The sequence below is a fragment of the Citrobacter sp. wls717 genome (genome assembly GCF_005280955.1).
Lineage (GTDB): Bacteria > Pseudomonadota > Gammaproteobacteria > Enterobacterales > Enterobacteriaceae > Citrobacter > Citrobacter werkmanii.
This window is the reverse complement of record NZ_SZWW01000007.1, coordinates 288,357-403,699: the sequence shown is the minus strand read 5'-3', so window position 1 is coordinate 403,699 and position 115,343 is coordinate 288,357. Positions and strand designations below refer to the sequence as shown.

General features: G+C 52.1%; 105 protein-coding genes, 1 tRNA gene, 1 other RNA gene, 4 pseudogenes and 1 other annotated feature (1 of these 112 only partly in view). Of the genes and pseudogenes, 49 read left to right on the top strand and 62 right to left on the bottom strand.

Annotation, left to right across the window (positions count from 1 at the left end; genetic code table 11):
- Nucleotides 1-246: the beginning of a TMAO reductase system periplasmic protein TorT gene (torT, locus tag FDX09_RS06640; RefSeq protein ID WP_137346950.1), read on the bottom strand. 786 nt of this gene lie to the left of the window's left edge; 246 of the gene's 1,032 nt are visible here — the first part of the coding sequence; the start codon lies at nt 244-246; the stop codon falls past the left edge of the window.
- An 82-nt stretch (nt 247-328) separates the two neighbouring features.
- Between torT and torS the strand changes: the two genes are divergently transcribed.
- From torS to FDX09_RS06620, 4 genes are all read left to right on the top strand, one after another.
- Nucleotides 329-3,085: a TMAO reductase system sensor histidine kinase/response regulator TorS gene (torS, locus tag FDX09_RS06635; RefSeq protein WP_212733569.1), complete on the top strand. Its 2,757-nt coding sequence runs from the start codon at nt 329-331 to the stop codon at nt 3,083-3,085.
- Between the two features lie 284 nt (nt 3,086-3,369).
- A complete protein-coding gene (locus FDX09_RS06630) occupies nt 3,370-3,732 on the top strand; it encodes a GtrA family protein (protein WP_121528716.1) in 363 nt (120 codons plus the stop codon).
- A complete protein-coding gene (locus FDX09_RS06625; protein WP_121528715.1) occupies nt 3,729-4,646 on the top strand; it encodes a glycosyltransferase family 2 protein in 918 nt (305 codons plus the stop codon). Before FDX09_RS06630 ends, FDX09_RS06625 begins: the two co-directional genes overlap by 4 nt.
- A complete protein-coding gene (locus FDX09_RS06620; protein ID WP_137346949.1) occupies nt 4,646-6,412 on the top strand; it encodes a glucosyltransferase domain-containing protein in 1,767 nt (588 codons plus the stop codon). The genes FDX09_RS06625 and FDX09_RS06620 overlap by 1 nt, the downstream gene beginning before the upstream one ends.
- A gap of 695 nt (nt 6,413-7,107) precedes the next feature.
- On the opposite strand, the gene FDX09_RS06615 is transcribed toward FDX09_RS06620, so the two are convergent.
- A complete protein-coding gene (locus FDX09_RS06615) occupies nt 7,108-7,566 on the bottom strand; it encodes a hypothetical protein (RefSeq protein ID WP_121528713.1) in 459 nt (152 codons plus the stop codon).
- Between the two features lie 653 nt (nt 7,567-8,219).
- Nucleotides 8,220-8,288 (bottom strand): annotated as a pseudogene (locus FDX09_RS06610) (phage tailspike protein); the annotation flags it as partial.
- On the opposite strand from FDX09_RS06610, the pseudogene FDX09_RS06605 reads away from it, so the two are divergent.
- Nucleotides 8,285-8,623: pseudogene (locus FDX09_RS06605) on the top strand (tyrosine-type recombinase/integrase); the annotation flags it as partial. The pseudogenes FDX09_RS06610 and FDX09_RS06605 overlap by 4 nt on opposite strands.
- Before the next feature lie 24 nt (nt 8,624-8,647).
- Here FDX09_RS06605 and FDX09_RS06600 read toward each other — a convergent pair.
- Both FDX09_RS06600 and FDX09_RS06595 read right to left on the bottom strand, forming a co-directional pair.
- Nucleotides 8,648-8,724: transfer RNA gene (locus FDX09_RS06600), tRNA-Arg, on the bottom strand.
- A 38-nt stretch (nt 8,725-8,762) separates the two neighbouring features.
- A complete protein-coding gene (locus FDX09_RS06595; RefSeq protein WP_069324008.1) occupies nt 8,763-8,942 on the bottom strand; it encodes a hypothetical protein in 180 nt (59 codons plus the stop codon).
- A gap of 37 nt (nt 8,943-8,979) precedes the next feature.
- Between FDX09_RS06595 and fimW the strand changes: the two genes are divergently transcribed.
- The 3 genes from fimW (at nt 8,980) to fimZ (ending at nt 11,901) form a co-directional block, all read left to right on the top strand.
- Nucleotides 8,980-9,573 carry a fimbria biosynthesis transcriptional regulator FimW gene (fimW, locus tag FDX09_RS06590; protein WP_085047585.1) on the top strand — a complete coding sequence of 198 codons (594 nt, stop codon included), beginning with the start codon at nt 8,980-8,982 and terminating at the stop codon, nt 9,571-9,573.
- Nucleotides 9,574-9,959: 386 nt separating this feature from the next.
- Nucleotides 9,960-10,682, top strand: a complete 723-nt coding sequence (locus FDX09_RS06585) for a fimbriae Y protein (protein ID WP_121529996.1) — start codon at nt 9,960-9,962, stop codon at nt 10,680-10,682.
- Nucleotides 10,683-11,268: 586 nt separating this feature from the next.
- Nucleotides 11,269-11,901: a fimbria biosynthesis transcriptional regulator FimZ gene (fimZ, locus tag FDX09_RS06580; protein WP_038638509.1), complete on the top strand. Its 633-nt coding sequence runs from the start codon at nt 11,269-11,271 to the stop codon at nt 11,899-11,901.
- Nucleotides 11,902-11,950: 49 nt separating this feature from the next.
- Here fimZ and sfmF read toward each other — a convergent pair whose 3' ends face one another.
- From sfmF to fimA, 6 genes are all read right to left on the bottom strand, one after another.
- Nucleotides 11,951-12,487 carry a fimbria assembly protein gene (gene sfmF / locus FDX09_RS06575; protein WP_121528712.1) on the bottom strand — a complete coding sequence of 179 codons (537 nt, stop codon included), beginning with the start codon at nt 12,485-12,487 and terminating at the stop codon, nt 11,951-11,953.
- Nucleotides 12,480-13,487 (bottom strand): type 1 fimbria D-mannose specific adhesin FimH, encoded by a 1,008-nt coding sequence (fimH, locus tag FDX09_RS06570; RefSeq protein WP_038638504.1) that lies wholly within the window; start codon nt 13,485-13,487, stop codon nt 12,480-12,482. The genes sfmF and fimH overlap by 8 nt, the downstream gene beginning before the upstream one ends.
- Before the next feature lie 4 nt (nt 13,488-13,491).
- Nucleotides 13,492-16,113, bottom strand: a complete 2,622-nt coding sequence (locus tag FDX09_RS06565; RefSeq protein WP_137346948.1) for a fimbrial biogenesis usher protein — start codon at nt 16,111-16,113, stop codon at nt 13,492-13,494.
- A 7-nt stretch (nt 16,114-16,120) separates the two neighbouring features.
- Nucleotides 16,121-16,813, bottom strand: a complete 693-nt coding sequence (gene fimC, locus FDX09_RS06560) for a type 1 fimbria chaperone FimC (protein WP_137346947.1) — start codon at nt 16,811-16,813, stop codon at nt 16,121-16,123.
- A 41-nt stretch (nt 16,814-16,854) separates the two neighbouring features.
- Nucleotides 16,855-17,388: a type 1 fimbrial protein subunit FimI gene (gene fimI / locus FDX09_RS06555; protein WP_087857085.1), complete on the bottom strand. Its 534-nt coding sequence runs from the start codon at nt 17,386-17,388 to the stop codon at nt 16,855-16,857.
- 77 nt (nt 17,389-17,465) lie between these two features.
- On the bottom strand, nt 17,466-18,035 hold the full coding sequence (gene fimA / locus FDX09_RS06550) for a type 1 fimbrial major subunit FimA (RefSeq protein ID WP_137346946.1): 570 nt from the start codon (nt 18,033-18,035) through the stop codon (nt 17,466-17,468).
- A 572-nt stretch (nt 18,036-18,607) separates the two neighbouring features.
- On the opposite strand from fimA, the gene folD reads away from it, so the two are divergent.
- The 3 genes from folD (at nt 18,608) to FDX09_RS06535 (ending at nt 20,338) form a co-directional block, all read left to right on the top strand.
- Nucleotides 18,608-19,474: a bifunctional methylenetetrahydrofolate dehydrogenase/methenyltetrahydrofolate cyclohydrolase FolD gene (folD, locus tag FDX09_RS06545; protein ID WP_003021887.1), complete on the top strand. Its 867-nt coding sequence runs from the start codon at nt 18,608-18,610 to the stop codon at nt 19,472-19,474.
- A 1-nt stretch (nt 19,475) separates the two neighbouring features.
- Nucleotides 19,476-19,688, top strand: coding sequence for a ribosome-associated protein YbcJ (ybcJ, locus tag FDX09_RS06540; RefSeq protein ID WP_085047592.1), 213 nt, complete (start codon nt 19,476-19,478; stop codon nt 19,686-19,688).
- A 125-nt stretch (nt 19,689-19,813) separates the two neighbouring features.
- The gene (locus FDX09_RS06535; protein ID WP_137346945.1) at nt 19,814-20,338 is read left to right on the top strand and encodes a metal-dependent hydrolase; all 525 of its coding nucleotides are present in this window, start codon (nt 19,814-19,816) and stop codon (nt 20,336-20,338) included.
- A gap of 90 nt (nt 20,339-20,428) precedes the next feature.
- On the opposite strand, the gene cysS is transcribed toward FDX09_RS06535, so the two are convergent.
- Entirely contained in the window at nt 20,429-21,814 is a 1,386-nt protein-coding gene (cysS, locus tag FDX09_RS06530; protein ID WP_137346944.1) for a cysteine--tRNA ligase, read from the bottom strand.
- Between the two features lie 173 nt (nt 21,815-21,987).
- Between cysS and ppiB the strand changes: the two genes are divergently transcribed.
- The 4 genes from ppiB to purK all read left to right on the top strand — a co-directional run bounded on the left by ppiB (nt 21,988) and on the right by purK (nt 25,019).
- The gene (gene ppiB / locus FDX09_RS06525; RefSeq protein ID WP_003021875.1) at nt 21,988-22,482 is read left to right on the top strand and encodes a peptidylprolyl isomerase B; all 495 of its coding nucleotides are present in this window, start codon (nt 21,988-21,990) and stop codon (nt 22,480-22,482) included.
- Between the two features lie 2 nt (nt 22,483-22,484).
- Nucleotides 22,485-23,207 (top strand): UDP-2,3-diacylglucosamine diphosphatase, encoded by a 723-nt coding sequence (gene lpxH, locus FDX09_RS06520; RefSeq protein ID WP_110498605.1) that lies wholly within the window; start codon nt 22,485-22,487, stop codon nt 23,205-23,207.
- Between the two features lie 238 nt (nt 23,208-23,445).
- Nucleotides 23,446-23,955: a 5-(carboxyamino)imidazole ribonucleotide mutase gene (gene purE, locus FDX09_RS06515; protein ID WP_038638478.1), complete on the top strand. Its 510-nt coding sequence runs from the start codon at nt 23,446-23,448 to the stop codon at nt 23,953-23,955.
- Nucleotides 23,952-25,019, top strand: coding sequence for a 5-(carboxyamino)imidazole ribonucleotide synthase (purK, locus tag FDX09_RS06510; protein ID WP_038638475.1), 1,068 nt, complete (start codon nt 23,952-23,954; stop codon nt 25,017-25,019). The genes purE and purK overlap by 4 nt, the downstream gene beginning before the upstream one ends.
- A gap of 41 nt (nt 25,020-25,060) precedes the next feature.
- Here purK and FDX09_RS06505 read toward each other — a convergent pair whose 3' ends face one another.
- The 4 genes from FDX09_RS06505 to FDX09_RS06490 are packed head-to-tail and all read right to left on the bottom strand — an operon-like array spanning nt 25,061 to nt 29,715.
- The gene (locus FDX09_RS06505) at nt 25,061-25,954 is read right to left on the bottom strand and encodes a carbamate kinase (protein WP_085047596.1); all 894 of its coding nucleotides are present in this window, start codon (nt 25,952-25,954) and stop codon (nt 25,061-25,063) included.
- A gap of 3 nt (nt 25,955-25,957) precedes the next feature.
- On the bottom strand, nt 25,958-26,767 hold the full coding sequence (locus FDX09_RS06500) for a DUF2877 domain-containing protein (protein WP_085047597.1): 810 nt from the start codon (nt 26,765-26,767) through the stop codon (nt 25,958-25,960).
- 11 nt (nt 26,768-26,778) lie between these two features.
- Complete coding sequence (locus tag FDX09_RS06495; protein WP_038638468.1) at nt 26,779-28,038, bottom strand: DUF1116 domain-containing protein; 1,260 nt, start codon at nt 28,036-28,038, stop codon at nt 26,779-26,781.
- Nucleotides 28,039-28,047: 9 nt separating this feature from the next.
- Nucleotides 28,048-29,715, bottom strand: a complete 1,668-nt coding sequence (locus FDX09_RS06490) for an acyl-CoA synthetase FdrA (RefSeq protein WP_137346943.1) — start codon at nt 29,713-29,715, stop codon at nt 28,048-28,050.
- Nucleotides 29,716-30,031: 316 nt separating this feature from the next.
- Between FDX09_RS06490 and allD the strand changes: the two genes are divergently transcribed.
- The 3 genes from allD to allE are packed head-to-tail and all read left to right on the top strand — an operon-like array spanning nt 30,032 to nt 33,134.
- Complete coding sequence (gene allD, locus FDX09_RS06485) at nt 30,032-31,081, top strand: ureidoglycolate dehydrogenase (protein ID WP_137346942.1); 1,050 nt, start codon at nt 30,032-30,034, stop codon at nt 31,079-31,081.
- A gap of 21 nt (nt 31,082-31,102) precedes the next feature.
- A complete protein-coding gene (allC, locus tag FDX09_RS06480) occupies nt 31,103-32,338 on the top strand; it encodes an allantoate deiminase (RefSeq protein WP_061381596.1) in 1,236 nt (411 codons plus the stop codon).
- Between the two features lie 10 nt (nt 32,339-32,348).
- A complete protein-coding gene (allE, locus tag FDX09_RS06475; RefSeq protein ID WP_087857081.1) occupies nt 32,349-33,134 on the top strand; it encodes a (S)-ureidoglycine aminohydrolase in 786 nt (261 codons plus the stop codon).
- 79 nt (nt 33,135-33,213) lie between these two features.
- Here the strand turns inward: allE and glxK are convergent, their stop codons facing one another.
- From glxK to allA, 10 genes are all read right to left on the bottom strand, one after another.
- Nucleotides 33,214-34,362 (bottom strand): glycerate 3-kinase, encoded by a 1,149-nt coding sequence (gene glxK / locus FDX09_RS06470; RefSeq protein WP_137347010.1) that lies wholly within the window; start codon nt 34,360-34,362, stop codon nt 33,214-33,216.
- A 20-nt stretch (nt 34,363-34,382) separates the two neighbouring features.
- On the bottom strand, nt 34,383-35,681 hold the full coding sequence (locus FDX09_RS06465; RefSeq protein WP_137346941.1) for a uracil/xanthine transporter: 1,299 nt from the start codon (nt 35,679-35,681) through the stop codon (nt 34,383-34,385).
- A 58-nt stretch (nt 35,682-35,739) separates the two neighbouring features.
- Nucleotides 35,740-37,101 (bottom strand): allantoinase AllB, encoded by a 1,362-nt coding sequence (gene allB, locus FDX09_RS06460; RefSeq protein ID WP_042309982.1) that lies wholly within the window; start codon nt 37,099-37,101, stop codon nt 35,740-35,742.
- 72 nt (nt 37,102-37,173) lie between these two features.
- On the bottom strand, nt 37,174-38,634 hold the full coding sequence (locus FDX09_RS06455; RefSeq protein ID WP_085047603.1) for a putative allantoin permease: 1,461 nt from the start codon (nt 38,632-38,634) through the stop codon (nt 37,174-37,176).
- A 98-nt stretch (nt 38,635-38,732) separates the two neighbouring features.
- A complete protein-coding gene (locus FDX09_RS06450) occupies nt 38,733-39,983 on the bottom strand; it encodes an MFS transporter (RefSeq protein WP_137346940.1) in 1,251 nt (416 codons plus the stop codon).
- A 67-nt stretch (nt 39,984-40,050) separates the two neighbouring features.
- The gene (gene glxR / locus FDX09_RS06445; RefSeq protein ID WP_137346939.1) at nt 40,051-40,929 is read right to left on the bottom strand and encodes a 2-hydroxy-3-oxopropionate reductase; all 879 of its coding nucleotides are present in this window, start codon (nt 40,927-40,929) and stop codon (nt 40,051-40,053) included.
- Between the two features lie 100 nt (nt 40,930-41,029).
- Nucleotides 41,030-41,806: a hydroxypyruvate isomerase gene (gene hyi / locus FDX09_RS06440; protein WP_137346938.1), complete on the bottom strand. Its 777-nt coding sequence runs from the start codon at nt 41,804-41,806 to the stop codon at nt 41,030-41,032.
- A 12-nt stretch (nt 41,807-41,818) separates the two neighbouring features.
- Complete coding sequence (gcl, locus tag FDX09_RS06435; protein WP_038638436.1) at nt 41,819-43,600, bottom strand: glyoxylate carboligase; 1,782 nt, start codon at nt 43,598-43,600, stop codon at nt 41,819-41,821.
- Between the two features lie 84 nt (nt 43,601-43,684).
- Nucleotides 43,685-44,536, bottom strand: coding sequence for an HTH-type transcriptional repressor AllR (allR, locus tag FDX09_RS06430; protein ID WP_042309993.1), 852 nt, complete (start codon nt 44,534-44,536; stop codon nt 43,685-43,687).
- Nucleotides 44,537-44,581: 45 nt separating this feature from the next.
- A complete protein-coding gene (allA, locus tag FDX09_RS06425) occupies nt 44,582-45,064 on the bottom strand; it encodes an ureidoglycolate lyase (RefSeq protein ID WP_038638430.1) in 483 nt (160 codons plus the stop codon).
- A gap of 227 nt (nt 45,065-45,291) precedes the next feature.
- Between allA and allS the strand changes: the two genes are divergently transcribed.
- Together allS and mnmH are read left to right on the top strand one after the other, a co-directional pair.
- Nucleotides 45,292-46,218 carry an HTH-type transcriptional activator AllS gene (allS, locus tag FDX09_RS06420; protein WP_038638428.1) on the top strand — a complete coding sequence of 309 codons (927 nt, stop codon included), beginning with the start codon at nt 45,292-45,294 and terminating at the stop codon, nt 46,216-46,218.
- Between the two features lie 69 nt (nt 46,219-46,287).
- Nucleotides 46,288-47,382, top strand: a complete 1,095-nt coding sequence (mnmH, locus tag FDX09_RS06415) for a tRNA 2-selenouridine(34) synthase MnmH (protein ID WP_137346937.1) — start codon at nt 46,288-46,290, stop codon at nt 47,380-47,382.
- Here mnmH and FDX09_RS06410 read toward each other — a convergent pair whose 3' ends face one another.
- From FDX09_RS06410 to ybbA, 6 genes are all read right to left on the bottom strand, one after another.
- Nucleotides 47,383-48,042, bottom strand: coding sequence for a methionine ABC transporter permease (locus tag FDX09_RS06410; RefSeq protein WP_137346936.1), 660 nt, complete (start codon nt 48,040-48,042; stop codon nt 47,383-47,385).
- Nucleotides 48,035-49,051, bottom strand: coding sequence for a virulence-associated ABC transporter ATP-binding protein SfbB (gene sfbB, locus FDX09_RS06405; protein ID WP_085047610.1), 1,017 nt, complete (start codon nt 49,049-49,051; stop codon nt 48,035-48,037). Before sfbB ends, FDX09_RS06410 begins: the two co-directional genes overlap by 8 nt.
- A gap of 63 nt (nt 49,052-49,114) precedes the next feature.
- Nucleotides 49,115-49,945, bottom strand: coding sequence for a MetQ/NlpA family ABC transporter substrate-binding protein (locus tag FDX09_RS06400; RefSeq protein WP_038638419.1), 831 nt, complete (start codon nt 49,943-49,945; stop codon nt 49,115-49,117).
- Between the two features lie 245 nt (nt 49,946-50,190).
- Nucleotides 50,191-51,324 carry a porin gene (locus FDX09_RS06395; RefSeq protein ID WP_085047611.1) on the bottom strand — a complete coding sequence of 378 codons (1,134 nt, stop codon included), beginning with the start codon at nt 51,322-51,324 and terminating at the stop codon, nt 50,191-50,193.
- 187 nt (nt 51,325-51,511) lie between these two features.
- Complete coding sequence (ybbP, locus tag FDX09_RS06390) at nt 51,512-53,926, bottom strand: putative ABC transporter permease subunit YbbP (protein ID WP_137346935.1); 2,415 nt, start codon at nt 53,924-53,926, stop codon at nt 51,512-51,514.
- Nucleotides 53,923-54,609 (bottom strand): putative ABC transporter ATP-binding protein YbbA, encoded by a 687-nt coding sequence (ybbA, locus tag FDX09_RS06385; protein WP_008783992.1) that lies wholly within the window; start codon nt 54,607-54,609, stop codon nt 53,923-53,925. The genes ybbP and ybbA overlap by 4 nt, the downstream gene beginning before the upstream one ends.
- Here ybbA and tesA point away from each other — a divergent pair.
- The 3 genes from tesA (at nt 54,577) to FDX09_RS06370 (ending at nt 57,041) form a co-directional block, all read left to right on the top strand.
- A complete protein-coding gene (gene tesA, locus FDX09_RS06380; protein ID WP_087051704.1) occupies nt 54,577-55,194 on the top strand; it encodes a multifunctional acyl-CoA thioesterase I/protease I/lysophospholipase L1 in 618 nt (205 codons plus the stop codon). The two genes, ybbA and tesA, sit on opposite strands and share 33 nt — an antisense overlap.
- A 163-nt stretch (nt 55,195-55,357) precedes the next feature.
- The gene (locus FDX09_RS06375; RefSeq protein WP_069323983.1) at nt 55,358-56,128 is read left to right on the top strand and encodes an SDR family oxidoreductase; all 771 of its coding nucleotides are present in this window, start codon (nt 55,358-55,360) and stop codon (nt 56,126-56,128) included.
- 58 nt (nt 56,129-56,186) lie between these two features.
- A complete protein-coding gene (locus tag FDX09_RS06370; protein WP_003847508.1) occupies nt 56,187-57,041 on the top strand; it encodes a co-chaperone YbbN in 855 nt (284 codons plus the stop codon).
- A 78-nt stretch (nt 57,042-57,119) separates the two neighbouring features.
- On the opposite strand, the gene fetB is transcribed toward FDX09_RS06370, so the two are convergent.
- Nucleotides 57,120-57,899, bottom strand: a complete 780-nt coding sequence (gene fetB / locus FDX09_RS06365; RefSeq protein ID WP_038638405.1) for an iron export ABC transporter permease subunit FetB — start codon at nt 57,897-57,899, stop codon at nt 57,120-57,122.
- Complete coding sequence (gene fetA / locus FDX09_RS06360) at nt 57,886-58,563, bottom strand: iron ABC transporter ATP-binding protein FetA (RefSeq protein ID WP_085047614.1); 678 nt, start codon at nt 58,561-58,563, stop codon at nt 57,886-57,888. Before fetA ends, fetB begins: the two co-directional genes overlap by 14 nt.
- 402 nt (nt 58,564-58,965) lie before the next feature.
- On the opposite strand from fetA, the gene FDX09_RS06355 reads away from it, so the two are divergent.
- Genes FDX09_RS06355 through FDX09_RS06340 form a run of 4 tightly spaced genes read left to right on the top strand, consistent with a single transcriptional unit; the run spans nt 58,966 to nt 63,189 of the window.
- Nucleotides 58,966-59,883 carry an SPFH domain-containing protein gene (locus FDX09_RS06355; protein ID WP_003831073.1) on the top strand — a complete coding sequence of 306 codons (918 nt, stop codon included), beginning with the start codon at nt 58,966-58,968 and terminating at the stop codon, nt 59,881-59,883.
- Complete coding sequence (locus tag FDX09_RS06350; RefSeq protein ID WP_069323981.1) at nt 59,880-60,338, top strand: NfeD family protein; 459 nt, start codon at nt 59,880-59,882, stop codon at nt 60,336-60,338. The genes FDX09_RS06355 and FDX09_RS06350 overlap by 4 nt, the downstream gene beginning before the upstream one ends.
- 20 nt (nt 60,339-60,358) lie before the next feature.
- Nucleotides 60,359-62,503, top strand: a complete 2,145-nt coding sequence (locus FDX09_RS06345) for a hypothetical protein (RefSeq protein WP_137346933.1) — start codon at nt 60,359-60,361, stop codon at nt 62,501-62,503.
- On the top strand, nt 62,473-63,189 hold the full coding sequence (locus FDX09_RS06340; protein ID WP_137346932.1) for a DUF3142 domain-containing protein: 717 nt from the start codon (nt 62,473-62,475) through the stop codon (nt 63,187-63,189). Before FDX09_RS06345 ends, FDX09_RS06340 begins: the two co-directional genes overlap by 31 nt.
- On the opposite strand, the gene cueR is transcribed toward FDX09_RS06340, so the two are convergent.
- Nucleotides 63,186-63,596, bottom strand: coding sequence for a Cu(I)-responsive transcriptional regulator (gene cueR / locus FDX09_RS06335; protein WP_069323978.1), 411 nt, complete (start codon nt 63,594-63,596; stop codon nt 63,186-63,188). The two genes, FDX09_RS06340 and cueR, sit on opposite strands and share 4 nt — an antisense overlap.
- A gap of 109 nt (nt 63,597-63,705) precedes the next feature.
- Between cueR and copA the strand changes: the two genes are divergently transcribed.
- The 3 genes from copA (at nt 63,706) to ybaK (ending at nt 67,784) form a co-directional block, all read left to right on the top strand.
- Entirely contained in the window at nt 63,706-66,207 is a 2,502-nt protein-coding gene (gene copA, locus FDX09_RS06330; RefSeq protein ID WP_137346931.1) for a copper-exporting P-type ATPase CopA, read from the top strand.
- A 100-nt stretch (nt 66,208-66,307) separates the two neighbouring features.
- The gene (locus FDX09_RS06325; protein WP_137346930.1) at nt 66,308-67,102 is read left to right on the top strand and encodes a TraB/GumN family protein; all 795 of its coding nucleotides are present in this window, start codon (nt 66,308-66,310) and stop codon (nt 67,100-67,102) included.
- A 202-nt stretch (nt 67,103-67,304) separates the two neighbouring features.
- Nucleotides 67,305-67,784, top strand: coding sequence for a Cys-tRNA(Pro)/Cys-tRNA(Cys) deacylase YbaK (gene ybaK, locus FDX09_RS06320; protein WP_003831056.1), 480 nt, complete (start codon nt 67,305-67,307; stop codon nt 67,782-67,784).
- 240 nt (nt 67,785-68,024) lie between these two features.
- On the opposite strand, the gene ushA is transcribed toward ybaK, so the two are convergent.
- Nucleotides 68,025-69,677 (bottom strand): bifunctional UDP-sugar hydrolase/5'-nucleotidase UshA, encoded by a 1,653-nt coding sequence (gene ushA, locus FDX09_RS06315; protein ID WP_038638383.1) that lies wholly within the window; start codon nt 69,675-69,677, stop codon nt 68,025-68,027.
- Nucleotides 69,678-69,851: 174 nt separating this feature from the next.
- On the opposite strand from ushA, the gene FDX09_RS06310 reads away from it, so the two are divergent.
- Nucleotides 69,852-71,072 carry an MFS transporter gene (locus FDX09_RS06310; RefSeq protein WP_038638381.1) on the top strand — a complete coding sequence of 407 codons (1,221 nt, stop codon included), beginning with the start codon at nt 69,852-69,854 and terminating at the stop codon, nt 71,070-71,072.
- 225 nt (nt 71,073-71,297) lie between these two features.
- Nucleotides 71,298-72,977 carry a YbaL family putative K(+) efflux transporter gene (gene ybaL / locus FDX09_RS06305; protein ID WP_042310032.1) on the top strand — a complete coding sequence of 560 codons (1,680 nt, stop codon included), beginning with the start codon at nt 71,298-71,300 and terminating at the stop codon, nt 72,975-72,977.
- An 89-nt stretch (nt 72,978-73,066) separates the two neighbouring features.
- Here ybaL and gsk read toward each other — a convergent pair whose 3' ends face one another.
- On the bottom strand, nt 73,067-74,371 hold the full coding sequence (gene gsk, locus FDX09_RS06300) for an inosine/guanosine kinase (RefSeq protein WP_038638375.1): 1,305 nt from the start codon (nt 74,369-74,371) through the stop codon (nt 73,067-73,069).
- Between the two features lie 151 nt (nt 74,372-74,522).
- On the opposite strand from gsk, the pseudogene aes reads away from it, so the two are divergent.
- Nucleotides 74,523-75,459 (top strand): annotated as a pseudogene (gene aes / locus FDX09_RS06295) (acetyl esterase).
- Here aes and hemH read toward each other — a convergent pair.
- The 8 genes from hemH to FDX09_RS06250 all read right to left on the bottom strand — a co-directional run bounded on the left by hemH (nt 75,456) and on the right by FDX09_RS06250 (nt 83,622).
- Nucleotides 75,456-76,418 (bottom strand): ferrochelatase, encoded by a 963-nt coding sequence (gene hemH / locus FDX09_RS06290; RefSeq protein WP_137346929.1) that lies wholly within the window; start codon nt 76,416-76,418, stop codon nt 75,456-75,458. The pseudogene aes and the gene hemH sit on opposite strands and share 4 nt — an antisense overlap.
- A gap of 181 nt (nt 76,419-76,599) precedes the next feature.
- Nucleotides 76,600-77,244, bottom strand: coding sequence for an adenylate kinase (adk, locus tag FDX09_RS06280; protein ID WP_003021773.1), 645 nt, complete (start codon nt 77,242-77,244; stop codon nt 76,600-76,602).
- Between the two features lie 231 nt (nt 77,245-77,475).
- Complete coding sequence (gene htpG / locus FDX09_RS06275) at nt 77,476-79,350, bottom strand: molecular chaperone HtpG (protein WP_085047620.1); 1,875 nt, start codon at nt 79,348-79,350, stop codon at nt 77,476-77,478.
- A 110-nt stretch (nt 79,351-79,460) separates the two neighbouring features.
- A complete protein-coding gene (recR, locus tag FDX09_RS06270) occupies nt 79,461-80,066 on the bottom strand; it encodes a recombination mediator RecR (protein ID WP_003021767.1) in 606 nt (201 codons plus the stop codon).
- Nucleotides 80,066-80,395: a YbaB/EbfC family nucleoid-associated protein gene (locus FDX09_RS06265; RefSeq protein ID WP_003021764.1), complete on the bottom strand. Its 330-nt coding sequence runs from the start codon at nt 80,393-80,395 to the stop codon at nt 80,066-80,068. The genes recR and FDX09_RS06265 overlap by 1 nt, the downstream gene beginning before the upstream one ends.
- A 57-nt stretch (nt 80,396-80,452) precedes the next feature.
- Entirely contained in the window at nt 80,453-82,381 is a 1,929-nt protein-coding gene (dnaX, locus tag FDX09_RS06260) for a DNA polymerase III subunit gamma/tau (protein ID WP_085047621.1), read from the bottom strand.
- Nucleotides 81,056-81,120, bottom strand: a sequence feature (DnaX frameshifting element). (Overlaps the previous gene by 65 nt.)
- 117 nt (nt 82,382-82,498) lie before the next feature.
- Nucleotides 82,499-83,050, bottom strand: coding sequence for an adenine phosphoribosyltransferase (gene apt / locus FDX09_RS06255; protein WP_006685676.1), 552 nt, complete (start codon nt 83,048-83,050; stop codon nt 82,499-82,501).
- 194 nt (nt 83,051-83,244) lie between these two features.
- Nucleotides 83,245-83,622, bottom strand: a complete 378-nt coding sequence (locus FDX09_RS06250) for a DUF454 family protein (protein ID WP_038638360.1) — start codon at nt 83,620-83,622, stop codon at nt 83,245-83,247.
- A 69-nt stretch (nt 83,623-83,691) separates the two neighbouring features.
- On the opposite strand from FDX09_RS06250, the gene priC reads away from it, so the two are divergent.
- The 3 genes from priC to FDX09_RS06235 all read left to right on the top strand — a co-directional run bounded on the left by priC (nt 83,692) and on the right by FDX09_RS06235 (nt 85,382).
- Nucleotides 83,692-84,219, top strand: coding sequence for a primosomal replication protein N'' (priC, locus tag FDX09_RS06245; protein WP_170973228.1), 528 nt, complete (start codon nt 83,692-83,694; stop codon nt 84,217-84,219).
- Nucleotides 84,220-84,233: 14 nt separating this feature from the next.
- A complete protein-coding gene (gene rsmS, locus FDX09_RS06240; protein ID WP_006685679.1) occupies nt 84,234-84,401 on the top strand; it encodes a pleiotropic regulatory protein RsmS in 168 nt (55 codons plus the stop codon).
- A gap of 69 nt (nt 84,402-84,470) precedes the next feature.
- Entirely contained in the window at nt 84,471-85,382 is a 912-nt protein-coding gene (locus tag FDX09_RS06235; RefSeq protein ID WP_137346928.1) for an Rpn family recombination-promoting nuclease/putative transposase, read from the top strand.
- 39 nt (nt 85,383-85,421) lie between these two features.
- Here FDX09_RS06235 and mscK read toward each other — a convergent pair whose 3' ends face one another.
- Nucleotides 85,422-88,787 (bottom strand): mechanosensitive channel MscK, encoded by a 3,366-nt coding sequence (mscK, locus tag FDX09_RS06230; RefSeq protein WP_069323970.1) that lies wholly within the window; start codon nt 88,785-88,787, stop codon nt 85,422-85,424.
- A gap of 127 nt (nt 88,788-88,914) precedes the next feature.
- Nucleotides 88,915-89,565 carry a multidrug efflux transporter transcriptional repressor AcrR gene (gene acrR / locus FDX09_RS06225; RefSeq protein WP_069323969.1) on the bottom strand — a complete coding sequence of 217 codons (651 nt, stop codon included), beginning with the start codon at nt 89,563-89,565 and terminating at the stop codon, nt 88,915-88,917.
- Nucleotides 89,566-89,706: 141 nt separating this feature from the next.
- Here acrR and acrA point away from each other — a divergent pair, with 141 nt between their 5' ends.
- From acrA to FDX09_RS06195, 6 genes are all read left to right on the top strand, one after another.
- Nucleotides 89,707-90,900 carry a multidrug efflux RND transporter periplasmic adaptor subunit AcrA gene (gene acrA, locus FDX09_RS06220; protein ID WP_038638348.1) on the top strand — a complete coding sequence of 398 codons (1,194 nt, stop codon included), beginning with the start codon at nt 89,707-89,709 and terminating at the stop codon, nt 90,898-90,900.
- Between the two features lie 22 nt (nt 90,901-90,922).
- A complete protein-coding gene (acrB, locus tag FDX09_RS06215) occupies nt 90,923-94,072 on the top strand; it encodes an efflux RND transporter permease AcrB (protein ID WP_038638345.1) in 3,150 nt (1,049 codons plus the stop codon).
- 487 nt (nt 94,073-94,559) lie between these two features.
- Nucleotides 94,560-94,934: an Hha toxicity modulator TomB gene (tomB, locus tag FDX09_RS06210; RefSeq protein WP_003021733.1), complete on the top strand. Its 375-nt coding sequence runs from the start codon at nt 94,560-94,562 to the stop codon at nt 94,932-94,934.
- Nucleotides 94,935-94,961: 27 nt separating this feature from the next.
- Complete coding sequence (locus tag FDX09_RS06205; RefSeq protein ID WP_002892050.1) at nt 94,962-95,180, top strand: HHA domain-containing protein; 219 nt, start codon at nt 94,962-94,964, stop codon at nt 95,178-95,180.
- A 185-nt stretch (nt 95,181-95,365) separates the two neighbouring features.
- Entirely contained in the window at nt 95,366-95,917 is a 552-nt protein-coding gene (gene maa / locus FDX09_RS06200; RefSeq protein WP_121528689.1) for a maltose O-acetyltransferase, read from the top strand.
- 116 nt (nt 95,918-96,033) lie between these two features.
- Nucleotides 96,034-96,504, top strand: coding sequence for a YlaC family protein (locus tag FDX09_RS06195; protein WP_069323967.1), 471 nt, complete (start codon nt 96,034-96,036; stop codon nt 96,502-96,504).
- Nucleotides 96,505-96,577: 73 nt separating this feature from the next.
- Here FDX09_RS06195 and ykgO read toward each other — a convergent pair whose 3' ends face one another.
- The gene (ykgO, locus tag FDX09_RS06190) at nt 96,578-96,718 is read right to left on the bottom strand and encodes a type B 50S ribosomal protein L36 (protein WP_005125190.1); all 141 of its coding nucleotides are present in this window, start codon (nt 96,716-96,718) and stop codon (nt 96,578-96,580) included.
- 1 nt (nt 96,719) lies between these two features.
- Nucleotides 96,720-96,980 (bottom strand): type B 50S ribosomal protein L31, encoded by a 261-nt coding sequence (locus tag FDX09_RS06185; protein WP_038638331.1) that lies wholly within the window; start codon nt 96,978-96,980, stop codon nt 96,720-96,722.
- 188 nt (nt 96,981-97,168) lie between these two features.
- On the opposite strand from FDX09_RS06185, the gene FDX09_RS06180 reads away from it, so the two are divergent.
- A complete protein-coding gene (locus FDX09_RS06180; protein ID WP_085047627.1) occupies nt 97,169-98,722 on the top strand; it encodes an EAL domain-containing protein in 1,554 nt (517 codons plus the stop codon).
- Between the two features lie 51 nt (nt 98,723-98,773).
- On the opposite strand, the gene FDX09_RS06175 is transcribed toward FDX09_RS06180, so the two are convergent.
- Together FDX09_RS06175 and FDX09_RS06170 are read right to left on the bottom strand one after the other, a co-directional pair.
- Nucleotides 98,774-99,127, bottom strand: coding sequence for a DUF1428 family protein (locus FDX09_RS06175; RefSeq protein WP_042310059.1), 354 nt, complete (start codon nt 99,125-99,127; stop codon nt 98,774-98,776).
- A 64-nt stretch (nt 99,128-99,191) separates the two neighbouring features.
- Nucleotides 99,192-99,821, bottom strand: coding sequence for a hypothetical protein (locus FDX09_RS06170; RefSeq protein ID WP_087857057.1), 630 nt, complete (start codon nt 99,819-99,821; stop codon nt 99,192-99,194).
- 88 nt (nt 99,822-99,909) lie between these two features.
- Here FDX09_RS06170 and FDX09_RS06165 point away from each other — a divergent pair, with 88 nt between their 5' ends.
- A complete protein-coding gene (locus tag FDX09_RS06165; RefSeq protein WP_121528688.1) occupies nt 99,910-101,337 on the top strand; it encodes a PLP-dependent aminotransferase family protein in 1,428 nt (475 codons plus the stop codon).
- A 59-nt stretch (nt 101,338-101,396) separates the two neighbouring features.
- Here the strand turns inward: FDX09_RS06165 and FDX09_RS06160 are convergent, their stop codons facing one another.
- From FDX09_RS06160 to ffs, 3 genes are all read right to left on the bottom strand, one after another.
- Nucleotides 101,397-101,615: a hypothetical protein gene (locus tag FDX09_RS06160; RefSeq protein WP_137346927.1), complete on the bottom strand. Its 219-nt coding sequence runs from the start codon at nt 101,613-101,615 to the stop codon at nt 101,397-101,399.
- Entirely contained in the window at nt 101,612-101,863 is a 252-nt protein-coding gene (locus FDX09_RS06155; RefSeq protein WP_038638313.1) for a hypothetical protein, read from the bottom strand. Before FDX09_RS06155 ends, FDX09_RS06160 begins: the two co-directional genes overlap by 4 nt.
- A gap of 154 nt (nt 101,864-102,017) precedes the next feature.
- Nucleotides 102,018-102,114, bottom strand: an RNA gene (ffs, locus tag FDX09_RS06150) — signal recognition particle sRNA small type.
- 84 nt (nt 102,115-102,198) lie between these two features.
- On the opposite strand from ffs, the pseudogene FDX09_RS06145 reads away from it, so the two are divergent.
- A pseudogene (locus FDX09_RS06145) lies at nt 102,199-102,588 on the top strand (MGMT family protein).
- Nucleotides 102,589-102,618: 30 nt separating this feature from the next.
- Here the strand turns inward: FDX09_RS06145 and FDX09_RS06140 are convergent.
- Nucleotides 102,619-103,185: a YbaY family lipoprotein gene (locus FDX09_RS06140; RefSeq protein ID WP_121528687.1), complete on the bottom strand. Its 567-nt coding sequence runs from the start codon at nt 103,183-103,185 to the stop codon at nt 102,619-102,621.
- A 211-nt stretch (nt 103,186-103,396) separates the two neighbouring features.
- On the opposite strand from FDX09_RS06140, the gene tesB reads away from it, so the two are divergent.
- The gene (gene tesB, locus FDX09_RS06135) at nt 103,397-104,257 is read left to right on the top strand and encodes an acyl-CoA thioesterase II (protein ID WP_038638304.1); all 861 of its coding nucleotides are present in this window, start codon (nt 103,397-103,399) and stop codon (nt 104,255-104,257) included.
- A gap of 72 nt (nt 104,258-104,329) precedes the next feature.
- Here tesB and amtB read toward each other — a convergent pair whose 3' ends face one another.
- The 5 genes from amtB to decR all read right to left on the bottom strand — a co-directional run bounded on the left by amtB (nt 104,330) and on the right by decR (nt 110,250).
- A complete protein-coding gene (amtB, locus tag FDX09_RS06130; protein ID WP_085047630.1) occupies nt 104,330-105,616 on the bottom strand; it encodes an ammonium transporter AmtB in 1,287 nt (428 codons plus the stop codon).
- 31 nt (nt 105,617-105,647) lie between these two features.
- Complete coding sequence (gene glnK, locus FDX09_RS06125) at nt 105,648-105,986, bottom strand: P-II family nitrogen regulator (protein WP_006685697.1); 339 nt, start codon at nt 105,984-105,986, stop codon at nt 105,648-105,650.
- A 217-nt stretch (nt 105,987-106,203) separates the two neighbouring features.
- Nucleotides 106,204-107,982, bottom strand: coding sequence for a SmdB family multidrug efflux ABC transporter permease/ATP-binding protein (locus tag FDX09_RS06120; protein WP_137346926.1), 1,779 nt, complete (start codon nt 107,980-107,982; stop codon nt 106,204-106,206).
- Nucleotides 107,975-109,747 (bottom strand): SmdA family multidrug ABC transporter permease/ATP-binding protein, encoded by a 1,773-nt coding sequence (locus FDX09_RS06115; protein ID WP_121528686.1) that lies wholly within the window; start codon nt 109,745-109,747, stop codon nt 107,975-107,977. The genes FDX09_RS06120 and FDX09_RS06115 overlap by 8 nt, the downstream gene beginning before the upstream one ends.
- A 44-nt stretch (nt 109,748-109,791) precedes the next feature.
- Nucleotides 109,792-110,250, bottom strand: coding sequence for a DNA-binding transcriptional regulator DecR (gene decR / locus FDX09_RS06110; RefSeq protein WP_003831023.1), 459 nt, complete (start codon nt 110,248-110,250; stop codon nt 109,792-109,794).
- 116 nt (nt 110,251-110,366) lie between these two features.
- On the opposite strand from decR, the gene FDX09_RS06105 reads away from it, so the two are divergent.
- Complete coding sequence (locus tag FDX09_RS06105) at nt 110,367-111,422, top strand: PLP-dependent cysteine synthase family protein (protein WP_110498633.1); 1,056 nt, start codon at nt 110,367-110,369, stop codon at nt 111,420-111,422.
- 50 nt (nt 111,423-111,472) lie between these two features.
- On the opposite strand, the gene cof is transcribed toward FDX09_RS06105, so the two are convergent.
- Entirely contained in the window at nt 111,473-112,291 is an 819-nt protein-coding gene (gene cof / locus FDX09_RS06100) for an HMP-PP phosphatase (protein WP_069323962.1), read from the bottom strand.
- Nucleotides 112,292-112,391: 100 nt separating this feature from the next.
- Between cof and FDX09_RS06095 the strand changes: the two genes are divergently transcribed.
- Entirely contained in the window at nt 112,392-114,092 is a 1,701-nt protein-coding gene (locus FDX09_RS06095; RefSeq protein ID WP_085047633.1) for an SgrR family transcriptional regulator, read from the top strand.
- A 64-nt stretch (nt 114,093-114,156) separates the two neighbouring features.
- Nucleotides 114,157-114,852: a 7-cyano-7-deazaguanine synthase QueC gene (gene queC, locus FDX09_RS06090; protein ID WP_038638285.1), complete on the top strand. Its 696-nt coding sequence runs from the start codon at nt 114,157-114,159 to the stop codon at nt 114,850-114,852.
- A gap of 58 nt (nt 114,853-114,910) precedes the next feature.
- Here queC and FDX09_RS06085 read toward each other — a convergent pair whose 3' ends face one another.
- Nucleotides 114,911-115,309 carry a YbgC/FadM family acyl-CoA thioesterase gene (locus tag FDX09_RS06085; RefSeq protein ID WP_137346925.1) on the bottom strand — a complete coding sequence of 133 codons (399 nt, stop codon included), beginning with the start codon at nt 115,307-115,309 and terminating at the stop codon, nt 114,911-114,913.
- Nucleotides 115,310-115,343: the final 34 nt, after the last annotated feature.

Sequence of the window (115,343 nt, the reverse complement as noted above, 5' to 3'; positions counted from 1 at the left end):
TTCAAACACCTTCAGGCTTACCCCATATTTTCTTGCGGCCTCAAGCATGCCGTAATTGACTGAAAGCCAATAGGAATCCTTCAGACTGGGATACAACGCGCACAGTTTCCATGCCTTGTTTGCCGTCACGGTCAGTTGCGATTGCGGGACAGCCTGCTGCGTACCCTGCCAGCGCAGCAATAGGGACTCGGTCGCGTGACCCAGACCGGGAAAAAGTGTGATCAGCAGGAAAAGCAATACGCGCATGATAGCCTCATCATTGATAAGGCTTTATCCTAGTTGCTTTCCTCTTTTGGACTCAACCTTTTTAATCTGTGGCGACCAGACAGTGAATTTATCTCTGACCAAACGACTGTGGATTGGCTTTGCGCTGATGGCGGCACTGACCCTCATCAGCACGCTGGTAGGCTGGTATAACCTGCGTTTTGTCAGCCAGGTTGAGCAGGCCAATACTCAGGCGCTTATCCCGACCATGGATATGGCGCGCCAGCTCAGCGAAGCCAGCGCCTGGGAACTGTTTGCCGCGCAGAATCTGACTACCGCAGATAATGAAAATATGTGGCTGGCTCAGGGACGGATGTTAACCGCCCAAAGCCTGAAAATAACTGCATTACTGAAAACCCTTCGCGAGCAGGGCTTTGACACCTCGGCCATTGAACAACAGGAAAAAGAGATCGCCCAGTCGTTAAGCCATCAGGGGGAGATGGTTGGCGAGCGTTTGAAGCTACGCGATCAACAACAGCAACTCAGCCAGCAAATTGTTGAGGCCACCACAGACGTAGCCGAAATGGCGCGCGGACAGGCCAATAATGCCGCCACGTCTGCGGGCGCTACTCAGGCAAGTATTTATGATCTGATCGAGGGCCGTCAGGGCCAGGCCGCTGAACAAGCGCTGGACAGGCTCATTGATATCGATCTGGAATATTATAATCAGATGAACGAACTGCGTCTGAGCGCGTTACGGGTGCAGCAAAGGGTGATGAATCTGGGGAATAACCAGGCGCAGAATAACCTGGCGGCGCTGGAAACCCAGCTCAATGCCGCCGTCAGAGTGCTTCACCGCCGACAAATTCGTATTGAGGATCCGGTGGTACGCGCTCAGGTTGCCAATACCGTCGATACGATTGGCCGTTATGTTGATCTGCTGGCCCTGTATCGTCAGGATAATGACATCACCACCCGGTTACAGATCTTATCGCAGAACAATATCGAGCAATTCACCCGTTTCAGTAGCGAAGTCAGTCAGTTGGTGGACATCATCGGCCAACGCAACCAGACCGGACTGGCGCATCTCAAACAAGCCAGCCAGCGCGGGCAAAACCTGTTGTTGCTGTTGAGCGGCGTCTCATTATGCCTGTTGATTCTCATTCTTTGGCGTGTGGTTTATCGCTCAGTCACCCGTCCGCTGGCACAGCAGACGCAGGCGTTACAGCGCCTTCTGGAAGGCGATATTGATTCCCCCTTCCCGGAAACCGCGGGTGTTCGCGAACTGGATACCATTGGTCGTTTGATGGATGCCTTTCGTACCAGCGTTCATACGCTCAATAGCCATCGTGAGCATCTGGCTGCTCAGGTTAAAGCTCGCACCGCAGAGCTTCGTTCTCTGGTATATGAACACCGACAAGCACGCGCTGAGGCCGAAAAAGCCAACCAGGCGAAATCGGCGTTTCTTGCCGCCATGAGCCATGAAATACGCACTCCGCTGTATGGGATCCTTGGCACCGCGCAATTGCTCTCAGACAATCCCGCACTGGCGCAGCATCGGGACAATTTACGCGCCATCACCGACTCGGGCGAGTCTCTACTGACCATCCTTAACGATATTCTGGACTATTCCGCCATCGAAGCTGGTGGTAAAAATGTAGCGATCGGCGATGAACCTTTTGAACACAAACCCTTGCTGGAAAGTTCGCTTCAGCTAATGCATGGCCGTGTCGCGGGTCGCCCCGTCGAGTTGGTAGCGGAATTTGCCGATGACGTACCCATGGCCCTACGCGGCGATCCGCGGCGCATCCGACAAATTATTACTAACTTATTAAACAACGCACTACGCTTTACCGATCATGGACACATCATCCTGCGTAGCCGGCGTGAAAACAAAGACTGGTATATCGAGGTTGAAGATACCGGATGTGGGATTGACCCCTCCCGTCAGCGCGATATTTTTCAGCCGTTTGTACAAGTCAGCGGCAAACGTGGAGGAACCGGGCTGGGACTCACCATCAGCGCAAGTCTGGCTCAGGCGATGCAGGGAGAATTGAGCGTTACCAGTACACCCGGTGTCGGGAGCTGTTTTCGACTGCGTTTACCATTACGCGCGGCCGCAATGCCCATGGTTGAATCCATCCAACACAGGGTATCGTTACAAGGTTTGCGTTTATTACTTATTGAGGATAATCCTCTCACGCAGCACATCAGCACGGAAATGCTCACTCTCAATGGTGCGCAGGTCACCGCTGCCGACAGCGCTGCTAATGCGCTAAAAATATTGCAGAAAGATGCTCGTTATGACGCTGCCCTGGTTGATTTCGATCTGCCGGATATCGACGGTATCACGCTGGCACAACAGTTAATCCGCGCGTATCCAGGGCTTAACCTGATTGGCTTTAGCGCGCACGTTATCGACGAAACGCTTAGCCAAAGAACCAGCGCCTTGTTTCTCGGCATTATTCAAAAACCGGTCCCCCGGGATGAACTCAGTCGGCTGATTACCCATTATCTGCGCGATAACGAAGCCATTTCGCAACCCCCTGGGGGGGAAAGCGCACGGTTGGACACTCAACAATTGGCCGACGATATCCAGGCCATGGGAGTACAAAAAGTACATGAATGGTTAGCACTCTTTAAGCAACATACCCTGCCTTTATTAGATGACATTGACGCTGCACGCGCAGAAGGCGAATACGAGCAGCTAAAACGCCTGGCGCATCAGCTCAAAAGCAGTTGTGCCAGCATGGGAATGCGCTCAACCAGCAAGATGTGTGCAGCGCTGGAACAACAGCCGTTTGCGGATTTTTCACTCAGAGAGGAAGTGCAACGCAGTCTTAATGAAGTAGAAATATGGCTGGAGAAGGAAAAGTCGTAGCGGTACGCAGAAGCTAAGAACTGGACTTACTGTGAAATGGTACGCCCTGTAGGATTCGAACCTACGACTTACGCCTTAGAAATTCCTGGAGCTACCTTCTAAGTCAATAACATACCCCGCCAACACTGCGATCACACGTCCCATCTTCGAAAAAACATGCAAAGCCTTGCAAACCGATGCAAAGCTTTGTGTGTCCCGCTTTTGTCTCATAACAACATCACTAGTCGATCGTTCTACTTTCAGATGCTAAACTCTCGGCCTCTAAGAATTCACTGATTTTTATAATGTTAAAGCTATTCGCCAGGTACACATCAATAGGTGTTATCAACACACTCATTCATTGGGTAGTGTTCGCCATATGCATATACGCACTTCATACGGGACAGGCTCTCGGTAACTTTGCAGGATTCGTTGTCGCTGTATCGTTCAGTTTCTTTGCTAATGCAAAATTCACTTTCAAGACATCAACCACAACTATGCGCTACATGCTCTACGTCGGATTCATGGGGGCACTGAGCGCAATTGTTGGCTGGGCTGCTGATAAATCAGGAATGGCACCAATCATAACGCTAATCGTATTCTCTGCCATCAGTCTGATATGCGGATTTATATATTCAAAATACATTGTCTTTAGGGATGCGAAATGAAAATTTCTTTAGTCGTTCCGGTCTTTAATGAAGAGGCCACGATACCTATATTTTATAAAACAGTGCGCGAGTTTGAAGGTCTAAAAGAGCACGAAGTTGAGATAGTCTTCATTAACGACGGAAGCAGCGATTCAACAGAATCAATCATAAATGCGCTTGCTGTGTCTGATAAATTGGTGGTACCTCTGTCGTTTACCCGCAACTTTGGTAAAGAGCCAGCCCTATTTGCAGGGCTTGATAATGCTACCGGGGAAGCGGTCATTCCAATCGATGTTGATCTGCAAGACCCTATCGATGTCATCCCCCGCCTCATTCAAAAGTGGAAGCATGGCGCTGATATGGTTCTTGCTAAAAGAACAGACCGCTCCACCGATGGGAGGCTAAAGCGCAAATCGGCTGAGTGGTTCTATAGGCTGCACAACAAGATTAGCAACCCAAAAATCGAAGAGAACGTGGGTGATTTTCGCCTGATGTCGCGCGAAGTTGTTGAAAACATCAAATTGCTTCCTGAGCGCAATCTCTTCATGAAAGGCGTATTGTCATGGGTTGGCGGGAAAATTGATGTTGTTGAGTATGCAAGAGCTGAGCGTATTGCCGGTGACTCCAAATTCAATGGATGGAAGTTATGGAATCTGGCGCTTGAGGGTATCACTAGCTTTTCAACATTCCCATTGAGAATGTGGACATATATAGGATTGCTTGTCGCAGGATTATCTTTTATATACGGCGCGTGGATGATTATTGACAAGATTGTATTTGGTAATAATGTTCCAGGATACCCTTCACTTTTAGTTTCTATTCTATTTCTTGGTGGGGTACAACTCATTGGCATTGGCGTGCTAGGCGAATATGTTGGTAGGATATATATAGAATCAAAAAATAGACCTAGATATATACTTAAAGGTAAGAAATAATGCGTAACTTCAACTTTTTTGCAATTTTTGGAATAGCGTTACTATATACACTACCAATAATTTTTGGTACTTCGTACTACTACGATGATCTTTTTAGAGCCTACGCAGGCTACACATGGTCTTCTGATGGTCGTGTATTTGCTGATTTGTTTTATCAGTTACTTACGTTCAATCAAACCATGCCAGACACATTCCCTTTGGCGTTAATTATTTCTTTGTTTGCATTTTCTTATGCAGGTAATCTTTTATCCATAACATATAAAACAGGTGACTCTGTAGCATTTTGCATTGCATATTCCATGCTAATTATGTCACCACTATTTGTCTCAAATCTTTTATTTAGATATGATTCATCATTCATGGTTTTAGCCGTCACGGCATCTGTTTTACCTTACTGCGTAAATAAAAATAAATATATTGATTTCATTTTATCTACAATTTTCCTAGTAATTTCATTTGGATTGTATCAAGCTGCAGTTAGTGTGTTCATAGCTTTCGCTGGTATTGAACTTCTCAGAAATACTACACATGGAAGTTTTTCCACATCAGCTACGAAATGCATTAAAAGATTAATACAACTAATTGCTTCATATGTAATCTACTCACAAATAATATTAAAGATTTTCACAATAAATGATTACTTCAATTCATTTAATAAAACCATACCAATAAACTCTGATGGAATGCAGCATTTGATGTCTAATTGCTTAGCATCATTACATCATATAAAACTAATGTTCAGTAATGGCCTGATAATTGCAATTACACCAATTACTATACTGGCAATTTTATGCGCTTTGAAATATATAATTAAAAGCAAGAATTTTATTTCCATAATTGGGTTGGTAGGTGCATTACTTGCATTGATTGTTGCAGTGCCAGGGATAGCAATTTTTGGTATGAATCCAATATTCTTCCCAAGGATCTACATTGGCGCGGGGGCCTTGTTCTTCTTTGTTTGCATAATACCAATCATTTTCAAAATTAATACCAAAACATTGATAATAACTCAATGTATATTAGCAGTTTATTTTTTGGGATTTATAAATGCCACTGTGAACGCAGTTAGGGCTGATGTTGAATATCAAAAAGAAACATCAGAAAGAATAATTAACACACTGGATTCATTTAACCTATCGACATCTCATAATTTTGTTATCATAGGACAACTCAGGCAATCCCCCTTGTCATATGTAAATTCAATGACGTACCCGTTAATTAAAATCATTACTCCGCAACATTATATAAATGGCTATGATGGTGGCAGATACATGTTGATGCACCATGGATTGGATAACATAGAATACGTATCAAAAGATAAAGTTGATATGTATCGTAACATGGTTAAATCAACTAAGCCAATTTTTTCAAACAACTTATACTCAATATATGATATTGATGGTGTCGTTGTGATATCATTTGAAACAACAGCTTACAATGAAATAAACAAGGAATCGATAAAGTACGAATTTAAAAACGCACTAGTTAGTGATTCTCACTATAACCAAAGATATTTCTATACCTGCGTATCAAATCAATTACAACCTAAACTACAACTGGGCGAATGGTATTATCTTATTTTCCATATGAATAATGGTGAGAATGTTAATAAAAACTTTTACACACCTATATATTCAACATATGAAAATAACACTTGCATATCTACTAAATGGACCGATCCAATAGATGCGAATAACGTCAAATCAATTGAGTTTGGAATATATAATATTCACACAATTGAAAGAAGACTAGACCTGGGTGCGTGATGTTTATGGCCTCCGATGGAGGCCATTTTTGTTAAGCGTTAGCCAGTGTCACTTTACCCCACGTAGTGCCTGATGCGGCCACGTAGCAGAAATCAAAGTTGACTGGTATAGGACTTGAATTATAAACCACATCGCCAATACTTTGAGACACTTTTCCAGGGTAGATATCTGTTGGTTTCCTTGTCAGCCCAGCAGTTGCATCAGCGTGTTTCCATCCGCACTGGATGATGTCTGCCCCCCCCCCCCCTGAATACGCCAACACCAGTTAATCCAATATATCTGTTATTCCTGTATGTCATTGCAGCGAAGTTATCCCAGTCCCTTACGCGGGATATTGGGTTACTAAGGTTGTTAGAGAAATTGTTATTCTCTACGTTTGCTCTATCAATCCGATAACCAAGATTAACAGCCAGCAAAGATGTGCTATCAAAGTCATTTCCGGAAATCGTGGGATATTGACCTGCAATTATACATCCTTGATTCCTGAACTGTATGTGCGTTTTGTTATTCCTGTAGACAGTTCCACCCCATGCCGAGCTTGTTATTGTGACGCGATCAGGCCTGTCAAGATTGTTATCTTTAATAACCAGCCCAGTTGTTTTCTTCCCAAGAAGGCCAACATTATAATCCTGTATAGCCCAGCCTCCTCCCCTGAGTGTATTATTAATTATCCTAATTAAATTAAATGATGTAGCTTAATCCCCTTCGTCACCAATAATTAGTATGTGCGTTGACTGTGTCCCATCAGCGTTTATTTCTCCATCGCTCACACAGTTAGTAATTGTGACATTTTGAGATGCAACTGAGCCTGATGTCCCTCCAATTTCTACAAAAATTCCACCGCCGCTTTTTGTGTCGCCGGTGATCGTCATGCTTTTGCGAACTCCCCAAGGACCAACTCTTGACTGAAGGCTAATTGTGTCAACAAAATGGTTATTGATAGATTTACCATGCCATGTGCCATCAGCGCATGCAAAATCTTCACCGTACATGTACCATGTACGACCAGTTCTTTTCATAAAGCTATTTGAAAGTGTGGCAATACCTTCAAGGAATCTGGTTATGAAAGTGTAGTTTGTTATCAAGTCAGTTCTGATTCTATTTAGAGTTATATCATTTTTATTAACAGCTCCAGCCCCAGCGGGGTCTGCCATGCAGAATGCCCTGCAAGCCAAGATATCCATATCATCTATGTATCAGCTTGAACCCTCGCATGCGAAACCGAACCAAACTTCCTGCGGCTTGAAAGTTGTGTCTGCTGACCCGGTCGAAAAGTTTGTGCATGTCTGATTGAGTTAAGTCCCGAAAATGAAAAATTACTGCACCCGATAACACCAAAGCAAACACGTTCACTTTCCCCTCCATCATCAGTGTTAATATTCACATCGTTTTCAGCAAAGATTGTCAGGTTGTTCTTCGCATTAATGACGAACGCAGTCTTACGCGCGACGTTAAATAAGTCGTGGTATTGATAGGTAGTTGGGAAGCTAATTTTAAGCGCCCCTGGGCTAATTCGTATCGGTCTGGCGATACCAAATTTATTGATGCACGCATTTACCGACGCTGTTGAATCATTTACCCCAGTTCCAGCGAGGAAAGCAGACAGACCAGCATACGAACCATCCCTAGGAACCGTAGGGCTGAATATGGTGATGCCGTTATGCTGAGATTTTGGCTTACTGGCGTCCCAGTAGAATTGACCACCGCCAAAGTTAGTGCCCGGAACATAGCCGATCACATTAAGTGTATGGTTTCCTGTTGGCTCACTCATCAACTCATGAATATCTGCAACATTCTCCATTCGCAGACTGAACTGATCTGGATCGTACTTCAGAATGTTTGGAAAGTAGAACTGCTGAGCACCATACGCGTCATACGAAAGAAGGCATCCGTCCTGATGGGTCAAAGACACCTACCGTCAGAAAGATGCGCGTCGATGATCAGCGGGCATGGAATGCAGCTTGCCGCAGGGCAGGGATTGAGGATTTCAGCTTCCACGACCTCCGTCATACCTGGGCGAGCAGGTTAATTCAGTCAGGAGTACCGCTTTCTGTTTTGTAGGAAATGGGAGAGTGGGAAAGCGTCGAGATGGTGCGCCAATACGCTCACCTTGCGCCGAACCATTTAACGGAACACGCGAAGCAAATTGACTCGATTTTCAGTGATGATGCCCCAAATATGTCCCACCGGGGAAATAACGAGCTTGCATGAATCGGATAAGTTACTGAAATATAATGGTACGCCCTGTAGGATTCGAACCTACGACCTACGGCTTAGAAGGCCGTTGCTCTATCCAACTGAGCTAAGGGCGCATTGTGAAGTGATAACTTCATGCAGAGAAACGCGTGAATTATACGGTCAGCGCTTGCTGAGTCAATGCCTTTTGTTTCAGTTGCTGGTGAAGTGTACGAATGTTGATTTTTTCTGGTCGTTCAAGGGTATCCAGGAAATCACCTGGTAACAACTCAGCCCGCATAGCGCCAGATTTAAGGATACATGTATTTAGAATATTTATGATTTTGCTTAACATTCCCTTACCCTCTTTCCAGCGGTTCAGGAACTCTTCAATGTTAAGTATCGCCATCAAGGAAGAAAATAGTCACTTCGAACACGGGCTGAAAATCATTATTTCCCATCTGGCAAGTCAGTGGCATCAGGAGATTAGTTTTTTGCCTGTCGAGGAGATCGATCGCGCCGACATCGCGTTTATCTCACTGGATGAAGATTGGCTCAGCGCCGAATGCTATCAGGTTCCGGTTCACACCAGGCGCCAACACCGGGTGGTGATCTGCAACAGAAACGATAAAGATAAGCTGATGTTCCGGCCCTGCCTGTACATGTTGCCTCTGATCTATCGGGAAGATGACGTTGACGAGATCACCAAAAAATTAGTCCTCATCTTGCAAAAACGCGCGTTACGCAACAGCGTACCGGCGACTATCTGCCATTACTGCACCACCCGCAACTTTTCTATTGCAGAGCGCCAGTTCTTAATGTTTCTTGCCAGCGGATATACGTTAGCCGAAACCGCTCACCTGCTCTCAATCAGCGATATCCATGCCAAAGCAACCCGTCGCAGCATTATGAAAAAGCTGCACGTGAAAAACGATCAGCAATTCTTAAGATACATCCGGGCGCATCTGAACTTTCTACAAAATTAGGTGGAACCTCTCCGCCTAATTTTTTATTGAGAAATATCTCACCATCAATTAAGTATCGGCTCCTACTGTACCTGGCAACTGACTGCCAGAATAATCCAGTCATACTATTCATGAGGTAACCGAAAGGCACACCCGGTAATATTTTAACTAATCCCAGAGAGAGGTTGCACTGGATAAAACGATCTTTTGGGCATTGAGTAAGACATCAGAAAACTTCCGGCAGATTATTCTGATGGGATACTCAATTGCCAGTCTGGTGATTGTTGAAGACATTGAAACCCAACGGCACAAGGGAACTCACCGTCGCGCTGGAAAAATTTGGGTCAGGGATGTTTGTTGTCAGCAATTTATCCAGACCTGCCGCAACAGAAATGGAATGGAAACGGATGCACAGCGCAAAACGCCGGGAACGACATCGCCGTATACGAAACGCTAACTGTACCCATCAATATCCCCACTGTACCTCACAAGTATTCGACCAAATCGAGTATCTGGCGCAAAAAATCGAATACACCATACCGGGCGATACTATATCTCAGGCGATTATTACAGGAGACTATTATCTTGCCTATACACTGAGCCGCCATTTATTCTCAGGCACGCGCACCGCGATCTTCCGGTCCATTGAATCGGCGCTGGTCTGCCTGCAAAAGTCGGTCATTAGTCAGTTAGTGGTTGATATAGAAGGCTTAACAAGCTCTTACTTCGATATTCTTCAGTGCCTGCGCCAACTACTTAAACAGCGGAATGATATCCAAATCTTCATATTGCTTTCCAGTCATGATGAAGATCTTAAAACCTTTATATCACTGTCTGGCCCCTTTTATATCTTATCACGCAGTCTACACCTCCCAGAGATGCGTCAGGCATTATTATCCCCGGTGCTAAATTATATTCATTCGAGGCGCATAAAGCAGGTCGATTGGGAGATGGTGACCTTACTTTTACAAGGTAACTCCTTAAAAAAGATTGCTCAGTTACAGACACAACCCTACCACCGCATCATCTATCGCCTGAACCAGTTGATTACCCGCCTGGGATTACCAAACCGGCAGCGCTTTTTGCATCTGATACATCGTCTAAACGTTACCTCTCATCATTTAATTTAACACCATAACCCTATGTCCAGTAAGATTTTTTAGGAAATTACTTATTTTAGCATGAGAAAATTGATCCAATTTTCACAAATATTTAATATTTACAACTATTCCTGGTATTATAGATACCACCTCTTCCACACTTAACCTTACTGTTTCTGCGTACATCGCTCGAAAATAGTGTTCCCGCTGACTTAACAAAACCTAAACAATTAGCTTATTGTATCGTTTTTACTATTTAAAATAAATTTTCAATCTGCCATAATTCGAACCGCAGATAAATAATGCCAATAGTCATTAACACATCTGGATCTTTCAGAACATCCTAACTGCCATTAACAATCGGGATGTTGTAAGTCTTTTCCGAAAGAGCGGAGCAGGTATAATCCTCACTGTTTCCTGATTAATTGTTAGTTTTTCCAGTGTGAAATGGATGTTCCACAAATTCATTGTTCTGCAGAAGAACAACCGAATAAACAAGGACGAAATAGTATTTATTCGGTTCTCCTCAGAACAACTCTTGGCTATTTGACAATATTATAACGCCTGATGTTTTATCAAATTCGCAAGATACGCAAACAGTTTGAGGCATACAACAATGAAACCAGCATCCGTTATCATTATGGACGAACACCCTATTGTCAGAATGTCGATAGAAGTACTCCTCGAAAAAAACAGTAATATTCAGGTTGTGCTGAAAACCGATGACAGCCGCGCGGCAATAGAACATCTACGCACGTACCCTGTCGATCTTGTCATCCTGGATATTGAACTGCCTGGCTCTGATGGCTTTACATTACTCAAGAGAATAAAATCATTGCAGGAGAATACTCGGGTGCTATTTCTGTCTTCAAAATCTGAGTCTTTTTATGCCGGGCGCGCTATTCGCGCCGGGGCAAATGGTTTTGTCAGTAAACGAAAGGATCTAAATGATATCTACAATGCGGTAAAAATGATTTTATCAGGATATTCTTTTTTCCCTTCGGATACACTGAACTTTATTAACAATGTAAATGTGCAAAAAGGTGTATTAAATGATATGCCGCTCTCTAACCGCGAGGTGACGGTTTTACGTTATCTGGCAAACGGGCTATCCAACAAGGAAATTGCTGAGCAATTGCTACTCAGCAATAAAACGATTAGCGCTCACAAAGCTAATATCTACTCCAAGCTCGGTTTGCATACCATCGTTGAACTGATCGACTACGCCAAAATGCATGAATTAATGTAACAACACTCCCGGCGAGATGTCGTTCGGGAGTGTTTTGTCAGCGCAATGATTAGTTATAGTTAATCATAAACGTGGCATCGGCCCTGGCGACCCCGGGCTGCACCCCATCAGCCAGCGCGATATAGTTGGCAAAAAAAGTCAGCGTGGCATTGCCATTCTCATCAATACCGACGGCCTGGCTGGCCTGCTCAAGCGGCAATCGCGTCCGGTCGCTATCGCGCAGCTCAATCGCCACCTTTTGCGCCATAAGCGCGTTATCGAGCGCCAGTAGCGTAGTACCTGGGGCCGGGGTCCCGGAGAACGTTATCGACGCGGATCCCGGCGGACAGCCTTCAAGCTTCAGCGTAAACGAGACCGGTTGGGTGGTGTCTCCGCTGGTCTGTAACTGCTTTGTCGGCCAGGTGCCTAAATCAACCGACTTATTGCTGTCGCTGGCAATCACCGCGCAGGTAAAATCCACCACGTTACCGCGCAGTTCAATATTGATTTCTCCCAGCGACGAGGCGGCCTGGCATAACGCGCTGAATGCCAGCATCGGCATAATCGCCAGAAATGCCCATGCGCCGGGCTTTTGCTTATTAGTCATAGTCCACTCGCAGATAGCCACGGGCAGTAAAAGGCCCTTCCGTGGGTTTATTACCCGTCACGCTGACCGGCCATGTCCGGATCCCAACACTCGCCGCGGCGTTGTCGTCCAGTTGAAATGGAATAGTGCTGGACAGATTGTTAGGCGTTAGCGGATTACCGCTGCTGTCGGCAACAATGAAACCTAAATCCGGGTTGTTTGAAACCATCATTTGCCCGGAGGCTTTCTCCGCTTCTACCCGCATGGTCAAGTAGGCCTGAGCGGCAACGTTGGTGCATTTTATGGCCACCGTTTTTGTCTGCGGATTGATGCCTTCAGGCTTGTTGCCCGCGCCCGCCTTGCTAAACAGCGATGCGCCAATATCGCCAAAATCAAACTCGACAATCTGTCCGGCGTTCACTTCGCAGTTTTGTGGAACCTCCACCTTACCGCTGTAGCTAATGGTGTAAACCGGCGTACTCAGCGCATCTCCGGTACTGGTGGTGACATAGACTCTGAACATCGTCTGCCGGGGAATAGGCACCATGTTAATAAATGAGCGGATCACTTTGAGTTTAAACACCAGCTTTGAATCCATTACGCCAAAAGGTTGCTGCTTCGGCACGTTAGGGTGAGTCCCCATGCGGATATAGTTACGCGGGGGATAAAACAACCCGGCGTAACTGTCGGTGATGCTCATAGCCCCCAGTAGGTAGTCATTGAGTTTCAGGTACTGAAAACCGCCCTCGGTACTTTGAACCGGAAGTTCAGTGACATAGCTTCGATAGGTATAATCCACCGTCGTCCCTGCCGGACAGGTGGCATTGACGCCAATCCAGCCTGATTTTTCCGGCAACGTCACCACCTGTCCCGGCTGGTTGTTGCTGCTGTTAAAGACATTCGACAGATCGTAAAAAACATCCGTTGGTGTGCCATTCGAATTTTGGCAGACCGTTGCCCAGGACGGTTGCGCCATCAGCAGTAACGCGCTTGCCAGTAACAAACCTGTTTGTCGTTTCATCGTATTATTCCCGTCGTGCCGCTGGCGATTCGCACGTCACATTCGTGAGCGTCACCGCCTGTTTCAGGCTCTCTTCAGGCAAGGCATAATGCGCCACGCAACGAGCTTTTGCGCCTTCCCCCCATTGGATCAGCAACTCGCCTTTAAGCGGCAGGCCGCTCAGGTAAATTTGCCCGTCTTCACCCACCATACTGGTCACGCCGCTGGTGTTTTCACGCACCACGGAGCCAAATGGCACAGGTTTACCGGCATATTTCGCCGTCATCAGCGCCCGCACACCGATACGTGTATCAAACGCCGCTCGCACCAATGCTCCTTGCGTTGGCACGACGCTGCTGACGTTGTTTTCCACATCGGTATTGTTGTTCATCGAATTGGTGTCTAACGCGACGCGGTTATAGCGATAGACGGTGGCATACGGCATCACCGCGTATCCACGCCAGTCGGTCTGCACGCCGGTCTGGTTTTCTATCCGCACGCCCTGAGCGCCTGGCGCTTTGATCAACACATTGGTATCGCCGAGCGGCTGACTAAGCGTAATGCCGTCCTCATGTCCTATCACACCGCCGGCGAGTTGCCAGTTGTAGTCATGCTGGTCGCGGTCGTAGTTGTATCCCACGCCCAGCGTGCCATAGGCCGCCTGCCAGTTAGCGCTGGCGTTTCCGCTGTAACCATTAGTACTGCTGTGACCCTGATTCACGCTATAGCTCAGGTTACGGCCATCCAGCAACGTACCGCCGATCCCGCTCTGCCAGCTATTTTGTCCGTTGCTATTGCGGTTGGCATTAAAGGTGGCGTAGGTGCGATCGAAGGCATTATCACGCGAGTAACGCCGCCCGCTCAGCAGGCTGAACGGGATTGACATATTGAACGCCATAATGCGGTCGGTGTCGGAGATGCCGACTGATTCATTCCACGACCAGGAGAGTGAATAGCTAATCCCCTGCCAACCACTGGCATAGCCCAGTTGATACCAGGTATTGGTGTCTGAGGTATTCCAGTACGTTTGCTGGCTACCTGAGATATACAGCGATCCGTAATCCCCCAGATTCTGCGAAATGTTGATCTGAAAACGGCCTTTCTTGCTGTAGCTCAGATTGTGGTAACTCTTCACATCCGGCACGTCGTGGCGATTGCCTTCGCTGTCGTATTCGTACTCATAGCCTTCCATACTGCGATACGCGACGTCGTCGAGTGTATAGAAGCCACGCGTAGAGTAGCGGTAGCCCAACAGTTGAAAGTTAGTGCCAAAATTGTTCAATGACTTCGCATACAGGAAACGCAAAGACTGCCCCTGGTGCGTACTGTCATCCGCCAGTTGGCTGCGCGCATGGGTTAAATCGACGGAAACTGCCCCCCAATCCCCCAGATTTCGGCCAGTACCTAAAACTACCGCAGTGTAACGTGAGGCTAACTGCGTACCACCATAAGCGGTATACCCCTCTGGTAACCCGGCGATTAATGTTCCCTGGAAAAAGAACGGTGAGGATTGCTGGCTATTGCCGCTGCGAAAATCCCCGGCAACCACGTCATACTTGAAACGCCCTTCTCGCTGTAACAACGGAACCGTGGAGTACGGCACCGTATAGCGCTGCTGGCTACCGTCTTTCTCATCCACCGTCACCTCAAGGTCACCGCTGGAGGAGGTCGGGTTAAGATCGGTTATCGCAAAAGCGCCCGGTGAAACATAACTTTGATAAATCACGTAGCCATTCTGACGAATAGTCAGTTTCGCTGCGGTACGCGCAATGCCACGTACGGTAGGCGCGTAGCCTTGTAAGCTGTCGGGATACATGCTGTCTGAGGAATAGAGTCGCGCGCCACGAAAACCGACGCTGTCAAAAACGTCATTTCCGGTATTGCTGTCGCCCATCACCAGTTCACCCTTCAGCGGGATAACCGCGCGCTGAAGCCATGTACCGATGTTTTTCCAGCTTTGTGAATGGTATCCGTCACCTTTGGAATAGCTCCACGCGCCGTTGTTCCTTAGCCGCCAGGGTCCATAGTTCAGGCCACTCAACATGCTCAGGAAATAGCTGTCAGTATCGCTCCCACGGCTACCGGTAAAGTTATAATTAATCAGCGCCGCCGGGATCCCTTCATCCCATTCGTCCGGTGGAATGTAGCCGCGCGCGCTGTTTAACATCGACGCCTGCGGCAGACTGATGTTTAAGCGCAAAGTAGAAAAATCAAAGGCAACTTCACTGCCGGGAATCGCCTCAGGCAAATTGATACAGGTCGCGTTCGGATCCTGACTGAGTGCCGGAAACGCGGCAATATTAACGCCCAGGCGTTTTACCCAGTCGAGTCCAAAGCATGGCATCAGTCCACCAGACTTCTCCCCTGCCTTTCCCGCACTGCTGGCAAAATGAATGTCCTGGGTAGCAACGAATTCATCATTGCGCCAGATATCCACACGATAAACGCCTTCAGGCTGATGATTACCTTTTTCAAAACGTGATAAATCCGCCACGGTTGCCGTATCCGCAGATAAAAATGCCGGATTGAAATAGCTTTCCCCATGGCTTAAAGAGGGAAAGAGCGCCGCCAGCGTGGACAACGCCACCCCCGCCAGCGGTGGCGTAACCCCCGGTAACAGGTCAGGAAAATACGTTGTCTTATTCATCGTTATCTCAACGCACGCTTACCGTTTGAGCGGTGGTCACCGCGCCATAATCATTGACCGTCTGGAAGGTAACGTTGCCCTGTACGCTCGTTGGCAGCAGCACCTGCGTATCGCTTTTCGGCGCAACCATGACGTTATCGATCTTCGTTTTCCCCACATTGAGGTTGACCAGAGTGACGTAATACGCAGACGGATTGTTGATTTTCAGGTGGTTGCCGGAACGGGAAAACTGCAGCATGCCGGGAGCATCTTCCGGGATGTGCGGCAGATTATTTGGGCGGACAAAAAGTTTAATGCGCGACAAAATCGCCAGTTGCAGAACGTTTTTACCCTCAAGGCTGTTCTTGTTGACTGACGGAATGGCTTTCACGTTCATCCAGAACAGCGATTCACGGTCTTTTGGCAGCGGCGCGCCTGCGTAGATGATACGCAACGTGTTTTCACTTTTAGCCTCACTGACAAACAACGGAGGCGTCACGACAAACGATTTTTCTTTAACCCCTGCGCTATTCTCGATCCATGAATTTACCAGGTAACGTTCTTTGGTATCGCTATTGCTAATAGACAGCGAAGTTTGCTTGGCATCAGCTGGATAAATAACACGGGTAGCGCCTAATGCAATGCCGCCGGCTGCCTGCACACTGGCAGCAGAAAATAAGGCCAGTAAAAGGATAAAACCTGATTTTAGATTATTAAACATAGCTACAAATACCTTTGATGCGATTATCGTTGGGAAATAAATCAGGGATAAACCAACGTAAACCACACGTCTGAACGAAGTATTCCCGGTGTGATATTTTCCGAGACGGCCCGATAGCGAGCAGTGAAATGAAACGTCATCTCTTGGGTGATAATCGGCGCGTAATGAAGCGGTAGCGCATTAGGAATTATTTGCCGTTGTCGCTCGTCAAATAACGCCAGACCAACCCCAGAAGATGCAGACGCATCGCCGCTGGCCAGAAAAACCTGCGGATCTTCCGCTGGCGTCACACCGGCAAACGCAATCCCGACGTGGTCATAAACATCAGAACTGCACGATGTTAATCGCAGTGAAAACGGTACGCTGGTAGAGGCAAAGCTTCCCGTTCCGGAGAAGGCATTGGTACGATATTGCCCCATTTGCACCCGCAAATTCTGGCTGTCGGTGGCGACCGTACAGGCGCCGTTAACGAGCTGTCCCCGTAAGTGGAGGCGTCCGCTTTCCAGTATTACCGTATGAGCAAGCGCAGGCATTACGCACAGCATTCCCGCCAGCGCCACGCCTTTCCCTATCATCTGCCGCATCCTTTTTCATCCCCGGATATTGCCTCATCCAATGAGGCGAACATCATCCTTGCGCGAATCTGAACGGCTTATTCGTACTTCATGATAAACGTCGCGTCGGCATTCGCCTGACCCGGCGTAGCGCTGGTCGCGGTCGCTTTATAACGGGCAGAGAAACGCAGGGTGTTGGTCCCTTCTACCAGCGCCTGAGCGGTAGAGAAGGTTGCTCCATCCGGCTTCAGCGCGGTGGACGTATTGTCCAGAATTTCAATCCCTACACCGCCCGCGGTAGTGCTGTTATCCGAGGAGGAAACGGCCAGCAGGTTATTGTTAGTGATGTCGGTCTGGCCAGAGAAAGCAACCGCGGCGGTCGCAGCCACTTTCGGGTCGCAGTCGTTCAGTACGATAGTGAACGGGATTTGTGCCGTGGTATCACCGACTGCAGTAAAACTGGCGGTACGATACTGGCCTAACGTAACAATCTGATCGGATGACTGAGTGCTGACGGCACAGGCTGCATTGACCAGTTCACCTTCAAAATGAACAGTACCGCCGCTAACGCTTACCGGATCGGTCGCCGCCGGATCGGCCGCAACCGCTGCGCCCGCGACTAACATCAGGCTGGCAATAACAGAAGAGGCTATTAATTTACGTTTCATGGATTTCCCTTGAATTACACACATCCGGCTCCGGCGTCCTGCGGGATCCGTTTGAATCATTATCGACATTAAATGTCAGGCGAATTATCTCTGCATCCTGTAAAGATATATATCGCAAGAGAATTAGCTAACCTTTACCCAACTCTCCGAGTATTTGATTCACTAATTAATCTTCGCGAATATGACTATTTCGTCACAGCGTTAAATTAAACATTTAAATTAATGAAAAATACCTGCAAATCCTTTTAATGGCCCTGGCTAATTCTTATTGGGATCCAGGAAAAATCCGAGTAAAAATGAGGTAAAGACATCATAATCAAACGTAACAGACTGGTTTATGGTGCATTAACCTTGAAAACACCAGGGTGATGAGTTGTTTCATTGACGTTAAATTTAATTAGCATGATCATGAATGATGCGCAGGGCTTCAGCGACTGAACCGCCCCTGCTCACTGACCGCTCTCCCCGCGATCGCACGTAAAAACGCAAACGAAAACTGACAGCACGTTCTGCTTCTGACAAAATAGTGACATCCCCTTCGATTTAACGTAACAGATGGAATCCTCTCTCTGATGGCAGCAAAGATTATTGACGGTAAAACGATTGCGCAGCAGGTGCGCTCTGAGGTTGCTCAAAAAGTTCAGGCGCGTTTAGCGGCTGGATTACGCGCCCCGGGCCTGGCTGTTGTGCTGGTAGGCAGCAATCCGGCTTCGCAGATTTATGTCGCGAGTAAACGCAAAGCCTGTGACGAAGTGGGGTTTGTCTCCCGCTCATATGACCTGCCTGAAACCACCAGCGAGGCGGAGCTTCTTGAGCTGATCGATACGCTCAACGCAGATACCACCATCGACGGTATCCTGGTACAACTGCCATTACCGGCAGGTATCGACAACGTTAAGGTGCTGGAACGCATCGCACCAGATAAAGACGTAGACGGTTTCCACCCGTATAACGTTGGTCGTCTGTGTCAACGCGCGCCGCGTCTGCGTCCATGTACTCCGCGCGGGATTGTCACTCTGCTTGAGCGTTACAACATCGATACCTATGGTCTGAACGCCGTAGTGATTGGCGCTTCAAATATTGTCGGTCGCCCGATGAGCATGGAGCTGCTGCTGGCTGGTTGCACCACTACGGTCACCCACCGATTCACCAAAGATCTGCGTCGCCACGTAGAGCATGCGGACCTGCTGATTGTTGCTGTCGGCAAACCGGGCTTTATACCCGGCGAGTGGATCAAAGAAGGTGCGATTGTGATTGATGTCGGCATCAACCGTCTGGAGAATGGTAAAGTAGTGGGCGATGTGGTCTTTGAAGATGCAGCCGCACGTGCGTCATATATCACGCCAGTACCGGGCGGCGTAGGCCCAATGACTGTCGCCACACTTATCGAAAACACGCTACAGGCGTGTGTTGAATACCATGATGTAAAGGACGTTTAAGATGGCCACATTTTCACTGGGTAAGCACCCACACGTTGAACTCTGCGATTTGCTGAAGCTGGAAGGCTGGAGCGAAAGCGGCGCCCAGGCAAAGATCGCTATTGGCGAAGGCTTGGTGAAGGTCGATGGCGCGGTTGAAACGCGCAAACGCTGTAAAATCGTTGCCGGACAGACCGTCAGCTTTGAAGGCCACAGCATTAACATCGTAGCGTGACCCCAAGTGCCGGATGAGGTTAACGCCCTGTCCGGCCGCTTCCCCGTCTCATTTTCAGATAATAACTTCATCCCCACTTCACAGTGAACAGTTAGCATGTCGTTTTCCCACATGAAGCGAACATCATGCCAACCATCGTTACTCACGCGGCCGTTCCACTCTGTTTAGGATTAGGTCTCGGACTTAAAGTCATCCCCCCACGATTACTGTTTACTGGCGTCATTCTGGCGATGCTGCCGGATGCCGACGTGCTGTCATTTAAGCTTGGCGTCGCCTACGGCAACGTGTTTGGCCACCGTGGATTTACCCACTCACTGCTGTTCGCCTTTGTCGTGCCGCTACTTTGCGTATTGATTGGCCGACGATGGTTTAAAGCCGGATTGATTCGCTGCTGGCTATTCCTGACAGTTTCACTGCTATCGCACAGTGTGCTGGATTCTGTCACCACCGGCGGCAAAGGCGTCGGCTGGCTGTGGCCGTGGTCGGATGAACGCTTTTTCGCGCCGTGGCAGGTGATTAAAGTCGCGCCGTTCGCGCTGTCACGCTATGCGACCCCTTACGGGCATCAGGTGATTATTTCGGAATTATTATGGGTGTGGCTACCGGGAATGATGATGATGGGTGTGCTGTGGTTGTATCGAAAATATTAATCTGCCGGATGCGACGCGCTGCGTCTTATCCGGCCTACACTCGCTCTTTTGTAGGCCCGGTAAGCATAGGCGCCACCGGGCATTACAGAGTTACTTACGACGCCAGGTGGTGCCCTGCGGACCATCTTCCAGCACGATGCCCATCTCGTTGAGACGGTCACGCGCGGCGTCGGCCGCCGCCCAGTTTTTCGCCTTACGGGCGTCCAGACGCTGCTGGATTAACGCTTCAATTTCGGCGACTTCACCGTCATCCGCCTGCGCGCCGCTTTGCAGGAATGCTTCTGGATCCTGTTCCAGCAAGCCCAGCACGCCGGAGAGCTTACGCAGATGCGCAGCCATACCGTTCGCCGCCGCCATATCTTCACCCTTCAGGCGGTTAACTTCACGCGCCATATCAAACAGCACGGAGTACGCTTCCGGGGTGTTGAAGTCGTCGTCCATCGCTTCAATGAAACGCGCTTCAAAGGCCTCGCCACCCGCAGGGGCAACGGATTTGTCAGTGCCGCGCAGCGCTGTGTACAGACGTTCCAGCGCAGAACGCGCCTGTTTCAGGTTCTCTTCGCTGTAGTTCAACTGGCTACGGTAATGCCCTGACATCAGGAAGTAGCGAATGGTTTCGGCGTCGTAGTATTTCAGCACGTCGCGCACGGTAAAGAAGTTGCCCAGCGATTTGGACATTTTCTCGCGGTCAACCATCACCATCCCGGAGTGCATCCAGTAGTTCACGTATTCGCCATCGTGCGCACAGGTGGACTGGGCAATTTCGTTTTCATGGTGCGGGAACATCAGGTCGGAGCCGCCACCGTGAATATCAAAATGGTTGCCCAACTGTTTGCAGTTCATCGCCGAACACTCGATATGCCAGCCCGGACGACCAGCGCCCCACGGAGATGGCCAGCTCGGTTCACCCTCTTTGGACATTTTCCATAACACGAAGTCCATCGGGTTGCGCTTCACGTCAACCACGTCAACGCGTGCGCCTGCCTGCAGTTGATCCAGATCCTGGCGTGACAACTGACCGTAGTTCGGATCAGTCGGGACATCGAACATCACGTCGCCGTTATCGGCAACATAGGCGTGACCTTTGGCGATCAGTTGTTCGGTGATCTCAATAATCTCGGCGATATGATGCGTAGCGCGAGGTTCCAGATCCGGGCGCAGAATATTCAGCGCATCGAAATCGCTATGCATTTCCGCAATCATGCGATCGACCAGCGCGACAAAGCTCTCGCCGTTTTCATTCGCGCGCTTGATGATTTTGTCGTCGATATCGGTAATGTTGCGCACATACTTCAGCTTATAGCCGAGGAAGCGCAGATAACGCGCAACGACGTCGAAAGAAACGAAAGTACGTCCGTGGCCAATATGACAGAGATCGTAAACGGTAATACCACACACGTACATGCCGACTTCCCCGGCATGAATAGGCTTGAATTCCTCTTTTTGGCGCGTCAGTGTATTAAAGATTTTTAACATCGAAGATTCCGTGTAGACGTGTGTGGGTAATAATATCCGTATAATACATATTATTCGTAATCGAAGCAGCACACTTTGCAAGGTGATCGCAGCTTGCGGTTATGCTATAACACACCCCTAACTCTGACCCTTAACAGGGTCGAAGCACCAATCTATCGGAACAGGATGCAAAAATGGTTACTTTCCACACTAATCACGGCGATATCGTAATCAAAACGTTTGATGATAAAGCGCCTGAAACAGTTAAAAACTTCCTGGACTACTGCCGCGAAGGTTTTTATAACAACACCATTTTCCACCGTGTTATTAACGGTTTCATGATCCAGGGCGGTGGTTTCGAGCCGGGCATGAAGCAAAAAGCCACGAAAGAAGCGATCAAAAACGAAGCGAACAACGGTCTGAAAAACACCCGTGGTACGCTGGCAATGGCGCGTACTCAGGCTCCGCACTCCGCAACCGCACAGTTCTTCATCAACGTTGCTGACAATGACTTCCTGAACTTCTCTGGCGAAAGCATGCAGGGTTGGGGTTACTGCGTGTTTGCTGAAGTTGTTGAAGGCATGGATGTGGTTGATAAAATCAAAGGCGTTTCCACTGGTCGCAGCGGTATGCATCAGGATGTGCCGAAAGAAGACGTCATCATCGAAAACGTGACCGTCAGCGAGTAATCGTGGCGACACTGTTTATTGCAGATCTTCACCTCTGCACAGAAGAACCGGCGATCACCGCCGGTTTTCTGCGTTTTTTAGCCGGTGATGCGCGACAAGCCGATGCGCTGTACATTCTCGGCGACCTGTTCGAAGCCTGGATTGGCGACGACGACCCTAATCCACTGCATCATCAAATAGCTGCAGCGATAAAAGCACTGGTTGATTCCGGCGTTCCCTGCTTTTTTATTCACGGCAACCGTGATTTTCTGCTTGGCAAACGTTTTGCCCGTGAGAGCGGCATGACCTTACTGCCCGAAGAGAAAGTGCTCGATCTGTATGGTCGCAAGGTGCTGATCATGCATGGCGATACGTTATGCACCGACGATGCTGGCTATCAGGCGTTTCGCGCCAAAGTGCATCAACACTGGCTACAAAAACTATTCCTCGCCCTGCCATTGTTCATTCGCCAACGTATTGCCGCGAAAATGCGCGCCAACAGCAAAGCAGCCAACAGCAGTAAGTCGCTGGAGATCATGGATGTGAATCAGCAGGCCGTTATTGCCGAGCTGGAAAAACATCAGGCCCAGTGGTTAATTCACGGTCATACCCACCGTCCGGCAGTCCACGAACTTACGGCCAATGGGCAACCCGCCTTCCGCGTAGTATTAGGCGCCTGGCACAGCGAAGGTTCGATGATCAAAGTCACACCGCACGACGTTGAACTGATCGCATTCCCGTTTTAATTCTGCAAATACCCCGTTCCTCTTTACACAAAACTATTCGAGTTGCATCGAGGCGGCAAATCCGTGAATCCCCTGGAGCTGACTAAAGTAAGTGACTGGGGTGAGCAGATGCAGCCAACAAAGAGGCAGCTTGAAGAGTGAAGTGTAAAGCGCGCAATCGTTTTCCTTGACGGTGAATTATGCTATTCTCTGTGCCCTCAAAAGTCGAGTGTAGTGCACCACAGGAGTTTTCAGACGCATGTCTTCCCGCAATAATCCGGCGCGTGTCGCCATCGTGATGGGGTCCAAAAGCGACTGGGCTACCATGCAGTTCGCCGCCGAAATCTTCGAAATGCTGGACGTTCCACACCATGTTGAGGTCGTCTCCGCCCACCGTACCCCAGACAAACTGTTCAGTTTCGCCGAAGGCGCTGAAGAAAACGGTTATCAGGTGATTATTGCCGGTGCCGGTGGTGCTGCACATTTGCCAGGAATGATTGCGGCGAAAACGCTGGTGCCTGTTTTAGGCGTTCCGGTACAAAGCGCAGCGTTGAGCGGCGTAGACAGTCTCTACTCCATCGTACAGATGCCTCGCGGTATTCCGGTGGGCACGCTGGCGATCGGCAAAGCGGGCGCAGCCAATGCAGCCCTGCTGGCCGCGCAAATTCTGGCCACACACGACAACGAATTGCATCAGCGTCTGGCTGAGTGGCGTAAAGCGCAAACCGATGAGGTACTGGAGAACCCGGACCCGCGAGGTGTCGCATGAAGCAGGTCTGTGTACTCGGCAATGGCCAGCTAGGACGCATGCTGCGTCAGGCCGGTGAGCCGCTGGGGATTGCGGTCTGGCCCGTCGGGCTGGACGCCGAACCCGCTGCCGTTCCTTTTCAACAAAGCGTGATTACCGCTGAGATTGAGCGCTGGCCGGAAACGGCGCTCACTCGCGAACTGGCGCGTCACCCGGCGTTTGTTAACCGCGACGTCTTCCCGATTATTGCTGACCGTCTGACGCAAAAACAGCTTTTTGACAAACTCAACCTGGCGACCGCACCATGGCAACTGCTGGCGGATAAAAGCGAATGGTCTGCGGTGTTTGACAAACTCGGCGAGTTGGCGATTGTGAAGCGTCGCGTCGGCGGCTACGACGGTCGTGGACAGTGGCGTTTACGCGCGAATGAAACCGAACAACTGCCAGACGACTGCTACGGCGAGTGCATCGTCGAGCGAGGAATCAACTTCTCCGGTGAAGTCTCGCTGGTTGGCGCACGTGCGCACGACGGCAGCACCGTCTTCTATCCGCTGACTCATAACCTGCATCAGGATGGCATTCTGCGCACCAGCGTGGTATTTCCGCAGGCTAACGCTAAACAACAGGCGCAGGCCGAAGCGATGCTCTCTGCCATCATGCAGGAGCTGGGCTATGTCGGTGTGATGGCGATGGAGTGTTTCATCACCCCGGAAGGTTTGCTGATCAATGAACTGGCTCCGCGCGTGCACAACAGCGGGCACTGGACGCAAAACGGCGCCAGCATCAGCCAGTTTGAACTGCACCTGCGCGCCATTACCGGCCTGCCGCTGCCGACGCCGGTGGTGAACAATCCTTCGGTGATGGTAAACCTGATCGGCAGCGACCTGAACTATGACTGGCTGAAGCTGCCGCTGGTGCATCTGCACTGGTATGACAAAGAGGTACGCGAAGGGCGTAAGGTGGGACACCTGAATCTGAGCGACAGCGATACCGCGCGCCTTAGCGCCACGCTGGAAGCGCTCATTCCCCTGCTGCCGCCGGAATATGCCAGCGGCATCATCTGGGCGCAGTCAAAGCTGAAATAAACCGATACGGGAGGTGCGCCTGCGCACGCCTCCCGTTACTTTTACAGACGAATGCAGGTTCCGGCTTTCCCCGCCAACGTGTCTTCAATGCGAGACAGCGCGCCAATCCACGCGGGTTTTCCACGTCGCTTCACGTATCCGCTTACGGCTGTCACCTTTGGCCCCATCGAACCATCGGCTTTAGCAAACGGCGCCAGTTCATCAGGAGAGGCTTGACGAATCGCACGTTGCTCTGGCGTGCCCCAGTTCTCATAGACCGCATCAGCATCGGTGAGGATAACCAGACCGTCGGCATCGATCTGTTCAGCCAGCAATGCCGCCGCCAGATCCTTATCAATGACCGCTTCAGACCCTACCCCTTCCCCGGTCACCGGCACGCCGCCACCGCCGCTACAAATCACCACATGGCCTTCTTTGAGCAAGAGCTTAATGGCATCGCTTTCGACGATCTGGCGAGGCTCAGGCGAGGCGACAACACGACGCAGGTATTTGCCGTCACGTTTCATATGCCAGCCGTAGGTGGCTTCCAGTTGCGTTTGTTCTTCAGGCGAATACACCGGGCCGATAAATTTTTCCGGCGCCATAAACGCGGGATCGTCTTCAGACACCACAATTCGCGTTAACACTGTGGTCACCGGCGGCATCTCCGGTTCAGCGGTCAGACTTTGCGCCAACATATAACCAATCATGCCCTGAGTCTCTGCCACCAGCACATCCAGCGGGTAAGGTTCAACCTCTTTCCAGGCAAGATTCTGTAACGACAACAGACCAACCTGCGGCCCATTGCCATGTACGATGGCCAGGCGGTACGAACGTGCCAGACGCGCCAGGGCAGGTACGGCGCTGGCAATATTACGATATTGATTTTCTGCCGTCAGCGCCTCGCCGCGCTGCAATAATGCGTTGCCGCCAAGAGCAACAACCAGCGTTTTCATTCCCTATCCTTCTATAATTTGTTGCCCAAGCCAGAACCCCAACAAGGTGTCTGCGCCGGAGGTATGCCCGAGCGCCAGCAGCGAATTTATCGCCGCGTCCATCCTTTGGTGTCGGCCCAAAGCATGAGTGAAGTGGAGCAAAGGTGAAGCGAAGTACCCTAATGCCGCGTAGCGTAAGTAGCTCACGCTAACCACAGTCGTCGCCAGTTGAAGATTGCCGGAATATTCAAAGAAACGATGGCCGGAATCCTTATTCAGCGCGCCGAAATACCAGGCGGCCAGCAGCATTCCGGTCAGCGTATCATCATGGCTGGGCGTTAAACCTGGCCCCTTGCCTAACCACTGCCGCCAGTCTGTCGACAAGCCAGCCAGCGCCGAGAAAAAGCAATGGCGGAACTGACGTAACTCGGGGCACAAAGGCAAATTTGCCGCCAGCATTAACGGCCCGAATAATCCCGTTTCCTCGCCGCGATCCATCCAGGCGGATGCAAGGCGCGGGGCATGTGGACGGGACGTTATTTTCAACGAACAACAACGCTGCGGTTGGCGTAACAGAAACGGTCCCAGCACAATCCCCTCGGGGACAGCCTGAGGGGTTTCGCTACCGCTTAACGCCGTACGCAGCGCATCAAAGTCAGGTGCACGGATCACCCATCCTCCCGGGCTAAAACCACTGCCCTGGCGGTGCAGCGTTAACAGTGCGCCCCCTTCGGCCACAAGGTTAATCGAGCGCCGCCAGATCCCGGATAGCTGCCATGACTGGCGAAAATCCGGAGACTGCTGACTGCCCATCAGAGGACGGATGATCATCATGCGCGGCTCTCTTAGCTAATGCCCATACTTTCAGCCAGCGCTTCCAGAGCCAGCTCAAAGCAGGCCAGCGGCGCACGAACGGTGCCCGCGCCGATCTGACCAATACCGGCTTCTTTATGGGCAATACCCGTGTTGATCAGCGGCGTAATACCTGTTTCCACGACGCGACGGATATCAAGACCAAGGCAAGCCCCCTGGAAATCCCAGCCAGGGATCTGCAACTGCATATTGCGTTCCAGATAGATTTCAGCCATCTCCTCGGAAACGGACTTCGCGGCCTCCATTCCTCCGGCGCCGACAAACCGCGTTACGCCAGGGGCCGCGATCATCGCGGCACCGCCAATCCCAAAGGTTTCGGTGATGGCGCTATCGCCCATATCCGGGTTAGCTTGTTCCTGCGAGAAGCCGGTAAAGAACAGCCCCTGCGGTGTGTTAACCGGCGCGGTAAACCAGCGATCGCCAAGTCCGCTCACCCGGATCCCGAACATGTCGCCATTACGGGTCATTGCGGTCACAATACTGCCGGAACGCACCAGTGCCCCGGCATCCATTGCCGCTTTGCAGTAAGCCATCGCCAGGTTAAGGAAGAACTGGTCGGTCACGCTGAGGAAATCCATCACCTCAGCAATCTGCTGCTTATCATGTTCCAGACGGGCAATTTGCGGCGCCAGGGTTCGCATCAGCAGAGCTGAAGAGGCAATGTTGCGCTGATGAAACTCATCGCCCATCGTAATGCCCTGCGCCATCATGGCGGTCAGATCAATACCCTGTTCCAGATTGGCCAGCGCCGCGCTTAAAACAGGCATCAGGACATCGCGCATCCAACGTAAACGCTGCTGGACATCCTCACCATACGCGCCGAAGCGCATCACTTTGCCAATCCCTTCGTTGAGATTGCAGTAAGCCCGGTTACCGTCGGTGATATTTTCCACTACCAGCATCGGCATGCTGGCAGAGGTGATTCCCCCCATTGGCCCCACAGCATTAACATGGTGGCAAGGTACGAACCGGACTTTGCCCTGCTCCAGTAAAGCCAGCGCGCTCATCTCATCATTGGCCCACCCTTCAAACAGACATGCACCAATACAGGCCCCTTTCATCGGACCGGTCATTTCTTGCCAACGCATTGGCGGTCCCGCATGCAGCAGCGTTTTCCCTTCATTGAGCTCGCGGATTAATGAGGAGGCAGGTTGCACATCCAGCCAGTGTGGACGCGCACGACGAATTTGTTCGATTACTGCAGCATTGGCTTGCGCCACTGATGTAAACATTGGAACCCCTTATTGCAAACGTTCTAATAAACGAGCCAGTTTCTTATTACCGCCAGCGACAGGCGCCCACTGGTAATGCACCACAGGCATTTCCGCAGCCTGTAAATCCAGTGCAAAACTGCGTAACCCGGCATTGATGACCGCCACTTTTTCCAGTAGCGAAGGTGCGGATTTGTCAGATAACGGTTGAGATGGACGAATCAGTTCGGCGGCAAGCAGCGTTGCCTCGGGCAGTGAATTCACTACGGCAATGCCGGCATCTTCCAGTGTGGCAATCTGCAGTGAGCGACACTGCGGATCGCGTTCTGTACCTGTCACCGTCGCAATCGCATACAGCGGTTGCTCGTGGTCTCGCGCAGCGCACGCCTTCTGCCAGGCCTGAACCAGCGATGCAGCCGGATCTGCCGTCGCGCCGTAACCAATCACGACATCAACTAGCAGCACGCGTACCTGCGGCTGCCCCCCCAGATCCGTAATCAGTTGATTACGTAAGGCAGGGTCAATCATCGGATGCGGCCGCCCGACGGTGTAAAAATCATCCCCCAGATCGATAATCTGGTGCCCGGCGGCATCCAGCATCATGCCATGATGATGTTGTGCATCCGCGGCGACATTCAGATGGGCGGCCAGCAGCCCAGCGGCTTCGGCGGCCAGCGTACCTCCGGTGTATAACCCTCGGATCACACCGTCTCCTGTGGTTGAAAGCGAGCTGCGTCGCGCTGCGACTCTCGCCAGTAAACAGGCCAGACGGGCCGCATCGTCCAGCGTCGCGGCAAACCAGACATTTTCATCGCGAGCGACCGCGGAGGTGTAACCTAAAAACAGAGCTACCACGGGTTTGCCGGTGGCCTTCATCGCGTTCACGATATGCTGGCGAACAGCCTCCGCCGGCGGTTTCGACACAAAAGCCAACACCTGGCTTTTGTCGTCTGCGCCAAGCATCTCCAGCGCGGTAAGCGCGCTAATCCCCCCCACCTCGGCGCTCAGGTCGCGTCCACCCAGACCGATGGCGTGGGTGATGCCTTCCCCGGCCAGCGCTATCTGTGAACAGAGCTCCTGAATCCCTGTCCCGGAGGCGCCCAGCACACCGATATTGCCTTCCGGCATCACGTTGGCAAAAGCCAGCGGCGTACCCGCAATCATGGCAGTTCCGCAGTCAGGTCCCATCACCAGTAGACCTTTATCCTGCGCACGGCGCTTCAGAGCGATTTCATCGTCCAGGGTAACGTTATCGGAGAACATCATGACGTTCAGGTTGCGATCCAAGGCCTGGTTCGCCAGTTCCGCCGCGTATTCACCGGCAACCGAAATGAGCGTCATATTCGCCTCAGGCAGTTTCTGGCACGCGCTTTCCCAGCGTCTGACCTGCAGGAGCGTTTGGCTACCGCCGGTGGCCTGCGCCAACTGCTGCAACGACTCATCCAGTTGTTGCAGAATAGCCTGTGTAATACTTTCATCTGCCGTTTCAGTACGAATCGCCACGCAAATATCGTTTGGCGTCGCATTATTAAAATCGTCATGCCAAAACCCGGTCGTTTCCAGCAATGATTTATTCGCTGGCGTTCCCATCATGACCGATACATCGTCTACATTTTCGGACTCACTCAGCTTGCGTGAAATAATCATTAAACTGACAGAGTCCTGAAAACACCCTTTTTTAATAAAGGCGTGGATCATAACAACCCCTTAATAATTGCACCCATGGCAATTGCACGAGTAGTGTTAATGTGTAGCTCAAGGTATATATCTGGGATCACAAATAGAGTGACTGGCATCACACTGGAATTATTAACAAAATAAATTTAATAACCACCAGAAGATTAAACATTATTTTCTAACGGCATTATTTATTTAAAAAGAAAGGGCAAATCCATACTGATTATCAAATAAATTCTAACTATATTTTTTTGTGTGTCTGGATCACATAATCAATTTTTATTCCCGGTATGTTAACGGCAGTCATGCTTCACACCGTCGTTAAAAAGGAAGACAGATGAAAATCAGTCGGGAAACACTCCACCAGCTTATCGAGAATAAGCTTTGCAAGGCCGGACTAAAACGTGAGCACGCCACAACGGTTGCTGAGGTATTGGTTTACGCCGATGCCAGAGGCATTCACTCTCATGGCGCCGTACGCGTTGAATACTATGCTGAGCGCATTTCAAAAGGCGGCACTAACCGCGAACCCACATTTCGTTTTGAAGAAACCGGTCCCTGTACAGCGATTTTGCATGCCGATAATGCCGCCGGGCAAGTCGCAGCAAAGATGGGTATGGAGCATGCCATTAAAATTGCTAAAAAAAATGGTGTCGCCATCGTTGGCATTAGCCGAATGGGGCACAGCGGTGCCATTTCTTACTTTGTGCAGCAAGCCGCTCGCGCTGGTCTGATCGGCCTCTCCGTGTGCCAGTCCGACCCGATGGTGGTACCGTTCGGCGGCGCAGATATTTACTACGGTACCAATCCGTTAGCCTTCGCTGCGCCAGGAGAAGGCGACGACATCATGACGTTTGATATGGCGACAACGGTGCAGGCATGGGGAAAAGTTCTGGATGCCCGCTCCCGCAACGAGCCGATTCCTAATACCTGGGCAGTCGATAAAAACGGCGCGCCAACTTCCGATCCCTTTGCTGTCAATGCGTTGCTACCTGCGGCCGGGCCTAAAGGCTATGGCCTGATGATGATGATCGATGTGTTATCCGGCATTTTATTGGGATTACCGTTTGGTCGTCAGGTCAGTTCAATGTATGAGGATTTACATGCCGGTCGGAATTTAGGCCAACTGCATTTGGTTATTAATCCCGACTTTTTCTCCTCCAGCCAATTATTCCGCCAGCACCTCAGCCAGACCATGCAAGAGTTAAATAACATTACTCCGGCCCCCGGCTTTAAACAAGTTTATTACCCCGGACAGGATCAAGATATTAATCAACGCAATGCCGCGGTCCATGGTATCGACATTGTTGACGATATTTATCAATACCTGATTTCCGATGCCCTCTATCTCAAGTCATACGAAACAAAGAATCCCTTTGCACAATAATTATTGAAACAGGAATTTCATATGATCAACCATTTTCGTCACGCAATTGAAGAAACCCTTCCCTGGCTCTCTTCCTTTGGCGCGGATCCTACCGGTGGGATGACGCGCTTGCTGTATTCGCCAGAATGGCTTGAAACACAACAGCAATTCAAAAAGCGTATGGACGCCAGTGGCCTGGAAACGCGCTTTGATGAAGTGGGCAACTTATACGGTCGTCTGCTCGGGAGCGAATCGCCGGAACAGGTCATTTTAAGCGGCTCGCATATTGATACCGTCGTCAACGGCGGCAATCTTGACGGCCAGTTTGGCGCGCTGGCGGCATGGCTCGCGGTTGACTGGCTCAAGAGCACCTATGGCGCACCGCTGAAAACGGTCGAAGTCGTTTCCATGGCGGAAGAGGAAGGCAGCCGTTTCCCGTATGTCTTCTGGGGCAGCAAAAACATTTTTGGACTGGCAAATCCTGATGACGTCCGCAACATCCAGGACGCGAAAGGCACCCGTTTTGTTGACGCAATGAACGCCTGCGGCTTTACCCTCCCCGCAGAGCCGCTTCATGCTCGTAATGACATCAAAGCCTTCGTTGAATTACACATCGAACAAGGTTGCGTGCTTGAAAGTAATGGTCAGTCGATAGGCGTCGTCAGCGCGATTGTCGGCCAACGTCGCTATACGGTAACGCTGAACGGCGAATCCAACCATGCGGGTACAACGCCGCTGAGCTACCGTCGCGATACCGTTTACGCTTTCAGTCGCATCTGCAGCCAGTCTATCGAGAAAGCCAAAAAGCATGGCGATCCTCTGGTACTGACCTTTGGTAAAGTAGAGCCACAGCCAAACACCGTCAACGTGGTGCCTGGAAAAACGACCTTCACGATCGATTGCCGTCATACCGATGCCGACGTACTGCGTGATTTTACTCAGCAACTGGAAAACGACATGCGCGCCATCTGTGATGAAATGGATATCGGTATTGATATCGATTTGTGGATGGATGAAACGCCAGTCCCGATGGACAGTAAACTGGTCTCCACCCTTACCGAACTGTGTGAAAAAGAACAACTGAACTACCGTGTCATGCACAGTGGCGCGGGCCATGATGCGCAGATTTTTGCCCCTCGTGTACCGACCTGCATGATTTTCATTCCCAGCATTAACGGTATCAGCCACAACCCCGCTGAACGCACAAACATTAACGACCTTGCCGAAGGGGTCAAAACTCTGGCATTAATGCTTCATCAACTTGCCTGGCAGAAATAAGGAGCCATTCATGGGATATCTGAATAACGTCACGGGTTATCGCGATGATTTACTGGCTAATCGCGCAATTGTAAAACACGGTAACTTTGCCCTGTTAACCCCGGACGGACTGGTTAAAAATATCATTCCGGGTTTTGAAAACTGTGACGTCACCATCCTCTCAACGCCAAAACTGGGCGCGTCATTTGTTGACTATCTGGTGACCCTACACCAGAACGGCGGCCACCACAGCGGTTTTGGCGGCGAAGGTATTGAAACGTTCGTGTATGTTATTTCCGGCAAAGTTGAGGCAAAAGCGGAAGGTAAAACATTTGCTTTGTCTCAGGGCGGATATCTGTATTGCCCGCCAGGTGAACTGCTCACCTTTAATAATGCCCAGACAGAAGACAGCCAACTGTTTTTATACAAACGGCGTTATACGCCGGTGGCCGGCCATTCGCCATGGCTGGTCTCCGGTAATGCCAACCAGTTAGAACGTATTCATTATGAAGGCATGGATGACGTAATCCTGCTGGATTTCCTGCCTAAAGAATTAGGCTTCGATATGAATATGCATATTCTGTCATTCGAACCCGGCGCCAGCCATGGTTATATCGAAACGCACGTACAGGAACATGGGGCTTATATTCTCTCAGGCCAGGGCGTTTATAACCTCGATAACCAATGGATCCCGGTGAAAAAAGGCGACTACATCTTTATGGGCGCATACTCCCTGCAGGCGGGTTACGGCGTGGGGCGTGGCGAAGCATTCAGCTATATCTATTCCAAAGATTGCAACCGGGATGTAGAGATTTAACGGCGAACAGCCCGCCTGATAATTTTTTATTTAGCTATGTTGGGTTTTGCCACGGTTAACACCGTGGCTTTTTTTATGCTTAACGCAGATTCATCGCCTGACCGAGCTTCATCGCGCAAGCAATATTACGCGCGCAGTAATAAAGGTTGGTTTCACCGCTCGCCAGCACTTCCGCCAATGGCGCGAGTCGCGGCAAAATACTGAATACCGCATCAATACCATGATCGTGAACCACCTCCACGCCTTCCCCCAGCACCCCGGCGATACCAATAACCGGAACATGATACTGCATAGCAACAGAAGCAACACCGATTGGCGCTTTTCCCCCGACCGTTTGCGAATCAATACGTCCCTCGCCGGTGATGACCAGCGATGCATCTTTGATGGACTGCTCTAGTTGCACAGCCTGCAGCACAATCTCAATCCCTGGTTTCATGATGGCCTGCAGAAAGATAGCCGCGGCGATGCCCATTCCGCCCGCCGCCCCACCGCCCGCAACCTGAGATACCTCTTCACCGGTCAACGCTTGCAGCACATGCGCGTAGTTGAGTAACCCTTCCTCCAGTTTCTCAACCATTTCCGGCGTCGCCCCCTTCTGCGGACCAAATACCCTTGCCGCGCCGCGCGGGCCAACCAATGGGTTGTCCACATCACAAGCGACTTCGATCCGACATGCTGTCAGCCGCGGATCGCACTGTTGCAGGTCAATGCTCGCGAGGCGAGACAAGCTACAGCCTCCCGCCCTCAATGATGCCCCTTGCGCGTCAAGAAACCGCACGCCCAGCGCCTGAGCCATCCCCATGCCGCCATCAACTGTCGCACTCCCGCCGATACCGAGGATAATATGACGAATACCGGCATCCAGCGCATGCCGAATCAGTTCGCCAGTACCGTAACTTGACGCCAGCAGCGGATTACGCGCCTGCGGTTCGACTAGCATCAGTCCACTCGCCGCAGCCATTTCAATAATGGCGGTCTTTCCATCACCGGTCAGGCCATAAAATCCCATGACCTTTTCCCCCATCGGCCCACAGACCTCCAGCGAGACCACTTTTCCACCAGTCGCCGCCACCATGGCATCCACGGTCCCCTCCCCGCCATCCGCAATAGGCAAACAAATATATTCTGCATCCGGGAATATGCTTGAAAATCCAGCTTTAATTGCCTGGCAGCATTGTTCGGCGCTTAAGCTCTCTTTAAACGAATCTGGCGCAATTACAATTTTCATCATTAATCCTTTTCATCCTGTTATTTAATGCGTTCCCATGGAATGAGGTTTTCCATAAGCACTGCCAGTAAAATCCCCACCAATAAGCCATTACTCAGTAATGGCCGAATAGTCAGTGGAAGATCTTGTAAATAAACCGGTGGCAGCCCCATCAAAAAAATGCCCACAAACAGCGGGAGTGCCAGCCGATAAATATTTCGTGCGGTAAAGGTGATTTGCTGGCTGAAAACCAGACCGGAATAGAGCAACGGCAGATAAGAGACCAGCATAACGGCACTGCTGATCGCCAGTGGAATAGCGCAGAATAAGCGGGTTAGCGGCGTTACTATCGCCACCAATAAACATAATACGCTGCCGTAAATAAATGATTTTCGCGAGCTGTCGCCAGTTTGTGTTAACAGCCCGATAGAGGAGACAAAAGGTGAAAATGGAATCACGGCAAAAGGCACTGTCACCAGCGTCATAAAACCGGAAATGATAAAGCTACGACGATAACGCGAGCTGCTGGAGCCTTGATGCGCATAAAAGACGTCCGTGCCGCGCACCGCCCCATAGGTATTACTGATATTCACCAGACCGGTGATAACCGCCGTCAGGATAATACCGGGTAACAGCCTGCCATGACTGCCTAACGGGAACCACTTCCAGCTTAATTCACCAGACGGCAAAGACGTTGATGGAAAGCACAATCGCCAGAGTCCCCATCCCACTACCGCCCCCACCAGCAGGGCATAACGGGAGATCCGCTGCGGTAAAAAAATGATCATCGCAAGGATGAAGCACATCACGCCAACCGCCAGGCTAAAAGGCGCCAGTTGAATTTTGACACTGGTGTCAGCAATGCCAAAAGGCAATCCCAACATGCCCTTAAAAAAGATAGTGGTGAGCTGAGCGCCCAACAGCAGCATAAAAAAGACCATCACCGTTGGGGTAAATAGCCGGGCCAACCGGTGTCCTAAGCCGCTAAAGCCGATAATCATCGTCAGCACAGCGGAAATGACAATCCCGACGCTCAGACTGGTGGCGATATCATTGAGCGGTGTCCCACGTGACGCCTCAGCCAGGGTAATTGTCAGAATGGTGCCCCACCATAAACCGGTCGGGCCTTCCATAATGGCGCGACGATGGCCACAAATAACCTGCGCAAGGCAGGCCAGCGATGTCGTGAAAAAAGCGTATTGCGTGAGCATTAACAGATTGCTCGCGGGGAGATGAAAAGCAGAAACCAGCGTTGGGGGGACCACGACCGTATTGCAAAAAATAAAGAAAAACCACTGAAAGCCAGATAGCAAACTTTCGCGGTTAATAACAGGAAGCATATTCATACCTTAAAATAGAGAATGCCCGCCAGCATGACGGGCATTAATTCGCATCACATTATTGTTGATGTTTAAGGATAAATTGACCTTTTGGCGCTACCGGGAATCCCTGCTCGATGTCATAGATAACATCCCCGCGAAGAATAGTTTTCGTAATGCGCGCGCCAATCGTCCGGCCAACATACGGGCTGACTTTGTGACGGTATTCCAGGTCTTCGTTTTTCAGAACGTATTTGCTGTCCGGTTGAATAAAGACGAAGTCAGCATCTTTACCCGGGGCAATACGTCCTTTCTGTTTCAGGCCAAAAATATCTGCGGCGTTGGTTGCCATCAATTTAGCGAATAGCGGCAGCGACATACCGCGTTTTTGCACGGCCTCATCAAACATGACGTCCATGCAGCTCTGCAGTCCGGCAATGCCGCCCCACGCCTGCATGATATTGCCAGCCTTCATTTCTGGTGGGCATGGCGAGTGGTCGGAAACCAGGCAGTCAATCTCACCATTGAACAGTTTTTCCCACATGCCTTGTTGATTCTGTCGATCGCGGATCGGCGGAGAACATTTTGCCAGCGTGCCAATCTCTTCAAACTGATCGGTATCCAGCACAAAATAATGCGGGCAGGATTCGCAGGTCACATCCTGGCCTTCCTGGCGGGCACGGGTCACTTCTTCCACGCCTTCCGGGCTGCTGATATGGCAAACGTGCAGGCGGCAACCGGCGACTTTCGCCAGATACAGCACGCGGCGAATAGCTTCCACCTCAGTGAAAACCGGACGTGAAGCCACATAATCATGTGCCGTCACACGGCCTTCGCGTTTAGCTTCCTCGCCAAGCTCGTCGCAAATGAGCGCATTTTCGCAATGCACCAGCACCGTCTGGTCCATTTCTGCTAACTTCTGCGCGCCTTTGTAGAACTGCCAGTCGTTAACGTCACGGAAGTCATTGTCGATTCCGCGATCGCCACAGGTGGCAACGAAGCATTTGAAACCGACGACACCGACCTCATCCAGCTCGTGCAGACGATCAAGGTTGTAAGAAACCAGACCGCCAAGCTGCGCGGCATCAATGGTCAATTTGCCTTTTGCCGCATCAAATTTAAGTTCGATGGTTTCGCGATCCACCGTCGCGGGCAGCTGGTTGAGAGGCATTTCGATCATTGTGGTGATACCGCCTTTTGCCGCGGCACGCGTTCCGGTCTCATAGCCTTCCCAATGTGTACGCCCCGGCTCAGAGATATGGGTATGCGCATCGACCATGCCCGGTGAAACCACCAGACCTGTCGCATCCATTACCTGCTTTGCCTCCCCAAGATTCTCGCCAATGGCGGCGATTTTTCCTGCCTGGACGGCAATATCAACAATACGAGCTTCATTTTCTAAAATAACAGTACCGTTCTTAATAATTAAATCAAAAGACATAACGAACTCCTTGTATGGATACAGATAGTTTTTATAAATAACGCACGCTTACACCTACGTTTACTGATTTCATTACAACTGACCTGTTGCTTTTTCTACTGCGGCAGGCTGTCCAACCGTTCTTTTTTTCAGTAAGGCATATGCCACAAATGCGACAATAACCCCAACAAACCACGACACTCGCGATAACGGCTCAAGCAATGGAATAAACTTTCCACCCAGTGAAAGAATTACCGCCACTAACGTTACGGAGAATGCCGTCAGGTTAAATCCATTATCATAATATTGGTAATTACCGCTGGCGGTATATAATTCATCAAGATTAATCTTGCCACGCATAACGACAAAATAATGCGCTAACATAACACCAATAACAGGACCGAGCATACCGCCGATGATGTCCAGAAACAGATAAATACTGCTCTGATTTTCCATAAGCTTCCATGGACAAATCAGTAAGCTAATAATACTGGCAATCAATACACCTTTTTTATATGTTAGTTTTGTTGGCGCAATTGCGGCAATCTGATAACCAGCCGGGATAATATTACCCGTAGCGTTTGTTGAGATTGTGGTCATCAGAATAACCAAAACTGCGAAGAATGAGGCAAACAGACTGTCCCAACGCTGTACGATATCCAGCACATTCCAGGTATCCATTCCATAATGAATACTGGCACCGGCAATAATACACACGCTGGCAATCGCAAATAACACGTACGCGACAATAAGACCCAGCGTCTGGCCTAACGCCTGTTCACGAAATGAGTGGGCATTTTGCGTAAAGTCCGATGCGCTTACCGCCGGAGCGGCCCATACCGCAACCACGGCGTTAATCACTACCAGGAACAGGAATCCGCTGTTTCCCGCTTTTTGCACACCGCCCGGAATGTAGTCCAGAATGGGGCCAATCCCTACCAGGGATATCGCCCAGATAGCCATTCCGCCAAAAACGATATAAATGCAAGGGTTCAGGATCGCAGTAAATTTATTTAATACTTTACCACCGCCAAAACCGATACCAACGTTAATCAGCCAAAAGATAAGAAATGTGATTAACCCCGGCAGAGACAACCCCAGTAGTGTAAAATCACCGCCCAGCGTTAAAAACCCAGGCCATATCTTGCCAATCAGAATAAGAAAAGCCAGCGATCCGGCATAACATTGCAGCCCGAACCACATAATTGCCGCAATCCCGCCTCTTAATAATCCGGGAAAAAGCGCGCCACGTACGCCATACGAGCCACGCAGAATCATTGCAAAAGGTACACCATATTTACTTCCGGCGGCGCCATTCATAACCATGACTAATGCAATAAACAATGCACTAATAATAATAGCCAACATAATACTGAATGTGGACAGCCCGAGAATGAAGAACCCGCCAACCATAACATAATTAGGTACGTTATGTACTGACCCCATCCATAAAGTAAAATAGTTAAATGTTTTCCAGTTTCGTTGTGCTGCCGTTTTCGGTAATAAGTCGTCACTATAACCACGTTGTTGGTATAGATCTCTTTGCTGTTCCATAAATCCCTCTTGTCACGTATCGGATAACGTTGTAATGGGTTTAGCTATGTGGAACAAAAACAATATATTAAGTAATGCAAATAGTTTTAATTATATTTTTATGCTGAAGCAGTAACTGGTGTTGCTTTCTTTTTATATAACGTCACGCCGGCAAAAATAAGCGTTCCGGTAACAACCAGACAAGCCGAGATGACAAAGCTTATCTCTTTTGAGCCAGTCAAATCGGAAATAAATCCGGTTAACGTTGGCGCAATAACGGCCGAACTCATACCAAAGAAGTTAAACAGGCTAAATGCTCTGCCCAACGTTTTCGCCGACGCCTGTTCAGACACGAAGGAGATCAGGATGGGATCCACCGCCATTTTTCCCAGTAAACCATACAGGGTCAGGCTGACCATCAACATCGTGGTATTCGGCGATAACACCGTAAACACCAGCATTGCGGCGGCCATAATTTCCAGCCCAAGAATGACTTTGACTTTGCTGTTACGGAATTTATCGGACAGATGGCTGAAGAACAACGCACCGGGAACTCCCACCACGGCGACCAAAGCCGAGGCAACCCCAATCGCGCCACCATCAAATCCCCTTTCAGTCTGCAGATAGGACGGAAGCCAGGTCACAATCAGGTAATAGCCATAACAGGTACAGAAATAGAGGAAGTAGACGCTGCATAACAAACCCGAAAACAGCGGCGGACTTTTCTCTTCTGTCATCGTTGTCGTCTGCGTTTTTTGCTCTGACACCGCCGTTTCGCTTTTTGCCTTACCGCGGATAACCAAAGTAAATACGCACAACATCACCACCAACACAGCCGCAACCAGGAACAACACGTTTTGCCAGGCCATGCTCATGCTTTTAACCAACACGCTGGAGCCGATTAAACCGATCCCCATCCCAATCGCAGAGCCGCTATTAATGATGGCGTTTGCCAGTGCCCGGCGAGCCTGCGGGACATTTGCCGAAGAGAGAGAATACGCAGAACTAAAGAAAGAGGCGCAGCCCGCTCCTGCCATCAGCGAACCGGCATAGATCATCACCAGTCCCGTGGCTTTTGCAATACTGAGCGTACCAATAATAAAGAGCGTAAACCCACACATCAGCATAATTTTCTGGCCAAGCTTATCGACCAAAATTCCGCAGGGAATTTGCATACTGCAATAGGCGAAAAAATAGAAACTGGCGATGGCGCCAATTTCAGCATTGCTGACATTGCCCAGGGAAGCCTGAATCTCAGGATAAATAGGGGTTAATACGGTGCGATAAATCCATATTGCAACCCAACCCAGACTCATTACGACGACGATCTTCTTCCAGTATTCAATACCGGATGTATTTTTTTCACTCATGACATGCACCTTTCCAAAGTGTGTCTGATTAAAATGTATCGCTGCAGGATTGCAGCGATACCAACGATCATGACAATTTATGATTAGCCATTAATTCCAGGGCCTGAACCATTGCCGAGTGATCCAACTGGCTTCCACCATTCGCGGCACAGGTATTAAATAACTCCTGACAGGTTGCCGTATTAGGCAAATTCAATGAGAGCGCCTTGGCACTTTGTAATGCAAGGTTGAGATCTTTTTGATGCAGTGCAATTTTGAATCCGGGATCAAAAGTGCGCTTAATCATGCGCTCACCATGTACTTCCAGAATACGAGATGAGGCAAACCCGCCCATTAATGCCTGACGCACGCGAACCGGATCCGCGCCCGCTTTAGAGGCAAATACCAGCGCTTCAGAAACGGCTTCAATATTTAAGGCCACGATAATTTGGTTAGCCACTTTACAGGTTTGGCCATCACCATTCCCGCCCACCAGAGTGATATTTTTTCCCAGAATATCAAAGAGCGGTTTCACCCGTTCAAATACATCAACTTCACCGCCAACCATAATGGACAGCGTCCCTTCACGAGCGCCAATTTCCCCGCCGGACACGGGCGCATCCAGATAATCCCCGCCAAGTTCATTAACCTGCTGAGCAAAACGCTTGGTTTCGATAGGAGAAATAGAACTCATATCGACAATGGTTTTTCCCTGCAATGCGGTTTTAGCGCACCCGTGTTCACCAAAAAGCACTTCTTCAACCTGCGGCGTATCCGGCACCATGATGAAGATAATATCTGCGAAATCAGTCACCTGACGCGCAGTTTCAACATTAACCGCCCCCAGTGACAGCAACTCTTCAGCCACCGGTCCAATGGTCGTGACATGTAATTGATGTCCGGCGCGAGCCAAATTAATCGCCATTGGCGATCCCATAATACCCAGGCCAATAAATCCCAGTTTCATTTGCAACCTCTTTTATATCTGTCGGTATTCCTGAATTCAGGCAAAACGATTCCCTTCCAACAGAGTGGAAAAAATAGTGTTGCCTGAAATTACTTACAAATTATCGATACTGATTAATCCACGACAATCCCGCTTCGGTGGTCGTCAGCGGCTTATATTCGCAGCCTACCCACCCGTCATAACCTGATTTATCAATAAACTTAAAAATAAAGTCATAATTGATTTCCCCGGTCCCTGGCTCTCCGCGACGAGGGTTATCTGCAATTTGCAAATGACCTATTTTATTTGCCCACGTGGTCATGGTCTGGGTTAATTCCCCTTCCATGCGCTGCATATGATAAATGTCATACTGAATTTTGATATTATTGCATCCGACGCTATCAATTAACGCTAACGCCTGATGCGTACCGGTGAGAAAGAAACCAGGAATATCAAAATGGTTGATCGGCTCAATCAGCAATAAAATATCTTCTTTCGCTAACATGTTGGCCGCATAGCGCAGATTTTCTACCAGCGTTTGCTGGATCTGTTCAGCCGAAAAACCCGCTGGTGTTTTACCTACCAGGCAATTGATTTTTGTATTGCCCAGCCCCTTCGCATAGCGAATAGCCGCGGCCACACCATCACGAAACTCTTCTTCGCGACCCGGAATACAGGCGATACCACGTTCACCCGCCGCCCAATCTCCGGCGGGGAGATTATGCAACGTATGCTCCAGCTTGTTGGTCAGCAGTTTTTCCTTTAAGACGTCAATGTCGTAATCGTAGGGAAACATAAACTCTACGCCACGAAACCCCGCTTGCGCCGCTTTGTCGAAACGCTCAAGGAAACTGTATTCCAGAAACAGCATGGAAAGATTGGCTGAGAACCGTAACATCTGTCACCTCCTCTATTCATATTTCATAAAACAGGTTTCGGTTGGCGCATCAACTGCACCGTCTGCAACCTCTTCAAACTCGGTCACGTTATCCAGCTCGCTACCCATCGAGATATTGGTCACTCGTTCAAGGATCACTTCGACAACAACCGGAACGCGATACTGCGCCATCAGGACTTTGGCTTGCTCAAACGCCGGAGCGAGATCTTCAGGTTTGAAGACGCGAATAGCCTTACAACCTAATCCCTCTGCCACTTTGACGTGATCGACGCCATAGCCGTTTACTTCGCTGGAGTTGATATTTTCAAACGCCAGTTGGACGCAGTAATCCATATCAAAAGCACGCTGCGATTGACGAATCAGGCCCAGATAGGCGTTGTTGACCAGCACATGGATGTAAGGAATATTGAATTGCGCACCTACCGCCAGTTCTTCAATCAGGAACTGGAAGTCAAAATCCCCCGAAATCCCGACGACATTGCGTGTTGGATCGGCAACACAAACCCCTAATGCCGCAGGCAGCGTCCAGCCGAGAGGGCCTGCCTGGCCGCAGTTGATCCAGTGACGCTCTTTGAACACATGCAGCATTTGCGCAGCGGCAATTTGTGATAATCCGATGGTGGTGACGTAGCAAACGTCGCGACCAAAGGCTTTATTCATCTCTTCATAGACACGCTGTGGTTTCACCGGGACATTGTCGAAGTGGGTTTTACGCAGTAACGTCCGCTTACGCTGTTGGCATTCATCAACCCAGCTATTCCGGCAAGGTAAACGTCCGGCTTTCTGCATTTCCTGAGCGACGTCAATCAACAAGGTCAGCGCGGCTTTGGCATCAGAAACAATGCCCAAATCCGGGCACAGAACACGGCCAATTTGCGTCGGTTCAATGTCGATATGAATGATTTTGCGCCCTTCGGTGTACTTCGAGACCGAGCCGGTGTGACGGTTAGCAAAACGGTTACCAATACCGAACACCATATCAGAAGCAAGCAGCGTGGCATTTCCGTAGCGGTGTGCGGTTTGTAGCCCGACCATGCCAGCCATTAACTCATGATCGTCAGGGATACATCCCCAGCCCATCAACGTGGGGATAACCGGTACATGGGTCAGCTCCGCAAAACGTTGCAGCAGTGCGGAAGCATCAGCATTAATCACCCCGCCCCCCGCTACGATAACCGGACGTTCCGCCTGGATCAGCATTTCCAGCGCTCTCTCAATTTGCTTGCGGCTGGCGGCAGGTTTGTAGACCGGCAACGGCTCATACATGTCGGGATCGAATTCGATTTCTTCAACCTGGACATCAAAAGGCAAATCGATCAGCACCGGGCCAGGGCGACCTGAGCGCATGACGTGGAATGCCTGCTGTAAAACCCGTGGCAGCAGTGCCGCTTCACGTACCGTTACCGCCATTTTGCTGACCGGTTTGGCGATAGATTCAATATCGACAGCCTGAAAATCTTCCTTATGCAGGCGGGCACGAGGCGCCTGACCAGTGATACATAAAATAGGAATAGAGTCGGCAGAGGCGGAATACAGTGCAGTGATCATGTCAGTTCCAGCCGGGCCTGAAGTGCCAAGGCAGACGCCAATGTTGCCTGCAGCGGCACGCGTATAACCTTCCGCCATATGGGAGGCGCCTTCAACGTGGCGAGCCAGAATGTGACGGATGCCGCCGTGATTACGCATTGCGGAATAGAACGGGTTGATTGCCGCTCCAGGCACGCCAAATGCGGTGGTGATACCTTCTTTTTCCAGCACATACATTGCCGCGTCAACGGCTCTCATTTTTGCCATTTTCTTTCTACCTCTATTTATTGGAAAATTTTTCCAACTTTAAAAAAATCCAAAAAAGTCCCGCTCCTCTGAGCGGGTTGCGACTTAAGCTACGGGTGCTTTTAACCCAAGCGCCGTACTGATATCTCGTGCTGTATCCCGTACCAGCTCCCCCTGACTAATAAAACGATCTTCCGTCAGTCTGGATGCGGGCCCCGAAATAGAGATGGCAGCCACTACACTGCCTGCATCGTCATAGATAGCCGAAGCGATGCAATTCAATCCAACAACATGTTCTTCGTGATCAACGATATAGCCATTCTCGCGCGCCTGTTCCAGATTACGCAGCAGAGTAGGAAAATCCACCAACGTGTTCGGCGTAAACTGCTGCAAACCCGTTTTCACGACAATGTCCATTAACTCTTCTTCCATCAGCGGATAAAGCAGTGCTTTCCCCGCACCGGAAGCATGCAACGGCATACGGCTGCCCAAAGGTGCACACATCCTGACCATCGATTTGCACTCCTTCTGGCCAATCAGCACCGCTTCAGTGCCATTACGAATCGCGACATTCACCGTTTCGCCTGACAGCAGCATTAATCGGTGCATAAATGGTCCGGCTACCGACAGGACGTCGCGATTATGAATATACGCGGAGCCCACATTGAAGACGCCTAAACCGATATGCCACCATCCTAACTGACTGTCCTGATAGACAAAATCAGCACCCTGTAAAACCTTTAGCAGGCGAAAAGTCGTGGAGAGCGGTAAATCCAGACTGCCGGAAATATCGCTGACTGACGAACTCCCCCCACTTCTTTCGAGATACTGCAAAATCGCAATGCCTCTTTCGAGCGCCTGAGCGCCTTTCTGCGCAACCGGCTCCGTCTGTCCAGGCCTGCCGCGCCGTCTTACTTCCGTCTCCACTACATTTACTCCGGCCCAAAATATGAGCATAAACAATGAACAATATGCTCATATTAAGCAAGAAGGCCAATAGCGTCACGCAAAACAGAGTTCATGTGCCGGGATACGTTCAACATCGCAATTATCGCTACCACCACGATCGACCGTCAGGAAATCGGTCACGGTTTGCCAGGCAAACAGCGGGTGATGCCAGACGTTTCGGTGATAATTCACCCCCTGTTGACCATTGGTGATAAAGGCTTTTAAGGTGGAAAGATCGGGTTTGTCCTCACCAAGCGCGACAATCACCACAAACGCTTCGCCCTTCATGGGCATAAATGCCTGGGTACCCAGCGGGTGGCGCTCCAGTTCATGCACAATAATAGGCATCGCTGCCGGTTGCGCGCGGTTAATGCTGATGAGCGTTCGGTCCTGCTCAAGGATCTCCACATTAGCCAGATCGTGATAACGTTCAACCAACCCATCATTGATATGAAAAAAATCACGTTTATGGGTTTCGATGACATCGCCATAGGCGCTGAATGTGTGCTGATTTAACGGTAATACCTCAAGTTTCATCATCTTTTCCTTGTAACTGAATTCCTCTGAACCGCAGCCAGAACAGTTAGCGGCTTCAATATCATGCAATCTAAAACCTTCGGGATTTAACATCAACACAAAAGTTGGAATATTTTTCCAAAATTCGATTTAGACCACAATTTAAACAAGGCCATTATGTAAAAATACTTATAAATCAGAGAACAAGAAATCAGGCTTGCGGAAGAGCATTCAGGGAGTAGCTGACGATGTTTGATCCAGAAACACTGCGTACTTTTATTGGCGTAGCCGAAACAGGGAGTTTCTCCAGGGCGGCGGATCGCTTGTGTAAAACCACGGCCACCATCAGCTATCGCATTAAGCTTCTGGAAGAAAATACCGGGGTTGCTCTGTTCTTTCGCACCACCCGCAGCGTTACGTTAACCGCCGCGGGCTCGCATCTTCTTTCTCAGGCAAAGGACTGGCTCGCCTGGCTGGACAGCATGCCCAGCGAATTACAGCAAGTGAACGACGGCGTAGAGCGTCAGGTGAATATCGTGGTCAACAACCTGCTGTATAGCCCGCAAGCCGTCGCTCGCCTGTTATCCTGGCTTAACGCCCGCTATCCCTTTACTCAGTTTCACTTTTCCCGGCAAATCTATATGGGCGTCTGGGATTCACTGCTGTATGAAGGATTCTCTCTGGCTATCGGCGTCACGGGTACTGAACCAATGGCCAACACCTTTACCCTCGATCCTTTGGGGTCTGTTCAGTGGCGGTTTGTTATGTCGGCGAATCATCCATTGGCAGACGTCAGTGGTCCATTAACGGAAGCGCAGTTGCGCCGTTTTCCGGCGATCAACATTGAAGACAGTGCGCGCACCCTGACCAAACGGGTTGCGTGGCGGCTTCCCGGCCAAAAAGAGATTATTGTCCCGGACATGGAAACCAAGATTGCGGCGCATCTTGCCGGGGTGGGTATCGGCTTTGTTCCGCAACCGCTGTGCCAGCCATTGCTTGATAACGGGCAACTGGTCAGTAGCATTATTCCTACTATGCGCCCCCCTTCCCCCTTAAGTCTCGCCTGGCATAAGTTTGGCGCAGGAAAGGCTGTGGAAGATATTGTGACGTTATTTACGCAGCGAAAACCAGAAATTGCCGGATTTTTAGCAATTTTCAACAATGCACGCGATTGAAAATCAAGTCATCCTGCTCTTTGGCGCGTAAAATGATACGCAAGATGATTTGAGGTTTCGTTTTTTACTATGCAAGACACACAAACAGCACAGGACTATCGCGCGATTCTGCTCGCCGGTACGCCTATTATCGATGTACGCGCCCCCGTCGAATTTCAACAAGGCGCGATGCCGGGCGCAGTCAATCTCCCCTTAATGAACGATGACGAACGCGCCGCCGTCGGTACCTGCTATAAACGTCAGGGGCCTGAGGCTGCGCTCGAATTGGGCCATCAACTGGTCTCGGGTGAAACCCGCCAACAGCGCATGTACGCCTGGCAGGATGCCTGTCGTCAACACCCAAAAGGATATTTATGCTGCGCGCGCGGCGGTCAGCGTTCGCATATTGTGCAGCAGTGGCTGCACGAGTCCGGCATTGACTATCCGCTGATACAGGGCGGTTATAAGGCTCTGCGCCAGGCGGTCATACGGATAACGGAAGAATTGGTGCAAAAACCGATCGTCTTAATTGGCGGCTGTACCGGGAACGGTAAAACGCAACTGGTTCAACAGCAGCCGAACGGTGTGGATCTCGAAGGACTGGCGCACCATCGCGGTTCCTCGTTTGGACGTACCGTAGAGCCGCAGCTAAGCCAGGCGAGTTTTGAAAACCTGCTGGCGGTCGAAATGCTCAAAACGGACAGCCGACAGGATTTGCGCCAGTGGGTGCTGGAAGATGAAGGCCGGATGATCGGCGCTAACCATCTGCCCGAATGCCTGCGCGAGCGCATGACCGAGGCGTCCATTGCGGTGGTGGACGATCCTTTTGAGCTGCGTCTGGAGCGCCTGCGCGAGGAGTATTTCGTGCGCATGCACCACGATTTTACCCACGCTTATGGTGAGAGCCTGGGCTGGCAGGAATACAGTGAGTATCTGCACCACGGTCTGTTTGCTATCCGCCGTCGTCTGGGGTTACAGCGCTTTGCCGAGCTGACAGCCTTACTTGACGTGGCTCTGCGCGAACAGCAGGCGACGGGCAGTACCGACGCCCACATGGGCTGGCTGGTGCCGTTGCTTAACGAGTATTACGACCCGATGTATCGCTATCAACTGGAAAAGAAAGCCGCGAAAATCGTCTTTCGCGGCACATGGCAGGACGTTGCCGGATGGCTTAACGCACAGTAATTAATGCCTGTCGCGCTTATCCGCGCGTTTCGCCAGCCAGTCGCCCAGCACCTGCACGACCTGCACCAGAATAATCAGCGCGACAACGGTGACGATCATGACCTGGGTTTCATAGCGGTAATAACCAAAGCGAATCGCCAGGTCACCTACCCCGCCGCCGCCGACAATCCCGGCCATCGCGGAGTAACCGATCAGGCTCACCAACGTGATCGTCAGTCCACGCAACAGTCCCGCGCTGGCCTCCGGCAACAACACGGTGCAGATGATGCGCATCGGGGTGGCGCCAAACGCTTCCGCCGCCTCAATAATGCCTTTATCCACTTCACGTAGCGCGCTATCCACCAGCCGGGCATAAAAAGCAATCGCCGCCACGGAAAGCGGCACGGAGGCGGCAATCGGTCCGATGGTATTGCCGAGCAAAAACTGGGTGAGCGGTAGCAGCAGCACCAGCAGGATCACAAACGGTACCGAGCGGATAATATTTACCAGCACGGAGCTGAGCAGATACACAAAACGGTTCTGCCAGAATAAATGCCGATCGGTGACGAAAATTAGAAAACCGAGCGGCAAACCGCCAATAATCGCCAGCACCGTTGAGATGCTCAGCATCTGGAAGGTTTCATTAAACGCCAGCGTCAAATCAGGCAATAAATCATCCACGAATCACCTCCACTTGAGCAGTACGTTGACGAATATGTTCCACGGCGACATCCACCGCAGAAGGGTTATGCGGCGCGGTGAGTTGTACCACCAGAATCCCCAGCGCGCGTTCGCCGATATATTCAATTTTGCCGTGCAGAATGTTCACCGCCACGCCAAATTTAACCGCAACTTCTGACAGCACAGGCTGTTCCGCCGAATCGCCGATAAAAAGAATTTTCAGCAACTGGCCGGGCAGATGCTGGCGCAGACGCTCAGGTAGCGTCAGATTGAGGGTATGCGACACCAGTTGCTGGGTGAAGGCGTGCTGTGGGTGAGCAAAAACGTCAAACACCTCCCCGGACTCCACCACCTTGCCGCCTGACATCACCGCCACGCGATCGCAAATCGATTTGATCACGTTCATCTCGTGAGTGATCAGCACGATCGTGATCCCCAACTGTTGGTTGATCTGCTTAAGCAGCGCCAGAATCGTGGCCGAGGTTTCGAGATCTAACGCGGAAGTGGGTTCATCACACAGCAACACATCCGGATGATTGGCAATCGCACGGGCAATACCCACGCGCTGCTTCTGACCACCGCTGAGCTGAACCGGAAAACGGTTCGCCTTATCAGACAGTCCGACCAGCGCCAGAATCTCCGTGACGCGTGGAGCAATCTTGCTGCGTTCCCATCCGGCAGCTTTCAGACTAAAGGCGACGTTTTGCGCCACTGTGCGGGTATGCATCAGATTAAAGTGCTGAAAAATCATGCCAATGCGCTGACGCGCTTTACGTAACTGAGTGCCTTCCAGCGCAGAAATTTCTACGCCGTTCACCTTCACACTTCCCTTGCTCGGACGCGTTAAGGCGTTCAAGGTGCGCAGTAGCGTACTTTTCCCCGCGCCGCTGGTCCCAACAATACCAAATATCTCGCCCGCGCCAATATGCAAGCTGACGTCATCAACCGCCCGGGTTGAGGGTCCACGGCCTGCGGTAAAATCCACGCAAACCTTTTCTATCTCAATCATATCCACCTCAGAAATGCGAAAAGGGCAGTCGCCGCTGCCCCTGTTAACCCTTGCATGCAGCGATTATTGGGCTGCCGACATCCATTCCGGTTTCTGGAAAGCGCTGTAGATGTTTTGCGGATCGTCGATCACCGCGCGATACGCCGGAGACTTCACCGCTTCAACAATATCTTTCGCGAACGGTTTATCCGCATCTTCACTGCGTACCGCAATGATATTTTTCAGGTTTTCGTCCAGATGCTCTTGCTTGATGGCGCTGGAAAGATCCAGTTTTGCCGCCACGGCAAAGTTACCGTTGACCAGCGCGCCGGTCACACCGTCCAAAGTGCGCGGCAGTTGCGCCGCTTCCAAGGGTTTAAACACCAGCCCTTTCGGGTTGCTGGCGATATCACGCTCGGAGGCTTTCGTGGGATCGATATTGTCTTTGATGGTGATAAGGCCAATGGATTGCAGGAAACGCAGACCGCGGGCCAGGTTGGTCGGATCGTTGGACAGCGTGATCACATCCCCTTTTTTCAACTCATCCAGACTTTTGATTTTGTGCGAGTAAAACCCCATCCCGGCCGTCGGGACCACAATCAGCTTGCTCAGCTTCAGTCCTTTATCGGCGGTGAATTTGTCAAAATAGAGCGAGTGCTGGAACAGGTTGGCATCAATGCTGCCGTTGGAGAGCGCCATATTCGGCTGCACGTAGTCGCTGAATTCGCGCACCACCACCTTATAGCCTTTCTCTTTCAGCGTAGGGGCAATAGCCTGTTTCACCATATCGCCGTACGGTCCAGGCGCGACGCCAAACACGATGGTATGCGGGTCACTGTTCGCATGAGCAAATTGTAAGCCGCAGGCCAGTAACAGCGCCCCGGTCGCGACGCGTAAACTCTGACGCAATCCCATATTTTCTCCATTTTAACGTTGTGGTGTCATGTCTCACGCCGTTCATGCGGCGTTGTTCTCGTTGGCCTGATAACAGGCAGATTTCTAACATGACACAGATCACAACCCGCTGTCCTTGAAATTATTTCATGATGTTGCGAAGTATGTCGTTGAATGTGCAAGGAAGGTGCTTATGCGTTTTTCGGCAACGGAGAGTAAAAAACCGGATAACGCCCTGGCTACCCGGCTTTGGAAGGAAAATTGACTTAGAAGTCGTAACGCAGACGCACCAGGTTCATATCGCCCAGGTTGTCGGTGCTGGAGGTAAAGACGTGTTCGTAATCCACACGGAAACCGTAATCCAACTGGAAGCTGATACCCACACCGTTGTCGGTACGCAGATAGTTACGACCATTCACGTATTCGATACGATCGCCCATAAAGTACGGCTGAACAGATTTCAGCGCATACTGACCAATCGGGAAGGTATAACCCGCGAAGTATTCCAGACCCCAGGCATCACCGGCAAAGTAGTCGTTAACCGAAACTTTTTTGGTGGTCATGAAGTTTTGATACCAGCCGCCGCCCATTGAGAAGGTCCAGTTGTCCGGTTTCCAGCTCAGTGCGGTACCGACGATGTTTTGATCGTAGGTTTTGCTGGTGTCGCCACGCATTTCCGCACGGGTGTAGTTCCACGCCGTACCCCAGGTCAGGTCATCGGTGATGTGGTAATCCACACCCAACGAGCCGCCGCCTTTACGCTTGTAGCGCAGGCCGTTGTTCGGGTTGTAATCATCGCTGAACAGATAAGATGCGTAGAGATCAACATCCCCCACCGTTTTCTTATACTTCAACGATTTACGTGTACGATAGGAACCGTCATAGTCGCCATTGATACCGTTACCTGGCGCCTGACCGATCATATCGTAATCCCAGATATCCGTTTTCGCCCCGACCACATCATAGTAAATACTGTTCTGTTGGCCGAAGGTCAGCGTACCCCAGGTCGCGCTCTTCAGACCGGTGTACAGCATACGACGCGTGGTATCGTTGGCGCCGTCAGCGTAGTGATTATCCCAGTTGAACATGGCCGGGAAGTTAACGCCCAGCTCGTAGTAGCTCACCCAACTGATATCATCAAACAGATAGTAGTCTGCGGCGAAGCGGAAACGCGTCCCGCCGTCGAAGCCATTACGTTTGTAGCCATTCTTACCATCGTCACCGGCCATATTCTGGAACTGCGGACGAATACTCCCGCCGACGGTGAAGTTAAGACGGCTCAGCGGATCGCCCGCCTGCGGATCTTGTTTCAGGACCGTGATTTCCGCCTGGGAAGCGAAAGTCGTTAATGCCACTGCTGCGCCGATCGATACCGCCAGCGCCGTTTTTTTTATAGTCATTATTTGTACCTTGATAGATAGCCTGCCAATTATTAAGCATACAAATATTAACGTTTATTAATACACTCGTGTTGCTGGGTTTTTATTGTTCTGTGCTGTTAAATATCAAGGGGTTATCAATTTGTGCTACATAGATAAAAAAACGCACCGATTTAAAAAACCGGTGCGTAATCATCACTGGCAGGAATTAATTACTGAACTGACGGAACAGCGCTTTACCTTTAAGCAGTCGTGAACCGAGCCATCCGCCGCATAAAGAGAGGAGCAATGCCCCACAAAGCGGCAGCACAACCCACAGCCGCCAGTCTGGCTCCCACGGGAAGTCAAATACGCGGGTTTGCAATACAGCCAGCGCGGTTTCCGCACCGATGGCCGCCACCAGCCCGGCGACCATCCCGAGCATAGCGAACTCGCACCACAGCGTGGTACGCAGCAATTTCTTGCCTGCTCCCAGCGTGCGCCAGACCACCAGTTCCTGATGACGTTGACGCATCCCCACCTGAACCTGCGCCAACAGCAACAACATGCCGCAGGCGGTAACCAGCACCACCATCACTTCCAGCGCTCTACTTACCTGCTCCAGCACCTGGCCCACCTGTTTGAGGATGGCGCCAATATCCAGCAGGCTGATGGTCGGGAATTCGCGGTTAAGCTGCGTCAACATGCCGTTGCCGTTCTCCCAACGAAAGCTGGTTAACCAGCTCTGGGGCTGATCGTCCAGCGCCCCGGAAGGGAAAATAAAGAAGAAGTTAGGCCGCAGGCTTTCCCAGTCCACTTTACGCAGGCTGCTGACCGTGGCGCTGAAATCCTGGGTATCGCCCATAAAGGTCACCCGATCGCCGAGCTTCACGTTTAGCCGCTTCGCCAGCCCTTCTTCCATCGACACTTCCCCCGCTTTCGGCGGCCAGCTTCCGGCGGTTATCGGGTTATGATCCGGGCGGGTATCCTGCCAGGTCAGATTAAGTTCGCGGTTAAGCGCCTCATCCTGATTTCCTTCGGTCGGCTTATCATTAATGGCTGTCAGACGCGCACGTACAATGGGATAGAACGATTCCGGGATCACCTGATGTTCCGACAGGAATGACTTCAGCGGTACAACCTGCTCACTGGCAATGTTGATCAAGAAATAATTTGGACTTTCCGGCGGCATTTGCTGCTGCCAGCGATCGAGCAGATCGCCGCGCAGCACCAGCAGCAGCGCCAGCAGCATAAAGGAAAGTGAAAATGCCGACAGTTGACTGAGCGTTGACCACGGCTGGCGCAACAGTCGACTGACCGCTAAACGCAACGGCAGCGAGGTGAGCGTCAGACCACGCAGCACGTTAAGCAGCATCCAACCGAGCACGCCGCACACCAGCGCCAGTACTACCGCACCGGCCAGCACAGCCCATAACAGCAGGCTTCCCCCCATCAGTCCAGCGAGCAGGACGACCACAACAACCAATACCAACGGCAAATAAAACTTCAGCGGCCAGACGTTTGCCACCACGTCACGGCGTAACACACGTAGCGGCTGCGTCGCCAGCAGTAGCCGATAAGGACGCAACCCTACCAACAGCGAAATTACCGTCATGGTGCCTAAGGCCCACAGCCACGGCCAGGGGCTGGCGGGCGGCAGATCGCCGGGCAGGACCGGCCTGAGTAACACCACCAGCGCGTGCTCAAATAACAGCCCGAAAAGCCCACCGGTCACGCCAGACAACGCCAGCACCATCAACCATTGACCAACAATCAGCCTACGCAGTTGCGCTCTGCCCGCGCCGAGGGTTTTCAGTATAGCCACCAGATCGTAACGGCTGCGGCAATAATGGCTCATCGCCACAGCAACCGCAGCGACCGCCAGCAGCAGCGTTAACAGCGCCGACAGCAGCAGAAACTGTTGTGAACGTTCAAGTGATTTCCCCAGCGCGCCTTCATCCTGCTCCAGCCCGTACCAGCGCTGTTCAGGCTTTAGCTGCGGCAACAGCCATTTTTCGTATGCGTCCAGTTGCTGCGGCGTTCCGCCAAATTTATAGCGCCATGTCACGCGGCTTCCCGGCTGGACCGCCGCCGTTTTTTCGACATCCGCCATGCTCATCATCAGGCGCGGCGCTATCTGGAACGGATTAAAACCGGAATCTGGCTCCTGCACCACCTCGCCGGCGATGCGCAGCGTGGCGTCTCCGACGTCAATAGAATCACCGATTTTTAGATTGAGCAGCGCCATCAGGCGTGGGGCCAGCAACACCGAGCCCGGCTGTGGTTTCAGACCCGGCGGATTGGTCTGCAACGTGCCGTACATCGGATACACTTCATCCACCGCTTTGACGTTCGCCAACTGCGGCGTATCACGGGCAAAAGTCATGGTCGCAAAAGTCAGCTGCTCGCCGACTTTCAACCCCCGCTGCCGCGCCTCGTCAATCCACGCTTTCGGCACGGTACGTGAACTTTGCAGCGCGCGATCTCCCGCCATAAACTCGCGGCTTTGCTGGCTCAGCCCTTTTTCCATACGGTCGCTGATGTTGCCCAGCGCCAGTACGCAGGCTACCGCCAGGCTCAGCGCCAGCCAGACAATCAGTAATGAAGGCGAGCGCCATTCGCGCCAGAACCAACGGGCAATCATGCCTCCTCCTGCAACTGTCCATTCACCAGACGTAAGCGCCGATCGCAACGCGCCGCCAGCTGCGGGTCATGCGTTACCAGAATCAGGGTGGTGCCGTGTTCCCGGTTCAGAGAAAACAACAGGTCGGCAATTTTGTCTCCGGTCTGGCGATCGAGGTTGCCCGTCGGCTCATCGGCAAACAGCACATCCGGACGCCCGTTAAAGGCCCGTGCCAGCGCCACGCGCTGCTGCTCCCCGCCGGAAAGCTGGGCCGGAAGATGATCCAGACGTTTTCCCAGCCCAAGTTGCTCGAGCAGCGTTTTTGCCCCGTCGCGGCTTTTACCACTATTTTCGCCACGCAGCAACGCGGGCAGTTCGACGTTTTCCAGCGCGTTCAGGGTCGGGATTAACATGAATGACTGGAAAACGAATCCCACATGTCTTGCCCGCAGCTGCGCCCGGGCTTCTTCATCCATGGTATGTAGCGCCTGCCCCACCAGGCTGACTTCACCGCTGGTGCCATCGTCCAGCCCGGCGAGGATCGCCAGCAGCGTGGATTTCCCCGATCCCGACTCGCCAATCAGCGCAATGGTCTCGGCGCGTTTGACAACCAGTTCAACTCCGGTAAGGATGGATAGCTCATGATCACCCTGACCGACGGATTTCTTAAGATGATGAACTTCAACAATGTTTTCCGCTGGCATTGGCCTTTCCTGTTCCTGGTCCTGTTAACTTTCCGCGCCGCCGCTGCGGACACGTTATTAATTCTGGGTGACAGCCTGAGCGCCGGATACCGTATGTCCGCCAGCGCCGCATGGCCTGCGCTACTTAATGATAAATGGCAAACCAAAACGCCGGTGGTGAATGCCAGCATTAGCGGCGACACCTCGCAGCAGGGCCTGGCCCGTCTGCCTGCATTACTCAAGCAGCACCAGCCGCGTTGGGTACTGGTCGAACTTGGCGGCAACGATGGCCTGCGCGGCTTTGCGCCTGCGCAAACCGAACAAACCCTGCGCACGATTTTGCAGGACGTGAAAGCGGCAAATGCCGAACCGCTATTAATGCAAATTCGTCTGCCGGCAAACTACGGTCGCCGTTATAATGAAACCTTTAGCGCGATTTATCCAAAGCTCGCCAAAGAGTTTGATATCCCTCTGCTGCCCTTTTTTATGGAAGAGGTTTATCTGAAACCCCAGTGGATGCAGGATGATGGTATTCACCCTAATCGTGACGCCCAGCCGTTTATTGCCGACTGGATGGCGCAACATCTCACTCCTTTTCTATCCTAAATAATTCGAGTTGTATGAAGGCGGCAAGTGAGAGAGTTCCCTAGAGCATAGATAACTATGTGACTGGGATGAGCGAGCGTAGCCAACGCACAGACAACTTGAAGTATGACGGATATAGTAAATCACGACTCGTAAAACAACGGAGATCCTGACAGGTAAAGTTATGCAAAAATCGGTCTTAATAACAGGATGTTCCAGCGGAATCGGCCTGGAAAGCGCACTTGAGCTAAAGCGCCAGGGTTTTCAAATTCTGGCCGGCTGCCGCAAACCTGACGATGTCGCGCGTATGAACAGCATGGGATTCACCGGCGTATTGCTGGATCTGGATTCACCCGAAAGCGTGGATCGCGCCGCCGATGAGGTGATCGCCCTGACCGATAATCGTTTATATGGGATCTTTAACAACGCCGGATACGGCGTCTACGGCCCACTGCCCACGATTAGCCGCGAGCAGATGGAGCAGCAGTTTTCCGCCAACTTCTTTGGCGCACATCAGCTTACCATGCGCCTGTTGCCCGCCATGCTACCTCACGGCGAAGGACGCATCGTGATGACCTCCTCGGTAATGGGATTGATCTCCACACCGGGACGTGGCGCCTATGCCGCCAGTAAATATGCGCTGGAAGCCTGGTCCGACGCGCTGCGTATGGAGCTGCGTCACAGTGGGATTAAGGTCAGCCTGATTGAACCGGGCCCCATCCGCACCCGCTTTACCGAAAACGTCAACCAGACGCAAAGCGATGCCCCCGTGGAAAATCCCGGCATTGCCGCGCGGTTTACGCTGGGACCACAAGCGGTTGTCGCCAAAGTGCGTCACGCGTTCGAAAGCGACAAACCGAAGCTCCGTTACCCGGTTACGCTGGTGACCTGGGCCGTTATGCTGCTTAAACGCCTGCTGCCAGGCCGCATAATGGACAAAATTTTACAGGGTTGAGTTGAAGCTCGCGCGTCAGCCCCCATGTAACCAGAAATCGACAAAAGAGAGTAACTCCATGTCCACACAGAATATTGTTAATATTAATGAATCTAACCTGCAGCAGACCCTTGAACAGTCGATGACCACACCGGTCCTGTTCTATTTTTGGTCTGAGCGCAGCCAGCATTGTCTGCAATTAACGCCGGTGCTGGAGAGCCTTGCCGCCCAGTATAATGGTCAGTTTATTCTCGCTAAGCTCGACTGCGACGCGGAACAGATGATCGCCTCCCAGTTTGGACTGCGCGCGATCCCAACGGTTTATCTGTTCCAGAACGGTCAGCCGGTAGATGGCTTCCAGGGTCCGCAGCCAGAAGAGGTTATTCGCGCGCTGCTGGAGAAAGTGCTGCCGAGCGAAGAAGAGCTGAAAGCACGCCAGGCTATCGAGTTTATCGAAGCCGGTAATCACGCGGATGCGCTGCCGCTGCTGAAAGAAGCCTGGCAAATCTCCAACCAGAGCAGCGAAATCGGCCTGCTGCTGGCGGAAACGCAAATCGCCCTCAATCGTTCTGACGATGCCGAAGCGGTGCTGAAAACGATTCCGTTACAAGATCAGGATACCCGTTATCAGGGGCTGGTGGCACAGATTGAACTGCTGAAGCAGGCGGCGGATACGCCGGAAATCCAACAGTTGCAGCAACAGGTTGCCAGCAACCCGCAGGATGCCGCGCTGGCCACGCAATTAGCCATTCAACTGCATCAGGTCGGACGTAACGAAGAATCGCTGGAATTGCTGTTCAGCCACCTGAAGAAAGATCTTACCGCTGCCGACGGTCAGGCGCGTAAGACCTTCCAGGAGATCCTTGCCGCGCTGGGAACCGGCGATGCGCTGGCTTCGAAATACCGCCGCCAGTTGTACGCGCTGCTGTACTAATCCGTTTGATTTTGCCCGATGGCGCTTGCGCTTATCGGGCCTGGAAATTCGACAAATACCGCTCCCTCCGGCATCACATCACGTCTTTTTCAAATGCGTTACGACTAATTGGTGGCGTGAATTATAGAACTTCCGATAGGTCAGGTAGCAGGCAATAATGGTTGACAGGCTGGCGGTCGAAAGCAGCATAAACGTCACCATAATCTGATACTTAATCGCTTTTACCGGGTCAATACCGGCAAAAATCAACCCGGACATCATCCCCGGTAAACTCACCAACCCCACGGTTTTGGCGGAATCGATCGTCGGGATCAGCGAGGCGCGAATGCTGTCGCGAATCAGCGGCGCGGAAGCAACCTTCGGCGTCGCGCCGAGGCTGAGCTTTTCCTGGATTTGCTGCTGTTCACTGTTAAACCGCTGCCCCAGATTGTTGTAACACAGCCCCACCGCTACCATCGCATTGCCTGCAATCATCCCGGAAATTGGGATCACCTGCATCGGCGTGAACTCGATAGAGCCGGACAACACCAGTACCGACAGCGTCAACCCCGCCCCAACCGTAATGGCAATAAACGACGAGAGAAAAGCGTTATCAATATATTTACTGCGTTTTTGCGCGTTATAGGCGGCGTTAAAACAGATAAACAGCACCATTAATAAGGTCAGAATGCTGTGATTGACGCCGAAAATATATTTCAGCACATAGCCGACGATAATAAGCTGAACCACCGCCCGGCAAACGCTCCAGAGAATATCTTTTTCCAGCGCCAGCTTTTCTTTGTTACTGATCAGTATGGCGACCACCACCAGCATCATCGCTAACGCCAGTGATTCATTGGTAATATTATGCTCGTTCATTGCTGACTTCCTGCATTTCTCCGGCGTGCGGTTGAAGAGTTATGACATTATCCGCGTGATTAATCTCATCTTTATCGTGCGTCACCCACAGCACGGCAATTTTCTTGTCGCGAACATAGTGGTGAATTAATTCATTCACGTTACGTTTGTTGGACTCATCCAGCGCGCTGGTGATTTCATCAAGCAGCAGGATTTTAGGCAGAAACTGCAAATTACGAATTAACGAGACGCGCTGTTTTTCCCCGCCGGACAGTTCATTGATCCCTTTTTTGAGGATACTCTCGGGCAACTCAAAACGGGCCAGGTCTTCCAGAAATACATCCGGTTCCGGGCGTTTATCGCGAATTTGCCAGGGAAAAATGAGGTTGTCGTAGACGGTGTCACCAAACAAAGCGGGCGTTTGCGCGCAATAAGAGACCTGCTGGCGATAAGCTTCAGGCTTTAGCGTTGATATCTCCTTGCCCTCAAAAAGGATTTCACCGGAACTCGGGCTAATTAACGACGCCACTATCTTCAGTAACGTACTTTTACCGCAGCCGGACTGGCCGGTAATCAGCTTAAACTCTCCGGCATCGAGATTAAAACAGATGTTATTGAGAACCTGCGTCGCCCCTGCCTGCCATGCGACATTTTTCAACTGAAGCAAAATGCTGCTTTCTTCCATTATCGATCCTTTTTTCCTCTTTCGTGCAGACAGTCTATACCCAAAATAATTCGAGTTGCATGAAGGCGGCAAGTGAGTGACAAATTCGTCAGGAACGAATTTGAACAGCCAAAGGCTGGCCTTCGGTGAGGGACATGGATGTCCCTCATTAATCTCCAAGAGCATAGCTAACTATGTGACTGGAGTGAACGACAAATCTGCCGGGAGCAGATTTGAACGCTGCTTACAGCGGCCCCGCAGGGGCGAGGCCCAAGGATGGGCCGAATAACGTAGCTAACGCACATGCAGCTTGAAGTATGAAGGGTATATTCCTGTAATTTATTATAGGGGAGCCACCTTGATTAATCGGGTATAATTTGACTAATGAAGCAGTAAAGGACAGCACAACAGGAGGTTTCATCAATGCTCATTTTTATTCCTATTCTTATTTTTGTCGCGCTGGTCATCGTCGGCGCAGGCGTCAAAATCGTCCCACAGGGATACCAGTGGACGGTGGAGCGTTTCGGACGTTACACCAAAACTCTGCAACCTGGGTTAAGCCTTGTTGTGCCGTTCATGGATCGTATTGGTCGTAAGATCAACATGATGGAGCAGGTGCTTGATATCCCCTCTCAGGAAGTCATCTCCAAAGATAACGCCAACGTCTCGATTGATGCTGTGTGCTTTATTCAGGTGATCGACGCGCCGAAAGCGGCATATGAAGTCAGTAACCTCGAACTGGCAATCATCAACCTGACCATGACCAACATTCGTACCGTTCTCGGCTCGATGGAGCTTGATGAAATGCTCTCCCAGCGTGACAACATCAACACGCGCCTGCTGCATATTGTTGATGAGGCCACCAATCCCTGGGGCATCAAAATCACCCGTATTGAGATTCGTGACGTGCGTCCACCCGCGGAACTGATTGACGCCATGAACGCGCAGATGAAAGCCGAACGTACCAAGCGCGCCTACATTCTGGAAGCCGAAGGTATCCGCCAGGCGGAAATCGTCAAGGCGGAGGGTGAGAAGCAGTCAAAAATCCTGATAGCGGAAGGTGAACGTCAGTCCGCGTTTTTACAGGCTGAAGCGCGTGAACGTTCCGCGGAAGCAGAAGCCCGCGCAACGCAGATGGTTTCTGAAGCCATTGCCGCCGGGGATATCCAGGCCGTGAACTACTTCGTGGCGCAGAAATATACCGAAGCGTTGCAGCATATCGGTTCGTCGAATAACAGCAAAGTGGTGATGATGCCGCTGGATGCCAGCAGCCTGATGGGTTCCATTGCCGGGATCGCGGAACTGGTTAAGGACAGCGCCAGCGAGCGGAAAAAATCATGATAGCGATGATTCTGGTACATCCGCACATCTTCTGGCTCAGCCTCGGCGGTCTGTTGCTCGCCGCCGAGATGCTGGGCGGCAACGGTTATTTGCTATGGAGCGGCGTGGCAGCGGTGCTAACCGGACTGGTGGTTTGGCTCGTCCCGCTCGACTGGGCGTGGCAGGGAGCGATGTTTGCTGTACTCACGCTGCTGGCGGCCTGGCTGTGGTGGAAGTGGCTGGCAAAACGCGTGAAAGAGCAGAAACCAACCGACAGCCATCTTAACCAGCGCGGTCAGCAGTTGGTTGGCCGTCGATTTATTCTGGAAAGCGCTCTGGTCAATGGTCGCGGACATATGCGCGTCGGCGACAGTTCGTGGCCCGTCAGCGCCCGCGACGATTTGAGCGCGGGAACGCAGGTTGAAGTCATTGCCGTTGAGGGAATTACCCTGATTATCAAAGCGGTACCACACTAAAATAGACAGGAATTCAGACTATGATCAGGAAGACGTCTCTCGCCGTTGCCCTTTGTTCTTTGCTGGCTGGCGCGCCTCAGGCATTCGCCTCCTTCGATATGGAAGACTGCAAATGGAGCGACGACAGCTGCCTGCTGAAAGGAACGCCGACCTTTAACCCGGAAAACGACAGCCGCGACAACCTGCTGCGACTGCTGAGCCAGGAAAAAGCTTTTGCTCTGCCCGTGCAGTCGATGCCTGAAGATATCACCCGCTCCCGCGATTTCTATTTTGCGTATCATCCGCAGTGGGATGAAACAGCCCCGCAGCCAGCCTCTGCCCCGGCATCCGCTGAAGATAGCCCCCTCTCCCGACAGATGGCCGAGCTGAACATTAATGCGGATGAAGCCAACCTCAACGACGGCGAGCATGAGAACCGTCATGTTTCGAATAATACCGAGAGCGTCAGCCAGTATTTTGCCGCACTGCTGGCCGATGCCACGTTAACAGCAGAGCAACGCCAGGCCTTAGCGCAAGCGCGTATGGGGCTGTACTCTGACGCGACCCGTGAACAGATTGAGTCATCTCTCGCCACTCTCCCGGCGGATTCGCCAGCTCAACACTACAAAAGTTATCTCGCGGCAGCCGCCAGCTTCTATGCGGGTGATTATGCCAGTGCCGAACGGGATTTCACTCAGCTCGCTAAGAGCGATCGCCCGTGGCTGGCGGAGACCGCGCAATACATGCTGATGCGTACGGCGCTGAACAAGAGCAGTCAGAACAGCGTGGGCGAATATGGCGATTTTGACATCGCTAAAATTAACCGCGAGGACGCCTCTCAGGCTCAGATTCTGGCGCAAGCCTATTTGCAACGCTTTCCGCAGGGGCAATACGCCGACTCCACCCGCGGTATGTTGCGTCGTATTAACTGGTATTTACAGGCGTGGCCGCAACTGGCCGGGTTGTATGAGCAGACGATCCAGCAAGCGGCTGACGCGCAGCAGCTGCGTAAAATTGTCATCGAATACGATAATGTCTACGGCATGGCGTTCTACGAGCAATCCGTGCTGGAAGCCTTCCCCGATGCGCCGCGAGTCAGCTACATCGAACTGTTACGCGCGCTGCGTCTGAATAGCGATAACAAACCCACGCTGACCCAGGCGCAACTCGACGCCAGCAAGCCGGTGTTTGAGCAGAGCCAAAAACTGCCGCTGTGGCGCGATCTGCAACTGAATCTGTGGCTGGCGACGGGCAACTATGCGGCGATTATCCAGGCGGTCGCGCCAGCGCAAAAACTGGCACCGCGCGATACGCTGGCCTTCAGCGAACAGGTGCTGTACGGCGAAGCGCTGATGGGCCAGAAGAATTGGGCCGCGGCGCGTGATTTCTGGCAGCAGTTGCTGACTCTCAGCCAGGACAACGAACAGCGGCAGTATGTACAGGCTAAGCTCGCCGCCACGCTGGTTTATAGCGGTGACGTAGCGGCAATCTTCGCCCCGGAAAGCGCCGTGACCAACCTGCGCTTTCGCTCACAGGTGCTGAAAACACAGGCCACACTGGAACAACTGCGCCAGCAGGCCGTCCATGGGCCCAATAACGAAGAGCGCACCATCGCCCTGCATACGCTGCTGGTACGGGATCTTACCGAGAATCGTTTTGGCGACTGGTTAAACGATAAAAAGCTTGTCAGCGACATCACGCCGCCGGTCATTGACGAGGCGTTTAACGACGTCAACCTGAGCACTTTTGACTGGAACGGCGATGCGGCTCAGGCCGGTTACACCTGCCGCAGCCTCAATGAAACGGTAACGGTCCTGAGCAAAAAAGCGGATGATGCCCACGCACTGAACTGTTTAGGTGAATTTTTCCGTACCACGCAAACGCATGTCGACCTCTGGAAAAACAGCACCGGCAACGATGTGCTTGAAGCCGCAATTTCTCGTAAGCAACCGTTCGGCCAGTTCGACAGGCAAAGCTACTATCAGCAGATAATCACCTCACCCACCGCGGAAGTCGAAGATAAGAGCTTCGCACTGTATCGCGCCATCATGTGCTATGCGCCATCTGGCTCTAACGAATGTGGCGGTGAAGACGTGGATAAACTGCAGCGTAAGGGCTGGTTCACCCAACTGAAAACGCAGTATCCGGGAAGCCCGTGGGCGCAAAAACTCAAATATTACTGGTAACCGCGCTACTGGTGAGCCAGGCACAGGCGGCGGATATCGTCGCCGCGCGTGACCATCCGGCCTTCTGGCTGTGGTCCGGAGTGAAAGCCAGTGACGAGCTGAAAAACGCGCAAACGGTCTATCTGCATCAGGGCGAAGTGCTGGTTCGGTCGGGTAACGTGGTTTTCCAGCGCCTGGGACTGCCGGTCAGTCGACTGACTTTTCCCTCAATCTGGCTGACGGTCCGCTTTACCACGCTCGACGTACCGGAGGTGATTCCTGCCCGTATCATACGGCTGATGCAACGCTGGCAGAACGCTGGCAACCACGTCATCGGCCTGCAAGTTGATTTTGACGCGGCGACCCACCAGCTAACCGATTACGCCCGTTTTCTACAGCAGCTACGCCAACAGCTACCGGCCGAGTTTGCGCTTGGCGTGACCGGACTACTGGATTGGGCCAAAACGGGCGACGTCGCCACATTGAACGCGCTGGCGGTTGATGAACTGGTAGTGCAGAGCTATCAGGGACGGCGCACGGTGCCGAATTACCAGGCGTATCTGCCCGCGCTCAGCCGCCTGCGCATTCCATTTAAGCTGGGACTGGTGCAAAACGGTAGCCGGGATCTGCAGGCTGAAGCGCAGCTGGAGAAATCCCCGTGGTACCGCGGTACGGTGGTGTTTATGCTTAATCCCCCTCGCCGTTAAACCTTCGCTTTGTGATGACAGCAGCCAGAAAGATTATCCATGATCGGGCATTCGGCGCTGTCATCACCAGGGCAACTCTCCGCCAGCGCCAGTAAATGCAGGCGCATGGCCTGTAGCTCGCTGATATGCCGCTCAATGTCCGCGACTTTTTCTAATGTGCGTTTTTTTACGTCCGCGCTGTGACGCGCCGGATCGTTAAACAGGTTTACCAGCTCGCCGCACTCTTCCAGGTTAAAACCAACCTGCCGCGCCTGGCGCAGCAGCGTCAGTTCATTCAGATGCTGTTGGTTGTATGTGCGATAGCCATTTTCGCTACGCAGCGGCGGCGTCACTAACCCTTTTTCTTCATAAAAGCGTATCGCTTTGCTGGTTAAACCGGTTTTTTTAGCAACATCGGATATATTCATCTCTTCTCCCTTGACCTTCCCCTTGATGGAAGGTTTAACCTTTATAACAGTTAGTCAAAACGATTGCCAAGGTCAATAAGTAACCGACCATTCATAGAGGAAATTAGTTATGTCTCAAACAATCGATCTAACCCTGGACGGCCTGTCCTGCGGTCACTGCGTAAAACGCGTTAAAGAGAGTCTGGAGCAACGCCCGGACGTTGAGCAAGCGGATGTCACTGTGACTGAAGCGCACATCACCGGGAGCGCCAGTGCACAAGCGCTGATTGAAACCATCAAACAAGCCGGTTACGGCGCGGAGTTAAGCCACCCAAAGGCTAAACCGCTGACGGAGTCATCAATCCCGTCGGAAGCACTGGCAGCGGTCCCTTCCGAGCTTCCGGCAGCTACGGCTGATGATGACAGCCAACAGTTGCTGTTAAACGGCATGAGCTGCGCCAGTTGTGTGACCCGCGTACAAAATGCTCTGCAAAGCGTACCCGGCGTCACCCAGGCACGGGTAAACCTGGCGGAACGTACTGCGCTGGTAATGGGCAGTGCGTCCGCCGCAGATTTAGTGCAGGCGGTGGAAAAAGCGGGCTACGGCGCTGAAGCTATAGAAGATGACGCGAAGCGCCGCGAGCGTCAGCAGGAAACCGCCGTTGCGGCCATGAAACGTTTTCGCTGGCAGGCAGCCGTCGCGCTGCTGTTGGGTATTCCGGTCATGGTGTGGGGAATGATTGGCGATAACATGATGGTGAGTGACGACAACCGCAGCCTGTGGCTGGCGATTGGTCTGGCAACGCTTGCCGTGATGGTTTTCGCCGGCGGTCACTTTTACCGCAATGCGTGGAAAAGCCTGATGAATGGCACCGCGACCATGGATACGCTGGTGGCGCTGGGTACGGGGGTGGCATGGCTCTATTCCATGAGCGTCAACCTCTGGCCGCAGTGGTTTCCGATGGAAGCGCGACACCTTTATTATGAAGCCAGTGCGATGATTATCGGTCTGATTAACCTCGGACATATGCTGGAAGCGCGGGCTCGCCAACGCTCCTCCAAAGCGCTGGAAAAACTGCTCGATCTGACACCGCCAACCGCACGCGTCGTCACCGATGAAGGTGAAAAGAGTGTGCCGCTGGCTGACGTTCAGGCGGGAATGTTGCTGCGCCTGACCACCGGCGACCGGGTTCCGGTCGATGGCGAAATCACTCAGGGCGAAGCCTGGCTGGATGAAGCCATGCTGACCGGGGAGCCGATCCCGCAACAAAAAGGCGAAGGCGATAGCGTCCACGCCGGTACGGTCGTACAGGACGGCAGCGTGCTATTCCGCGCCAGCGCCGTAGGCAGCCATACCACGCTGTCGCGCATTATTCGCATGGTGCGCCAGGCGCAAAGCAGTAAACCGGAGATTGGCAAACTGGCTGACCGCATCTCCTCGGTATTCGTTCCTGTGGTGGTCGTTATTGCGCTGGTTAGCGCAGCTATCTGGTATTTCTTCGGACCGGCGCCACAAATTGTCTATACGCTGGTGATTGCCACCACCGTTCTGATTATTGCCTGCCCTTGTGCACTGGGCCTGGCGACGCCAATGTCGATTATTTCCGGTGTTGGGCGCGCCGCTGAGTTTGGGGTACTGGTACGCGATGCCGATGCGCTGCAGCGCGCCAGTACGCTCGATACCATTGTGTTTGATAAAACCGGGACGCTGACTGAAGGTAAGCCACAGGTTGTCGCCATCAAAACGTTTGGCAATACCGATGAAGCGCTGGCGATTCGCCTGGCTGCGGCCCTTGAACAGGGTTCCAGTCACCCGCTGGCCAGGGCGATTCTGGACAAAGCCGGTGATGTCACGTTGCCGCAGGTCAACGGGTTCCGTACGCTACGCGGTTTGGGCGTCAGTGGCGAAACGGAAGGTCACATGCTGCTGCTGGGAAACCAGGCGCTGCTCAATGAACAGCAGGTAGATACCACTGAAATGGAAGCTGAGATTACCGCTCAAGCCTCCCAAGGGACAACGCCGGTACTGCTGGCGATTGACGGTAAAGGGGCGGCGCTTTTAGCGGTGCGCGATCCACTGCGTAGCGACAGCGTGGCGGCCCTGCAGCGTCTGCATCGCGCCGGGTATCGTCTGGTCATGCTCACCGGTGATAACCCAACGACCGCCAACGCCATTGCCAAAGAGGCAGGTATTGATGAGGTGATTGCGGGCGTTCTGCCGGACGGCAAAGCCGAGGCGATTAAGCGTCTGCAAAGCCAGGGACGTCAGGTTGCCATGGTCGGTGACGGTATCAACGATGCGCCTGCGCTGGCGCAGGCCGATGTAGGGATTGCCATGGGTGGCGGCAGCGATGTGGCGATTGAAACCGCCGCGATTACGCTGATGCGTCATAGCCTGATGGGCGTTGCGGATGCGCTGTCTATCTCACGGGCAACGCTGCGCAACATGAAGCAGAACCTGCTCGGCGCGTTTATCTATAATAGCATCGGTATCCCCGTTGCTGCCGGGATCCTGTGGCCGTTCACCGGAACGCTGCTCAACCCGGTGGTTGCCGGCGCGGCGATGGCGCTCTCCTCCATTACCGTGGTAAGCAACGCTAACCGTCTGCTACGCTTCAAACCGAAAGAGTAAGCCTTTGCCGGATGGCGCTATCAACCGCGCTATCCGGCAATTCACGCGTTGCACCTTCCCGGACCACGCGCTAGCATGGAAGTCCACTTAGGGAGGTCGTATGGATTTGTTATACCGGGTAAAAACATTATGGTCTGCACTGCGCGGCAACCACTATACCTGGCCCGCCATTGACATCTCTTTACCCGGTAACCGCCATTTTCATCTGATTGGCAGTATTCACATGGGTAGCCGTGATATGGCGCCTCTGCCTGCCAAATTACTCAAAAAGCTCAATCGTGCTGATGCGCTGATTGTCGAAGCCGATGTTTCCGGCGATGACGCGCCATTTGCTAATCTTCCGACCTTTGCCGCCCTGGAAGAACGCATCAGTGAAGAGCAATTAGATAATCTGCGTAAAGTCACCAATGAATTGGGCATTTCCCCTTCCCTGTTATCGACGCAACCTTTGTGGCAAATAGCCATGGTATTACAGGCGACGCAGGCACAACAGCTGGGGTTGCGGGCGGAATACGGGATTGATTACCAACTGCTGAAAGCGGCAAAACAGGCTCACAAACCGGTGATCGAGCTGGAAGGTTCATCCAGTCAAATCGAGTTGCTATGCCAGTTACCCGATAATGGCCAGGCTCTTCTGGATGATACCCTGACGCACTGGCATACCAACGCCAGGTTGTTGCAACAAATGATGGGCTGGTGGCTTAAAACGCCGCCGCGCAATAGCGAATTGACGCTTCCTAATACTTTCAGCCAGTCGTTATATGACGTATTGATGCATCAGCGCAATGTCGCCTGGCGCGATCGACTCAGGGCGATGCCAGCCGGCCATTATGTGGTGGCCGTAGGCGCACTGCATCTGTACGGAGAAGGTAATTTGCCGGAGATGTTACGGTAAAAAAAATGGCCAATATTTCTATTGGCCCGTCAAAGAGGAATTTCATCATTATTATGATCCCGGTGCTTAAAGCATCGGTGTAGGTCGATTGTCGCTCAAAGTCATCATCCTGCCAATACTATTGCGCAAGATGGTACTATTTTTTAGACCGCCATCAGGCGTATGCTTGTCTCGTATTTTGTCTGGGCCAGGAAAAATTGCTATGACACCCGCCGTTAAATTACTCGAAAAAAACAAAATTTCTTTCCAGATCCACACCTACGATCACGATCCGTCCGAAACAAACTTTGGTGACGAAGTAGTACGCAAGTTAGGGCTGAATGCAGACCAGGTTTACAAAACGCTGCTGGTTGCCGTAAATGGCGATATGAAGCATCTGGCCGTTGCCGTCACGCCGGTGGCGGGTCAATTGGATCTTAAAAAAGTCGCTAAAGCGTTAGGGGCCAAAAAGGTCGATATGGCCGATCCAATGGTTGCGCAGCGAACAACGGGGTATCTGGTAGGCGGTATCAGCCCGCTGGGACAGAAAAAAAGATTGCCGACGCTCATCGACGCCCCAGCCCAAACGTTTGACACCATTTATGTCTCCGGTGGCAAACGCGGGCTGGATATCGAACTGGCAGCCGGCGATCTGGCGAAAATTCTGGATGCGAAGTTCGCCGACATCGCCCGCCGGGATTAAGCGGTTTTAGCATGGTGCCCGATGACGCTACGCAAATCAGGCCTACATACGAATACTCTACAGGGCGTCATTGGTGAAGGCAGTTTGGACGCGGCCAGCGCGCAGGAACCGGAGCGTACATGTAGTACGTGAGGATTATTCGCTACGCTCCCCCTCCGGGCCGCCCTGATGGGCGTTCAAAACTCTGTGAGTTTTGTCCGAGCACTGCCCGCGTTCAAAATGGCGAACAAAATAGCCCTGTTACTGCCAGCTCACCTCGCCCTTCGGCTCATACGCACTGGCATCCAGCGGTGAGTTTTTCTGCACGTACTCTTTCAGCACTTCCGCATCGATAAACCCGGTATTCACATAGCCTGGCTTGTTATCAATTCGCGGATAGCCATCGCCGCCGGTGGCGTTGAAGCTCAGCGTTGCCATGCGATAAGTTTTAGCCGGGTCAACCGGTTCGCCTTTGATTTTCAGATCGTTAAGTTTACCGTCTTTCGCCACGAAGCTGACGTTGGCAAACTGCGGATAAGCCCCGGAGTCCGGCTTCATTTGCGCCACGGCGGTCAGGTAGTCAATCACCTCTTTCCCGCTCATGTCGGCATACACCACAATATTGCCGAACGGCTGCACCTTCAGCACGCTCTTATAGGTAATATCGCCGCCTTCAATGGAATCACGAATACCGCCACCGCTCATCACGCCAAAGTCAGCGCTGGTCCGCGCCATCTGCGCAGCCAACAGCAGATGCCCCATATTGGTCTGTACGAAACGAACTTTGCTACGATCACCTTCGAGGCGCGCATTGACGCTACCAATCTTCACGTCCAGTTGCGCTTTACCTTTATTCTGGAATGGCGTCAGCAGCGAGAGCATTTGCTGATTCTCAGCAATTTCCGGGGTGTAGAGTACGCGCTCACTTTTACCGTTATCCCAGGTCACTTTTTTCTTCAGGTTGACGGGGATGAGCTGGTAGTTCACCATTTTCATTTCGCCGTTACGAAACTCAAAATCCGCCCGGCCCACGTATTTCCCCCACTCATGCGCTTGCACAATCCAGATGCCATTTTGCTTATCTGGCGCGCACGGCGTGCCCGGTACGTAATCAACCTGCTTCTTGTTTTCCGAGGCCATACACACCGGATCCTGTGAGTGACCACCCACAATCATTGCCAGCGAACCCGCCGGCAGGCTACGCGCCATCTCTACGTCCCCAGGGGCGTTCGAGCCGTGATTGCCGTTGTCATAATGCCCCATATGGGTGGTCGCAATAATGATGTCTGGCTTTTCACCCATATTGAGTTCCTGGATGACCAGTTTGGCTTCATCGGCAGGTTTACGGAATTCGATATCGGTGAAAAACTCCGGGTTACCAATTTTCGCCGTATCGTCAGTGGTTAAACCGAGTACGGCAATTTTTAAATCCTGACGCTTAAAGATGGCCCACGGCTTAAACAACCGCTCGCCGGTGCTTTTCTGATAGATATTGGCCGAGAGAAACGGGAATTTGGACCATTTTTCCTGCTGGCGCAGCACGGTTAGCGGGTTATCAAATTCGTGATTGCCAACCGCCATCGCGTCATAGCCAATCAGGTTCATGCCGCGAAAATCAGGTTCCGCATCCTGAAGATCGGATTCCGGTACGCCGGTGTTAATATCGCCGCCGGAAAGCAGCAGCAGGCTTCCCCCTTCTTCCGCCACCTCTTTACGAATCCCGTCCACCAGCGTTTTTTGCGCCGCCAGCCCGTATTCCCCATATTCACTGCGCCAGAAGTGGCCGTGATGATCGTTGGTATGCAGAATGGTAATTTTGTAGGTTTTATCTTTTTCGTACGCCTGCGCAGGCTGACCTGCCAGCGCAAATGCGGCGAATAACGCCAGCGCCACGCCCCGCTTTAAAAACTTCATATTTCTCTCCCTGAGCCAAAATCAACGACTGAAATTACAATGATATGAAATAATAGTCGAAAATGTTTTCAGAAATGAGACTTCCTTCAAACACCTTCCGCAGGTATGTTAGGCAGGTAATAATAACAAAATAGATTACCCTCATAATCGCAACCCAAACAGAAGTGACTTTCTATGGCAATAAGTGAACCAACCCCGCCAGTGGCTGGCGCGTCAGCGTCGGTTGCTAAAGCACGCACCTCATTTGGCATTTTAGGGGCGATCAGTCTCTCTCATCTGCTAAACGATATGATCCAGTCGCTGATCCTGGCGATTTACCCGCTCTTGCAGTCAGAGTTCTCGCTGACGTTTATGCAGATCGGGATGATTACGCTAACCTTCCAGCTCGCCTCCTCGCTGCTTCAACCGGTTGTCGGCTACTGGACGGACAAATATCCAATGCCGTGGTCGCTGCCTATTGGTATGTGCTTCACGCTAAGCGGGCTCGTATTGCTGGCCATGGCAGGCAGTTTCCATATGGTATTACTCGCCGCGGCGCTGGTCGGTACGGGTTCATCGGTGTTTCACCCGGAGTCATCCCGCGTGGCGCGCATGGCTTCCGGCGGTCGTCATGGCCTCGCCCAGTCAATTTTCCAGGTTGGCGGCAACTTCGGTAGCTCTCTCGGGCCCTTGCTGGCGGCTGTCATCATCGCGCCATATGGTAAAGGTAATGTAGCCTGGTTTGTGTTGGCCGCGTTATTAGCGATTGTGGTTCTGGCGCAAATCAGCCGTTGGTATGCCGCGCAGCATCGGATGAGCAAAGGAAAACCGAAAGTCACTGTTGTTAATCCATTACCGCGTAATAAAGTGGTACTGGCGGTTAGCATTCTGCTGGTGCTGATTTTCTCCAAATACTTCTATATGGCGAGCATCAGCAGCTATTACACCTTTTATCTGATGCAAAAATTCGGATTATCGGTACAAAACGCCCAGTTTCATCTGTTTGCCTTCCTGTTTGCCGTTGCGGCCGGGACCGTAATTGGTGGACCGTTAGGTGATAAGATTGGCAGAAAATATGTTATTTGGGGCTCTATCCTCGGCGTAGCGCCATTTACCCTCGTTTTACCCTATGCAACTCTGGAATGGACCGGGATTTTAACCGTGATCATTGGTTTTATCCTCGCATCTGCCTTTTCTGCCATTCTGGTCTACGCGCAGGAGCTGCTTCCGGGTCGTATCGGCATGGTTTCTGGGCTATTTTTCGGGTTTGCCTTTGGCATGGGCGGCTTGGGAGCCGCGGTTTTAGGGCTGATTGCTGACCATACCAGCATTGATTTGGTCTATAAAATATGTGCTTTCCTGCCTCTTCTGGGGATACTGACCATATTCTTACCTGATAACCGACATAAAGCCTGATTTTCTGACGGCCAAAAGTAAACTTTGGCCGTCTTCACTTACAGAGACCATCAGCCTTTACTCCCCGCATACCCCTGTAGTTTTCCGATCCGTGCTTTTTTACGTCTAAAATCCCGTTTTCATCAAAATTCAATAATTATTCATAAACATAAACATTAAAATTGTCATAAACTATTACTCGGAATTTAGGTTTTCAGGATCAACACAGCAACCAAAGGAGACGGAATGCATCACGCCACCCCGCTTATCACCACCATTGTCGGCGGCCTTGTGCTCGCTTTTATATTAGGCATGATTGCCAATAAACTACGTATTTCTCCTCTGGTGGGATATCTGTTAGCGGGCGTTCTGGCCGGTCCATTTACACCTGGTTTTGTTGCTGATACCAAACTCGCGCCTGAACTGGCGGAGCTTGGCGTAATTCTGCTGATGTTCGGCGTGGGGCTACACTTTTCCTTGAAGGATTTGATGGCGGTAAAGTCCATCGCCATTCCCGGCGCGATTGCCCAGATAGCTGTGGCGACGCTACTGGGTATGGCGCTTTCAGCGGTGATGGGCTGGTCGCTAATGGTGGGTATCGTCTTTGGACTGTGTCTTTCAACCGCCAGTACCGTAGTGCTACTGCGTGCGCTTGAGGAACGGCAGCTTATTGACAGCCAGCGCGGGCAAATTGCTATAGGCTGGCTGATTGTTGAAGATCTGATGATGGTGCTGACGCTGGTTCTTCTGCCCGCCGTCGCCGGAATGCTGGAAAAAGAAGATGTCGGCTTTGCATCGCTGGCCGTCGATATGGGCATTACCATTGGTAAAGTGGTGGCGTTTATCGCCATTATGATGCTGGTTGGCCGTCGCCTGGTACCGTGGATCATGGCGCGTAGCGCCGCCACCGGTTCACGAGAGCTGTTTACTCTGTCAGTCCTTGCCCTGGCGTTAGGCATCGCGTTTGGCGCAGTGGAATTGTTCGATGTCTCCTTTGCTCTGGGCGCGTTCTTCGCTGGCATGGTGCTGAACGAATCCGAACTGAGCCACCGTGCGGCTCATGACACCTTGCCGCTGCGCGATGCGTTCGCCGTATTGTTCTTTGTATCCGTTGGTATGCTGTTTGATCCGTTAATATTGATCCAGCAGCCGCTGGCGGTACTGGGTACGCTGGCGATTATCGTCTTTGGTAAATCCGTTGCCGCTTATTTCCTCGTGCGCCTGTTTGGCCACTCCCAACGTACAGCGCTCACCATTGCCACCAGCCTGGCGCAGATTGGTGAGTTTGCCTTCATCCTGGCGGGTCTGGGAATGGCGCTAAACCTGTTACCGCAGGCCGGGCAAAATCTGGTGTTGGCGGGGGCTATTCTGTCGATTATGCTCAATCCGGTGCTGTTCGCGGTGTTAGAAAAATATCTCGCGAAAACCGAAACGCTGGAAGAGCAGACGCTGGAAGAAGCCATCGAAGAAGAGAAACAAATTCCGGTGGATATCTGCAATCACGCCCTGCTGGTAGGCTTTGGCCGCGTCGGGAGTCTGCTGGGTGAAAAATTGATGGCTGCCGGGATTCCGCTGGTGGTTATCGAAACCTCACGTACGCGGGTGGATGAACTGCGTGAGCGCGGGATCCGCGCGGTGCTGGGAAATGCCGCCAACGAAGAGATTATGAATCTGGCGCATCTGGATTGCGCGCGCTGGCTGCTGCTGACAATTCCAAACGGCTATGAAGCCGGTGAAATCGTCGCTTCCGCTCGCGAAAAGTGCCCGTCGATTGAGATTATCGCCCGCGCGCATTATGACGATGAAGTGGAATATATTACCGACCGCGGGGCCAATCAGGTCGTCATGGGCGAGCGTGAAATCGCCCGCACTATGCTGGAGCTGATTGAAACGCCACCTGCCGGCGACGTTGCTACTGCCAGTTAATATTACGTGCCGGATGGCGCTACGCCATCCGTCCTACGTATTCACACACCAGAGTAGGCCCGATAAGCGCAGCGCCATCGGGCCAGAACTCAGCGGTCCCAGTACGACTCTTCGAGACTGTCTTCACGTTCTGGCAAACCGCGCGTCAGGCGTGGTGAATGTTGATTCAGCACCTGATAACTCACGCGATTAGCATATTTACATACCTGGGCTAACGACGAATAGGTCAGCCAGGTGAACTTGTGCTTGCTGGAGTTAGGCACGTTGCTGCGGTGGTAGCTGTTGGCGGTAATATCATGCAGCAATGCCGCCAGCGCGCCGTCGCCAGCGCCGTTGGTGTTCATGATCTTTTCAGGCCCGCCCATATACGGTGCGATGTGCGAATACACGCGCAGCGGATTAGTACAGTCTTTATGGCGCATGGCGCGGCTGAATTCATACTGGTTGAATTCGGCAATAGCCCCTGGCAGCAGCGGATGCTGGGTTTTACGTTTGGCTTCTTCTTCCGTAAAGCCCGCCATATACAGACCTGCCGGACCCGCAGTGCACAGCACCAGATCCACCCAATCCAGCGCTTTGTCGGACGCCAGCAGCGGATCGTTCTCGCCGGTCAGTGCTTCGGCCTCTTCTTCATTCATCGCCAGAATGGAGACATGCTCTTTCAGGAATGCCTGCCACCACTGTGGGTTATCGGCAATAACAAATTTGGTACCCAGCGTCAGAACCACCGGCACATTGTGTTTTTTGGCATATTCAATCGCCTTCATGGTCGCTTCCGGCATCGGCTCGCCCGGTTCGCAACGCACCAGATAGGAGGTCAGCACCAGCGCGGAGGCCCCGGCAATAACCGCCTCAGGGATGCTATCCGCCCGCAGCTTATTCATATGTCCGGGGCTGATAGCGAACGTGCGCTCACCGGATTCACCAATCAGCGTAAAGCAGCGACCAATCGGTCCATTAACGCCCTGCAGATAGTTCAGATCGGTACGGCTGGAGGTATTACATAAATAACGGTACGCGTAGCTACCAATCTCGATATTGCTGCACATCACGCCCAGCAGCACCGAGCGGTCATCTGCCAGCACGGAGTAGTTGTGCATCGTGTTACCGATAGTTCCACCGGCAAACTGATGAGTGATCAAATTGTCACGTACCAGTTCCTGGTAGAGCGCTTCGGCGACATCGTCTGTAATCACCAGAGAGTGCCCGGCGCTTAATCCATAACGCTTTACAAAGTCATCATTAACTTTGGCTTCAATATCTACCAGCGTCTGGTCGATACCCACCACCCAGGCTGCGCTGGTTTCATTTTCAGGCTGAATCTGTTGCAGCAACGGATCGCGCGCGCTGACAGGAAAATAGTGTTTGGATTTACGTTTACCGGGAAATTTCATGGTCGATTTTACGGGTGATTAGCTGAGCGGTGCATGGTAGCACATTCCCCTGTACGCATGCGATGCGGCGCTGAGTTTCAATATCGGACGATGGGATCGCAGTTTATACGGGGGGAATTTCTACAATAAATCACCTTCACAAGGAGCGTTTATGAAGCCGGAAAATAAGATCCCCGTACTCGACGAAATTTCAGACGAAATGAAAACCGTGGTGAATTTTCCCCGCCGCCGATGACATCGTGGCCCAGCGCCAACACTATATCCACGAACGGCAATTGTGGAATGCCGATGCCCCGCAGATGAATACCCGAGAATGCGTCATTTCTACCGCGCGCGGCCCCGTTGCCACGCGAATTTATTCTCCGCAACCCCATAGCCAGGCCACGCTGTATTATCTGCACGGCGGCGGTTTCATTCTTGGTAATCTGGATACTCACGATCGCATTATGCGCTTACTGGCGCTTTACACACAGTGCACGGTAATTGGCATCGACTATTCTCTCTCGCCGGAGGCTCGTTTCCCACAAGCCATCGAGGAGATTGTCGCCGTCTGTCAGTATTATCACCAACACGCGGGCGACTATTCTTTGAATGTGGATCATATTGGTTTTGCCGGTGATTCCGCTGGCGCGATGCTGGCGCTTGCCAGCGCGTTGTGGCTGCGGGACAAACAGATTGCCTGCGGCAAAGTCGCTGGCATATTGCTGTGGTATGGACTTTACGGCCTGCAGGATTCGCCCAGCCGACGGCTGATGGGCGGAGCGTGGGATGGTTTATCGCGGGAGGATCTGCAGATGTACGAAAACGCGTACCTGCGTAGCGCCGACGATCGCGAGTCACCGTATTATTGCTTATTCAATAACGACCTGACGCGCGACGTGCCACCGTGTTTTATCGCCGGCGCGGAGTTCGATCCGTTGATTGACGACAGCCGCTTATTATTTCAGACGCTACAGGCACATCAGCAGCCCTGCCAGTACAAAATGTACCCCGGCACGCTGCACGCCTTCCTGCACTACTCGCGGATGATGAAAACCGCCGACGATGCCTTGCGGGAGGGCGCGCGTTACTTCAAAGCACAACTTTAACGATAGGCTGCGGTCAGTTTAACCATCATTTCGATATGTTCCGGTGTGGCGTTCAGCGCCGGAATATACTCATACTGCTGGCCGCCAGCCTCGAGGAAAATCTCCCGGTTTTGCACCGCGATCTCTTCCAGCGTTTCAAGGCAATCTGCCGCAAAGCCCGGACACATAACCTGGATATGTCGAATCCCTTTCTCCGCCAGCATTTTTAACGTTTCGTCGGTATACGGCGTTAGCCACGGTTCGCGACCAAAACGCGACTGGAAGGTCATCATCACTTTTTCCGGCGGCAGGCCAAGCGCAGAGACCAGCTCACGGGTCGTATCGCGACAGCGCTGCGGGTAGTCATCGCCTTCGTCGGCGTAACGTTGTGGAATCCCATGGTAGGAGAGCAGCAGTAAATCGGGTTCGCCGTGTTTGGCGAAGGAGTCACGGGCACTTTTTGCCAGCGCGTCAATATAAGCGCTGTCATCGGCGTAATCACGAATAAAGGAGATGCCGGGAATACCGCGTTTACGCGCCAGGATGCGCGCGAGTTCATCCCACACCGCCGCCACCGTCGAACAGGAATATTGCGGATACAGGGGTAACACGACAATGTGTTCAACGCCACTTGCCAGCAGTTCGTCGACTGCGCTTTCAAGCGAAGGCGAGCCGTAGCTCATGCCCAACGCAACAGGCGTATTGGGCAGGCGTTGTGCCAGCGCCTGCTGTTGTGCCTTGCTGTAGACCATCAGCGGCGAACCCTCTTCCATCCAGATTGACTGGTATAGCTTTGCCACGCGTGGCGCACGCAGCGGCAGGATCACCCCACGCAGCAACGGCCACCACAGCAGGCGGGAAGTATCAACTACACGTTGATCGCTTAAAAACTGGCGCAGGTAGCGTTTAACAGCTTCAGGAGTGGGGGCATCGGGGGTGCCGAGGTTTGCCAGCAGGATACCGGTTTTCGTCTGACGCATTACCGCCTCTTATCGATTCAAATTGTTGATAATTGTAGCGGAAAAGTGATGAAGAAGAACTAATTGCTGCGAGAGGTAAGACGTGAATTTGCCTGATGGCGCTGCGCTTATCTGGCCTACAAAAAAATCATAGGCCGGATAAGGTGTTTACACCGCCATCCGGCATTGACTGCGCTAAAACTTAACCGAGGATTTTTTCCAGCGCTGCGCGCACGTCAGCAACAGCCTGAGTGCCATCAACTTTCGCGTATTTGGTGTTACCCGCCTGCGCTTCTTTAGAGTAGTAGCCGATCAGCGGCGCGGTCATCTGATGGTATTCCACCAGGCGCTTACGTACGGTCTCTTCCTGATCGTCTTTACGGGTGGTCAGCTCTTCGCCGGTTACGTCGTCTTTACCTTCAACCTTAGGCGGGTTGAATTTGATGTGGTAAACGCGGCCAGAAGCAGCATGTACGCGACGCCCCACGATACGGTCAACGATCAGCTCGTCAGGTACGTCGAACTCCAGAACGTAGTCCACGTTGATACCTGCTTCTTTCATGGCGTCAGCCTGCGGAATAGTACGCGGGAAGCCATCGAGCAGGAAACCATTACGGCAGTCTTCCTGAGCAATACGCTCTTTTACCAGCGCAATCACCAGCTCATCAGTCACCAGCTTACCGGCGTCCATGATGTCTTTCGCTTGTTTGCCCAGCTCGGAGCCAGATTTCACGGCGGCACGCAGCATATCACCGGTGGAGATTTGCGGAATACCATACTTCTCCATGATGAACTGAGCCTGAGTTCCTTTACCCGCGCCCGGAGCGCCAAGCAGAATGATACGCATTACGAAAATCCCCTTAAAGGTTGTCGATATTTTTTAAAAAGCGCTAAACGATACCACCATCACGCAATTGGCTCAAGGAAGACGCCCGACGCTGAAACGGTTAATGGAGGGAAAATTGAAAATAAGGAGTGAAATTACCGGATGGCGGTGTACACACCTTATCCGGCCTACGAGTAAAAGATATGGTAGGCCGGATACGCGTTAGCGCCATCCGGCATTAGATGATGGCTATCAGGATACCAGCAACTGGTTCATACGGCGGATGAACTGGTTCGGATCTTCCAGCGTGCCGCGTTCGGCGAACAGAGCCTGATCCAGCAGCAGTTCAATCCACTCTTTAAACTGCGTTTCGTCCTGGGTATCCGCCGTGCGTTTTACCAGCACGTGGTCCGGGTTAAGTTCAAAGATATATTTCACGTCCGGTACGGCCTGACCCGCAGCAGCGAACAGTTTCGCCATCTGGGTGCTCATTTCATCCGCATCGGTGGTGACGATGGCCGGCGTGTCGGTCAGACGGTGGGTCAGACGCACTTCTTTGACGCGATCGCCCAGCAGCGTTTTCACGCGTTCAACGAACGGCGTCAGCGCTTTTTCCGCTTCTTTCGCGCTCTCGTCCACTTCATCCGCCAGCTTATCGATGGACTCGTCGGCTTTCGCAACGGACTGGAACGGCTTGCCGTCGAACTCGGTCAGGTAGTTCATCATCCACTCATCGATGCGGTCAGAAAGCAGCAGCACTTCAATGCCTTTCTTACGCAGCAGTTCCAGGTGCGGGCTGCTCTTCGCCGCCGCATAGCTGTCTGCAGTGATGTAGTAGATTTTCTCCTGCCCTTCTTTCATGCGGGAGATATAGTCTTCCAGCGACACGGTCTGTGCGGAGGAGTCTGTGTGCGTAGACGCGAAGCGCATCAGCTTAGCGATAGTTTCCTGATTAGCGTGGTCTTCCGCCGGACCTTCTTTCAGCACCAGGCCGAACTGTTTCCAGAAGGTCTGGTATTTTTCGGCATCATCTTTCGCCAGTTTTTCCAGCATCTGCAACACGCGTTTGGTCAGCGCGCTGCGCAGGTTACGGGTGACGGTGCTGTCCTGCAGGATCTCACGGGAAACGTTCAGCGGTAGATCGTTGGAATCTATCAGGCCGCGCACAAAGCGCAGGTAGTTCGGCATAAACTGCTCGGCGTCGTCCATGATGAACACACGCTGAACGTACAGTTTCAGACCATGCTTGTGATCGCGGTTCCACATATCCCACGGCGCCTGCGACGGAATGTACAGCAGGCTGGTGTACTCCTGCTTACCTTCCACACGGTTGTGGCTCCAGGTCAGCGGGTCAGTGAAGTCGTGGGCAATATGCTTGTAGAATTCGTTGTACTCGTCATCTTTGATTTCCGACTTGTTACGCGTCCACAGCGCCTGCGCCTTGTTGATCTTTTCCCAGGAAACCACGGTCTCGCCGTCTTTCTCTTCGGATTTTTCGATCTCTACCGGCAGCGCGATATGGTCGGAATATTTGCTGATGATGGAACGTACGCGCCAGTCATCAAGGAACTCGTCTTCGCCTTCGCGCAGATGCAAAGTGATTTCGGTGCCGCGATCGTCTTTGGTGATGTCGGCAACGGTGTATTCACCTTCGCCCGCAGATTCCCAGAACACGCCGTTCTCAGGTTTGTCGCCCGCCGCGCGGGTACGTACGGTCACTTTATCGGCCACGATAAACGCCGAGTAGAAGCCAACCCCGAACTGACCGATCAACTGGCTGTCTTTCGCCTGATCGGAGCCCATGGATTCGAGGAAAGATTTGGTGCCGGATTTCGCAATGGTCCCCAGATGATCGATGACGTCATCACGGTTCATCCCCACGCCGTTATCAGCAATGGTCAACGTACGCTTATCTTTATCGAAGGAAACACGCACACGCAGTTCACCGTCCCCCTCGTACAGGTCCGGGTTAGACAGTGCGCGGAAACGCAGCTTGTCTGCCGCATCCGAGGCGTTAGAGATGAGCTCACGCAGGAAGATTTCTTTATTGGAATACAGAGAATGGATCATCAGATGCAGAAGCTGTTTTACTTCTGACTGAAAACCACGAGTTTCTTGTCCTTTCATGTAGATCTACCTCAACAATGCCATTTTCAATGGTAAAAACACGTTGAGGGTGAAATGGGGACAAGCGCGAAGGATTTCAAGCGGAAGCCGCCGTCGCGGCCTCCGTTTGTTCAGAATTTAATCTTGTGACGCCCGGCCAGAGAGTGCGACAGCGTGGTGCCGTCGACCATTTCCAGCTCGCCGCCGACCGGTACGCCATGGGCGATACGGCTGGCTTCAACGCCATACTGCATGCAAAGCTCAGCAATATAGTTGGCGGTCGCCTCTCCTTCGACCGTGGGATTGGTCGCGAGGATCAGTTCGTTGATTTGCTCAGACGCCAGTCGCTGTTCAAGGCGATCCAGCCCGATATCATCAGGGCCAATACCGTCCAGCGGTGACAGGTGCCCCATCAGCACGAAGTAACGTCCAGAAAATTGGCCGGTTTGCTCAATGGCATAGATGTCCGCCGGACTCTCCACCACACAGATCTGACCGTTTTCCTGGCGACGCGGGTTCGAACAGATATTACAGACATCCTGCTCTGTGAAGGTGCGGCAATCGGCACAGTGGCCGATTTCCGACATCGCCTTCGTTAACGCCTGCGCCAGACGCATCCCGCCGCTGCGATCGCGCTGAAGTAGCGTGAACGCCATGCGCTGCGCAGACTTCGGGCCAACGCCCGGCAGACAGCGCAGTGCTTCCATAAGCTGAGTTAACAGCGGGCTGGTTTGCATCAGAACGGCATCTTAAAGCCAGGCGGCAGCTGCATTCCGGAAGAAACAGAAGCCATCTTCTCTTTCTGCGTCTCTTCAATGCGACGCGCCGCGTCGTTGAATGCCGCAGCGACCAGGTCTTCCAGCATCTCTTTGTCGTCTTCCAGCAGGCTTGGATCGATCTCCACGCGACGGCAGTTGTGCGCGCCGTTGATGGTCACTTTTACCAGACCCGCGCCAGATTCGCCGGTCACTTCCAGCTTGGCGACTTCTTCCTGCATCTGCTGCATTTTTTCCTGCATCTGCTGGGCCTGTTTCATCAGGTTACCCAGACCGCCTTTACCAAACATAGGCTTCTCTCTCAATCACGTTAAGGGATGACGACCGTCCAACCATCAGGCTGACGATCAAATGGGGCGAATACTCTCTTCGTCCAGGTCTGCATCGAAAAAACGACGCAGCGTCTGAATGTTATTATCCGCAATAATCGACTCTCGCGCCTGCGCGAGTTTCTCTTCATAAATGGCCTGACGCCACTCCAGCGGCGTGCGCACCGCAGGATTATCATCTTCAACGATGGTCAATTCAACCGTTGACCCCGTTAAGGTACTCAATGCTTCGGCCAGTTTTTGCTGCGCGCCGCTGGAATTAAGATGCCGTTGCGAGGAACGCAGGTGCAGGCAAACCACGTTGCCATTCTCTTCTTTCCAGGCATTAAGCGCCACCTGCTCCACCAGTTTAGGCAGCGAAAGCTGGCTCACCTGAGCAGCCCAGGGGTCGCGCTCAATGGCTTCTGCCGCCAGTTTTGCCGCCAGTTCCGGCGTTTTTTCATGCTCAAGCGCTTTTTTCAACGCTTTCGGCGTGGCAATGGCTTCTTTAACTTCGGCTACGGGATTGGTCGTTTTCCAGCGATACGCTTCCTTCTTCGCCGGCGCTTTTTCCAGCGCAGAGACGGCCGGACGCGCCTGAACACGCTCCGACACCGAGGCCAGTCTTTCCAGCGCAGCATTATTCACCGGCCGCGCGCGGGAAGCGGCTGCCGGTTCACTCTTTTTTGGTTTGGTTGCTCCCTGAGCGCGTTGCAGTTGGCTGCGCGCCGCCAGCACCTGGCTGGTGGCCTCGGAGAGCGGCACATTCTGTTGCTGTTGCGCTGGCGCAGGCTGCTGAGGTACTTGCGTCGGGGTCATCACCGCAGTCGGCGCGACGGGGGCAAACGACTGGCGCGGGACTTCAGGCTCCGGCAGTGGCATGCGCGGATGAAAAGCCAGCGCACGCAGTAGCGTCATTTCGACGCCCATTCGCCTGTCCGGCGCATACGGCAGTTCTTTGCGCCCGATTAACAGGGTTTGGTAGTAAAGCTGTATGTCAGTTGGCGGAACGATTCGCGCCAGTTCGCGCATACGCTGTTCAATGGCGGCCATATCGCTGCCGAGCGCGGCGGGCGAAAGCTGTACCATAGCAATGCGATGCAGCAAAGCCGACATCTCAACCAGCAGCGCTTCCCATTCAATACCCCGCGCGGCGGCGTCGTTCACCAACGTCATAACGCGTTCGCCGTCAGCCGCGACAACCGCTTCAACAAGCGAGAGCGCCTGGTCATCGTCCAATGTGCCGAGCATGGTGCTCACCGCGTCGGTCGACACCTGACCATCACCGCTGGCGATCGCCTGATCGGTAAGACTCAGCGCATCGCGCAGGCTGCCGTCCGCGGCGCGAGCCAGCAGTTGCAACGCGCGTGGCTCATGGGCGATATGCTCTTGTTTGAGGATATGCTCAAGCTGATGGCGAATCTGTTCAACATCCAACGCTTTAAGATGGAATTGCAGACAGCGCGACAGGATAGTCACCGGTAACTTCTGCGGATCGGTGGTCGCCAGCAGGAATTTAACGTGTGCAGGCGGCTCTTCGAGCGTTTTCAGCAAGGCGTTAAAGCTGTGGCGCGATAACATGTGCACTTCGTCGATCAAATAGACCTTAAAGCGACCGCGCGCAGGCGCGTACTGGACGTTATCCAGCAGGTCGCGGGTGTCTTCGACTTTGGTGCGTGAGGCGGCGTCGATTTCAATCAGATCGACAAAACGCCCCTGCTCGATTTCACGGCAGTTATCGCACACGCCGCACGGCGTGGCGGTAATACCGGTTTCACAGTTTAGTCCCTTCGCCAGCAAACGGGCGATAGAGGTTTTCCCGACGCCACGGGTGCCGGAAAACAGATAAGCATGATGAATACGCCCTAACGACAAGCCGTTCGCCAGTGCCGTCAGCACATGTTCCTGGCCGACGACGTCAGCAAAGGTTTGTGGGCGCCATTTTCGGGCTAAGACCTGATAACTCATTGGCAGGCTCTGAAAGGCTGGAGGGTGGATTCACAGGAGGATAATGCTAACACAACCTCGCAGCGACGGCGAGGTTGTGTGTCTCGGTATCACTTCAGCCGAGATGAGATAGCTAAATTAGTGGCCCGGGAACGGAACCAGGCTATAACAGGTCAGCCCCTGTTTTTCCAGGCGCTGTTCGCCGCCCAGGTCAAACAGGTTAATGATAAAAGCAGCATCGGTCACTTCGCCACCCAGACGGCGGATCAGTTTCACGGTGGCTTCAATCGTGCCGCCGGTTGCCAGCAGGTCGTCCACAACCAGTACCTTATCGCCCGGTTTGATGGCATCAACGTGGATTTCCAGCTGATCGGTGCCGTATTCCAGCTCATAGCTCTCGGCGATCACTTCACGCGGAAGCTTGCGGGGTTTACGTACCGGAACAAAGCCGACGCCCAGACCCAATGCTACCGGCGCGCCAAACAGGAAGCCACGCGCTTCGGTGCCAACCACTTTAGTGATACCCGCATTTTTGTAGCGTTCAACCAGCAATTCAATGCTGAGGGCGTAGGCTTTCGGGTCTTCCAGTAAACTGGTGACATCGCGAAAAAGAATGCCCGGTTTTGGGTAGTCGTGGATGCTTTTGATGCTATTTTTGAGAAACTCAAGCTGCTGTGCAGTCGCGGTCATAAGTTTGTGCCTGATTAATTCGGTATTACTTCACGGCGCACTATACACTTCATCCTCGACGTGTCTTGAATGATTTTGTGTCTATATTAAGGGCCAGGGTTACATTTGCTTAACCTTTGACCACCTGCGCCTGTGCTCGAAAACGGTCGAATTTACTGGCTGTGAGCGACAATTGCAACAGCGATTATTGCGCTTTATTGCTTTTGTTGTTTTTCATCAATCACCGGGATCCGCCACATAAAAATCAGTAAACAGGCGAGAATAACCAGCAGCAGGCCGCGTACCCACATCATATTGACCAGCCACAGTGAAATACCAAACGTAATCAATATCAGCAAAATAGCGCGCGGCTTTGCGCCCGGCGGCATCGCGCGGTGTTTTTGCCAATGGCGCAGATACCCGCCGAACCACGAACGATACAGCAGCCAATCGTGAAAACGCGGCGATGAGCGGGCAAAACACCAGGCAGCCAACAGGATAAATGGCGTCGTGGGCAATAGCGGCAATACCACGCCCAGCGTTCCTAATACTACCGCTAGCCAGCCAATGATGATTAGAATAATGCGTTGCATAATATGAGTACTTAACACAGAGAATCGCTACTTTAGCATAACAGTTCTCATTTTCATCGGAGTGTTGTCGTGAAAACCGTCATGCTGCTACAGACGCTCGAAAACCAGCTTAACCGCCTGCGACAGCGTTGTGCCCCGTTGGCGCATCATACAACGCTTAGCGCCCGCTTTGACCGGCATCTGTTTCACACTCGCAGCACGTTGCTGCAGGCGTATCTGGATGAAGCAGAAGATAATCTCACGGCCCTACGCCGCGCGGTGGATCAGCAACAACTCCCCCAAATTAGCTGGCTTGCGGAACACCTTGCTTCACAGTTAGAGGCGATTTCACGCGAAACAGCCAGTTGGTCGCTCAGAGAGTGGGACTGCGCCTCTCCCGGCCTGGCGCGTTGGCAGCGCAAGCGGGTTCAACACCAGGAATTTGAACGCCGGCTGGTTGAAATGACGCGTGAACGCAAGGAGCGCCTGTCCCAGGCTACTGGTTTTGAAGAACAACAGAAATTGCATCGTGAAGTAGAAGCGTTCGAGGCGCGACTGACGCGCTGTCGCCATGCGCTGGCAAGAATAGAAGCTGTGCTGGCGCGTTTAACCCGTTAATACCCGGAGAATTTATGTCATTAGAGAACGCCCCGGACGAGGTCAAACTGGCCGTCGATTTGATTGTTTTACTTGAAGAAAATCAGCTTCCAGCACGCACAGTGCTACGCGCGCTGGAGATCGTTATGCGCGATTATGAAAATAAGCTTAAAAGTGCGGAAGGCGCCTCGCAAACTGATTGATTGCCCTCTGGTCTGCCATTGGCTTCGGTGTCAGAGTCGTCGCAACATCACGACGATAACGGACAGATCATGGAACGGCTCCCCACCACGCCGCACGATGCGGTCTTTCGGCAAATGCTGACGCAAAAAGAGGTCGCCCGAGATTTTTTGCAGATCCATCTGCCTCGAGCGTTTCTCAATATATGCGATATGGAAACATTAACGCTGGAATCAGGCAGCTTTATTGAGGACGATTTACGCACCTGCTATTCAGATATCCTCTACTCCCTGCAAACAACACATGGACCCGGCTACGTTTATGTGCTGATTGAGCATCAGAGTAAACCCGAAAAATTAATGGCCTTTCGCCTGATGCGCTACGCTGTTGCTGCTATGCAGCATCACCTTAACGCCGGGCATAAAACCTTACCTCTGGTGGTACCTGTACTGTTTTATCATGGTACAGAAAGCCCGTGGCCCTATACTCTCAACTGGCATCAGTTGTTTAGCGAGCCACAGCTTGCGAAAGCGCTTTATGGCAATGAATTTGCGCTGGTAGACCTGACCATTATGCCAGATAATCAGATCATGCAGCATCAACGGGTAGCGATGCTGGAACTCCTGCAAAAACATATTCGGCAACGCGATCTGAGCGAGTTATTGGATCAACTCATTACGCTCTTAACGCAGGATCGCCTGACAGAATATCAGCTCGACGTTTTGATTAATTACATGCTGAAAGCAGGAAATACCACGGAACCCGGCGTACTTGTCCGCCAACTGGCGCAGAGTGCGCCACAGTACAAGGAACAGCTGATGACAATTGCTGAATGGTTAGAAGAAAAAGGTAGAGCGGAAGGCATGCAGCAAGGGCTGGAAAAAGGTCGGCAGGCAGAAGCCCGTGATATCGCACAAAAAATGCTCGCCCGCGGCCTGGAACCGGATCTGATTACACACCTTACGGGCCTGACGCAGGAAGAACTGACAGCGCTGACTCACTAAATACAATCAGGGCGGCAAACTGGCCACCCTGATTGCAACTTAACCTACCGAAGGCGTCGGATCATCACCTTTGATGATGTCACGCTTAACTTCGGTCACGGTGTCCCCTTTCGCATTATGCAGGTGCACTTCGAGCTGGTTAAAGGCGATATCAATGTCATTTTCACGACACAAACGATCGACCGCACGGTTAAGTTCGTCAACCGTATGGCTACGATCGCGCAGTTCACGCACGTATAAACGCAGCTCATGATCCAAGGTGCTGGCGCCGAAGGCGGTAAAGAACACCGCTGGTTCCGGATCGTGCATCACTTTCGGGTGTTCCATCGCCGCCTGCAACAGCACTTTCTTCACTTTCTCCAGATCCGAACCGTAGGCCACGCCAATGCGGATCACCAGACGCGTAGTGGTATCGGAAAGCGACCAGTTGATCAAACGCTCCGTCACAAAGGCTTTGTTCGGGATGATCACCTCTTTGCGATCAAAGTCGGTAATAGTGGTGGCACGAATACGGATCTTGCTGACCGTTCCCGAGAATGTTCCGATAGTCACGGTATCGCCGATGCGTACCGGGCGCTCAAACAGAATAATCAGACCGGAAACAAAGTTACCGAAAATCTCCTGTAAACCAAAACCAAGACCAACCGACAAGGCTGCGGCCAGCCACTGTAGTTTATCCCACGAGACGCCGAGCGAACCGAAGACCGTCATCGCACCGATGGCGATGATCGCATAGTTAAGAATGGTGGTGATCGCATACGACGCTCCCTGGCGCATCTTCAGTCGCGAGAGCACCAGCACTTCCAATAGTCCGGGTAAGTTGCGGATCAGCGCCCATGCGACCATTGACGCAATAATCGCAAACAGCAGGCTGCCCATGGTGACGCTTTTCACCACTGCGGCCCCCGCTTCTGTAGCGTTATAATGCCAGAGCGTAATGCTGTCGAGGTAACTGAACACGGTGATCAGATCGGACCAAATTGCCCAGAACAGAACACCAAACAAGGCAACCATCACCAGCATGGTGATACGTAAGGTTTGCTGGTTAACCTGCTCCAGCGCAATGGTCGGTTCTTCTTGCGGTTCTGCGCCTTCTGCCCCTTCTTTCACCAGGTTCTGACGACGCGCTAACGCACGACGCCAGGCGATACGCCGCGCCGCCACGCTCAACCCGCGGAGCACCGTCTGATACAACAGGTTCCAGACAATAACCAGATAAACCGTTTCAATCCAGCGGCCCGACAAGCGCAGCGTGGTGTAGAAATACCCTGTCGCCGTCAGCACCATCAATGCAATCGGGATAATAGACAACACGGTAATGGTGACCAGACGCAGACCATGCGACTCTTTGTCACGCCAGCTTTCACGGCACATTGGCCATACCAGGAAGGCGATCAGCAACAGGTTGAGGAAAATAACGGACTGACCAAGCACATCATCCATCAGATTGAGCGGCGACAGTTCAGCAACAACTGACCAGAAGTTAAGCGGTAACAACGCCAGGCTAATACGCACAATCTGGCGACGCCAGTGGCTGGTTTGCTTTGCAGGCATGCCAAAATGGCGTATCGCCACACCATCTTTTTCCAGCACCTTCCAGCACAGACCAAATACCAGCCAGAAGACAGTCATCTTCTTACTGAACGCCCACAGCAGGTCGCTGATATTCAGCTGCATGGTAAGCAGAATCAGCCCCACGGCGAGGATAATCAGACACGCTGGCAGCGCTCTGATGAGATCGATCAGTATCGCTTTTGGCGTATTGAGCTGACTGTCATTACGCAGGTTGCCTACCGCGGCGGCTAATTTCGCCTGATATTCTTTCAGCCATTTCAAACGCCAGCGGATTAACCCGGCAATGAGCAGCAGCGGCAACCCTGCCAGGAAGGCAATAAATACCGCCGGCCAGGCTTTTTCCCAGTTCACGGTGATTTTCATCGACTTAAACTGGTCTTTAAGCGTTTGCGGGAAGGCTTTGATCCAGTCCCAGTCCATTGGACGGTTACTGTTAACCCAAAAAATTTGCTGGGTGAGGATCCCTTTCAGGTTTTTCGACACGCTCATCAACTGCTGCTGGTTGATTTGCAAGTTAATCGCCATCATCAACTGGTTGCCCAGTTGCTTATTCAGCTGATCCAACAGCTCCCGGCGCATATCCACGACCTGCAGCAGGGCATCATGGACTTCACCGTTGACTTCGTTGCTGTGCCCTTCTTCCAGTTTGGCGACAAACGCATCATTCTGGAACAGGGCGTCACGCTGCTGGTTGACCTCAAATTGTTCCAGACGCAAATCGGCAATCCGGTTGGTCATATCAGCAAGCTCATCTGCCGACGGCAGCGTTTGTTGCTGCTGGTACAGAATACGTGACAACAACAGACTGCCTTTCAGGACGGCGATCTGTTCTTTAATATTGCGTTCGGATTGCAGCGCGCGATCGAGCCAGTTTTTAACCTTAATATTTTGCTGCATCAGGTTATTGCCGTTTTCGGTCGCGGCGATCAGACGCTGGCTAAGCTGATGGTTGACGTCCAGTTCCTGCTTCACTAACGGATTAGACTGAATACGCTCAGCTTCGTCAGGCGATACCGCTTCCTGCGCCGTCTTTTCGGTTAACGTCAGCCGTTTGCTGTTTACAGCCTCTTGCAGGAGCTGGAGCTGATGCTCAAGACGATTGCTGTTTGCCGTCACGTAATCGCGTTGTTTTTGCAAGGTGTCCTGCAAAATCGTATTGCCTTCAAGGCTTTTACGCTGTTGGTCGATCTGCGCGTTCAGTAGCGCCTGCTGCGCCTGCAGTAGCACCTGCTGGCTGGGGCGCAACGCCGCCTCCCCCACATTATTACCATCGAGCCGATTGCGGATTTGCTGCATTTGCTGCGACGCGGTGTACATCGCATTTTGCACGCGCTCTGGCTGAGTCTGCAGCGATACCAGTTGGCTGTTATAAGCGGCCAAATCATTTTGCGCGCTTTGCAGGTCATCCAATACCTGCGCCACGCGCGACTCCAGTTGACGTAAGGAGAGCGTACTCAGCGTTTTTCGCGTTTCATCGTCATTATCAACATCACTGAGCGAATTTAGCGCATCTGTCGCCTGACGCATTTTCTCCGGCGCCTCGGCAACTTTCTGCCGAAGCTGTACGGTCTCATCTTTCACGCGATCGATTTTATCCAGCGTGGCGATGGTATCGGTCAGATCCTGCTGAACCAGCTTATCCTGCGCGGAGAGATCTTTTTGTTTATTCAGCGCGTCCAGTTGGCTCTGAATATCCGCTTTCGTCGGCAGATCCCCACTCTGTTGCGCCCGTGCAAATGCTGACGACTGGCAAGAAAGCAATAGAATGAAGAAAAGAAAGGTAATAGCAATAAGATGCTGTGAACGTTTATAGAGCTGCAACATAGTCATGAGAATGAACGTTTCTGAACCGGAAAAGTGACCGGAAATAGTCAAGCGGCAAGAATATCACGGCTGTGAGCGGCAGAATAGCAGCAGGCAAAACGACCAGGATAATTCCTGGTTCAGACCGCAAAAGTTAGCAGGATTTCGCCACGTTAACCCGCAGGCTTGGGCAGAGAAGACACATCTCCAGCAGTACTGCGACGTATTCACGCGCGTCTTTTTTCAGATCAAAAGATTCAGGGGCAAATAACCAGTTCTCTATAATTCCCGTAACATAGCTACGCAACAGCACCGCCACGCGACGCGTGTTCAGATTTTCCGGCAGCATGTTGGCATTCATGCACTGCCGCAATGTTTGTTCGATACGGTCGTAATTTTCAATACACAGACTGCGTTGAGCCAACTGAACAGAGGCCATTTCCCCGACAAATTCGCATTTGTGGAATATAATTTCCAGCAACAAACGTCGACGTTCTTCTGTCACGGTAGCTTCAAGAACGTAAATTAAAATTTCTCTTAATACTGATAGTGGATCGTCGGGGAATTTTGCTTGATACTCAGTCTCTAACTCATCAATGTTAGGTTTTGCTAGCTCCCAAATTTCACTGAATAAATCCGATTTGTTTTTGAAATGCCAATAGATTGCGCCGCGCGTGACACCAGCGGCTTTTGCGATCTCCGCAAGCGAGGTGGATGATACCCCTTGTTGCGAAAACAAACGCAGAGCAACATCGAGAATGTGCTGTCGTGTTTCCTGTGCTTGTTGTTTGGTTTTTCGTGCCATAGGTCAGTGAATTTACAGGCGTTAGATTTACATACATTTGTGAATGTATGTACCATAGCACGACGATAATATAAACGCAGCAATGGGTTTATGGGCTTTAAGCCATTGATCAATTTGAAATCGGACACTCGAGGTTTACATATGAACAAAAACAGAGGGTTAACGCCTCTGGCAGTCGTTCTGATGCTCTCAGGCAGCTTAGCGCTAACAGGATGTGACGACAAACAGGCCCAACAAGGGGGCCAGCAGATGCCAGAGGTTGGAGTTGTTACGCTCAAAACTGAACCTCTACAGATAACAACCGAACTCCCGGGTCGCACCAGTGCGTATCGCATTGCTGAAGTTCGTCCTCAGGTTAGCGGTATTATCCTGAAGCGTAATTTCACGGAAGGTGGTGACATCGAAGCGGGTGTATCTCTCTATCAGATTGATCCTGCGACTTACCAGGCCGCTTATGAGAGCGCAAAAGGCGATCTGGCCAAAGCACAAGCCGCAGCAAATATCGCTCAACTGACGGTCAAACGTTATCAGAAACTGTTGGGTACTAAGTACATCAGTCAACAGGATTACGATAGCGCGCTGGCAGACGCACAGCAGGCGAACGCCGCCGTTGTCGCCGCGAAAGCCGCAGTAGAAACTGCACGCATCAATCTGGCCTATACCAAAGTGACGTCGCCGATCAGCGGCCGCATTGGTAAGTCATCCGTTACGGAAGGCGCTCTGGTGCAAAACGGTCAGGCGACCGCACTGGCTACCGTTCAGCAATTGGACCCTATCTATGTAGACGTGACGCAGTCAAGTAACGACTTCCTGCGCCTGAAACAAGAGTTGGCCAACGGCACGCTGAAGCAAGAGAACGGTAAAGCGAAAGTCGAGCTGGTGACCAATGACGGCATCAAGTTCCCGCAGGCCGGTACGCTGGAATTTTCCGATGTTACGGTAGATCAAACCACCGGTTCGATTACGTTACGCGCCATCTTCCCTAACCCGGATCACACCTTACTACCGGGAATGTTCGTCCGTGCTCGTCTGGAAGAAGGGACTAACCCAACTGCATTACTGGTTCCGCAGCAAGGCGTTACCCGCACACCGCGTGGCGATGCCAGTGCCTTGGTTATCGGTGCAGATAACAAAGTTGAAATGCGTCAAATTGTCGCCGCACAAGCGATTGGCGATAAATGGTTAGTCACTGATGGACTTAAGCCGGGCGACCGCGTGATTGTCACTGGGTTGCAAAAAGTACGTCCTGGCGCGCAGGTAAAAGCCCAGGAGATTACCGCGGATAACAACCAGCAAGCCGCAAGCGGTAGCCAGCCTGAACAGTCCAAGTCTTAACTTAAACAGGAGCCGTTAAGACATGCCTAATTTCTTTATCGATCGCCCAATATTTGCGTGGGTGATCGCCATTATCATCATGTTGGCAGGGGGGCTCGCGATCCTCAAATTGCCGGTAGCGCAATATCCGACTATTGCACCGCCAGCAGTGACGATCTCCGCGACCTACCCTGGCGCTGATGCCAAAACAGTACAGGATACTGTTACGCAGGTTATCGAACAGAATATGAACGGTATCGATAACCTGATGTACATGTCCTCAAACAGTGACTCCACGGGTACCGTGCAGATCACCCTAACCTTCCAGTCTGGTACTGATGCGGACATCGCGCAGGTACAGGTGCAGAACAAACTGCAGTTGGCTATGCCGTTACTGCCGCAGGAAGTACAGCAGCAAGGGGTTAGCGTTGAGAAGTCATCCAGCAGCTTCCTGATGGTCGTCGGTGTTATCAACACCAATGGCACCATGACGCAGGAGGATATTTCCGACTACGTTGGCGCCAACATGAAGGATGCCATTAGCCGTACTTCAGGCGTGGGCGATGTTCAGCTGTTCGGTTCGCAGTACGCAATGCGTATCTGGATGGATCCGAACAAACTGAACAATTTCCAGCTGACGCCGGTTGATGTCATCAACGCAATCAAAGCGCAAAACGCCCAGGTTGCAGCCGGTCAGTTAGGTGGTACGCCGCCGGTGAAAGGCCAGCAGCTTAACGCGTCGATCATCGCGCAGACCCGTCTGACCTCCGCCGATGAGTTCAGCAAAATTCTGCTGAAAGTGAATCAGGATGGTTCCCAGGTTCGTTTACGTGACGTGGCGAAAGTGGAGCTGGGCGGCGAGAACTACGACATCATTGCGAAGTTCAACGGTAAACCAGCATCCGGTCTGGGTATCAAGCTGGCGACAGGCGCTAACGCCCTGGACACGGCAAACGCTATCCGCGATGAACTGAAGAAGATGGAACCGTTCTTCCCGTCAGGTCTGAAGATCGTTTACCCGTATGACACCACGCCGTTCGTGAAAATCTCTATTCACGAAGTGGTGAAAACGCTGGCGGAAGCAATCATCCTCGTGTTCCTGGTCATGTATCTGTTCCTGCAGAACTTCCGCGCGACGTTGATTCCGACTATCGCTGTGCCGGTGGTGCTGTTGGGTACGTTTGCCGTCCTTGCGATTTTCGGCTTCTCGATAAACACCCTGACGATGTTCGGGATGGTGCTCGCCATCGGCCTGTTGGTGGATGACGCCATCGTGGTGGTCGAGAACGTTGAACGTGTTATGGCGGAAGAAGGACTACCGCCGAAGGAAGCAACACGTAAATCAATGGGCCAGATTCAGGGCGCGCTGGTGGGTATCGCAATGGTGCTGTCAGCGGTATTTATCCCGATGGCATTCTTCGGGGGTTCTACCGGTGCAATTTACCGTCAGTTCTCCATCACCATTGTTTCCGCGATGGCGTTGTCAGTACTGGTGGCATTGATTCTGACCCCTGCCCTGTGTGCAACCATGCTCAAACCGATTGCTAAAGGCGATCACGGAGAAGGTAAAAAAGGCTTCTTCGGCTGGTTTAACCGCATGTTCGATAAGAGCACGCACCATTACACCGACAGCGTGGGCGGTATTCTGCGCAGCACCGGTCGTTATCTGGCGCTGTATTTGATCATCGTCGTGGGCATGGCCTATCTGTTCGTTCGTCTGCCAAGTTCGTTCCTGCCAGATGAAGACCAGGGGGTATTCCTGTCAATGGCTCAGCTGCCAGCGGGTGCAACGCAAGAGCGTACCCAGAAGGTGCTGGATGAAATGACGGATTACTATCTGACGAAAGAAAAAGCGAACGTTGAATCGGTATTTGCCGTTAACGGCTTCGGTTTTGCGGGTCGTGGTCAGAACACCGGTATCGCGTTCGTCTCACTGAAAGACTGGAGCGAACGTCCAGGTAAAGAGAATAAAGTTGAGGCGATTACCGAGCGTGCGATGGGCGCATTCTCGCAGATTAAAGATGCAATGGTCTTTGCCTTCAACCTGCCAGCGATTGTGGAGTTAGGTACCGCCACTGGTTTTGACTTCCAGTTGATTGACCAGGCTGGTTTGGGCCATGAAAAACTGACCCAGGCGCGTAACCAACTGTTTGGTGAAGTTGCGAAACATCCTGATCTGTTAGTCGGCGTACGTCCTAACGGTCTGGAAGATACGCCGCAGTTCAAGATCGATATCGATCAGGAAAAAGCGCAGGCGCTGGGTGTTTCCATTAGTGATATTAATACAACGCTGGGTGCCGCATGGGGCGGAAGCTACGTGAATGACTTCATCGACCGTGGTCGTGTGAAGAAAGTTTACGTCATGTCTGAAGCGAAATACCGTATGTTGCCGGAAGATATTGGCAACTGGTACGTGCGCGGCAGCGATGGACAGATGGTCCCATTCTCCGCCTTCTCTACCTCACGCTGGGAATACGGTTCACCGCGTCTGGAACGCTATAACGGTCTGCCTTCCATGGAGATCTTAGGCCAGGCCGCACCGGGTAAAAGTACCGGTGAAGCGATGGCGATGATGGAGCAACTGGCCAGCAAACTGCCATCCGGTATCGGTTATGACTGGACGGGTATGTCCTACCAGGAACGACTGTCCGGTAACCAGGCCCCTGCCCTGTATGCCATTTCACTGATCGTCGTCTTCCTGTGTCTGGCGGCATTGTACGAGAGCTGGTCAATTCCATTCTCCGTTATGCTGGTAGTACCGTTGGGGGTTATCGGCGCATTGCTGGCGGCGACATTCCGCGGTCTGACCAACGACGTATACTTCCAGGTAGGCCTGCTCACAACCATTGGGTTGTCGGCGAAGAACGCAATACTTATCGTCGAATTCGCCAAAGATCTGATGGATAAAGAAGGCAAAGGTCTGATAGAGGCGACGCTGGACGCGGTCCGCATGCGTTTACGTCCAATCCTCATGACGTCATTGGCCTTTATTCTGGGCGTAATGCCGCTGGTAATCAGCTCCGGCGCAGGTTCCGGCGCGCAGAACGCCGTTGGTACTGGCGTAATGGGCGGGATGGTGACGGCAACCGTGTTGGCTATCTTCTTTGTTCCGGTGTTCTTTGTGGTGGTACGCCGCCGCTTTAGCCGCAAAAATGAAGATATTGAGCATAGCCACTCAGTCGATCATCATTGATACCTCTCTAAAGATAAGGCCGCGCAAGCGGCCTTTTTTCTGGAAAAATCATAAAATCCACTTATTGAAATTCGGTTTATTTTCTCCGGCTTAAATAAGCGATATAATCCCTGTAGCCTTAAAGGCTATTCTTAAAAAGTGTTGAGAGTTCTTATTTACCTTAATAAATATTAAGATTATTCCTGGTTATCGCGCCGTCCTGGCGGTTGTTGCCTGTCGTTGCGATAGCTAATGAAGATAACCCGATGATTGCCCGAAGAATAAAGAAATTGTCCGATTTCAAATAACTGTACTTATCTGTTAAAATGTAAAAATGACGCCACGTCATAATTTTGCATAATTGTAATTTTTCGTGATATGACGATGAAATCTTTTTTAGACTAGATTATAGTTAAATCATCAGGAGTCGCGGGCAAGTTCCAGGTAGTTTGTTGTATCCATCCCGAAGGTGTTCGGTTAGTTTAAGCCACGAAGAAGGGGATGCGTTATGGATGAATACTCACCCAAAAGACATGATATCGCGCAGCTTAAATTTCTCTGCGAAACTCTGTATCATGACTGTCTTGCAAACCTTGAACAAAGTAACCATGGCTGGGTTAACGACCCTACCTCTGCAACCAGCTTGCAGCTCAATGAACTGATAGAGCATATTGCAACCTTCGCACTTAATTATAAAATTAAGTACAATGAGGACAATAAGCTGATTGCGCAGATAGATGAATACCTGGATGACACTTTTATGTTGTTCAGCAGTTATGGTATTAATACGCAGGATCTGCAGAAATGGCGGAAATCAGGTAATCGACTGTTTCGCTGTTTTGTCAATGCCACCAGGGCTAATCCTGTTAGTTTGTCTTGTTAAAAATTATTACAATCATAGGTAAGAGTTATGTCTGATAAACCATTAACTAAAACAGATTATTTGATGCGCCTGCGACGCTGCCAGACAATTGACACGCTTGAGCGCGTTATTGAAAAAAATAAATATGAATTGTCCGACAACGAACTGGCTGTATTTTACTCAGCAGCGGATCACCGTCTTGCTGAATTGACCATGAATAAGCTCTACGACAAGATTCCAACTTCCGTTTGGAAATTCATTCGCTAATTGCTCTCGAGGTTAAGTCAGGTATAGCGGGACATTTGTTTGTCTGACTGACCATTTTCGTATTTACAATGGTTATTTAATTCAAATCACGTGATTACGATCACAGCGAACCAACGGGAACGTTCCCTTTGCTTGCATTGCGTTTTACTGTGCTGAAATGATCATCAGGACACAGGGAATTCGTAATGAGTAAAGAAAAGCAAAAAATGATCGCCGGCGAACGCTATCGCCCGGCAGATGAAACGTTGCGCAAGGACCGACTACGCGCTCGTCAGTTGACTCACCGCTACAATCTCACCTCGCCAGAGGCAAAAAGTGAGCGTCAGGCCATCCTGCATGATCTGCTGGGTCAAAGCGAAGGTGCATATATTGAACCCTCTTTCCGTTGTGATTACGGTTATAACATCTATCTCGGTAAAGAATTTTACGCTAACTTCGACTGCATCATGCTTGATGTCTGTCCAATCCATATTGGCGACAACTGCATGCTGGCACCCGGCGTCCATATCTATACCGCGACACACCCTCTGGATGCGACCGAACGCAACAGTGGCCTGGAGTTCGGAAAGCCCGTGACTATCGGCAACAATGTCTGGATAGGTGGCCGCGCAGTGATAAATCCCGGCGTCACGCTCGGTGATAATGTCGTTGTAGCCTCTGGCGCGGTGGTGACGAAAAGCGTTCCGGCAAACAGCGTAGTCGGCGGTAATCCCGCGAGGATCATCAAAACGCTGTGATCTAAAATGTAACTGTTATGCTAAATTGCGGTTAATCTGTTACTACCTTCAGGTGGTATCCCCTTTTAAAATAGGGCGATCGCTCCTGAATTTTGCAGATATCACGAAGGCAAGAGATGACAGAAATACAGCGCCTGCTTACCGAAACAATCGATGACTTAAATATTCGCGAGAAGCGCGACAACAAACCGCGCTTTAGCATCAGTTTTATTCGCAAACATCCGGGGCTGTTTATCGGTATGTATGTGGCATGGTTTGCCACGCTGGCGGTAATGCTACAGTCAGAAACGCTGGTCGATTCGGTATGGCTGCTGGTAGTACTGTTTGTCATACTTAACGGCTTTTTCTTTTTCGACGTGGCGCCGCGTTATCGCTATGAAGACATCGACGTCCTGGATTTCAGAGTTTGTTATAACGGTGAATGGTACAACACGCGTTTTGTTCCCTCCTCACTCATCGACTCTATTTTGCACTCCCCTTCCGTTGATAGCGAGCATAAAACACAACTGCAAAAGATGATTTCACGTAAAGGCGAACTCTCGTTCTACGATGTGTTTACGCTCACCCGCCCGCAGGCCAGCCAGTAATTTCGCCTCTGACATAAAAAAGTGCGTCCCTGTAAAGGAAACGCACTTTAGTCCCTGAATGCCGGCAAAGAAATTAACGTCTTTTTTTACGGCCCTGTACCGCTTTAAATCGCGGATTTGTTTTACAGATAACATACAAACGCCCTTTGCGTTTCACTATCTGGCAGTCAGGGTGCCGCTGTTTTGCGCTACGAAGCGAATTGAGTACCTGCATTTTAACCTCGCTTAGCGCCAATAAAATGACCAAAACGTTTCTGGAAGCGGGCTGCGCTACCTTCGTTGTCAAAGGTCTTTTGTTTTCCGGTGTAATACGGATGTGACTTAGAAGAGATATCAAGGGTCACATACGGGTACGTTTTCCCCTCGAACTCAATCTCACGTTCGGTTTTGATGGTCGAACCGACCTTAAAGTATTCATTGGCACTGGTATCGTGAAACACCACGGTACGATAAAAAGGATGGATATCCGGTTTCATGGTAACCTCAAATTGTTACGTTATAACATAATCATTAAAGTACACCACTCTTATTTAAATCACAACCTGATTTACGCGACGGGCAAACAAACGGGGTGATAAGTGGCCCTAAATATATGATGCCAATCGAATAGCTTTTTCGGCTTTCGGATATACTTTCCTTACGCTGTGTTAATAAGGATATCATTGTGACAACACGACATCTGATAAGCCTGGTGACAGGGGTGCTGTTTCTTTCTATCCTCGCCCCCGTAGGTTTAAGCTTGTGGCTGGCACATCGTCAGGTCGAAACAAAGTTTATTGATGAACTCGATATGTTCTCCACACGAGTCGCATTGCGCACAGAACGCGTCGGCGAGCAGGCCAGGAAAGCATTACGCCACATAGAGTCCTTTCAGGGAGTGCCTTGTAGTGATGAGCATCTGCTGGAAATGCGTCGCTTGTCATATAGCTATCGCTATATTCAGGAAGTGCTGTATCTCAAAGACAATGTTCCACAATGTTCATCTCTGGAAAAAAACAGCCAGGCTGCCGCATTTCCACCAGCAATGAAAGTCACGCCGGATGGATATCGCGCATGGCTTACTACGCAAAATGATTTGGGCATCAAGCGTTTTATGGCAGCTTTAGGTAGCGAGCATTATGTCGTGATGGTCGATCCGGGTTCCTTTATTGATGTCATCCCGTTTGGCTCATGGCCAATCGAAGTCACTATCATTGGCACCGCGCGCAACGTGGTGGTTGCCAGTAGCGCCGCGCTGCCATCGGACGTTTTGCAGCATGTAAAACAAGAACATTCGATCACTCATTTTCAGAAAGATAGCAATATTTTTAATGCCCGCCCCTTTCCTGAACTGGGCATCACGATCGTCACCTGGGCATCTACCCTACCATTACAAAAAACCTGGCACCGACAAGCCCTGATCTGGCTCCCGGCCGGGATTATCATCGGCCTGCTTACCGCCGCCTTTATTCTGCGCATTTTGCGTCGCTTACAGTCCCCCCATCACCAGTTGCAGGATGCTATCCAGCATCGGGATATCAAGGTCCATTACCAGCCCATTATCTCGCTCACAACGGGAAAAGTGGTCGGGGCAGAAGCACTGGCCCGTTGGCAGCAGGCCGATGGGAGCTATCTGTCGCCTGAAATTTTTGTCGCGATGGCGCAGGAGACCGGACTGACAAAACCCCTCACGCGTTTGATAATTGAAAGCGTATTTGACGATTTAGGAAAATGGCTGCGCCAACACCCGGATCAGCATATCTCCATTAATCTTGAGTCAGCCGATCTGGCTTCTGAAACGCTTCCCGCGCTGTTAGGCCAGAAGGTAAAGCACTGGCAGCTTAAGCCAGCGCAAATCGCGCTGGAACTGACCGAACGCGAGTTTGCCGATCCGAAAAACAGCGCGCCGTTTATTGCTAAATATCGTCAGGCGGGACATTCAATATACATCGATGATTTTGGAACCGGCTATTCCAGCCTGAGCTATTTACAGGATCTGGATGTGGACATCCTGAAGATCGATAAATCCTTTGTTGATGCCCTGGAGTACAACAACGTGACGCCGCATATCATTGAGATTGCCAAGACGCTGAAGCTGGAAATGGTGGCAGAAGGTATCGAAACTGAAAATCAGGCAGCCTGGCTACGCCAACATGGCGTGCAGTACGGTCAGGGCTGGCTTTACAGTAAAGCACTGCCAAAAGCGGAATTTATTCTGTGGGCTGAAAAACGGCTGTGACATGGCTGTTGATGTTGAGATGGCTGGCGGCACGCCGCACAGCCAGTCACATCACTCGTCCATAATGGGCGCAAATCCGCCGTAGATCATTCGTTTGCCATCAAATGGCATAGACTCACCGAATTCCTTCATACGGGGATCGGACATCATCTTCTGATTCGCCGCATCGCGGACCTCTTTGGAAGGGTATTCAATCCAACTGAATACCACCTCTTCATGATCCTGCGCTTTCACTGCCATGCGAAAATCAGTTAATTTGCCGTCAGGGACATCATCTGCCCAGCACTCCACCACGCGTAATGCGCCGAACTCCTTGAAAAGCGGAGCTGCTTTCGCCGCCATCGCAATGTACGCCTCCTTGTTTTCAGCGGGTACGGCAACGACAAAACCATCAACATACTTCATGAGAAAAACCTCCGAAGTGTACTGCGCGGCAAGCCGATTCTGGCCGCGTCAGTCGAGGTTAAGTTTAGTCGCCAGCAGGCGATCGTGCCCCAGGTTCACTCCTGACTCGGATACGCGACTGTGGCTGGTGGCGAAACCACGGCAGGCAAATCTGAATTAACGGCCCAATAGCCAGCGCATACAATACCGTGCCAACCCCCACGGTTCCTCCCAGCAGCCAACCAATAAGCAACACTGACACTTCAATCGTGGTGCGAATGCGTCGTACTGGCCAGCCGGTACGTGCGTGAATACCGGTCATCAGGCCGTCCCGTGGACCCGCGCCAAAACCAGCGCCAATGTATAAACTGGTGGCTAATGCATTCAGGATCACCGCGGTCACCAGCAGGACGCTGCGCGCCGGCAGGGATTCGAATCCCGGGATCACCACCAGCGCGGCATCTGCCGCCAGCCCAATCATAATAACATTGCTCAGGGTGCCAAATCCGGGACGCTGGCGTAGCGGTATCCACGCCAGCAGCACCAACACGCCTACGACAATGATCACCACGCCGATATTCATCGACAGTAAATTGGCCACCCCCAGATGAAACACGTTCCACGGATCGGCCCCTAAATCGGCGCGAACAAACATGGCCGTCGACACACCGTACAGCGCCAGACCGATATACAGCTGAAGTAAACGACGCAGCATGCTTTTTCCCCTCTCACTCTCAGATAGCTTTCATCTTCCCCGCAATTGGCACTATGATTAACGTCCAGTTTTCAAAAAGTGGACTGCTATGTCATCTCGCCGTTATGGAAGTCAGTCTTTGCAGCGCCTGCTCGGCCACTGGCAGGAAAGCCCCTCGCGAACGCCCCTCTGGCGACAGCTGGCAGAAGCGCTACGTCTATTGATTCTCGATGGTCGGCTGGCGCTGGATAGCCGTTTGCCCGGCGAGCGTGAACTCGCTGCCGTTCTGGAGGTGAGCCGAACCACCGTCGCCAGCGCGATGGCGCAACTGCGTGAAGAAGGCTATCTGGAGAGCCGTCATGGGAGCGGTTCGCGGGTGATTCTGCCGGAACACATTCGCCATGTGCCAACGCGAACCAGCACTGGCACAGCGCTTGATTTGTCCACGGCAGCGCTCAGTGCCGGTCCCGAAATTCATCAGGCTTATCAGCAAGCGTTGTTCGCGATGCCGCAGCATCTGCTGAGTTCCGGGTATCTGCCGCAGGGGCTGCCAGCTTTGCGTGAATCCATCGCCCGGCATTATTGCGAGCGCGGACTCCCAACGCAGCCCGATGAAATAATGGTGGTGAATGGTGCGGTCAGCGGTCTGGCGCTCATCCTGCGTTTGCTGACAGGTCCTGGCGATCGCGTCGTCGTTGATCACCCCACGTATCCACTGGCGATTGCCGCTATTCAGGGCGCATCCTGTCGACCCGTTGGCGTGTCGCTACCCGGGCAGGGTTGGGATACGGCGGGTCTGGTCGCCACTATCGCGCAAACGGCGCCCAGAATGGCCTACCTGATGCCGGACTTTCACAACCCGACCGGGCGTTGTATGGACGCCGCAACCCGCCAGGTCGTGGCGGATATTGCCGAAAGAACACGTACGACGTTGGTCGTCGATGAGACGATGGTGAACCTGTGGTACGACGCCCCGCCACCACCGCCGCTTGCCGCGTTCAATCGCGATGCCCCAATCATTTTACTGGGTTCGGCAGGGAAAAGCTTTTGGGGAGGATTACGTTTGGGTTGGATTCGGGCTTCGTCACGAACAATTGCCGCCCTGGTACAAACCCGCGACACTTTCGATTTGGGCTCTCCGGTACTTGAACAACTCGCCACCCGTTGGTTGTTGGATAACGCCGGGCGCTTTCTGCCTGACAGAAGACGCTTGCTGGCATCGCAGCGCGACCTGTGCTCCAGCCTGATGCATACACATTTCCCGGAATGGCAGTTTACCCAACCACAAGGAGGACTCTCTTTCTGGGTCGAACTACCCGATACGCTGGCGACGCTCTTTGCTGCGCGCGCCGAAAGCGCGGGAATTCAGTTAGGAACCGGTACGCGCTTCGGCCTCGATGGCGCATTCGATCGTTTTTTGCGCATGCCCTTCACATTGCCGGATGATACAGCACGCGCCGCCTTCAGGGTGTTGCAACCCATTTGGGATAACCTGCGTTTGCAGGCCAGCAGCGGAAAAATGCGCAAAATAATTTAAGCGACGGGCCAAAGGACCCGCTTTTGTATGTTGTGACGGACAACAACGTCCCGGCACAATTACAACTGCGGAGGAACCAGAAAACCTTTCAGGGAAATCACAAAATTCTCACCGTCCTTCTTAATTTTTGCCCCGGCATCACACCAGTCGGAAGCAATACGGAAGAACTCATCGCTGCCGACATTCCAGCTCAGGCGAACATGTTTCACATAGCCAGATCGCAGCAATTCACAGGCTTCGCTGTAATTACAGGCGGTTGAGAACGATTGTTGTTTCATTTTTTCTTCTTCAGTAATCTGCGCAATGCTTTGATTTCTTTAGGAGTCAGTGCATCAACGACGGATTCTTCCGTATGCTGGCTGTCGATATCCTCAGCGGAGACTCCCGCCTCTTCAACGGCGGAAAAGGCGATCAGCAGCAGCTTTTCCGTCGCGACACTTAGATTTTCATTATGCACTTCTGCGTAATGACGAAGTTTTTCTTTCAGCGCTTCATCAATTTTGACATTCAGTACAGCAGTCGACATTGTAAAAAGTCCTTGTGATCGGCGACGGTAAAAGCGTCAAACAACATCCCCGAAACACATTGACAGCATTTGATGACAATAAAATGACAATACAGTGACAAAGAAAAAGAAGATAAGCAGAAGGAAATTGCCGGACGGCAGAATTGGGTGGGGGCCCTGCCAGCTACATCCCGGCACACACGTCATCTGCCTTGGCTGCTTCCTTCCGGACCTGACCTGGTAAACAGAGTAGTGTTGCGGGAGAACCAACAGAGCCCCCATTGAGAGCGTTGTTAACCAACGCGCAGGCGCATTATCACTGGTGTACCCTGTAAATGCAACCCATCCAGCATCGGATGCTGTTTTCTTGCGCAATGCGGCTTCACTCACTCGCCATTCAGGATTATGCTGAAGGATTAGCGCAGGAATAAATGATGGATATACAAGACACTTTCCCCCAACGCGTCTGGCAAATCGTCGCGTCAATCCCCGAAGGATTCGTCACCACCTATGGCGATGTCGCCAGACTTGCCGGATCGCCGCGCGCTGCGCGCCAGGTGGGCGGCGTACTTAAGCGTCTCCCCGAAGGTAGTTCCCTGCCCTGGCACCGGGTCGTCAATCGCCACGGCGCTATTTCATTGACGGGCCCCGATCTGCAACGACAACGTCAGGCGTTGCTGGCAGAAGGGATTGTCGTTTCCGGCAGCGGGCAAATCGATTTACAGCGCTATCGCTGGGTGTACTAACCCTCTCCTCATGGAGAGGGTTCGACTGCTTTAGTACTGCGTGGGAGCAGGAACGGCTGAAGACGGAGTCACCTGGGTTGGTGAAGTCGAAGGCACCGTGGTGGTTGCGCCGCCAGCATTAAGCGGGACTGCGGTCTGCTGCACGGGAACCAACGTCAGGTCGGCTTTCGTCCCGCCCTGATTGATAACCGTCTGAACGGTATCGGTTATAAAGACCAGTTTGCCATTCACCGTAATTGCCGCACTCAGCAGAATACGCGCATTGGGCTGAATATCTGCCGGGTTAAACGGTAATACAAAGCTGAATGGCGCTTGCTTGCCTTCAGTACGCACCGCTTTTTGCGACAACACTTTTGATGGCGCATCGGCCAGCGACGCATCCGACAGCGTAACGGTCAGCACAGCATCCGGTGGCAAGGCCACTTTCTGGCGGATCCATACTGTACCAGATACATTCGGCTGTTGAATTTTAGACTGTGTGTCAGAAATTGACGTATTAGGGCTTGGCGCAGGTGTCTGAATATCTGCACTTTTATCGGCGCAGGCCGCCAGAGCGACTGCAACCGCTAAACCACTTACCATGTGCACGAGTTTCATTAAATTCTCCTTATCATCTATGCACCAGCGAGAACTTTCCTCGCCAGAAGAGTGGTTAACAAAAACATAACGTGATTAAGTGTGGCACAAGACAGCTGTTTTTGCCTGTAATAGGCCAGTAATTCAGACAATTGCACCCATCGGACCACTTTTAAAATTGCGTTATACTCTGCCTAACTCGCGCGACATCGATATCACCTGGAGAGCTCCTATGAGTCTGGCACTCAAAAATTTGCTGACACTGTTAAATCTGGAAAAAATTGAAGAAGGGCTCTTTCGCGGCCAAAGTGAAGACTTAGGGTTACGTCAGGTTTTTGGCGGACAGGTTGTCGGTCAGGCGTTGTATGCCGCGAAAGAAACCGTTCCGGAAGAACGTCTGGTGCACTCCTTTCACAGCTACTTTTTACGCCCCGGCGATAGCCAAAAACCCATCATTTATGATGTAGAAGTCCTGCGTGATGGTAACAGCTTCAGCGCGCGCCGCGTTGCCGCGATCCAGAATGGTAAACCCATTTTTTATATGACCGCCTCCTTTCAGGCTCCAGAAGACGGATTCGAACATCAGAAAACCATGCCAGATGCGCCGGGTCCCGATGAGCTGAAATCAGAAACAGAAATTGCCCGCTCAGTGGCGCATCTTCTGCCACCGTTATTGAAAGAAAAGTTCATCAACGATCGTCCGTTGGAAGTGCGCCCGGTGGAGTTTCATAACCCCTTAAAAGGTCATGTCGCACCTCCGACCCGTCAGGTATGGATCCGCGCCAACGGTGAACTGCAAGACGATCTGCGCGTCCATCAGTATCTGCTGGGTTATGCCTCTGACCTGAACTTCCTGCCCGTCGCGCTGCAACCGTACGGGATTGGTTTCCTGGAAAAAGGGATTCAGATTGCCACCATTGACCACTCAATGTGGTTCCATCGTCCGTTCAATATCAATGAATGGCTGCTGTATAACGTCGAAAGTACTTCCGCCTCCGGCGCCCGGGGCTTTGTTCGAGGGGAATTTTATACGCAGGATGGCGTGCTGGTCGCTTCTACCGTACAGGAAGGGGTCATGCGTAATCGTAATTGATGTCTTATCCGGCCTACAGGCTATATCGTTGTAGGCCGGATAAACGTTAGCGCCATCCGGCATATTGAGAAATCAGGCGTTATAAGCGTTCTCGCCGTGACTGTTCACATCCAGACCTTCGCGTTCCTGCTCTTCTGGTACGCGCAGACCAACCGTCATATCTGCCAGCTTATAACCAATGAAGGCCACCACGCCGGACCAGACGATGGTGATTGCTACGCTTTCCAGTTGCACCAGTAACTGATGCCCCATGGTCACGCCCTCGGCAAACCCCACGCCCCCCAGCGAGCTGGCGGCAAAAACCCCGGTCAGGATACAGCCGACAATGCCGCACACGCCGTGAACACCAAACACGTCACACGGATCGTCCACGCGCAGAAAACGCTTCAGCATCGTCACTCCCCACAGGCCCGCCAGACCGGCTGCCACGCCAATAATCAACGCGCCGCCGACACCGATATAACCACATGCAGGCGTTACGCCAACCAGACCCGCAACGGCCCCAGAACAGGCTCCCAGCAGAGAGGGCTTCCCGCGCAACGCCCATTCTCCGAAGATCCACCCGAGGATGGCGGCAGCGGTGGCGACCACGGTATTGACGAAGGCCAGCGCAGCGATTTCATTCGCCGTGCCCGCAGAACCGGCATTAAAGCCAAACCAGCCAATGTAGAGAATGGCGGTGCCAGTGAAGACCATCGGTAGGTTATGCGGCTTAAAGGCTTCTTTACCAAAACCGACGCGTTTGCCAATCAGATAAGCCCCCACCAGACCGGCTATCGCCGCGTTGATATGTACAACTGTCCCGCCGGCAAAATCCAGTGCGCCATGAGAAGCCAGCAAACCGCCGCCCCAGACCATGTGGGCTATTGGGATGTAAGACAGCGTTAACCACACGACCACAAAAATCAGTACCGCCGAGAAGCGAATACGCTCAGCCAGCGCCCCAACGATAAGCCCAACGGTGATACAGGCGAAAGAGCCCTGAAAAGCAACGTGAATATACTGGTAGAAGCTCCCCGTGACCGCCGTCAGCGCAATGTTCTTCAGTAATACCCAGTTGAAGTTGCCGAAGAAATTATTCCCTTCGCCAAAGGCCAGTGAATAGCCATAAACCACCCATAAAATACACACCAGGGCAAATGTCACCGTCACCTGAGTCAGCATCGACAACACGTTCTTACCGCGAATCAAACCGCCGTAAAACAGCGCAATGCCAGGAATGGTCATAAACAGCACCAGCGCGGTACAGATCATCATAAAAGCGTTATCCGCTTTATCCGCGACCGCCGGTGCCGCCATCGCCAGTCCCGGCAACAGCGCCAGTGAAGCAATACCTGTTTTCATCGTTGCTATCTTCATTTTTTGGTTTCCTATCACTGTGTGTCAGACGTTACAGTGCGGCTTCGTCAGTTTCGCCGGTACGAATACGAATCACGCGTTGCAGCTCGGCGACAAAGATTTTGCCGTCGCCAATTTTTCCGGTGTAGGCCGCCTTGCTGATGACATCGATCACTTCATCCAGTTGGTCATCGGCAATCGCCACATCAATCTTCACCTTGGGCAAAAAATTGACGCTATATTCAGCCCCACGGTACAGCTCGGCATGACCTTTCTGTCGGCCAAACCCCTTCACTTCGGTGACGGTCAGCCCCTGAATACCAATAGATGACAAGGCTTCGCGGACGTCTTCCAGTTTGAACGGTTTGATTACCACGGTAACCAGCTTCATAGATCCCCTCCAGTCAGAATTCAGTAGTGGCTGCAGATACACCAGATGAATACTGCAAGGGATGTGCCAGGAATGAAAAAGCAGGATGATTCGGGCCAGCCGAGGGGAGTTGGGGAAGAAGAAGAAAAAACGCACTATAACGGTGCATAGTGCGTTACATTTTTGCACCAGATTGTTGATTGCCGTCCGGCCTACGATACCGGGTTGGTCTCAGCTATCAGGCAATAATGGAATCCTCTTGCGTACTGGCCGCCAGCTCTTCGCCCGCCAGCTGCAGTTGATACATCTGCCAGTAACGGCCTTGCGCCGCCAGTAATTGCTGGTGCGTACCACGTTCAACCGCCTGTCCACGGTGCAGTACCAGAATGGTGTCCGCATCGACAATCGTCGATAAGCGATGCGCAATCACCACCAGCGTGGTGTGTTCACGCACCGCCGCCAGCGCTTGCTGAATCGCCTGTTCCGTGCCGGAGTCAATACTGGCCGTGGCTTCATCGAGGATCAGTACCTGCGGCGTTTCAACCAGCACCCGCGCCAGCGCCAGCAACTGTTTCTGCCCAACGGAGAGATTATTGCCCTGCTCGCCCAGCCGGGTATGAATTCCCTCGCTCAGGCCGCGCGCCAGTTCCGCCAGTTGCACGGTTTCCAGCGCCTGCCATACCCGCGCTTCTGAGATATCGCGGCCCAGCGTGACGTTTGCCAGGAAGGTATCCGCCATCACCACCGGATCCTGCTGCACCATCGCGATGCCCTGACGCAATACCCCGTGGCTCAGCGAAGACAGCGGTCTCTCATCAAGGCGGATTTCCCCCTGCGTCAGCGGGTAGTATCCCATCAGCAGACTTGCCAGCGTACTTTTGCCGCTGCCGGTGTGCCCGACCAGGGCCACAAAGCTACGCGAAGGCACGGACAGACTGATGTTTTGCAGCACCAGATTGTCGTCGCGATAAGCAAATGAAACGTTATCTACCTCGATATCCCCACTCTTTAGCGGCTGGTCATCGTCACCATAGCGTTGACGTGGCCCATCCATCAATTCGAACACACGTTCACCGGCGACAACCGCCTGCTGCAGCATTGACTGCTGGGTCGTCAGCTCGATAAGCGGCTCGTTCAACCGCCCGAGATAGCTAATAAACGCATACAACACCCCCACCTCGATCGAACTGCCAGAGGTAAAGCTGAACAGCATCAATAAACCGCAGAGGATCAGCGCCGAGAAAAGGCTAAGCAGCGGACGCAGCAAAAAGCCATCCAGTCGCAGGGTCTGCATCCGCGCCATATAGTGCGAACGGCTGGCCTCGCCCATTCTCTCGCCAAATCGCGCCTGCTGACGGAACTGCTGGATAACACTCATGCCGTTGATGACTTCGTTAAAGCCATCGTTAATATCCGCCAGATAAGCGCGAACCCGGCGCACAATCGGTGTGCTGTAGCGTTGATAAATCACCATCACCACCAGCACCGCCGGGAAAATGACCATCGCGACCAGCGCCATACGCCACTCCAGGCTAAACATCGCCACCAGCATCGCACCGATCAAGGCCGCACTGCGCAGAACCGTTGCCACTACCGTCACATACAGGTCACGAATCACTTCAGTGTCATTCGTCACTCGGGAGATAAGCTGCCCGACGGGCTGAGTATCAAAGGCGCTGAGCGGCTGACGAAGCGCTGCGTCCATGACATCGGTGCGCAACTGTTGCACCACGCCAACTGCCGCCTGATTAAATAACAGTGACTGCGCGTAATGCAGACCCGCCGCCAGCAGCTGCAATCCCACATACGCCGCAACCAGCCCGGCGACCATCGCCAGTGGCAGGTTGTTTTTCGCCACCATGTTATCGATAAAATAGCTTATCAGCAGCGGGCCGCTGACTTCAGCCGCAGCCGCCACCCACAGCATGACTACCGCTATCGCCAGCGGTTTTCGCCATGGCGAACCGTACTTCAGCAGCCTTTTCAGGGTCGGCCATAATTGCCCAAAACTACGCATTAGCCGCCTCCCCGTTTATCTCTGGCGCATCGGACAGCGCCGCTTCCAGTTGCTGATAGCGGAACATATCGCGATACCAGCCTGGCTGCTGCACCAACACATCATGCTCACCACGCTGAGCAATATGCCCATGCTGCATCACAATAATCTCGCTGGCTTCCGTCAGGGCAGATAAACGGTGAGCGCTGATAATCACAGTTCTGCCTTCACCCCACTGGCGCAGGTTATGCAGGATCTGATGCTCGGTACGACCGTCTACTGCCGACAGCGCATCATCCAGGATCAGAATTTCAGCATTCAACAGCAACGCGCGGGCAATAGAGATTCGCTGTTTTTGCCCGCCGGACAGCATCACGCCGCGCTCGCCCACTTCGGTATCATAGCCTTGCGGAAGACGTAAAATATCCTCATGAACGCTGGCGAGACGCGCCACATGTTCGATCTCTTCCTGCGTGGCCTGCGGGCGTCCTAACGCGATGTTATTGGCGACGGTATCTGAAAACAGGAACGGCGTCTGGCTAACCACCGCCAGCCGGCTGCGCCAGCTATCAAGTTGTAAGCGCGATAACGGGATATCATGAAAACGTATATCCCCTTGGCTGATATCGAAATGACGCTGGATCAGCGACAGCACCGTACTTTTCCCCGCGCCGGTCGGGCCGCAGATGCCCAGCATCTGTCCGGGTCTGAGCTGGAAATTCACGTTTTCCAGCGCTGGCTGAGCCGTCAATGGGTAGCGAAATTCGCGAATCGCCACCGCCAGCTCGCCGCGTCCTTCAGGCACCGGTTCAGTACCGTCATCCACCACCGGCGCTTCAGCCAGCATGGCGCGAATACGGCTGTAGGCGGCGCTGCCGCGTTCGACAATGTTAAACATCCATGCCAGCGCCAGCATCGGCCAAATCATCAGACCGAGATACATCATAAAGCTGGTGAGCTGGCCGAGCGTCAGCGAACCGTGCACCACCATCCAGCTTCCTCCGGCAATCGCCAGCAGGTTAGCCATCCCAATGGCGATATAAATCGTTGGGTCAAAACGGGCGTCAATACGCGCCACCCGCAGGTTTTTCTTACCGGTGTCTTCAGCATCTGCGGCAAATAACGCCGACTGCCGATCCTCCAGGCCAAAAGCCTTGATCATGCGAATGCTGGTCAGGCTCTCCTGAGTACGATCGTTAAGACTGGAGAACGCCGCCTGCGCCAGCTTAAAACGGTGATGGAGTCGATCACCGTAACGTTTGATCATTAACGCCATCACCGGCATCGGCAGTAACGCAATAAGCGTCAGTTGCCAGCTTATCTGCGTAGACATCACGATCAGTACCGCACACCCCATCACCAGCGAATCCACCAGCGTCAGCACGCCTTCGCCAGCGGCAAACACCACCCGATCGACATCGTTAGTGGCGCGCGCCATCAGATCACCCGTACGGTGGCGCAGATAGAACTCGGGGTGCTGGCGACTCAATTGACGGTAATAATCTTCCCGCAGCTCAACCGCCAGTTGGTAGGATGCACCAAACAGCAGTACGCGCCAGACATAGCGCAGCAAGTACACGACCACCGCAATCAGGGCGATTGTGCCAACCCACATCAGCAGCCGCTCGGTGGTGAAGCGTTGCGCTGTTACGCCATCCACAATGATCCCGACCACTTTCGGCGGGATAAGCTGAAGGATGGCGATGATAATAAGCAGAGCCACTGCTCCAAGGTAGCGACGCCACTCCCGGCGGAAGTACCAGCTTAATTGAGCAAATAATCGCACGCGTTATGTCCTGACAAGATTTCCGGCAATGAGCGCCGGGAGAATTATTCAATCGGTAGAGCAGTTGTGTATTTAATCTGTTCCATCGCAAAGCTGGAGGTGACATCAGACAGGCCCGGCACGCTGTTCACCAGGCGCTTATAAAATTCGTCATAGCTTTTCATATCGGCGACCTGGACCCGCATCAGGTAGTCATACTCCCCTGCCATACGCCAGAATCCCAGAACTTCCGGCATTCCGGTGACTTCGGTGACAAAGCGGCAATACCATTCGCTGCTGTGGTGCTGAGTCTTGATCAACACAAACGCGGTTAAGCCCAGCCCCAGTTTTTCGGGATCCAGCAGGGCGACTCGACCCAGCAGGATACCATCATCTTCAAGCCGTTTGAGGCGTTTCCAGCAAGGGGTGGTAGTCAGATTAACGGCATCTGCTAACGCCTGCAAAGAAAGGGTGCAGTCCTGTTGCAGTAAGCCGAGCAGCTTACGGTCAATTTTGTCTAACATATCCACTCCACAGAGAAGAATTTTCTCCTTACATTCTATTTTAAAGGCTAAATGGCAACAATTTTTTCCGTGCTTTTCGCTATTCTGGGCACAAAATGACAAATGGATATCTTTTAATGATGAATAGCTCCTGGGTTAAAAACGCCATCAATGAAATCAACGCGGATTATCAGCGTTCTGCGGATACGCATCTCATTCGTCTGTCACTCCCGGCGTTTCCGGGCATTCAGCTCTATTTAAAAGATGAGAGCACGCATCCGACCGGGAGCCTGAAACATCGTCTGGCACGCTCACTGTTTCTGTATGGACTGTGCAATGGCTGGATCAAAGAAGGCACTACCATCATCGAGTCATCATCCGGCTCAACGGCGGTTTCCGAAGCGTATTTCGCCCGTCTGTTAGGATTACCGTTTATCGCCGTTATGCCTTCGTGTACTGCGAAACGTAAAATTGAACAGATTGAGTTTTATGGCGGGCGCTGTCATTTCGTGGAAAGCGCCTGCGAAATTTATGCGGCTTCTGAACAACTGGCGCGTGAGCTGAACGGCCATTACATGGATCAGTTCACTTACGCTGAGCGCGCCACCGACTGGCGTGGTAACAACAATATTGCCGACAGTATCTTTCGGCAGATGCAATGCGAGCCCAACCCCGTTCCCCGGCATATCGTGATGAGTGCCGGAACCGGCGGCACCTCGGCGACCATTGGCCGCTATATTCGTTGTCAGGGCTACGACACTCGTTTGATGGTGGTGGACCCGGAAAACTCGGTCTTTCTGCCCTTCTGGCAAGATCGCGATGCAACCTTACGCAGCCCGGTAGGTAGCAAAATCGAAGGTATCGGTCGCCCACGCGTAGAACCGTCTTTTATTCCTGATGTGGTCGATGAAATGCTGCGCGTGCCTGATGCCGCCAGCGTGGCCACCGCGCACTGGCTGGAGACGCAGCTAGGCCGTAAAGTTGGCGCCTCAACCGGTACCAACATGTGGGGAGCATTACAACTTGCCGCCCGTATGCGCGATGCAGGAGAAACGGGATCGCTGGTGACGTTGTTGTGTGACAGCGGCGAACGTTATCTGGAAACCTATTACAACCCGCAGTGGGTCGACGCGCACATCGGTGATTTAACGCCGTGGAAAGCGGAGCTGGCTCAACTCCTGAATACCCACTAATCAGACAAAAAAAAGCCAGACGCGAAGTCTGGCTTGCTGGAAGGGATCTCTCATTCGGGGGAATAAGGTAGATGCGGATTGTCCAGCCAATGCGTCAAAAAGTGTGATACTGCCTGATTACGGCAATGCCCAATCACCGATAAATGAGGCAGTTCAGCAATCAGTTGCGGCATCGCGTTACCCATAATCAGGCCGCGCCCTACGCTACTTAACATTTCGCGATCGTTCATGGCATCGCCAAACGCCATACACTCGGCCATTGAATAACCTAAGTGGTTGCTTAATACCGCCAGCGCAGAACCTTTATTACATCCCAGCGGCAGCACCTCGAGGCAATCAACCGCGGAGAAACAGAGATTCGCCTGTTCACCCAGCGCCTCATTGAGTTGAATGCGCAGACGAATCAGCGTGTCATGATCGCCGCAGAAACAGATCTTCGTTACCTGGTGGGCGGGAATACGTTTCACATCCACGATCTGGTAACGAAATCCGCTATACACATGCGCCTGAAGCAGCGCTGGAATTTCTTGTCCGGTGAACCAACCGTTGTCATTAAAGACATGCATGCTGGCCGTGGTGTCCCACTTCTGGTGCAATACACTATCCGCAACATTCGGATCCAGATCCTGGCGGTGCAGCACATCACCCTCCAGCGAGTGAATGCGCGTACCGTTACCCGTGATTAAAAAGGCATCCAGCGAAATAGAACCCAGAATGTGGCGCATCTCCAGCACATGGCGACCGGTGGCAAATGTCAGAGTGATATCACGTTCACGCAGGCGCGCCAGCGTTGAAAGCGTTTCATCACCTAAATGGTGATTCGGCATCAAAAGAGTGCCATCCATATCAAATGCAGCCAGACGAGCCATTTCTTTCTCCACACTGTGAGGCGGTTAACTTGTGATTCAGTATCACCTGAGATATACGGAAGTAATAGTGAATAGATAAAATGAATTGTTCCGGGTTTATATGCGACTATTGAACCGACTAAATCAATACCAACGCCTGTGGCAACCCTCGAACGGGGAGCCGCAGTCGGTGACCATTGGCGAACTGGCTGAACGCTGTTTTTGCAGCGAACGTCACGTGCGAACCTTGTTAAAACAAGCGCAGGATGCAGGCTGGCTGGAGTGGCACGCCCAATCGGGGCGGGGTAAACGCGGACAGCTACGCTTTTTAGTTACGCCGGACTCGCTACGCAATACCATGATGGAGCAGGCGCTGCAAAAGGGGGAACAGCTTAGCGTGCTGGAGCTGGCCCAACTGGCGCCGGGTGAATTAAGAACCCTGCTACAACCGTTTATGGGCGGCCAGTGGCAAAACGACACGCCAACCCTGCGTATCCCCTATTACCGCCAGCTCGACCCTTTGCACCCCGGATTTCTCCCTGGTCGCGCAGAGCAACATCTCGCCGGGCAGGTATTCTCTGGCCTGACACGGTTTGACACGCATACACAGCGCCCCTGCGGTGATTTAGCTCACCACTGGAATATCTCCGCCGACGGCCTGCGTTGGGATTTCTATATTCGCTCCACGCTGTACTGGCATAACGGCGATGCCGTCAGCAGCACGCAGCTACATCAGCAGTTGCTGAAGCTGTTAGAACTACCCGCGCTGAATAAGCTGTTTATCAGCGTCAAACGTATTGAGGTGACCCATCCCCAGTGTCTGACCTTTATTCTGCATCGTCCCGACTTCTGGCTGGCGCATCGTCTGGCAAGCTACAGCAGCCATTTGGCGCATCCGGAACATCCGTTTGTAGGTACAGGTCCATTCCGGTTGACGTTGTTTACCCCTGAGCTGGTGCGTATCGAGAGTCACGATCACTACCACCTGAGTCATCCACTCCTGAAAGCGATCGAATACTGGATAACTCCGCAACTCTTCTCCCAGGACTTGGGCACCAGCTGTCGCCATCCGGTGCAAATAGCGATTGGTAAACCCGAAGAGCTGCCCATGCTAAGCCAGGTGAGCAGCGGGATAAGCCTCGGTTTTTGCTATCTCACGCTCAGAAAAAGTGCGCGCCTGAATACCTTGCAAGCCCGCCGGCTGGTCAATATTATCCATCGCTCTTCCCTGCTACAAACGCTGGAGGTAGATGAAAACCTGATAACCCCGAGCAATGCGCTGCTGCCTGGATGGACGATCCCGCAATGGGATGAGTTGAACGAGGTAGCGCTACCGGAAAAACTGACGCTGGCGTATCACCTGCCGGTTGAACTACATGCCATGGCTGAACAGCTTCGCCAGGCGCTGGCGCTACTCGGCTGTGAATTAACGCTTATATTTCATAATGCTAAAAACTGGGACGGTAATCATCCTTTAGCGCAGGCCGACCTGATGATGGGAGACAGACTGATTGGCGAAGCGCCTGAATATACCCTCGAACAGTGGTTGCGTTGCGATCAACTGTGGTCACATGTACTCAATGCGCCTGAATACACGCACTTGCAAACCACGCTGGATGCCCTGCAAGTCCAGGCCAATGAAGACGATCGTTATGCGGCGTTACAGCAAGTGTTCGCCACGCTGATGCATGATGCCACGCTGACTCCGCTGTTCAATTATCACTATCGTATTAGCGCGCCACCGGGCGTGAACGGTGTTCGCCTGAATCCTCGCGGCTGGTTTGAGTTCACCGAAGCCTGGTTACCGCCCCCTTCAACATGAAGAAGCTGGTCGACACCACGTCCAGGCGCTACCATATGGGTTTCGTTATTTGTCAGGAAAAGCCATGAAACGTGCCGTTGTTGTATTCAGTGGAGGTCAGGACTCCACGACCTGTCTGGCGCAAGCGCTACATCAGTATGATGAAGTGCACTGCGTGACCTTTGATTATGGTCAGCGCCATCGCGCTGAGATTGATGTCGCACGTGATCTGGCCTTAAAACTCGGCGCGCGTGCGCACAAAGTGCTTGATGTCACGCTGCTTAGCGAACTGGCTGTCAGTAGCCTGACCCGTGATAACATTCCGGTGCCTGATTACGAACCGGATGCGAACGGCATTCCCAATACCTTTGTGCCCGGACGCAATATTTTGTTTTTAACGCTGGCGGCGATTTACGCATATCAGGTACAGGCAGAGGCGGTCATTACCGGCGTTTGTGAAACCGACTTCTCTGGATATCCTGACTGTCGCGATGAGTTCGTCAAGGCTCTGAACCATGCCGTGAGCCTGGGGATGGCAAAAGATATCCGCTTTGAAACTCCGCTGATGTGGATCGATAAAGCCGAAACCTGGGCGCTGGCCGATTACTGGGGCAAGCTGGACCTGGTACGCGAAGAAACGCTGACCTGCTATAACGGTATCAAAGGTGACGGTTGTGGTCACTGCGCGGCCTGTAATCTGCGCGCCAACGGTCTTAACCATTATCTGGCGGATAAACCGGCAGTGATGACGGCGATGAAGCAGAAAACCGGGTTAAAGTAATGGGTTGAGCGATGCCGGATGGCGCTTTGCTTATCCGGCCTACAAGCACTCACAGCCACTACTTCACCATCAGTTCCAGTTTCTCGCGCAACTCTCCTTCCAGCGGTAGCGCTTTTTGCGTTTTCAAATCAATACAGACGAAGGTAATCAACGCATCTGCTACCACCTGTCCTTCCGGCTCCAGGGTGATAGTCTGGTTCAACACACCGCTTTTGCCATTTAACTGCTGTACCTGACTGGTAACAATCAGCAGGTCGCTCAGCACCGCCGGACGGCGATAGTTGATATTAATATTCACAACCACAAAAGCGATGTTGTGAGCGGTCATCCACTGAAAGCTCTCGCTGTTTTCCAGTCCATCCCAGCGTGCTTCTTCCAGAAACTCAAGATAACGGGCATTGTTGACGTGCTGATAGACATCAAGATGATAACCACGGACTTTGATTTGTGTTTGCATAGCGCAGAAACCTTACGTTTTTTTATATGTACAT

What these genes read in the sequence shown, in the direction of transcription:
- FDX09_RS06630 (WP_121528716.1), top strand. Translation starts at nt 3,370, where the DNA reads ATGTTAAAGCTATTCGCCAGGTACACATCAATAGGTGTTATCAACACA.
- FDX09_RS06625 (WP_121528715.1), top strand. Translation starts at nt 3,729, where the DNA reads ATGAAAATTTCTTTAGTCGTTCCGGTCTTTAATGAAGAGGCCACGATA.
- FDX09_RS06620 (WP_137346949.1), top strand. Translation starts at nt 4,646, where the DNA reads ATGCGTAACTTCAACTTTTTTGCAATTTTTGGAATAGCGTTACTATAT.
- FDX09_RS06615 (WP_121528713.1), bottom strand. Translation starts at nt 7,566, where the DNA reads ATGGCAGACCCCGCTGGGGCTGGAGCTGTTAATAAAAATGATATAACT.
- FDX09_RS06595 (WP_069324008.1), bottom strand. Translation starts at nt 8,942, where the DNA reads ATGTTAAGCAAAATCATAAATATTCTAAATACATGTATCCTTAAATCT.
- fimW (WP_085047585.1), top strand. Translation starts at nt 8,980, where the DNA reads ATGTTAAGTATCGCCATCAAGGAAGAAAATAGTCACTTCGAACACGGG.
- FDX09_RS06585 (WP_121529996.1), top strand. Translation starts at nt 9,960, where the DNA reads ATGCACAGCGCAAAACGCCGGGAACGACATCGCCGTATACGAAACGCT.
- fimZ (WP_038638509.1), top strand. Translation starts at nt 11,269, where the DNA reads ATGAAACCAGCATCCGTTATCATTATGGACGAACACCCTATTGTCAGA.
- sfmF (WP_121528712.1), bottom strand. Translation starts at nt 12,487, where the DNA reads ATGACTAATAAGCAAAAGCCCGGCGCATGGGCATTTCTGGCGATTATG.
- fimH (WP_038638504.1), bottom strand. Translation starts at nt 13,487, where the DNA reads ATGAAACGACAAACAGGTTTGTTACTGGCAAGCGCGTTACTGCTGATG.
- FDX09_RS06565 (WP_137346948.1), bottom strand. Translation starts at nt 16,113, where the DNA reads ATGAATAAGACAACGTATTTTCCTGACCTGTTACCGGGGGTTACGCCA.
- fimC (WP_137346947.1), bottom strand. Translation starts at nt 16,813, where the DNA reads ATGTTTAATAATCTAAAATCAGGTTTTATCCTTTTACTGGCCTTATTT.
- fimI (WP_087857085.1), bottom strand. Translation starts at nt 17,388, where the DNA reads ATGATAGGGAAAGGCGTGGCGCTGGCGGGAATGCTGTGCGTAATGCCT.
- fimA (WP_137346946.1), bottom strand. Translation starts at nt 18,035, where the DNA reads ATGAAACGTAAATTAATAGCCTCTTCTGTTATTGCCAGCCTGATGTTA.
- folD (WP_003021887.1), top strand. Translation starts at nt 18,608, where the DNA reads ATGGCAGCAAAGATTATTGACGGTAAAACGATTGCGCAGCAGGTGCGC.
- ybcJ (WP_085047592.1), top strand. Translation starts at nt 19,476, where the DNA reads ATGGCCACATTTTCACTGGGTAAGCACCCACACGTTGAACTCTGCGAT.
- FDX09_RS06535 (WP_137346945.1), top strand. Translation starts at nt 19,814, where the DNA reads ATGCCAACCATCGTTACTCACGCGGCCGTTCCACTCTGTTTAGGATTA.
- cysS (WP_137346944.1), bottom strand. Translation starts at nt 21,814, where the DNA reads ATGTTAAAAATCTTTAATACACTGACGCGCCAAAAAGAGGAATTCAAG.
- ppiB (WP_003021875.1), top strand. Translation starts at nt 21,988, where the DNA reads ATGGTTACTTTCCACACTAATCACGGCGATATCGTAATCAAAACGTTT.
- purE (WP_038638478.1), top strand. Translation starts at nt 23,446, where the DNA reads ATGTCTTCCCGCAATAATCCGGCGCGTGTCGCCATCGTGATGGGGTCC.
- purK (WP_038638475.1), top strand. Translation starts at nt 23,952, where the DNA reads ATGAAGCAGGTCTGTGTACTCGGCAATGGCCAGCTAGGACGCATGCTG.
- FDX09_RS06505 (WP_085047596.1), bottom strand. Translation starts at nt 25,954, where the DNA reads ATGAAAACGCTGGTTGTTGCTCTTGGCGGCAACGCATTATTGCAGCGC.
- FDX09_RS06500 (WP_085047597.1), bottom strand. Translation starts at nt 26,767, where the DNA reads ATGATGATCATCCGTCCTCTGATGGGCAGTCAGCAGTCTCCGGATTTT.
- FDX09_RS06495 (WP_038638468.1), bottom strand. Translation starts at nt 28,038, where the DNA reads ATGTTTACATCAGTGGCGCAAGCCAATGCTGCAGTAATCGAACAAATT.
- FDX09_RS06490 (WP_137346943.1), bottom strand. Translation starts at nt 29,715, where the DNA reads ATGATCCACGCCTTTATTAAAAAAGGGTGTTTTCAGGACTCTGTCAGT.
- allD (WP_137346942.1), top strand. Translation starts at nt 30,032, where the DNA reads ATGAAAATCAGTCGGGAAACACTCCACCAGCTTATCGAGAATAAGCTT.
- allC (WP_061381596.1), top strand. Translation starts at nt 31,103, where the DNA reads ATGATCAACCATTTTCGTCACGCAATTGAAGAAACCCTTCCCTGGCTC.
- allE (WP_087857081.1), top strand. Translation starts at nt 32,349, where the DNA reads ATGGGATATCTGAATAACGTCACGGGTTATCGCGATGATTTACTGGCT.
- glxK (WP_137347010.1), bottom strand. Translation starts at nt 34,362, where the DNA reads ATGAAAATTGTAATTGCGCCAGATTCGTTTAAAGAGAGCTTAAGCGCC.
- FDX09_RS06465 (WP_137346941.1), bottom strand. Translation starts at nt 35,681, where the DNA reads ATGCTTCCTGTTATTAACCGCGAAAGTTTGCTATCTGGCTTTCAGTGG.
- allB (WP_042309982.1), bottom strand. Translation starts at nt 37,101, where the DNA reads ATGTCTTTTGATTTAATTATTAAGAACGGTACTGTTATTTTAGAAAAT.
- FDX09_RS06455 (WP_085047603.1), bottom strand. Translation starts at nt 38,634, where the DNA reads ATGGAACAGCAAAGAGATCTATACCAACAACGTGGTTATAGTGACGAC.
- FDX09_RS06450 (WP_137346940.1), bottom strand. Translation starts at nt 39,983, where the DNA reads ATGAGTGAAAAAAATACATCCGGTATTGAATACTGGAAGAAGATCGTC.
- glxR (WP_137346939.1), bottom strand. Translation starts at nt 40,929, where the DNA reads ATGAAACTGGGATTTATTGGCCTGGGTATTATGGGATCGCCAATGGCG.
- hyi (WP_137346938.1), bottom strand. Translation starts at nt 41,806, where the DNA reads ATGTTACGGTTCTCAGCCAATCTTTCCATGCTGTTTCTGGAATACAGT.
- gcl (WP_038638436.1), bottom strand. Translation starts at nt 43,600, where the DNA reads ATGGCAAAAATGAGAGCCGTTGACGCGGCAATGTATGTGCTGGAAAAA.
- allR (WP_042309993.1), bottom strand. Translation starts at nt 44,536, where the DNA reads ATGCTCATATTTTGGGCCGGAGTAAATGTAGTGGAGACGGAAGTAAGA.
- allA (WP_038638430.1), bottom strand. Translation starts at nt 45,064, where the DNA reads ATGAAACTTGAGGTATTACCGTTAAATCAGCACACATTCAGCGCCTAT.
- allS (WP_038638428.1), top strand. Translation starts at nt 45,292, where the DNA reads ATGTTTGATCCAGAAACACTGCGTACTTTTATTGGCGTAGCCGAAACA.
- mnmH (WP_137346937.1), top strand. Translation starts at nt 46,288, where the DNA reads ATGCAAGACACACAAACAGCACAGGACTATCGCGCGATTCTGCTCGCC.
- sfbB (WP_085047610.1), bottom strand. Translation starts at nt 49,051, where the DNA reads ATGATTGAGATAGAAAAGGTTTGCGTGGATTTTACCGCAGGCCGTGGA.
- FDX09_RS06400 (WP_038638419.1), bottom strand. Translation starts at nt 49,945, where the DNA reads ATGGGATTGCGTCAGAGTTTACGCGTCGCGACCGGGGCGCTGTTACTG.
- FDX09_RS06395 (WP_085047611.1), bottom strand. Translation starts at nt 51,324, where the DNA reads ATGACTATAAAAAAAACGGCGCTGGCGGTATCGATCGGCGCAGCAGTG.
- ybbP (WP_137346935.1), bottom strand. Translation starts at nt 53,926, where the DNA reads ATGATTGCCCGTTGGTTCTGGCGCGAATGGCGCTCGCCTTCATTACTG.
- tesA (WP_087051704.1), top strand. Translation starts at nt 54,577, where the DNA reads ATGATGAACTTCAACAATGTTTTCCGCTGGCATTGGCCTTTCCTGTTC.
- ybbA (WP_008783992.1), bottom strand. Translation starts at nt 54,609, where the DNA reads ATGCCAGCGGAAAACATTGTTGAAGTTCATCATCTTAAGAAATCCGTC.
- FDX09_RS06375 (WP_069323983.1), top strand. Translation starts at nt 55,358, where the DNA reads ATGCAAAAATCGGTCTTAATAACAGGATGTTCCAGCGGAATCGGCCTG.
- FDX09_RS06370 (WP_003847508.1), top strand. Translation starts at nt 56,187, where the DNA reads ATGTCCACACAGAATATTGTTAATATTAATGAATCTAACCTGCAGCAG.
- fetB (WP_038638405.1), bottom strand. Translation starts at nt 57,899, where the DNA reads ATGAACGAGCATAATATTACCAATGAATCACTGGCGTTAGCGATGATG.
- fetA (WP_085047614.1), bottom strand. Translation starts at nt 58,563, where the DNA reads ATGGAAGAAAGCAGCATTTTGCTTCAGTTGAAAAATGTCGCATGGCAG.
- FDX09_RS06355 (WP_003831073.1), top strand. Translation starts at nt 58,966, where the DNA reads ATGCTCATTTTTATTCCTATTCTTATTTTTGTCGCGCTGGTCATCGTC.
- FDX09_RS06350 (WP_069323981.1), top strand. Translation starts at nt 59,880, where the DNA reads ATGATAGCGATGATTCTGGTACATCCGCACATCTTCTGGCTCAGCCTC.
- FDX09_RS06345 (WP_137346933.1), top strand. Translation starts at nt 60,359, where the DNA reads ATGATCAGGAAGACGTCTCTCGCCGTTGCCCTTTGTTCTTTGCTGGCT.
- cueR (WP_069323978.1), bottom strand. Translation starts at nt 63,596, where the DNA reads ATGAATATATCCGATGTTGCTAAAAAAACCGGTTTAACCAGCAAAGCG.
- copA (WP_137346931.1), top strand. Translation starts at nt 63,706, where the DNA reads ATGTCTCAAACAATCGATCTAACCCTGGACGGCCTGTCCTGCGGTCAC.
- FDX09_RS06325 (WP_137346930.1), top strand. Translation starts at nt 66,308, where the DNA reads ATGGATTTGTTATACCGGGTAAAAACATTATGGTCTGCACTGCGCGGC.
- ybaK (WP_003831056.1), top strand. Translation starts at nt 67,305, where the DNA reads ATGACACCCGCCGTTAAATTACTCGAAAAAAACAAAATTTCTTTCCAG.
- ushA (WP_038638383.1), bottom strand. Translation starts at nt 69,677, where the DNA reads ATGAAGTTTTTAAAGCGGGGCGTGGCGCTGGCGTTATTCGCCGCATTT.
- FDX09_RS06310 (WP_038638381.1), top strand. Translation starts at nt 69,852, where the DNA reads ATGGCAATAAGTGAACCAACCCCGCCAGTGGCTGGCGCGTCAGCGTCG.
- ybaL (WP_042310032.1), top strand. Translation starts at nt 71,298, where the DNA reads ATGCATCACGCCACCCCGCTTATCACCACCATTGTCGGCGGCCTTGTG.
- gsk (WP_038638375.1), bottom strand. Translation starts at nt 74,371, where the DNA reads ATGAAATTTCCCGGTAAACGTAAATCCAAACACTATTTTCCTGTCAGC.
- hemH (WP_137346929.1), bottom strand. Translation starts at nt 76,418, where the DNA reads ATGCGTCAGACGAAAACCGGTATCCTGCTGGCAAACCTCGGCACCCCC.
- adk (WP_003021773.1), bottom strand. Translation starts at nt 77,244, where the DNA reads ATGCGTATCATTCTGCTTGGCGCTCCGGGCGCGGGTAAAGGAACTCAG.
- htpG (WP_085047620.1), bottom strand. Translation starts at nt 79,350, where the DNA reads ATGAAAGGACAAGAAACTCGTGGTTTTCAGTCAGAAGTAAAACAGCTT.
- recR (WP_003021767.1), bottom strand. Translation starts at nt 80,066, where the DNA reads ATGCAAACCAGCCCGCTGTTAACTCAGCTTATGGAAGCACTGCGCTGT.
- FDX09_RS06265 (WP_003021764.1), bottom strand. Translation starts at nt 80,395, where the DNA reads ATGTTTGGTAAAGGCGGTCTGGGTAACCTGATGAAACAGGCCCAGCAG.
- dnaX (WP_085047621.1), bottom strand. Translation starts at nt 82,381, where the DNA reads ATGAGTTATCAGGTCTTAGCCCGAAAATGGCGCCCACAAACCTTTGCT.
- apt (WP_006685676.1), bottom strand. Translation starts at nt 83,050, where the DNA reads ATGACCGCGACTGCACAGCAGCTTGAGTTTCTCAAAAATAGCATCAAA.
- FDX09_RS06250 (WP_038638360.1), bottom strand. Translation starts at nt 83,622, where the DNA reads ATGCAACGCATTATTCTAATCATCATTGGCTGGCTAGCGGTAGTATTA.
- rsmS (WP_006685679.1), top strand. Translation starts at nt 84,234, where the DNA reads ATGTCATTAGAGAACGCCCCGGACGAGGTCAAACTGGCCGTCGATTTG.
- FDX09_RS06235 (WP_137346928.1), top strand. Translation starts at nt 84,471, where the DNA reads ATGGAACGGCTCCCCACCACGCCGCACGATGCGGTCTTTCGGCAAATG.
- mscK (WP_069323970.1), bottom strand. Translation starts at nt 88,787, where the DNA reads ATGACTATGTTGCAGCTCTATAAACGTTCACAGCATCTTATTGCTATT.
- acrR (WP_069323969.1), bottom strand. Translation starts at nt 89,565, where the DNA reads ATGGCACGAAAAACCAAACAACAAGCACAGGAAACACGACAGCACATT.
- acrA (WP_038638348.1), top strand. Translation starts at nt 89,707, where the DNA reads ATGAACAAAAACAGAGGGTTAACGCCTCTGGCAGTCGTTCTGATGCTC.
- acrB (WP_038638345.1), top strand. Translation starts at nt 90,923, where the DNA reads ATGCCTAATTTCTTTATCGATCGCCCAATATTTGCGTGGGTGATCGCC.
- tomB (WP_003021733.1), top strand. Translation starts at nt 94,560, where the DNA reads ATGGATGAATACTCACCCAAAAGACATGATATCGCGCAGCTTAAATTT.
- FDX09_RS06205 (WP_002892050.1), top strand. Translation starts at nt 94,962, where the DNA reads ATGTCTGATAAACCATTAACTAAAACAGATTATTTGATGCGCCTGCGA.
- maa (WP_121528689.1), top strand. Translation starts at nt 95,366, where the DNA reads ATGAGTAAAGAAAAGCAAAAAATGATCGCCGGCGAACGCTATCGCCCG.
- FDX09_RS06195 (WP_069323967.1), top strand. Translation starts at nt 96,034, where the DNA reads ATGACAGAAATACAGCGCCTGCTTACCGAAACAATCGATGACTTAAAT.
- ykgO (WP_005125190.1), bottom strand. Translation starts at nt 96,718, where the DNA reads ATGCAGGTACTCAATTCGCTTCGTAGCGCAAAACAGCGGCACCCTGAC.
- FDX09_RS06185 (WP_038638331.1), bottom strand. Translation starts at nt 96,980, where the DNA reads ATGAAACCGGATATCCATCCTTTTTATCGTACCGTGGTGTTTCACGAT.
- FDX09_RS06175 (WP_042310059.1), bottom strand. Translation starts at nt 99,127, where the DNA reads ATGAAGTATGTTGATGGTTTTGTCGTTGCCGTACCCGCTGAAAACAAG.
- FDX09_RS06170 (WP_087857057.1), bottom strand. Translation starts at nt 99,821, where the DNA reads ATGCTGCGTCGTTTACTTCAGCTGTATATCGGTCTGGCGCTGTACGGT.
- FDX09_RS06165 (WP_121528688.1), top strand. Translation starts at nt 99,910, where the DNA reads ATGTCATCTCGCCGTTATGGAAGTCAGTCTTTGCAGCGCCTGCTCGGC.
- FDX09_RS06160 (WP_137346927.1), bottom strand. Translation starts at nt 101,615, where the DNA reads ATGAAACAACAATCGTTCTCAACCGCCTGTAATTACAGCGAAGCCTGT.
- FDX09_RS06155 (WP_038638313.1), bottom strand. Translation starts at nt 101,863, where the DNA reads ATGTCGACTGCTGTACTGAATGTCAAAATTGATGAAGCGCTGAAAGAA.
- FDX09_RS06140 (WP_121528687.1), bottom strand. Translation starts at nt 103,185, where the DNA reads ATGAAACTCGTGCACATGGTAAGTGGTTTAGCGGTTGCAGTCGCTCTG.
- tesB (WP_038638304.1), top strand. Translation starts at nt 103,397, where the DNA reads ATGAGTCTGGCACTCAAAAATTTGCTGACACTGTTAAATCTGGAAAAA.
- amtB (WP_085047630.1), bottom strand. Translation starts at nt 105,616, where the DNA reads ATGAAGATAGCAACGATGAAAACAGGTATTGCTTCACTGGCGCTGTTG.
- glnK (WP_006685697.1), bottom strand. Translation starts at nt 105,986, where the DNA reads ATGAAGCTGGTTACCGTGGTAATCAAACCGTTCAAACTGGAAGACGTC.
- FDX09_RS06120 (WP_137346926.1), bottom strand. Translation starts at nt 107,982, where the DNA reads ATGCGTAGTTTTGGGCAATTATGGCCGACCCTGAAAAGGCTGCTGAAG.
- decR (WP_003831023.1), bottom strand. Translation starts at nt 110,250, where the DNA reads ATGTTAGACAAAATTGACCGTAAGCTGCTCGGCTTACTGCAACAGGAC.
- FDX09_RS06105 (WP_110498633.1), top strand. Translation starts at nt 110,367, where the DNA reads ATGATGAATAGCTCCTGGGTTAAAAACGCCATCAATGAAATCAACGCG.
- cof (WP_069323962.1), bottom strand. Translation starts at nt 112,291, where the DNA reads ATGGCTCGTCTGGCTGCATTTGATATGGATGGCACTCTTTTGATGCCG.
- FDX09_RS06095 (WP_085047633.1), top strand. Translation starts at nt 112,392, where the DNA reads ATGCGACTATTGAACCGACTAAATCAATACCAACGCCTGTGGCAACCC.
- queC (WP_038638285.1), top strand. Translation starts at nt 114,157, where the DNA reads ATGAAACGTGCCGTTGTTGTATTCAGTGGAGGTCAGGACTCCACGACC.
- FDX09_RS06085 (WP_137346925.1), bottom strand. Translation starts at nt 115,309, where the DNA reads ATGCAAACACAAATCAAAGTCCGTGGTTATCATCTTGATGTCTATCAG.